91 protein-coding genes and 1 riboswitch are annotated in these 99425 nt (G+C 57.0%); of the genes, 48 read left to right on the top strand and 43 right to left on the bottom strand.

What is annotated here, in order from left to right; all coding sequences use genetic code 11:
- Window positions 1-220 precede the first annotated feature (220 nt).
- On the bottom strand, window positions 221-727 hold the full coding sequence (mobB, locus tag QLG03_RS18235; protein WP_023291488.1) for a molybdopterin-guanine dinucleotide biosynthesis protein MobB: 507 nt from the start codon (window positions 725-727) through the stop codon (window positions 221-223).
- The gene (gene mobA / locus QLG03_RS18230) at window positions 724-1305 is read right to left on the bottom strand and encodes a molybdenum cofactor guanylyltransferase MobA (protein WP_023291489.1); all 582 of its coding nucleotides are present in this window, start codon (window positions 1303-1305) and stop codon (window positions 724-726) included. Before mobA ends, mobB begins: the two co-directional genes overlap by 4 nt.
- A 71-nt stretch (window positions 1306-1376) precedes the next feature.
- Between mobA and QLG03_RS18225 the strand changes: the two genes are divergently transcribed.
- The 3 genes from QLG03_RS18225 to dsbA all read left to right on the top strand — a co-directional run bounded on the left by QLG03_RS18225 (window position 1377) and on the right by dsbA (window position 3359).
- Complete coding sequence (locus QLG03_RS18225) at window positions 1377-1646, top strand: YihD family protein (RefSeq protein ID WP_002882612.1); 270 nt, start codon at window positions 1377-1379, stop codon at window positions 1644-1646.
- Window positions 1647-1721: 75 nt separating this feature from the next.
- Window positions 1722-2708, top strand: a complete 987-nt coding sequence (locus QLG03_RS18220; RefSeq protein WP_255989675.1) for a serine/threonine protein kinase — start codon at window positions 1722-1724, stop codon at window positions 2706-2708.
- A gap of 27 nt (window positions 2709-2735) precedes the next feature.
- Entirely contained in the window at window positions 2736-3359 is a 624-nt protein-coding gene (gene dsbA, locus QLG03_RS18215; protein ID WP_004203613.1) for a thiol:disulfide interchange protein DsbA, read from the top strand.
- Between the two features lie 39 nt (window positions 3360-3398).
- On the opposite strand, the gene QLG03_RS18210 is transcribed toward dsbA, so the two are convergent.
- Window positions 3399-4307 carry an acyltransferase gene (locus QLG03_RS18210; RefSeq protein ID WP_023291491.1) on the bottom strand — a complete coding sequence of 303 codons (909 nt, stop codon included), beginning with the start codon at window positions 4305-4307 and terminating at the stop codon, window positions 3399-3401.
- Window positions 4308-4703: 396 nt separating this feature from the next.
- Between QLG03_RS18210 and polA the strand changes: the two genes are divergently transcribed.
- Entirely contained in the window at window positions 4704-7496 is a 2793-nt protein-coding gene (gene polA / locus QLG03_RS18205; protein WP_255989673.1) for a DNA polymerase I, read from the top strand.
- A gap of 360 nt (window positions 7497-7856) precedes the next feature.
- On the opposite strand, the gene yihA is transcribed toward polA, so the two are convergent.
- Window positions 7857-8492, bottom strand: coding sequence for a ribosome biogenesis GTP-binding protein YihA/YsxC (gene yihA / locus QLG03_RS18200; RefSeq protein ID WP_023291493.1), 636 nt, complete (start codon window positions 8490-8492; stop codon window positions 7857-7859).
- A gap of 584 nt (window positions 8493-9076) precedes the next feature.
- Here yihA and yihI point away from each other — a divergent pair.
- Both yihI and hemN read left to right on the top strand, forming a co-directional pair.
- Entirely contained in the window at window positions 9077-9583 is a 507-nt protein-coding gene (yihI, locus tag QLG03_RS18195) for a Der GTPase-activating protein YihI (protein ID WP_002882743.1), read from the top strand.
- Window positions 9584-9771: 188 nt separating this feature from the next.
- Window positions 9772-11145 carry an oxygen-independent coproporphyrinogen III oxidase gene (gene hemN, locus QLG03_RS18190; RefSeq protein WP_050534191.1) on the top strand — a complete coding sequence of 458 codons (1374 nt, stop codon included), beginning with the start codon at window positions 9772-9774 and terminating at the stop codon, window positions 11143-11145.
- A 35-nt stretch (window positions 11146-11180) separates the two neighbouring features.
- On the opposite strand, the gene QLG03_RS18185 is transcribed toward hemN, so the two are convergent.
- The 4 genes from QLG03_RS18185 to glnA form a co-directional block, all read right to left on the bottom strand.
- The gene (locus QLG03_RS18185; protein ID WP_004152951.1) at window positions 11181-11291 is read right to left on the bottom strand and encodes a YshB family small membrane protein; all 111 of its coding nucleotides are present in this window, start codon (window positions 11289-11291) and stop codon (window positions 11181-11183) included.
- Window positions 11292-11401: 110 nt separating this feature from the next.
- A complete protein-coding gene (gene glnG / locus QLG03_RS18180) occupies window positions 11402-12811 on the bottom strand; it encodes a nitrogen regulation protein NR(I) (RefSeq protein WP_002882749.1) in 1410 nt (469 codons plus the stop codon).
- Between the two features lie 8 nt (window positions 12812-12819).
- Window positions 12820-13869 (bottom strand): nitrogen regulation protein NR(II), encoded by a 1050-nt coding sequence (gene glnL, locus QLG03_RS18175; protein ID WP_004203621.1) that lies wholly within the window; start codon window positions 13867-13869, stop codon window positions 12820-12822.
- Window positions 13870-14057: 188 nt separating this feature from the next.
- A complete protein-coding gene (gene glnA, locus QLG03_RS18170) occupies window positions 14058-15467 on the bottom strand; it encodes a glutamate--ammonia ligase (RefSeq protein ID WP_004203622.1) in 1410 nt (469 codons plus the stop codon).
- Window positions 15468-15845: 378 nt separating this feature from the next.
- On the opposite strand from glnA, the gene typA reads away from it, so the two are divergent.
- The 5 genes from typA to fabY all read left to right on the top strand — a co-directional run bounded on the left by typA (window position 15846) and on the right by fabY (window position 20678).
- Entirely contained in the window at window positions 15846-17669 is a 1824-nt protein-coding gene (gene typA, locus QLG03_RS18165) for a ribosome-dependent GTPase TypA (RefSeq protein WP_023291496.1), read from the top strand.
- A 135-nt stretch (window positions 17670-17804) separates the two neighbouring features.
- Window positions 17805-18404, top strand: a complete 600-nt coding sequence (gene yihX, locus QLG03_RS18160; RefSeq protein ID WP_017899838.1) for a glucose-1-phosphatase — start codon at window positions 17805-17807, stop codon at window positions 18402-18404.
- Window positions 18398-19258 (top strand): virulence factor BrkB family protein, encoded by an 861-nt coding sequence (locus QLG03_RS18155; RefSeq protein ID WP_004203625.1) that lies wholly within the window; start codon window positions 18398-18400, stop codon window positions 19256-19258. Before yihX ends, QLG03_RS18155 begins: the two co-directional genes overlap by 7 nt.
- Window positions 19255-19692 carry a D-aminoacyl-tRNA deacylase gene (gene dtd / locus QLG03_RS18150; RefSeq protein WP_004203627.1) on the top strand — a complete coding sequence of 146 codons (438 nt, stop codon included), beginning with the start codon at window positions 19255-19257 and terminating at the stop codon, window positions 19690-19692. Before QLG03_RS18155 ends, dtd begins: the two co-directional genes overlap by 4 nt.
- A gap of 44 nt (window positions 19693-19736) precedes the next feature.
- Entirely contained in the window at window positions 19737-20678 is a 942-nt protein-coding gene (gene fabY, locus QLG03_RS18145; RefSeq protein WP_004178031.1) for a fatty acid biosynthesis protein FabY, read from the top strand.
- A 10-nt stretch (window positions 20679-20688) separates the two neighbouring features.
- On the opposite strand, the gene QLG03_RS18140 is transcribed toward fabY, so the two are convergent.
- The 5 genes from QLG03_RS18140 to fdnG all read right to left on the bottom strand — a co-directional run bounded on the left by QLG03_RS18140 (window position 20689) and on the right by fdnG (window position 27407).
- Window positions 20689-21606 carry an alpha/beta hydrolase gene (locus QLG03_RS18140; RefSeq protein WP_255989669.1) on the bottom strand — a complete coding sequence of 306 codons (918 nt, stop codon included), beginning with the start codon at window positions 21604-21606 and terminating at the stop codon, window positions 20689-20691.
- Between the two features lie 277 nt (window positions 21607-21883).
- On the bottom strand, window positions 21884-22813 hold the full coding sequence (fdhE, locus tag QLG03_RS18135) for a formate dehydrogenase accessory protein FdhE (RefSeq protein ID WP_004203631.1): 930 nt from the start codon (window positions 22811-22813) through the stop codon (window positions 21884-21886).
- Window positions 22810-23445 (bottom strand): formate dehydrogenase cytochrome b556 subunit, encoded by a 636-nt coding sequence (gene fdoI, locus QLG03_RS18130; RefSeq protein WP_004203632.1) that lies wholly within the window; start codon window positions 23443-23445, stop codon window positions 22810-22812. The genes fdhE and fdoI overlap by 4 nt, the downstream gene beginning before the upstream one ends.
- Window positions 23442-24344, bottom strand: a complete 903-nt coding sequence (gene fdxH, locus QLG03_RS18125) for a formate dehydrogenase subunit beta (protein WP_002882822.1) — start codon at window positions 24342-24344, stop codon at window positions 23442-23444. Before fdxH ends, fdoI begins: the two co-directional genes overlap by 4 nt.
- A 12-nt stretch (window positions 24345-24356) precedes the next feature.
- The gene (gene fdnG / locus QLG03_RS18120; protein ID WP_089503745.1) at window positions 24357-27407 is read right to left on the bottom strand and encodes a formate dehydrogenase-N subunit alpha; all 3051 of its coding nucleotides are present in this window, start codon (window positions 27405-27407) and stop codon (window positions 24357-24359) included.
- 156 nt (window positions 27408-27563) lie between these two features.
- Here fdnG and fdhD point away from each other — a divergent pair, with 156 nt between their 5' ends.
- From fdhD to QLG03_RS18075, 9 genes are all read left to right on the top strand, one after another.
- Window positions 27564-28400 (top strand): formate dehydrogenase accessory sulfurtransferase FdhD, encoded by an 837-nt coding sequence (gene fdhD / locus QLG03_RS18115; protein ID WP_065813264.1) that lies wholly within the window; start codon window positions 27564-27566, stop codon window positions 28398-28400.
- Window positions 28401-28528: 128 nt separating this feature from the next.
- Entirely contained in the window at window positions 28529-28741 is a 213-nt protein-coding gene (locus QLG03_RS18110) for a YdgH/BhsA/McbA-like domain containing protein (protein WP_023291501.1), read from the top strand.
- Between the two features lie 389 nt (window positions 28742-29130).
- Window positions 29131-30111: a 6-phosphofructokinase gene (locus QLG03_RS18105; RefSeq protein WP_032454459.1), complete on the top strand. Its 981-nt coding sequence runs from the start codon at window positions 29131-29133 to the stop codon at window positions 30109-30111.
- Window positions 30112-30122: 11 nt separating this feature from the next.
- A complete protein-coding gene (locus QLG03_RS18100; protein WP_004203640.1) occupies window positions 30123-30437 on the top strand; it encodes a PTS sugar transporter subunit IIB in 315 nt (104 codons plus the stop codon).
- The gene (locus tag QLG03_RS18095) at window positions 30430-31797 is read left to right on the top strand and encodes a PTS sugar transporter subunit IIC (protein WP_004203642.1); all 1368 of its coding nucleotides are present in this window, start codon (window positions 30430-30432) and stop codon (window positions 31795-31797) included. The genes QLG03_RS18100 and QLG03_RS18095 overlap by 8 nt, the downstream gene beginning before the upstream one ends.
- Window positions 31784-32626 carry a class II fructose-bisphosphate aldolase gene (locus tag QLG03_RS18090; protein ID WP_032429032.1) on the top strand — a complete coding sequence of 281 codons (843 nt, stop codon included), beginning with the start codon at window positions 31784-31786 and terminating at the stop codon, window positions 32624-32626. Before QLG03_RS18095 ends, QLG03_RS18090 begins: the two co-directional genes overlap by 14 nt.
- A 59-nt stretch (window positions 32627-32685) precedes the next feature.
- Window positions 32686-32955 (top strand): hypothetical protein, encoded by a 270-nt coding sequence (locus QLG03_RS18085; protein ID WP_255989665.1) that lies wholly within the window; start codon window positions 32686-32688, stop codon window positions 32953-32955.
- Window positions 32956-32964: 9 nt separating this feature from the next.
- Window positions 32965-33402: a PTS sugar transporter subunit IIA gene (locus QLG03_RS18080; RefSeq protein ID WP_004203645.1), complete on the top strand. Its 438-nt coding sequence runs from the start codon at window positions 32965-32967 to the stop codon at window positions 33400-33402.
- Window positions 33399-33992 (top strand): ATPase AAA, encoded by a 594-nt coding sequence (locus QLG03_RS18075; protein ID WP_044520894.1) that lies wholly within the window; start codon window positions 33399-33401, stop codon window positions 33990-33992. Before QLG03_RS18080 ends, QLG03_RS18075 begins: the two co-directional genes overlap by 4 nt.
- On the opposite strand, the gene QLG03_RS18070 is transcribed toward QLG03_RS18075, so the two are convergent.
- The gene (locus tag QLG03_RS18070; RefSeq protein WP_008807893.1) at window positions 33989-34312 is read right to left on the bottom strand and encodes an AzlD domain-containing protein; all 324 of its coding nucleotides are present in this window, start codon (window positions 34310-34312) and stop codon (window positions 33989-33991) included. The two genes, QLG03_RS18075 and QLG03_RS18070, sit on opposite strands and share 4 nt — an antisense overlap.
- Window positions 34312-34971: an AzlC family ABC transporter permease gene (locus tag QLG03_RS18065; RefSeq protein ID WP_044520898.1), complete on the bottom strand. Its 660-nt coding sequence runs from the start codon at window positions 34969-34971 to the stop codon at window positions 34312-34314. The genes QLG03_RS18070 and QLG03_RS18065 overlap by 1 nt, the downstream gene beginning before the upstream one ends.
- 100 nt (window positions 34972-35071) lie before the next feature.
- Here QLG03_RS18065 and QLG03_RS18060 point away from each other — a divergent pair, with 100 nt between their 5' ends.
- From QLG03_RS18060 to QLG03_RS18030, 7 genes are all read left to right on the top strand, one after another.
- Window positions 35072-35620: a helix-turn-helix domain-containing protein gene (locus QLG03_RS18060; RefSeq protein ID WP_002882865.1), complete on the top strand. Its 549-nt coding sequence runs from the start codon at window positions 35072-35074 to the stop codon at window positions 35618-35620.
- Window positions 35621-35710: 90 nt separating this feature from the next.
- Complete coding sequence (locus QLG03_RS18055; protein ID WP_032454463.1) at window positions 35711-36706, top strand: substrate-binding domain-containing protein; 996 nt, start codon at window positions 35711-35713, stop codon at window positions 36704-36706.
- A gap of 114 nt (window positions 36707-36820) precedes the next feature.
- On the top strand, window positions 36821-38944 hold the full coding sequence (locus QLG03_RS18050) for an alpha-galactosidase (protein ID WP_182962355.1): 2124 nt from the start codon (window positions 36821-36823) through the stop codon (window positions 38942-38944).
- 41 nt (window positions 38945-38985) lie between these two features.
- A complete protein-coding gene (locus QLG03_RS18045) occupies window positions 38986-40251 on the top strand; it encodes an MFS transporter (protein ID WP_023291509.1) in 1266 nt (421 codons plus the stop codon).
- A gap of 459 nt (window positions 40252-40710) precedes the next feature.
- The gene (locus QLG03_RS18040) at window positions 40711-41721 is read left to right on the top strand and encodes a LacI family DNA-binding transcriptional regulator (protein WP_117136904.1); all 1011 of its coding nucleotides are present in this window, start codon (window positions 40711-40713) and stop codon (window positions 41719-41721) included.
- 70 nt (window positions 41722-41791) lie between these two features.
- The gene (locus QLG03_RS18035; protein WP_132136095.1) at window positions 41792-43180 is read left to right on the top strand and encodes a glycoside-pentoside-hexuronide (GPH):cation symporter; all 1389 of its coding nucleotides are present in this window, start codon (window positions 41792-41794) and stop codon (window positions 43178-43180) included.
- A gap of 105 nt (window positions 43181-43285) precedes the next feature.
- The gene (locus tag QLG03_RS18030) at window positions 43286-44659 is read left to right on the top strand and encodes a NosD domain-containing protein (RefSeq protein ID WP_065883474.1); all 1374 of its coding nucleotides are present in this window, start codon (window positions 43286-43288) and stop codon (window positions 44657-44659) included.
- 90 nt (window positions 44660-44749) lie between these two features.
- Here QLG03_RS18030 and rhaM read toward each other — a convergent pair whose 3' ends face one another.
- The 9 genes from rhaM to rhaB all read right to left on the bottom strand — a co-directional run bounded on the left by rhaM (window position 44750) and on the right by rhaB (window position 54770).
- Window positions 44750-45064 (bottom strand): L-rhamnose mutarotase, encoded by a 315-nt coding sequence (rhaM, locus tag QLG03_RS18025; RefSeq protein WP_025710935.1) that lies wholly within the window; start codon window positions 45062-45064, stop codon window positions 44750-44752.
- Window positions 45061-46209, bottom strand: a complete 1149-nt coding sequence (gene fucO, locus QLG03_RS18020) for a lactaldehyde reductase (protein ID WP_050534182.1) — start codon at window positions 46207-46209, stop codon at window positions 45061-45063. Before fucO ends, rhaM begins: the two co-directional genes overlap by 4 nt.
- A 160-nt stretch (window positions 46210-46369) precedes the next feature.
- The gene (locus QLG03_RS18015) at window positions 46370-47374 is read right to left on the bottom strand and encodes an ABC transporter permease (protein ID WP_032454468.1); all 1005 of its coding nucleotides are present in this window, start codon (window positions 47372-47374) and stop codon (window positions 46370-46372) included.
- Window positions 47371-48378: an ABC transporter permease gene (locus QLG03_RS18010; protein ID WP_072096694.1), complete on the bottom strand. Its 1008-nt coding sequence runs from the start codon at window positions 48376-48378 to the stop codon at window positions 47371-47373. Before QLG03_RS18010 ends, QLG03_RS18015 begins: the two co-directional genes overlap by 4 nt.
- Window positions 48375-49886, bottom strand: coding sequence for a sugar ABC transporter ATP-binding protein (locus QLG03_RS18005; protein ID WP_048296391.1), 1512 nt, complete (start codon window positions 49884-49886; stop codon window positions 48375-48377). The genes QLG03_RS18010 and QLG03_RS18005 overlap by 4 nt, the downstream gene beginning before the upstream one ends.
- Before the next feature lie 113 nt (window positions 49887-49999).
- A complete protein-coding gene (gene rhaS / locus QLG03_RS18000) occupies window positions 50000-50986 on the bottom strand; it encodes a rhamnose ABC transporter substrate-binding protein (protein ID WP_023291520.1) in 987 nt (328 codons plus the stop codon).
- Between the two features lie 81 nt (window positions 50987-51067).
- Window positions 51068-51898: a rhamnulose-1-phosphate aldolase gene (rhaD, locus tag QLG03_RS17995; protein WP_180264105.1), complete on the bottom strand. Its 831-nt coding sequence runs from the start codon at window positions 51896-51898 to the stop codon at window positions 51068-51070.
- A gap of 149 nt (window positions 51899-52047) precedes the next feature.
- Window positions 52048-53307 (bottom strand): L-rhamnose isomerase, encoded by a 1260-nt coding sequence (locus QLG03_RS17990; protein WP_048336609.1) that lies wholly within the window; start codon window positions 53305-53307, stop codon window positions 52048-52050.
- Window positions 53304-54770, bottom strand: coding sequence for a rhamnulokinase (gene rhaB / locus QLG03_RS17985; RefSeq protein ID WP_032454471.1), 1467 nt, complete (start codon window positions 54768-54770; stop codon window positions 53304-53306). The genes QLG03_RS17990 and rhaB overlap by 4 nt, the downstream gene beginning before the upstream one ends.
- 310 nt (window positions 54771-55080) lie before the next feature.
- On the opposite strand from rhaB, the gene rhaS (QLG03_RS17980) reads away from it, so the two are divergent.
- Both rhaS (QLG03_RS17980) and rhaR read left to right on the top strand, forming a co-directional pair.
- Window positions 55081-55917, top strand: coding sequence for an HTH-type transcriptional activator RhaS (rhaS, locus tag QLG03_RS17980; protein WP_004203665.1), 837 nt, complete (start codon window positions 55081-55083; stop codon window positions 55915-55917).
- Between the two features lie 73 nt (window positions 55918-55990).
- Window positions 55991-56836 carry an HTH-type transcriptional activator RhaR gene (gene rhaR, locus QLG03_RS17975; protein ID WP_004203666.1) on the top strand — a complete coding sequence of 282 codons (846 nt, stop codon included), beginning with the start codon at window positions 55991-55993 and terminating at the stop codon, window positions 56834-56836.
- A 32-nt stretch (window positions 56837-56868) separates the two neighbouring features.
- On the opposite strand, the gene rhaT is transcribed toward rhaR, so the two are convergent.
- Complete coding sequence (gene rhaT, locus QLG03_RS17970) at window positions 56869-57903, bottom strand: L-rhamnose/proton symporter RhaT (RefSeq protein ID WP_023291524.1); 1035 nt, start codon at window positions 57901-57903, stop codon at window positions 56869-56871.
- A 289-nt stretch (window positions 57904-58192) separates the two neighbouring features.
- Between rhaT and sodA the strand changes: the two genes are divergently transcribed.
- Window positions 58193-58813 carry a superoxide dismutase [Mn] gene (sodA, locus tag QLG03_RS17965; RefSeq protein ID WP_004203668.1) on the top strand — a complete coding sequence of 207 codons (621 nt, stop codon included), beginning with the start codon at window positions 58193-58195 and terminating at the stop codon, window positions 58811-58813.
- Window positions 58814-58885: 72 nt separating this feature from the next.
- Entirely contained in the window at window positions 58886-59560 is a 675-nt protein-coding gene (gene yiiM, locus QLG03_RS17960) for a 6-hydroxyaminopurine reductase (RefSeq protein ID WP_147734108.1), read from the top strand.
- A 113-nt stretch (window positions 59561-59673) separates the two neighbouring features.
- On the opposite strand, the gene cpxA is transcribed toward yiiM, so the two are convergent.
- A complete protein-coding gene (gene cpxA, locus QLG03_RS17955; protein ID WP_008807874.1) occupies window positions 59674-61047 on the bottom strand; it encodes an envelope stress sensor histidine kinase CpxA in 1374 nt (457 codons plus the stop codon).
- A complete protein-coding gene (gene cpxR / locus QLG03_RS17950; protein WP_004203671.1) occupies window positions 61044-61742 on the bottom strand; it encodes an envelope stress response regulator transcription factor CpxR in 699 nt (232 codons plus the stop codon). Before cpxR ends, cpxA begins: the two co-directional genes overlap by 4 nt.
- A gap of 149 nt (window positions 61743-61891) precedes the next feature.
- Between cpxR and cpxP the strand changes: the two genes are divergently transcribed.
- From cpxP to pfkA, 3 genes are all read left to right on the top strand, one after another.
- Window positions 61892-62395, top strand: a complete 504-nt coding sequence (gene cpxP / locus QLG03_RS17945) for a cell-envelope stress modulator CpxP (RefSeq protein WP_049013705.1) — start codon at window positions 61892-61894, stop codon at window positions 62393-62395.
- Window positions 62396-62553: 158 nt separating this feature from the next.
- Window positions 62554-63456, top strand: a complete 903-nt coding sequence (gene fieF, locus QLG03_RS17940) for a CDF family cation-efflux transporter FieF (protein WP_008807873.1) — start codon at window positions 62554-62556, stop codon at window positions 63454-63456.
- Window positions 63457-63652: 196 nt separating this feature from the next.
- Window positions 63653-64615, top strand: a complete 963-nt coding sequence (gene pfkA, locus QLG03_RS17935) for a 6-phosphofructokinase (protein ID WP_002882911.1) — start codon at window positions 63653-63655, stop codon at window positions 64613-64615.
- Between the two features lie 61 nt (window positions 64616-64676).
- Here the strand turns inward: pfkA and rraA are convergent, their stop codons facing one another.
- The 7 genes from rraA to priA all read right to left on the bottom strand — a co-directional run bounded on the left by rraA (window position 64677) and on the right by priA (window position 72644).
- Window positions 64677-65162, bottom strand: coding sequence for a ribonuclease E activity regulator RraA (rraA, locus tag QLG03_RS17930; protein WP_002882913.1), 486 nt, complete (start codon window positions 65160-65162; stop codon window positions 64677-64679).
- Window positions 65163-65254: 92 nt separating this feature from the next.
- Window positions 65255-66175, bottom strand: coding sequence for a 1,4-dihydroxy-2-naphthoate polyprenyltransferase (gene menA, locus QLG03_RS17925; protein WP_004203673.1), 921 nt, complete (start codon window positions 66173-66175; stop codon window positions 65255-65257).
- A gap of 69 nt (window positions 66176-66244) precedes the next feature.
- Window positions 66245-67579, bottom strand: coding sequence for an HslU--HslV peptidase ATPase subunit (gene hslU / locus QLG03_RS17920; RefSeq protein WP_002882917.1), 1335 nt, complete (start codon window positions 67577-67579; stop codon window positions 66245-66247).
- Window positions 67580-67588: 9 nt separating this feature from the next.
- A complete protein-coding gene (gene hslV / locus QLG03_RS17915; RefSeq protein ID WP_002882918.1) occupies window positions 67589-68119 on the bottom strand; it encodes an ATP-dependent protease subunit HslV in 531 nt (176 codons plus the stop codon).
- Window positions 68120-68210: 91 nt separating this feature from the next.
- Entirely contained in the window at window positions 68211-69176 is a 966-nt protein-coding gene (gene ftsN, locus QLG03_RS17910) for a cell division protein FtsN (RefSeq protein WP_071787244.1), read from the bottom strand.
- A gap of 93 nt (window positions 69177-69269) precedes the next feature.
- Entirely contained in the window at window positions 69270-70298 is a 1029-nt protein-coding gene (cytR, locus tag QLG03_RS17905; RefSeq protein WP_004203676.1) for a DNA-binding transcriptional regulator CytR, read from the bottom strand.
- A 150-nt stretch (window positions 70299-70448) separates the two neighbouring features.
- On the bottom strand, window positions 70449-72644 hold the full coding sequence (gene priA / locus QLG03_RS17900) for a primosomal protein N' (RefSeq protein WP_044520924.1): 2196 nt from the start codon (window positions 72642-72644) through the stop codon (window positions 70449-70451).
- Window positions 72645-72896: 252 nt separating this feature from the next.
- On the opposite strand from priA, the gene rpmE reads away from it, so the two are divergent.
- On the top strand, window positions 72897-73109 hold the full coding sequence (gene rpmE, locus QLG03_RS17895; RefSeq protein WP_002882922.1) for a 50S ribosomal protein L31: 213 nt from the start codon (window positions 72897-72899) through the stop codon (window positions 73107-73109).
- A 101-nt stretch (window positions 73110-73210) separates the two neighbouring features.
- Here rpmE and metJ read toward each other — a convergent pair whose 3' ends face one another.
- Window positions 73211-73528, bottom strand: a complete 318-nt coding sequence (metJ, locus tag QLG03_RS17890; RefSeq protein ID WP_002882924.1) for a met regulon transcriptional regulator MetJ — start codon at window positions 73526-73528, stop codon at window positions 73211-73213.
- 267 nt (window positions 73529-73795) lie between these two features.
- On the opposite strand from metJ, the gene metB reads away from it, so the two are divergent.
- Together metB and QLG03_RS17880 are read left to right on the top strand one after the other, a co-directional pair.
- Window positions 73796-74956 carry a cystathionine gamma-synthase gene (metB, locus tag QLG03_RS17885; protein WP_004203678.1) on the top strand — a complete coding sequence of 387 codons (1161 nt, stop codon included), beginning with the start codon at window positions 73796-73798 and terminating at the stop codon, window positions 74954-74956.
- 2 nt (window positions 74957-74958) lie between these two features.
- Window positions 74959-77391: a bifunctional aspartate kinase/homoserine dehydrogenase II gene (locus QLG03_RS17880; protein ID WP_023291529.1), complete on the top strand. Its 2433-nt coding sequence runs from the start codon at window positions 74959-74961 to the stop codon at window positions 77389-77391.
- Window positions 77392-77429: 38 nt separating this feature from the next.
- On the opposite strand, the gene QLG03_RS17875 is transcribed toward QLG03_RS17880, so the two are convergent.
- Entirely contained in the window at window positions 77430-77801 is a 372-nt protein-coding gene (locus tag QLG03_RS17875) for a carboxymuconolactone decarboxylase family protein (RefSeq protein ID WP_023291530.1), read from the bottom strand.
- 91 nt (window positions 77802-77892) lie between these two features.
- Between QLG03_RS17875 and QLG03_RS17870 the strand changes: the two genes are divergently transcribed.
- Window positions 77893-78834, top strand: coding sequence for a LysR family transcriptional regulator (locus QLG03_RS17870; protein WP_086075977.1), 942 nt, complete (start codon window positions 77893-77895; stop codon window positions 78832-78834).
- A 194-nt stretch (window positions 78835-79028) separates the two neighbouring features.
- A complete protein-coding gene (gene metF / locus QLG03_RS17865) occupies window positions 79029-79916 on the top strand; it encodes a methylenetetrahydrofolate reductase (RefSeq protein ID WP_023291532.1) in 888 nt (295 codons plus the stop codon).
- 94 nt (window positions 79917-80010) lie between these two features.
- Here metF and QLG03_RS17860 read toward each other — a convergent pair whose 3' ends face one another.
- The 3 genes from QLG03_RS17860 to QLG03_RS17850 form a co-directional block, all read right to left on the bottom strand.
- Complete coding sequence (locus QLG03_RS17860; protein ID WP_032454483.1) at window positions 80011-81114, bottom strand: glycerol dehydrogenase; 1104 nt, start codon at window positions 81112-81114, stop codon at window positions 80011-80013.
- Between the two features lie 54 nt (window positions 81115-81168).
- Complete coding sequence (fsa, locus tag QLG03_RS17855; RefSeq protein ID WP_004203684.1) at window positions 81169-81831, bottom strand: fructose-6-phosphate aldolase; 663 nt, start codon at window positions 81829-81831, stop codon at window positions 81169-81171.
- 205 nt (window positions 81832-82036) lie between these two features.
- Window positions 82037-82978, bottom strand: coding sequence for an AraC family transcriptional regulator (locus QLG03_RS17850; protein WP_255989676.1), 942 nt, complete (start codon window positions 82976-82978; stop codon window positions 82037-82039).
- A 69-nt stretch (window positions 82979-83047) separates the two neighbouring features.
- Here QLG03_RS17850 and zinT point away from each other — a divergent pair, with 69 nt between their 5' ends.
- The gene (gene zinT / locus QLG03_RS17845) at window positions 83048-83698 is read left to right on the top strand and encodes a metal-binding protein ZinT (protein ID WP_135733172.1); all 651 of its coding nucleotides are present in this window, start codon (window positions 83048-83050) and stop codon (window positions 83696-83698) included.
- Between the two features lie 47 nt (window positions 83699-83745).
- Here zinT and ppc read toward each other — a convergent pair whose 3' ends face one another.
- The gene (gene ppc, locus QLG03_RS17840; RefSeq protein WP_023291536.1) at window positions 83746-86397 is read right to left on the bottom strand and encodes a phosphoenolpyruvate carboxylase; all 2652 of its coding nucleotides are present in this window, start codon (window positions 86395-86397) and stop codon (window positions 83746-83748) included.
- Between the two features lie 258 nt (window positions 86398-86655).
- Complete coding sequence (gene argE / locus QLG03_RS17835) at window positions 86656-87807, bottom strand: acetylornithine deacetylase (protein ID WP_023291537.1); 1152 nt, start codon at window positions 87805-87807, stop codon at window positions 86656-86658.
- Window positions 87808-87920: 113 nt separating this feature from the next.
- On the opposite strand from argE, the gene argC reads away from it, so the two are divergent.
- The 4 genes from argC to oxyR all read left to right on the top strand — a co-directional run bounded on the left by argC (window position 87921) and on the right by oxyR (window position 92359).
- Window positions 87921-88925 (top strand): N-acetyl-gamma-glutamyl-phosphate reductase, encoded by a 1005-nt coding sequence (gene argC / locus QLG03_RS17830; RefSeq protein ID WP_025710967.1) that lies wholly within the window; start codon window positions 87921-87923, stop codon window positions 88923-88925.
- A 6-nt stretch (window positions 88926-88931) separates the two neighbouring features.
- Window positions 88932-89708 (top strand): acetylglutamate kinase, encoded by a 777-nt coding sequence (gene argB / locus QLG03_RS17825; RefSeq protein ID WP_085955164.1) that lies wholly within the window; start codon window positions 88932-88934, stop codon window positions 89706-89708.
- 100 nt (window positions 89709-89808) lie between these two features.
- Window positions 89809-91182 (top strand): argininosuccinate lyase, encoded by a 1374-nt coding sequence (argH, locus tag QLG03_RS17820; RefSeq protein ID WP_048336619.1) that lies wholly within the window; start codon window positions 89809-89811, stop codon window positions 91180-91182.
- Between the two features lie 259 nt (window positions 91183-91441).
- Window positions 91442-92359 (top strand): DNA-binding transcriptional regulator OxyR, encoded by a 918-nt coding sequence (oxyR, locus tag QLG03_RS17815; protein WP_002883015.1) that lies wholly within the window; start codon window positions 91442-91444, stop codon window positions 92357-92359.
- On the opposite strand, the gene sthA is transcribed toward oxyR, so the two are convergent.
- On the bottom strand, window positions 92342-93742 hold the full coding sequence (gene sthA / locus QLG03_RS17810) for a Si-specific NAD(P)(+) transhydrogenase (protein WP_002883016.1): 1401 nt from the start codon (window positions 93740-93742) through the stop codon (window positions 92342-92344). The genes oxyR and sthA overlap by 18 nt on opposite strands.
- Window positions 93743-93938: 196 nt before the next feature.
- Between sthA and fabR the strand changes: the two genes are divergently transcribed.
- Both fabR and QLG03_RS17800 read left to right on the top strand, forming a co-directional pair.
- On the top strand, window positions 93939-94574 hold the full coding sequence (gene fabR, locus QLG03_RS17805) for an HTH-type transcriptional repressor FabR (protein ID WP_004151856.1): 636 nt from the start codon (window positions 93939-93941) through the stop codon (window positions 94572-94574).
- A gap of 15 nt (window positions 94575-94589) precedes the next feature.
- Window positions 94590-94949, top strand: a complete 360-nt coding sequence (locus tag QLG03_RS17800) for a YijD family membrane protein (RefSeq protein WP_004203691.1) — start codon at window positions 94590-94592, stop codon at window positions 94947-94949.
- A 50-nt stretch (window positions 94950-94999) separates the two neighbouring features.
- Here the strand turns inward: QLG03_RS17800 and trmA are convergent, their stop codons facing one another.
- The gene (trmA, locus tag QLG03_RS17795) at window positions 95000-96100 is read right to left on the bottom strand and encodes a tRNA (uridine(54)-C5)-methyltransferase TrmA (RefSeq protein ID WP_117129506.1); all 1101 of its coding nucleotides are present in this window, start codon (window positions 96098-96100) and stop codon (window positions 95000-95002) included.
- A gap of 114 nt (window positions 96101-96214) precedes the next feature.
- Window positions 96215-96402, top strand: a riboswitch (cobalamin riboswitch).
- A gap of 64 nt (window positions 96403-96466) precedes the next feature.
- Here trmA and btuB point away from each other — a divergent pair.
- Both btuB and murI read left to right on the top strand, forming a co-directional pair.
- Window positions 96467-98305 (top strand): TonB-dependent vitamin B12 receptor BtuB, encoded by a 1839-nt coding sequence (btuB, locus tag QLG03_RS17790; RefSeq protein ID WP_032454489.1) that lies wholly within the window; start codon window positions 96467-96469, stop codon window positions 98303-98305.
- Window positions 98250-99101 (top strand): glutamate racemase, encoded by an 852-nt coding sequence (gene murI, locus QLG03_RS17785; RefSeq protein ID WP_255989654.1) that lies wholly within the window; start codon window positions 98250-98252, stop codon window positions 99099-99101. Before btuB ends, murI begins: the two co-directional genes overlap by 56 nt.
- Window positions 99102-99425 lie beyond the last annotated feature (324 nt).

The raw sequence follows: 99425 nt of genomic DNA, 5'->3' as shown, positions 1-99425 counted from the left end.
TCAAATAAAGCAGAAAGCTCAGTCGAAAGACTGAGCTTTTTGTTTTTGCGTTTAAAAAGAACCCCGTCCCGAAAGGTACGGGGTTCTTTGCTGTGTGGTGTATGCCTCCCCCGCTGGCGCTGCGCTTACCGGGGCTACGGATCTGACATGGGGCTACGCCCCTGTGGCGCGGACAAGATATGCAGCACCGACTCAGGGAAAAATATCGCCTGAAGTCCTGCTACTGCTTCGCTAACCAGCCGACAATAAATGTCGCAATCTGCGGAATATTATTTAAATCCAACAGCGGAAGTGAGGTCGCGATCGATACATCGCTGGCCACGGCGATCGTATGATCATCCATCGTTAACTCTTCCACACGATGGCCGCTGTTTTGCCGAAAAAGCAGGATCTTAGGCACTGCTTCATGCTTGAAACCCTCGACCAAAACAAGGTCCAGTCTGCTGGCATCCATTCGACTGACCAGCCATGTGAGATCTAATTCCGGCTTCTCGGGTGTTTCGGTCATCAGCGCCCACCGCTGTTCGCTGGCGACAATGGTTTGCGCAGCGCCCGCCTTGCGCAATTCATAGCTATCTTTGCCCGGCTTATCCACGTCCATATCATGATGGGTATGCTTGATCAGACCAGGGCGTAATCCTTGAGCGCACAGCTCAGGAATGAGACGCTTTAATAATGTCGTTTTCCCTGTACCGCTCCAGGCGGCAATCGCTAATAGCGGGATCATGATGGCTCCTGCATACGTTGCAAATCCTCGAGCGTATTCACATTCATAAAAGCCGATTTTACCTCGCTGAAGCTAACCGGATGGCCGCCCATCTGGCGCATGAACACCATTACCCGGCGTTCGCCGCTGGCAAGATAGGCCTCCAGATGCGGAATAATTTGCCGATGCGCCAGCGCAACGGCGGGATGATCCCGTTCGCCGTCATGGGCCCAAACCACCGGCGCAGCGCTTTTTTGCTGGATAAAGCGCTCAACTAAAAATGACGGAATGAAGGGCGTGTCGCAGGGGCAAAAAACAAACCATGGACTCGCGACCTGCTGCATCACAGCAAGCATACCGGCTAAAGGACCCGGGTACCCCGCCTGCGTATCACGAAACACCGGATATCCACTGGCTTGCCACTGCGTAAGGTGACGGTTGGCGCTAATCACTAACTCATCTACCTGCGGAGCTAATGCCTCCGCGACGTGTCGCCAGAGAGGACGTCCATTGAGCAACTGTAATCCTTTATCAATGCCGCCCATTCGCGTGGCCCTGCCGCCCGCCAGCACGACGCCGGTTATCGCCTCGCTTTGCATATGAATATCGCCTCTTTCATTGTGGGATTGACCCTGTTAACTTGTCCCTATCAAGAGTAAGGAGCATGACCATGAAATGTAAACGTCTGAATGAAGTAATTGAACTCCTCCAGCCCGCCTGGCAGAAAGAGCCTGAACTGAACCTGATGCAATTTTTGCAGAAGCTGGCGAAAGAGGCCGGCTATGATGGCGAACTGAGCGATCTTTCCGACGATATTCTGATCTATCACCTGAAGATGCGTGACTCTTCAAAAGATGCTGTCATCCCGGGTATTCAGAAGGATTATGAAGAGGACTTTAAAACCGCGCTGTTGCGCGCCCGCGGCGTAATAAAAGAGTAAAAGGTTGTAAGCGCTGCCGCGTAAAGCGCAATGAGATGATATCCTGAACTATTCGTACGATTATCGGATGTCAGGATGCACGATAAAGCTTTTACTTTTCAGACGCTTCGCCCGGATACCATTATCGATGGATTATTCGATCTGGGTATGCGGGTGGACTCCGGTCTTACCCCGCTGAACAGCTATGAGAACCGCGTTTATCAGTTCCAGGACGAAGAGCGTCATCGCTATGTGGTGAAGTTCTATCGTCCTGAGCGCTGGTCGGCAGCGCAGATCCTTGAAGAACACCAGTTTGCGCTTCAGCTTGTAGAAGATGAAGTGCCCGTTGCTGCGCCGCTGTTATTTAACGACAGTACGCTTCATCAGCATCAGGGATTTTATTTTGCCGTTTTCCCAAGCCTTGGCGGCCGACAGTTCGAGGCGGATAACCTTGAGCAGATGGAGTGGGTTGGCCGTTATCTTGGGCGCCTGCACCAGACCGGGCGCAAACAGCGCTTTTCTGCGCGTCCGGAGATTGGCGTGCAGGAGTATCTGCTGGAACCGCGCCAGGTATTTGAACAGTCGACGCTTATCCCGTCAGGCCTGAAGGCCGATTTCCTGAAGGCGACCGATAAACTCATCGCTGCCGTCATGACCCAATGGCACGGCGGCGGGACTACTTTGCGCCTGCATGGTGACTGCCATGCAGGCAATATCCTCTGGCGCGATGGGCCGCTGTTTGTTGACTTAGACGATGCGCGAACCGGCCCGGCGATTCAGGATCTGTGGATGCTGCTCAACGGCGATAAGGCTGAACAGCGTATGCAGCTGGAGACCATCGTCGAGGCCTATGAGGAATTCAGCCCCTTTAACAGCGATGAAATCGCGCTTATTGAACCTTTACGCGCCATGCGACTGGTTTATTATCTGGCGTGGTTGCTCAGACGCTGGGACGATCCGGCTTTCCCGGTTAATTTCCCCTGGTTAACCGGGGAGGATTACTGGCGAGGGCAGACGTCTACTTTTCTCGAGCAGGTGAAGGTTCTACAGGAACCCCCGCTTCAGTTAACGCCAATGTATTAATGTGATATATCCAGGAGAGAGTAAATCATGAAAAAAGTTTGGCTGGCGCTGGCTGGTATGATTCTGGCTTTTAGTGCATCCGCTGCCCAGATCACCGACGGCAAGCAGTACATCACCCTTGATAAGCCGGTTGCTGGCGAGCCACAGGTGCTTGAGTTCTTTTCATTCTACTGCCCGCACTGCTATCAGTTTGAAGAAGTGCTGCATGTCTCTGACAGCGTGCGCCAGAAACTGCCAGAAGGCACCAAAATGACCAAATACCACGTCGAGTTCCTTGGGCCGCTGGGCAAGGAGCTGACGCAGGCATGGGCTGTTGCCATCGCGCTGGGCGTTGAAGATAAAATTACGGCGCCGATGTTCGAAGCGGTGCAGAAAAACCAGACCGTGCAGAGCCTGGCTGACATTCGTAAAGTGTTCGTCGACGCTGGCGTGAAAGGGGAAGACTACGATGCCGCATGGAACAGCTTCGTGGTGAAATCTCTGGTCGCTCAGCAGGAGAAAGCGGCAGCCGATCTGCAGCTGCAGGGGGTACCGGCTATGTACGTCAATGGTAAGTACCAGCTGAACCCGCAGGGGATGGACACCAGCAATATGGATGTCTTCGTCGCTCAGTATGCGGATACCGTGAAGCAGCTGGTTGAGAAGAAATAAAAAAAACGCCGGTCACTGACCGGCGTTACTCTATCTGCTTTACCGTGGCGTCCTTTCTTTGTCCCGCATGATGTCAGTTAACTGACGGTCTTTCTCTTCCCACAGCCCATTCAGCCAGCGCTGGAAGCCACGCTTAAAGTTCTTATCGTTGACGTAATCGCCGTGTAGCTCCTCGCCAATCGGTACCAGATTGATACGAACCACAATGCGCGTCAGTCGGCCGCTTAACATGTCGTAAAACGGCCTTGCATTATTTTCCGGGTAGCACAGCGTAACGTTCAGCAGTTTATCGAACTGCGAACCGAGAACATTGAGCGCCATGGCAATACCTGCCGCTTTCGGTGGTAAAAGATTGTGGTAAGGGGAGCGCGTCTCGCGCTTTTTTGCGTCGGTAAAACGCGAGCCTTCCACGAAATTGACGATAGTCGTCGGATGTGAGCGGAATTTCTCACATGAACGGCGGGTGGTTTCGACATCTTTACCACGGCGTTCCGGGTGACGAATAAGATAGCTACGCGAATAGCGGCGCATAAAAGGCATATCCAGCGCCCAGCAGGCGAGACCGATGAACGGTACCCACGCCAGCTGCTGTTTAAGGAAGTACTTATTCATCGGAATATGCTTGCGGAACAGTACGCACAGCACCACGATATCTGCCCAGCTGTGGTGGTTGCTGATCAGCAGATACCAGTTCTTTTTGTTCAGGCCTTCCAGACCCTGGACGTCCCATTTTAGCCAGGGATTGAGATGCAACAGCAGCGCCAGCCCTTCGCACCAGCAGTACATCATAAAATTGCAAAAAACGGATATAGAGCGCCATACCGCTGGAATGGGGACCAGCAGTTTAATCAGCCCGGCGACGATGATCGGTACAGAGCAGATAACGGTGACTAAGATGGTTAAGGCGATACTCAGCGGAAGTGTTATCGCAGCGAGTAATCTCGACATAGTTAGTTTATTCAGAAAGTTAGGCTGACAAAGAGCGCCTTTAAGCTGCGCAAGGGGCTGATTTTACCAGAAAACGCGGCAAATGACGGGTCTTACCAGAACAGAAAAAAACAAGGATCTTCTATCCACATGGAAGATTAGGTCATCAAATTAATGCCAGGATCGTTGATCTGTTTTTAAGTGATTGATAAATAGTAATTAATACTATTTATTCATTTATTTCCCGGGGCGGATAAGCTGACGTTGTAAAACTATGCACAAAGTTATCCACAAGCTAAGTTGTCGCGCGATCGCGACGATCGTTGAATCTTTTCCGCGAAATGCGGGAAAAATTCAGGATTTCATGCCCGTCTGTGGCATCCTTTATCCATAATCTGATAAACAGGCACGGAAATTATGGTTCAGATCCCAGAAAACCCTCTCATCCTCGTTGACGGCTCCTCCTATCTTTATCGGGCGTATCATGCGTTTCCGCCGCTGACTAACAGCGCAGGGGAGCCCTCCGGGGCTATGTACGGCGTACTGAATATGCTGCGCAGTTTGATTCTGCAGTATCAACCGACTCATGCCGTCGTGGTCTTTGATGCGAAAGGGAAAACCTTCCGTGATGAATTGTTCGAACATTACAAATCTCATCGCCCGCCGATGCCGGACGATCTGCGCGCGCAGATTGAGCCGTTGCATAAGATGGTGAAAGCGATGGGGCTGCCGCTGATGGCGGTCCCGGGCGTCGAAGCTGACGATGTGATTGGCACCCTGGCGCGGGAAGCGGAAAGGGCCGGACGTCCGGTGCTGATCAGTACCGGCGATAAAGACATGGCCCAGCTGGTGACGCCGGGGATCACCCTGATCAATACCATGACCAACACTATCCTCGGGCCGGATGAGGTGGTTACCAAATACGGCGTCCCGCCGGAGCTGATTATTGATTTCCTGGCGCTGATGGGCGACTCCTCGGATAACATTCCTGGCGTGCCGGGCGTGGGCGAAAAGACCGCCCAGGCGCTGCTGCAAGGCCTTGGCGGCCTCGATACGCTGTATGCGGAACCGGAGAAAATCGCTGAACTGAGCTTCCGCGGCGCGAAAACGATGGCGGCGAAGCTGGAGCAGAACAAGGAGGTGGCTTATCTCTCTTATCAGCTGGCGACCATCAAAACCGACGTCGAGCTGGAGCTCACTTGTGAAGAGCTTGAGGTGCAGCCGCCGGCGGCAGACGATCTGCTGGCGCTGTTCAGACAGTATGAGTTTAAGCGCTGGACCACCGACGTTGAAGCCGGGAAATGGCTGCAGGCGAAGGGGGGCAAACCGGCTGCGAAACCTGCAGTGCCTGCAGCAGCGGCAGAAGCCGAAGAAGAGGTTGAAGCCGCTACTGCACTTTCAGCAGAGCACTATGTCACTATCCTTGATGAGGCTACGCTGCTCACCTGGATCGATAAGCTGAAGCAGGCGCCGCTCTTTGCCTTTGATACGGAAACCGACAGCCTGGATAACATCTCCGCCAACATGGTCGGCCTTTCATTCGCTGTTGAGCCGGGCGTGGCCGCCTATGTCCCGGTAGCGCATGATTACCTTGATGCGCCGGACCAGATCCCGCGCGAGCGCGTGCTGGCGCTGCTTAAACCGCTGCTGGAGGATGAGAAGCTGCTCAAGGTTGGGCAAAATCTCAAATACGATCGCGGCATTTTGGCTAATTACGACATTGAGCTGCGCGGGATTGCGTTCGATACCATGCTGGAATCTTACATTCTCGACAGCGTGGCGGGCCGCCACGATATGGACAGTCTTTCCGACCGCTGGCTGAAGCATAAAACGATTACCTTCGAAGAGATCGCTGGCAAGGGTAAGAATCAGCTCACCTTTAACCAGATTGCGCTGGAAGAGGCTGGTCGCTACGCGGCGGAAGACGCCGACGTCACGCTTCAGTTGCATCTGAAAATGTGGCCGAAGCTGCAGCAGCATGAAGGTCCGCTGAATATCTTCCAGCACATTGAAATGCCGCTGGTGCCGGTGCTGTCTCGCGTTGAGCGCAATGGCGTTAAAATCGACCCCGCCGTGCTGCATGCGCACTCGCAGGAAATTGCCCAGCGCCTGGTTGAGCTGGAGCAGCGGGCGCATGAGATCGCCGGGGAAGCGTTTAATCTCTCCTCCACCAAACAGCTGCAAACGATCCTGTTTGAAAAACAGGGTATCAAACCGCTGAAGAAGACGCCGGGCGGCGCGCCGTCAACCTCTGAAGAGGTACTGGAAGAGCTGGCGCTCGATTACCCGTTGCCGAAAGTGATTCTGGAGTACCGTGGGCTGGCGAAGCTGAAGTCGACCTATACCGATAAGCTGCCGCTGATGATTAACCCCAAAACGGGCCGCGTGCATACCTCCTATCATCAGGCGGTTACCGCCACTGGCCGTTTGTCGTCTACCGATCCAAACCTGCAAAACATTCCGGTGCGTAACGAAGAAGGGCGCCGTATTCGCCAGGCGTTTATCGCGCCGGAAGATTACGTCATTGTCTCGGCGGACTACTCGCAAATCGAGCTGCGCATTATGGCGCACCTGTCGCGGGATAAAGGCCTGCTGACCGCCTTCGCGGAAGGGAAGGATATTCACCGGGCGACGGCGGCTGAAGTGTTTGGCTTACCGCTGGACAGCGTCAGCAGCGAACAGCGGCGCAGTGCGAAAGCTATCAACTTCGGTCTGATCTATGGCATGAGCGCCTTTGGCCTGGCCCGCCAGCTGAACATCCCGCGTAAAGAAGCGCAGAAGTACATGGATCTTTATTTCGAGCGTTATCCGGGCGTGCTGGAGTATATGGAGCGCACCCGCGCACAGGCGAAGGAGCAAGGTTATGTTGAAACGCTGGATGGCCGTCGACTCTATTTACCGGATATCAAGTCCAGCAATGGCGCTCGTCGCGCAGGTGCGGAACGTGCGGCGATTAACGCCCCGATGCAGGGGACGGCTGCGGATATCATCAAGCGGGCGATGATTGCCGTTGATGAATGGCTGCGCAGCGAGAAGCCTCGCGTGCGGATGATCATGCAGGTTCACGATGAACTGGTCTTTGAAGTGCATAAAGATGAGCTCGATGCCGTATCGAAAAAGATCCACGAACTGATGGAGAACAGCACTACGCTGGCGGTACCGTTGCTGGTGGAAGTGGGCAGCGGAGAAAACTGGGATCAAGCGCACTAAGTATACAAAGCGCAACGCGATTTTCTGTAAGTAAGCAACATAACTTATAGAGTTTTGTGAGGATCATTTGAATTTGCTATGTAAATAGTGAAAAAAAACTACAAAAAATGCTTTATCCGTGAGCGAAAGAAGAGTAGAGTTATTCGCGTAGGGTACAGAGGTAAGATGTTCTATCTTTCAGACCTTTTACTTCACGTAATCGGATTTGGCTGAATATTTTAGCCGCCCCGGTCATTTATGACCGGGGCGTTTTTTATTGCGCGAAAGAAAAGTGGCAAAGGGACAGGACACGCTTGTGCTTGATTCTGGAGAGGAACCCGGATAAGGCGCGGTACGCTCTTATCCGGCTGTTCGTGACGATTACTCGTCTGCGGCGCGCTCTTCTTCCTGCGGCGGGATTTCGTTAAACCAGCTATCCAGCTTCTGTCGCAGCTTATCCACGCCAGATTTTTTCAGCGAGGAGAAGGGTTCAACCTGGACATCGCCATTGAAGGCCAGTACCGCTTCACGCACCATATTCACTTGCGCTTTACGCGCGCCGCTGGCGAGCTTATCGGCTTTGGTCAGCAGCACCAGCACCTGAATATCGCTTTCTACCGCCCATTGGATCATCTGCTGATCGAGATCTTTAAGCGGGTGGCGAATGTCCATCAGAACCACCAGGCCCTTCAGGCACAGACGTTTTTCCAGGTATTCTCCCAGCGCGCGCTGCCACTTGATCTTCATCTCTTCCGGGACTTGCGCATAACCATAGCCGGGCAGGTCGACCAGGCGTTTGCCTTCGGCGACTTCGAACAGGTTAATCAGCTGTGTACGTCCGGGCGTTTTGGAGGTCCGCGCCAGGCTTTTCTGGTTGGTCAGCGTATTCAGTGCGCTGGATTTTCCCGCATTGGAGCGGCCGGCGAATGCCACTTCAATACCAGTATCGGCAGGAAGATGGCGGATATCTGGCGCGCTGGTGACAAAGTGCGTCAGTTGATAATTCCAGTTGGTCAAGACGGTCGTCTCCGTTAAAACAGGCTATGGCAGGGATTATACCTGAACAGCAGAAAAAGGCTGTTTTTACCGCACGCCGGTTCTGTAAGTAAAAACCCTGCACTTTGTGAGACATTGGCTATTCTTCGTATAGGACATGCCTGAGAAAAATAAGGCCAACAAATCATAACCATATGAAAGTAAATAAATTATAAAAATAGAGAAATCTGAAAGTAGATTTTTAACGGCCAGACTGGTTGTCGATTTTTGTCAACACGGTAAAGTAATACACAACGGCGAGGATGCTGAAAAGGATGAGGACTCAGGACGAGGGGTCAGGAAGCGCCAGGAGGCGAAGACCACAGGATTGTCAGGATGACACGCGTTTTGGAAACGTTTCAAAGGGAAAAGGAAGAAACAGGGACCGTTGGACGCTAAGGGAAAGACAGGGTAAGTCGTTAGCGAACAGGGAAAGAAGAGCCCGTTAAGGGTGGTCAGTGAGGAAAAAGGCGACAGAGTAATCTGTCGCCTTTTTTCTTTGCTTGCTTTCTGCTAGATTCCGCCTCAATTCTATACTGAATAATACTGTCTGAAGATTACACACCATGAAAAAACCGACATCCGCCACCCGTGGCAAATCCGGCCGCAAGTCGCGTGAAGAGTTAAATCAGGAAGCTCGCGATCGCAAACGGCAGAAGAAACATCGTGGCCACGCGGCAGGAAGTCGCGCGAACGGCGGCGATGCGGCTTCAGCGGGTAAAAAACAGCGCCAGGCGCAAGATCCGCGCGTGGGCAGCAAAAAACCAATCCCGCTGGGCGTGAGCGAAAGCAGCGCTCCAGCTCCCAAGCAGCATAAACCAAAGAGCGAGAAACCTATGCTTTCACCGCAGGCTGAGCTGGAGTTGCTGGAGAATGATGAGCGCCTGGACGCGCTGCTGGAACGTCTGGAAGAGGGCGGTACCCTGAATGCAGAAGAGCAGAGCTGGGTGGATGCCAAACTGGATCGTATTGATGAGCTGATGCAGCAGCTCGGCCTCTCTTACGATGACGAAGATGAAGAAGAGGAAGAGCGTCAGGAAGATATGATGCGTCTGCTGAAGGGTGGAAACTAACATTTGCATCCCATCGGATCCCCGGTACTGCTTATAACCCTTCTGGTTATATGTTATCTGCTGTGGTTATTCGTTAAACTACGACGGTTGTCGCGGCGTCAGAAATGGCTGCGCAACCGGCTCATGACCCGCGGTGCGGTGGGGCCGGGACGGCGTACCCGTCGGCGGCACCATCGGAAGGAGTGAGCATGTCTGAGCAGATAATCGACTGGGATCTGGCCCTGATCCAGAAATATAACTATTCCGGGCCGCGCTATACCTCGTATCCCACCGCGCTGGAGTTTTCACCACAATTCGGCGCGGCGGAATTCGATGCCGCTGTGGCCCGTTACCCACAGCGCCCCCTGTCGCTGTATGTGCATATCCCGTTTTGCCATAAGCTGTGTTATTTCTGCGGCTGCAATAAGATCGTCACCCGCCAGCAGCATAAGGCCGATCAGTATCTCGATCTCCTTGAACAGGAGATCATCCACCGCGCGCCGCTGTTTGCCAACCGTCAGGTTAAGCAACTGCACTGGGGAGGCGGCACGCCGACCTATCTCAATAAGGCGCAAATCAGTCGCCTGATGGATCTGTTGCGTACCCATTTTCATTTCAGCGCCGAAGCCGAGATCTCTATCGAGGTCGATCCGCGTGAAATCGAGCTGGATGTCCTCGATCATTTACGCGCTGAGGGTTTCAACCGCCTGAGTATGGGCGTGCAGGACTTCAATAAAGAGGTTCAGCGTCTGGTTAACCGCGAGCAGGACGAAGCGTTCATCTTTGACTTGCTTCGCCATGCGCGGGAGATTGGATTTACTTCGACCAATATCGACCTCATCTACGGCCTGCCGAAGCAAACGCCGGAGAGCTTTGCCTTCACCCTGCAAAAGGTCGCCGAGCTCAACCCTGACCGCCTGAGCGTGTTTAACTACGCGCATCTGCCCACGCTCTTTGCCGCACAGCGCAAAATTAAAGATGCCGATCTGCCCTCTGCTGAACAGAAGCTGGAGATCCTCCAGGAGACCATCGGCTCGCTGACGGCGGCGGGCTATCAGTTTATCGGCATGGACCACTTCGCGCGTCCTGATGATGAATTAGCGGTCGCGCAACGTCACGGCGTACTGCATCGCAATTTCCAGGGCTACACCACTCAGGGCGATACCGATTTGCTGGGGATGGGCGTGTCTGCGATCAGCATGATTGGCGACAGCTACGCTCAGAACCAAAAAGAGCTGAAGCAGTACTACCAGCAGGTGGCAGAGCAAGGGAACGCCCTGTGGCGCGGGATCGCGTTAACCCGTGACGACTGTTTGCGTCGCGACGTGATTAAGGCGTTGATCTGTAACTTCCGTCTGGATATTGATGCCGTCGAAGCGCAGTGGGCCGTGGATTTTCAGACTTATTTTGCCGAGGACCTGAAACTGCTGGCGCCGCTGGCGCATGACGGGCTGGTGGTGGTGGAGAGTAAGGCTATCCAGGTAACGGCGAAAGGCCGCCTGCTGATCCGCAACATCTGCATGTGCTTTGATGCCTATCTCCGGCAAAAGGCTCGGATGCAGCAGTTCTCACGGGTGATTTAATGTTTTCCCCCTCTCCCGCAGGAGAGGGGGAACAATTAGCTGAACAGCCCGACCAGCGCAGCGCACAGCACGGCAGCGACTGCCGTTTGCGGCGTGTGACTCGCAGCGGCGCCGCTCGATATCATACTCACCAGTGATTCAAACATGATGCTCTCCCCTAATGCCGGGCACGATCATACTCAACTCATCGGAACAGTAAAGTACAAAATAGCAGCACTTTGCGCTGATCGGCTATTTTTCATCACGCCGTCAAACCCTACTCCATACCCAACTCTTTTAGCTTACGCGTCAGGGTATTACGACCCCATCCCAGCAGGCGCGCAGCCTCCTGTTTATGTCCTTGAGTATGACGCAGGGCGGTTGTCAGCAGCGTGCGTTCCATTTCGGGTTGCGCTTCTGAGAGCAGGTTTTGATGACCGGAGCGCAGCGCCCGATCGGCCCACTGACCCAGCAGCGTCGCCCAGCTGTCTGGCTGCATCTGCGTCGGGCTATCAGGAATGGTGGTCTCAAACAGTTCGCTCGGCAGATCCTGCGTCAGCACCTCCTGGCCGGCGGCCATGACGGTGAGCCAGCGACAGGTGTTTTCCAGCTGGCGAACGTTGCCCGGCCACGCCAGGCGGGTCAGCGCTGTCTCCGTTTCCGGATGCAGCTGTTTGGCTTCAACACCTAGCTCGCGGGCGGCAATCTGCAGAAAATGGCGGGCCAGACGAGGAATATCTTCCCGACGCTCGCGCAGCGGCGGCAAATGCACCCGGATCACGTTCAGGCGGTGGAATAAATCTTCACGGAATTTCCCCTCCTGCACCCGCTGCTCCAGATTCTGGTGGGTGGCGGCGATGATCCGCACATCGACCTTCACCGGCGCGTAACCGCCCACGCGATAAAACTGGCCATCCGCCAGAACGCGCAGCAGGCGAGTCTGGACATCCAGCGGCATATCGCCAATTTCATCCAGGAACAGCGTACCGCCGTCAGCCTGTTCAAAGCGACCCTGACGGACGGTATTGGCGCCGGTAAAGGCCCCTTTTTCATGCCCAAACAGTTCCGATTCGATCAGGTCCTTGGGGATCGCCGCCATATTCAGTGCGATAAATGGCGCTTTTGAGCGCGGGCTATGACGATGCAGGGCATGAGCGACAAGCTCTTTACCGGTACCGGATTCGCCATTGATCAGCACGCTGATGGATGAGCGCGACAGACGGCCAATAATGCGAAAGACATCCTGCATGGCCGGCGCCTCGCCAATGATATCGGCGGTGGGGCTGCTTATCGGCGCATTTCGCGGCTGCTGCTGCTCCTGATAGTGGCTAATCGCCCGGTCGACGAGGGCGACGGCTTCATCGATATCAAAAGGTTTGGGCAGATAATCAAACGCGCCTTGTTGATAAGCGCTGACCGCAGCGTCCAGATCGGAATGCGCGGTCATTATGATGACCGGAAGCATTGGATGACGCTGCTTAATCTGTTTGAGCAGCGCCAGGCCATCCATTCCCGGCATACGGATATCTGACAGCAGTACATCCGGGGTTTTGGTGGTGAGGGCATCTAGCACCTCATTGCCGCTTTCGAACGTTGTGCAGCTCAAGCCGGCTCCGGTGAGCGCGCGTTCAAGCACCCAGCGGATGGAGCTATCGTCATCAACGATCCAGGCTATCCCTCGTTGCATAAACACCTCTACTTCCGAATAGGCAGGTATACCGAAAATTCGGTATGACCCGGCCAGCTGGTGAATTCAATTTTGCCGGAGTGCTGATCGATAAGGCTGCGGGCGATAGATAAGCCCAGGCCGGTACCGCCTTCGCGGCCGCTGACCATCGGATAAAACAACGTATCCTGGAGCTGGGGCGGAATACCCGGGCCATTATCTTCGACGTCAATACGGGCGGCGAGGCGATAACGCACCCCGTGCAGCGTCAGCTGGAAAGCGGTCCGGGTACGGAGAACAATTTCGCCCCCTTCCGGCCCCAGCGCCTGCAGCGCATTACGGACGATGTTCAGCAACACCTGTTCAATTTGATCCGGGTCGTGGGGGAGTTCCGGTAGGCTGGGGTCGTAATCACGGATCAACTTCACGTTGTCCGGCAACTCCATCGAGACCAGTTTCACTACCCGTTCGGCGACCTTGTGGATGCTTTCGGTAACGTGCATGCCCGGATGCTGTGGCCCGAGCAGGCGATCGACCAGATTTCTCAGCCGGTCGGCCTGCTCGATGATCACTTTGGTATATTCCGTTAGCGCCGGGTCGGGCAGGGCTTTGCTGAGCAGCTGTGCCGCGCCGCGCAGGCCGCCTAACGGGTTTTTAATCTCGTGCGCCAGGCCGCGGACCAGATCGCGGGCGGCGACCTGCTGCGCGTGCTGCAGCTGCTCCTGGCTCAGGCGGCGCTGGTTATCCATCGGCGCCATTTCCAGCAGAATAAAGCCTTCCGGCAGCCGCTGGGCGGTCAGCGACAGGATATGCGAGCGGCCATCGATAACCAGCGTCACTTCGTTATCGGTAAAACCCTGGCCCGCCTGCAGACTCTCCTGCATCAGCCCGATATTCAATGAGAAATAGCTCAACAGCTCAGGTAACGGGGTGCCAAACAGTTTGCGCGAACTCTGCGCCAGCAGCTGCTGGGCCGCAGGATTGGCAAAGTGCACCGCCAGGTCGTCATCGACCAGTAAGATACTGTTGATAAGAGAGTTAAGGATCTGCCCAGCATCGGGCAGTGTGCCTGTTGCCATTCGACAGTCTCCTGAAAAAGAGTGCACCAATTTAGTGCAGTATAGCTTTTTATCGGTAAAAAGCTCGCGAGATCAGCGTGTTGGTGGAGAAAAAAGCCCATCCTGAGATGGGCTGAAAGTTTCCACGGCAACAAAATATCCCGGGCATCCCGCGCCACAACACGACATACCCTGGATTTACAGCAAAATTAGACGCTGTAGTACAGTTCGAACTCAACCGGATGCGGAGTCATGCGTACGCGGTCGTTCTCTTCCAGACGCAGGGCGATGTAAGCATCGATAGCGTCATTAGTGAATACGCCGCCAGCTGTCAGGAACTCGCGGTCAGCATCCAGGGCCTGCAGGGCTTCTTCCAGAGAACCGGCAACCTGCGGGATCTCTTTCGCTTCTTCCGGCGGCAGGTCGTACAGGTTTTTGTCCATTGCTTCGCCCGGATGGATTTTGTTCTTGATACCATCGAGGCCAGCCATCAGCAGCGCCGCAAAGCACAGGTACGGGTTGGCAGCCGGGTCCGGGAAGCGCACTTCGATACGACGCGCTTTCGGAGAGGTCACCACCGGAATACGGATGGAGGCAGAGCGGTTACGGGCAGAGTAAGCCAGCATAACCGGCGCTTCGTAACCCGGGACCAGACGCTTGTAGGAGTTGGTGGTCGGGTTCGCCAGGGCGTTGATGGCTTTAGCGTGTTTGATTACGCCGCCGATGTAGAACAGCGCCTGCTCAGACAGACCTGCGTATTTGTCGCCGGAGAACAGGTTGGTGCCGTTCTTCGCCAGAGACATATGGCAGTGCATGCCGGAGCCGTTGTCGCCGAACATCGGTTTCGGCATAAAGGTCGCGGTTTTACCAAAGCGGTGAGCGACGTTGTGAACAACGTATTTGTAAATCTGAATTTCGTCCGCTTTTTTGGTCATGGTGTTGAAGCGGGTTGCCACTTCGTTCTGACCTGCGGTAGCCACTTCGTGGTGGTGAGCTTCAACAACCAGGCCCATCTCTTCCATGATCATACACATGGTGGAACGGATATCCTGAGAAGAGTCTACTGGCGGAACCGGGAAGTAACCCCCTTTCACGCCCGGACGGTGACCTTTGTTACCGCCTTCGTATTTGGTGGAGGAGTTCCACGCACCTTCGATGTCATCGATCGCGACATGGGAGCCGGAGATAGAGGCGCCGAAACGGATGTCGTCGAACAGGAAGAATTCTGGTTCTGGCCCAAACAGGACGGTGTCAGCGATGCCGGTGGCGCGCAGGTACTCTTCAGCGCGTTTCGCGATGGAGCGCGGGTCACGGTCATAGCCCTGCAGGGTGCCTGGCTCGAGGATATCGCAGCGGATGATCAGGGTCGGTTCTTCGTAGAACGGGTCAATGACCGCGGTGGAAGCGTCCGGCATCAGGACCATGTCAGATTCGTTGATACCTTTCCAGCCACCAATCGAGGAGCCATCAAACATTTTGCCTTCTTCGAAGAATTCGGCATTTACCTGATGAGACGGAATCGTGACGTGCTGTTCTTTACCTTTGGTATCGGTGAAGCGCAGATCGACAAACTTCACTTCGTGCTCGTTCAGCATCGTCAAAACGTGTTCAGCGGACATACTTAAACTCTCCCGGATTGGTCATTGTCGTCGTGGTAACGAAAACTTCATACTGCTTAAAAGTGGCGTTGTTGCCTTAAAAAATATAAAGCGAAATCTGTGCCAACTTTTAAATGCCCTATAAAACGCTGTATCATGCGCACCATAGTGCAAAAGGACTGCACCATGATGGAGATAATGCACCAAAATAGTGCCTCAGTGTGAACATTGAGCACCATTTTGGTGCAATTTTTGTTACGGTGCCCTTTTATCGCTCCGTGAAAGCGGTCACAAAGAAACTCTGCAATACTTGTTTGCGGAGGATGTTTGTGATCCTGTTCAGTCCTTCGCTTAATACGTGTACAATAACGCGCTATTTCTAATGCCTGAGGCAAAGTTGTGATCGAAAATCTGCGTAATATCGCCATCATCGCGCACGTTGACCATGGTAAAACTACCCTGGTTGACAAGCTGCTACAGCAATCCGGTACGTTCGACGCACGTACTGAAGCACAAGAACGTGTGATGGACTCCAACGATTTGGAGAAAGAGCGTGGGATTACCATCCTCGCGAAAAACACCGCAATCAAATGGAATGATTACCGTATCAACATCGTTGATACCCCAGGGCACGCCGACTTCGGAGGTGAAGTTGAGCGTGTTATGTCCATGGTTGACTCTGTGCTGCTGGTGGTAGATGCCTTTGATGGCCCGATGCCGCAAACGCGCTTCGTGACCAAAAAAGCTTTTGCCCACGGTCTGAAGCCGATCGTGGTCATCAACAAAGTTGACCGCCCGGGCGCGCGTCCGGACTGGGTTGTCGATCAGGTGTTCGACCTGTTCGTTAACCTCGACGCGACCGACGAACAGCTGGACTTCCCGATCGTTTACGCGTCCGCGCTGAACGGTATCGCGGGTCTGGACCACGAAGACATGGCTGAAGACATGACCCCGCTGTACCAGGCGATTGTCGATCGCGTGCCGGCGCCGGACGTTGACCTTGACGGTCCGCTGCAGATGCAGATCTCCCAGCTGGACTACAACAACTACGTTGGCGTCATCGGCATCGGCCGCATCAAACGCGGTAAAGTGAAGCCGAACCAGCAGGTCACTATCATCGATAGCGAAGGCAAAACCCGTAACGGTAAAGTCGGTAAAGTACTGACCCACCTGGGTCTTGAGCGTATCGAGAGCGACGTAGCTGAAGCTGGCGACATCATCGCGATCACCGGTCTGGGCGAGCTGAACATCTCCGACACCATCTGCGACCCGCAGAATGTCGAAGCGCTGCCGGCCCTGTCCGTCGATGAACCGACCGTTTCCATGTTCTTCAACGTCAACACCTCTCCGTTCTGCGGTAAAGAAGGTAAGTTCGTTACCTCTCGCCAGATTCTGGACCGCCTGAACAAAGAGCTGGTGCACAACGTGGCGCTGCGCGTTGAAGAAACCGAAGACGCTGATGCGTTCCGCGTTTCCGGCCGTGGTGAACTGCACCTGTCCGTTCTGATTGAAAACATGCGTCGTGAAGGTTTCGAGATGGCGGTTTCCCGTCCGAAAGTTATCTTCCGTGAAATCGACGGCCGTAAACAAGAGCCGTTCGAGAACGTGACGCTGGACGTCGAAGAGCAGCACCAGGGTTCTGTTATGCAGGCGCTGGGCGAGCGTAAAGGCGACCTGAAAAACATGAATCCGGACGGAAAAGGCCGCGTACGTCTCGACTACGTGATCCCAAGCCGCGGTCTGATCGGCTTCCGTTCAGAGTTCATGACCATGACCTCCGGTACCGGTCTGCTGTACTCCACCTTCAGCCACTACGACGACGTTCGTCCGGGCGAAGTGGGCCAGCGTAACAACGGCGTGCTGATCTCCAACGGTCAGGGTAAAGCGGTAGCGTTCGCCCTGTTCGGTCTGCAGGATCGCGGTAAGCTGTTCCTCGGTCACGGTGCGGAAGTTTACGAAGGCCAGATCATCGGTATTCACAGCCGTTCTAACGACCTGACGGTAAACTGCCTGACCGGTAAGAAACTGACCAACATGCGTGCGTCCGGTACTGACGAAGCCACGGTTCTGGTTCCGCCGGTTAAGATGACCCTGGAGCAGGCTCTGGAGTTCATCGATGACGACGAACTGGTAGAAGTCACTCCGACCTCTATCCGTATCCGTAAACGTCACCTGACCGAGAACGACCGTAAACGCGCAATGCGCGGTGCAAAAGAAGAGTAATTTATTCTTCTTGTTGTTCGTAAAACCCCGCCTCTCCGGCGGGGTTTCTTTTTTTGATTCCTGCATCACACGCCAATAGTCAAATCCTGCCTTTCCCGCTAAAGTTAATTTTCCACGGCGCGGAAGGAGACGAAAATGCTCTATATCTTTGATTTAGGTAATGTGATTGTCGACATTGACTTCAACCGGGTATTGGGGGCCTGGAGCGATTTAACCCGCATCCCGCTGGCGACGCTGAAGCAGCATTTCACCATGGGAGAGGCATTCCATCAGCATGAGCGCGGCGAGCTCAGCGATGAAGATTTTGCCGCCGCCATGTGCCATGAAATGAATATGTCCCTCAGCTATGAGCAGTTTGCTCACGGCTGGCAGGCGGTGTTTGTCGCGCTGCGTCCGGAAGTGATTGCGATCATGCAAAAACTGCGTGCCCAGGGCCATCGCGTGGTGGTGCTCTCCAATACCAATCGTCTTCACACCACGTTCTGGCCGGATGAATACCCGGAAGTGCGCGCTGCCGCCGATCGCATCTATCTGTCTCAGGAGATGGGAATGCGTAAGCCTGAAGCGCAAATTTATCAGCGAGTACTGGAAGAAGAGGGTTTTTCCGCCGCAGATACGGTCTTTTTTGATGATAACGTCGATAATATAGCAGGGGCTAACCGGTTGGGGATCACCAGTATTCTGGTGACCGGGAAGAAGACCATCCCTGACTATTTCGCGAAACAGCTATGCTAAGAACCGTTCATCAAAAATTACTCCACCATACCCGGCCGCTGCTGGCGTGGCTTAAGCTGCTGTGGCGGCGTATTGATGAAGACCATATGACCACCCTGGCGGGGAACCTCGCCTATGTGTCATTACTGTCCCTGGTGCCGCTGATTGCCGTCGTGTTCGCGCTGTTTGCGGCCTTCCCCATGTTCTCGGAAGTCAGCGTGCAGATCCGCCATTTTATCTTCGCCAATTTTATTCCGGCGACCGGGGATGTGATCCAGGGATATATCGAGCAGTTCGTCGCCAATTCCAGCCGCATGACCGCCGTAGGCGCCTTTGGCCTGATCGTGACCTCGCTGCTGCTGATGTACTCGATCGACAGCGCGCTAAACACCATCTGGCGCAGCACGCGCAGCCGGCCCAAAGTTTACTCCTTTGCGGTCTACTGGATGATCCTGACCCTTGGTCCGCTGCTGGCGGGCGCCAGCCTGGCGATCAGTTCCTATCTGCTGTCGCTGCGCTGGGCAAGCGACCTGGACGGCGTAATTGATAATCTGCTCCGCCTTTTCCCGCTGATCCTCTCCTGGGCAGCATTCTGGCTGCTCTACAGTATTGTACCCACCACCCAGGTGCGTAACCGCGACGCGGTGATCGGGGCGCTGGTGGCGGCGCTGCTGTTCGAGGCAGGTAAAAAAGCGTTTGCCCTCTATATCACCACCTTTCCGTCCTATCAGCTCATTTATGGCGTGATTTCGGTGGTGCCGATTTTGTTCGTCTGGGTGTACTGGACCTGGTGTATCGTCTTGCTTGGCGCTGAAATTACTGTCACTCTCGGTGAATACCGCAAACTTAAAACAGAAGAAACAGAACAACCATGATTGCATTAATTCAACGCGTATCCCGTGCAAGCGTTACCGTGGCGGACGAAGTGACGGGCGAAATTGGCCCAGGGCTTCTGGTGCTGCTGGGGGTCGAAAAAGACGATGATGAACAAAAAGCGAATCGCCTCTGCGAGCGCGTGCTGGGCTACCGCATCTTCAGCGATGCGGAGGGGAAAATGAACCTGAATGTTCAGCAGGCGGGCGGCAGCGTGCTGGTGGTTTCGCAATTTACGCTGGCGGCCGATACCGAGCGGGGGATGCGGCCGAGCTTCTCGAAAGGTGCTGCTCCGGACCGCGCTGAGGCGCTGTATGAGTATTTTGTCGCCCGCTGTCGCCAGCAGGAAATGAACACCCAGACCGGAAGATTCGCTGCGGATATGCAGGTTTCTTTGGTCAATGATGGTCCCGTGACCTTTTGGTTGCAGGTATGACCCAGCTTCCGGGCAGGCTGCGGGTAACAAAAGAGAGTACGACTATGTATCACCTTCGTGTACCGCAAACAGCAGAAGAGTTAGAGAGCTACTATCAGTTCCGTTGGGAAATGCTGCGTAAGCCGCTGCATCAGCCTAAGGGTTCGGAACGTGACGCCTGGGATGCGATGGCGCATCATCAGATGGTGGTGGATGAAGAGGGCAACCTGGTGGCCGTCGGCCGGCTATATATCAATGCGGAGAATGAAGCTTCCATTCGCTTTATGGCCGTTCATCCCTCGGTGCAGGATAAAGGGCTGGGTACGCTGATGGCGATGACCCTCGAGTCCGTCGCGCGTCAGGAAGGGGTTAAGCGGGTCACCTGTAGCGCTCGCGAAGATGCGGTGGAGTTTTTCGCCAAGCTCGGCTTTGTCAATCAGGGGGAGATTACTACCCCGACCACCACGCCGATCCGTCATTTCCTGATGATTAAACCGGTCGCGTCGCTGGACGACATTCTCCACCGCGGCGACTGGTGCGCGCAGCTACAGCAGGCGTGGTATCAGCATATCCCGCTGAGTGAAAAGATGGGCGTGCGCATTCAGCAGTACACCGGGCAGAAATTTATTACTACCATGCCGGAAGCGGGGAATCAGAATCCGCACCACACGCTGTTTGCCGGCAGCTTGTTCTCGCTCGCCACCTTAACCGGATGGGGGCTTATCTGGCTGATGCTGCGCGAGCGGCACCTGGGGGGCACCATCATTCTGGCGGATGCGCACATCCGCTACAGTCAGCCCATTAGCGGCCGTCCCAGCGCCATTGCCGACCTCGGTTCTCTGAGCGGCGATCTTGACCGTCTGGCGCGTGGGCGTAAAGCCCGCGTGCAAATGCAGGTGGAGCTTTTTGGCGACGATAAACAGGGCGCCGTATTCGAGGGGATCTACATCGTGCTGCCGGCGAAGCCCTTTGGCTCTTACGAAGAGGGCGGCAACGAGGAAGAGTAGCCCCGGGCGGTTATCGTCCTGGCGATGCTACGCGCCAGGCGATATCCCGCATGGCCTCTCGCGCGGCGCGGCTGATCCCCCCCAGCTGAAAGAAGCCGTGGATCACCCCCAGATAGCGCTGACAGGAACTCTCCACCCCTTGCGCCATCAGCCTTCGATGCAGCGCTTCGCCCTCGTCGCGTAAAGGATCGAACTCCGCCGTCAGAATATGCACCGGCGGCAAACCGTGAAAATCGTCGCGCCAGAGCGGACTGGCATCCGGATGGTTCGCCGGCGTCGAGGCGAGGTACATTTCATAGCCGCTCAGCAGCGTGTCCCGGGTAATCACATAGTCAGCGCCGTTGCTGACGTAGCTCGCCATGCTGGCGGTGGGGTCAAGCATGGGATAAATCAGAATCAGTTGCGCGGGTTGCCACGCCGTATTCGCTTTCAGGCGCAGGGCCGTTACCAGAGCGAGGTGCCCGCCGGCGCTGTCGCCAGCCAGGGTGATGCGTGATGCGTCAACGCCAAGCTGCTCCGCGTGTCGGTGGATAATCATGACACCTTGTTCTGCGTCATCGTGCGCCGCCGGAAAGGTATGCTCCGGCGCCAGGCGGTACTGCACGGCGATCACCCGGCAGCCGCTGAACCAGGCTAGCTGACGGAGCTGATTGTCGTGGGTGGCAAAGCCGCCGCTGACAAAACAGCCGCCGTGGTAGTAGATAAGTGTCGGCAACAAGCCGCTGGCGGTGGGCGGTGAAACGATGCGGAAGTTCATCCCCTCCAGCGTGATATCCACCACCCGCACTCTCGTTTCCATCTCCCCGGCGAGCACCGCGCTGGTGATATAGCCGGCTCTCCGATCATCAATATGTTGCTCGCGTGATGACGGACGCTCTGCCGCAATAAACGCCTCAACCAGCGAAGCAATCCCTTTTTCCAGCGCCATGTGAAGTTCCTTATACTGTTTTAATATCCAGTGTTATAGCCTGGGTTATGGCGAAAAGACAGACTTGATGAGATCGCCTTTACGTTCTGGAAAGCGGCTCGCAAAAATGCGTGTACGCCGGCCGAGGTGCTGGATACTGCGGTTTGGCACTTGTAATGTGTGACTGGTAGCTGTACGAGCCTGATTCGATTACTGTAAGCCAATGGCGTAGCAAGATGATCTTTATAGAAACGCATTGAAAGACCGGGTCGCAAGTGCTTCCCGGTTTGATGAGAACTTACTCCCCTTCGCCGGGGAACATGAACGGGTTTATTGAGCTTCTGGCGAAGCCTTCCTGCTCCATGCGGGCGTCGAGTACCAGGGATGCCAAATCGTCGGCGACGGCTTCGACTTTTGGATCCTTCTCCTGATACATAATCTTCAGGTAGGTTCCGCAGTCGCCACAGCTTTCAGCTTTCACCGCAGCCTGCTCGTTGTCCAGTGACCAGTAGTGCAGATCGCGGCTCTGTTCGCAATTGCTACATTTGACGCGTACCACGTGCCACTCGGTTTCGCACAGATTGCAGTGCAGATAGCGCAGCCCCTGGGTGGTACCGATCTGCACGATGCTGGAGACCGGCATCGAGCCGCACACCGGGCAGAACTGGCGCTGTTCGCCGTATTCGGCGCGCGCTTTCCCGGGGATCAGACTGGCCATCTGCGCCCAGTAGAGCGACAGCGCGGCCCAGATGAACGGCGCTTTATCGCTGCTGACCGAGGCGAAGTCGGAAGCAAACAGCGCGCTGGCCATCTGCTCCAGCTCCTGCTCAGAGGCTTTTTCCAGATTCTCAATCACCGCCAGCGCCGGGCCGCTCATCTCCGGCTTCAGCTCGGCAATCAGCGAGTGCAGCAGCTTGTGCCAGTGTTTGTCGCGCGGCAGGACGTGGATATCCAGCGGCGGCTTGCCCTGTTCGCTGGCCGCTTTAATGCGGGCGGTGAGATCCATCTGCAGCGGATGGTCGTACAGCACCACTTCCTGGGCATGGGCGATCAGCGCGGCAAAGCGCAGATAATCGCCCAGCGGGTTGTTGGCGGCCAGCTCGCGCAGGCGTTCAGCGCGGCGGTTATACAAATTTTTCAGTCTGGGGAACAGTAGCGGCGGAATGGCTTCCGCCGTGCGTTTCTCGCTCGAACCCAGCTCGTCTTGCGGGATTATGCGAATACTCATTCAGATGACTTTTCCTGTTTCTGGCGGACCTCTCGGTACCAGCGCGGGTGATGTTTCTTCGCCCACGTACTGGTGACCCAGCCTTCCACCATCGCGGTAATGGTGCCTTTCACCCAGAGGGCGGCGTAGATATGCACCATGATAACCACAATTAACGCCACTGCGGCAAATGAATGCAGCATCAGCGCAAATCGGATCACCGGGATTGAGAAAGCCGGCGCAAAATACGGACGCCAGATGATCACACCGCTCACCAGCAGCAGTACCAGGAAGATAATCGCCGCCCAGAATACGCATTTCTGGCCGAAGTTATAGCGCCCGGTATCGCCTACCTCCTCGTTGACGACGATCTTACGAATATTCTTCGCCCAAAAGATATCATCCCGATTGATTAGGTTGTGGTGCCAGTAACGGAAAAACATGATGATGAACGACGCGAACATCACCACCCCGACGAATGGGTGGAGAATTCGCGCCAGCTGCGGCGTGCCGAGGATATGCATCAGCCAGTTAAAGGACGGGAAGAAAAAGCCTAACCCGCTTACCGCCGCCAGGATGAAGCAGAAGGCGGTGACCCAGTGGTTGATGCGTTCCGGCGCCGTGTAGCGCACGATGGTGTCACGTCGTTTCATTTGCGCACCTCGTCTTTCTCTTCATGCAGGTTGTCCTCTTCCTCTTCCGCGCGGTTCGGACCGACGCCGACGTAGTGGAAGATACTGGCTGCGAAGGTCGCGGCGAAGCCGACGGCCGCCAGCGGTTTCCAGATGCCTTTCCAGAACTTGACGGTCTGGCTGATCTCCGGGTTTTCCGGCAGGCCGTGGTACAGATTCGGCTTGTCGGCATGGTGCAGCACGTACATGACGTGGGTGCCGCCGACGCCGGCCGGATCGTACAGGCCCGCATTGTCGTAACCGCGGGTTTTCAGCTCAGCCACGCGCTCGCCGGCCAGCGTTTTCATATCCTCTTTGGAGCCAAAGTGGATGGCGCCGGTTGGGCAGGTTTTCACGCAGGCCGGTTCCTGGCCGACGGTGACGCGGTCTACGCACAGGGTACATTTGTAGACGCGGTTGTCTTCCGGGTTCAGACGCGGCACATCGAAAGGGCAGCCGGCGATACAGTAACCGCAGCCGATGCACTGCTCGGACTGGAAATCGACGATGCCGTTGGCGTACTGAATGATCGCGCCTTCTGACGGGCAGGCCTTCAGGCAGCCCGGATCGGCGCAGTGCATGCAGCCATCTTTGCGGATGAGCCATTCCAGCTTGTCGTTTTGCTCCACTTCCGAGAAGCGCATTACCGTCCATGACTTGGCGGTCAGGTCCGCCGGGTTGTCATACACCCCGACGTTGTGACCGACTTCATCACGAATATCGTTCCATTCGGAGCAGGCCACCTGACAGGCTTTGCAGCCGATACAGGTGGTGACGTCGATAAGCTTCGCCACCTCCTGCTGGTGGTCCCGCGCCTGAGGCGCGGGGGTGAAACCGTTAGTCGCGGAACGACGAATAATATCTTGCGATTGATAAGCCATAAGTCGTCTCCGTTACACCTTTTCCACGTTCACGAGGAAAGCTTTGAACTCCGGCGTCTGCGTGTTCGCATCACCGACGAACGGCGTCAGGGTATTGGCAATAAAGCCTTTTTTCGCCACGCCCTCATAGCCCCAGTGAATAGGAATGCCGATGGTATCGATATCCTTACCGTCCACTTTCAGCGTGCGAATACGTTTGGTCACCACCGCCTTGGCCTTGATGTAGCCGCGGTTGGAGGAGACCTTGACGGTATCGCCATGGCTGATGCCAAGCTTATTCGCCAGTTTTTCACCGATCTCCACAAACTGCTCCGGCTGCGCGATGGCGTTAAGCAGCGCGTGCTTGGTCCAGTAGTGGAAGTGTTCGGTCAGGCGGTAAGTGGTGCCGACGTACGGGAATTTCTCCGCTTTGCCCATCTGCTCGAGATCGCCTTTGAAGACGCGAGCGGCCGGGTTAGAGACCACGTTCGGGTGCAGCGGGTTAGTCCCGAGCGGCGTTTCAAACGGCTCGTAGTGTTCCGGGAACGGTCCTTCCGCCATCTTATCGATAGCGAACAGACGGCCCATCCCTTCCGGCTGCATGATAAACGGACCGACGTCGCTGCCAGGCGCGGCGGCGCTGTAGTCCGGAATATCCACGCCGCCCCATTTCGCGCCGTCCCACTTCAGCAACTGACGTTTAGGATCCCACGGTTTACCCTGTGGGTCCGCGGAGGCGCGGTTATACAGGATGCGGCGGTTGAGCGGCCATGCCCAGGCCCAGCCCAGCGTATTGCCCAGACCGGACGGATCGGCGTTATCGCGGCGCGCCATCTGGTTGCCTTCCGGCGTCCAGCTGCCGGCGAAGATCCAGCAGCCGCTGGAGGTCGTGCCGTCGTCGCGTAGCTGTGCGAAGGAGCTCAGCTGCTGCCCTTTCTTGACGATCACCGCGCCGGTCGCCGGGTCGGTAATATCCGCCAGCGCTTTACCGTTGCTTTCCATCGCCACTTCTTCCGACGCCGGCTCATGCGGTGTGGAGTAATTCCACGTCATGTTGAGCACTGGCTCTGGCGCCGGGCCACCCTCTTCGGCATACATCTTACGCAGGCGAGTGAAGATACCGGCGAGGATTTCGCCATCGGTGACAGCGATCCCCGGGGCGTCCGCGCCTTTCCAGTGCCACTGCAGCCAGCGGCCGGAGTTGACGATAGACCCGTTCTCTTCGGCGAAGCAGGTGGACGGCAGACGGAACACTTCGGTCTGGATTGTCGACGGGTCAACATCGTTCGACTCACCGTGGTTTTGCCAGAAGGTGGACGTTTCGGTATTGAGCGGGTCGATGGTCACGAGGAACTTCAGCTTCGACAGGGAAGCGACGACCTTGTTTTTGTTCGGGAACGAGGCGACCGGGTTAAAGCCCTGGCAAATATAGCCATTCACTTTGCCCTGATTCATCATCTCGAAGTACTGCAGAACGTCGTAGCTCTTATCCCACTTCGGCAGCCAGTCAAAGCCCCAGCTGTTTTCTGCTGTCGCTTTATCGCCGAAGAAGGCTTTCATCATGGAGACGAAAAACTTCGGATAGTTGCCCCAGTAGTTGACCTGGTCTTTCAGCAGCGGCTTCGGCGTGTTAGCCGTCAGGTAGGTCTGCAGGTCGGCCTGTTTTTCGTTAGGCAGCGACATGTAGCCCGGCAGGCTGGTAGAGAGCAGGCCGAGGTCGGTCAGACCCTGGATATTGGAGTGGCCGCGCAGGGCGTTGACGCCGCCGCCTGCCATCCCCATATTGCCGAGCAGCAGCTGGATCATCGCCATGGTGCGGATGTTCTGCGCGCCGATGGAGTGCTGGGTCCAGCCGAGAGCGTACAGGAACGACGCGGTTTTATCCGGCGCGCTGGTTTCGGCAATGTATTCACAGACTTTGAGGAAGTCGGCCTTCGGCGTACCGCAGATGTTTTCGACCACATCCGGGGTATAACGGGAAACGTGCTGCTTCAGCAGGTTCCAGACGCAGCGCGGATGTTGCAGCGTGGTATCGCGTTTGGCGAAGCCGTTTTCGTCCAGCTCATAGTTCCAGCTGGTTTTGTCATACTGGCGTTTTTCTGCGTTATAGCCGCTGAACAGCCCGTCGTCGAAGCTGTAGTCCTCACGCACGATCAGGCTGGCGTTGGTGTAGGCTTCGGTGTATTCGCGGTTGAATTTTTCGTTATTCAGCAGGTACAGGATCACGCCCGACAGGAAGGTAATGTCGGTACCGGAACGAATCGGGGTATAGAAATCAGCCACCGACGCTGTACGCGTGAAGCGCGGATCGATAACGATGAGTTTGGCACCGTTATGGATTTTGGCTTCCATCGCCCAGCGGAATCCCACCGGATGCGCTTCAGCGGCGTTACCGCCCATCACCACGACCAGGTTGGCGTTCTTAATATCCACCCAGTGGTTGGTCATCGCACCGCGACCAAATGTTGGAGCAAGACTTGCTACCGTTGGTCCGTGTCAGACACGCGCCTGGTTATCCACCGCCAGCATCCCGAGGGCGCGGGTGAATTTTTGCGTTAAATAGCCGGTTTCGTTACTGGAAGCGGAGGCGCACAGCATCCCGGTGGTCAACCAGCGGTTGACGGTGGTGCCGGCGTCGTTTTGCGCGATAAAGTTGGCGTCGCGGTCCTCTTTCATCAGCTTCGCGATGCGATCGAACGCTTCGTCCCAGCTGATTTGCTGCCATTTATCGGAGCCTGGCGCGCGATATTCCGGGAATTTCAGGCGGCTTTCAGAATGGATAAAGTCCACCAGACCGGCCCCTTTCGGGCAGAGCGCACCACGGTTAACCGGATGATCCGGATCGCCTTCGATATGGAAAATGGATGCTTTGGCGTTTTTTGCGCCGTCGCCGAGGCTATACATCAACAGCCCACAGCCGACAGAACAGTATGTGCAGGTGTTACGGGTTTCGCGTGTGCGCAGCAATTTGTACTGCCGTGTCTCCGCGAGCGCAGTTGCCGGGGCAAAGCCCAGCGCTGCTGCCGTGGTTCCCGCCATACCGCCAGCGCAGATCTTAAAGAACTGCCTTCTGCTGACCTGCATGGTTCGCTCCTTGTTTCGACATTGTCACATGTAGTTATTTGCTTTGCGGTGAAGGCCGCAAAGGTTCAGAATTAGGGCATATTTCCCTCATTCCTGAAGGGATAAAAACAGAATACCACATTGTGTGTATGCCTGTTCCAATACGGTTAAAGCAAAGTGAACAAGAAGCCTCTCGAACAAATCGAAAATGTGACGAACATCACAGGATATCGCCGGGTCTCCCTCTGGAAGCGCGAGGATCTGCAACACCCTCAGCCAGATGAGTTAGCGGAAGAGGTCCCCGTCGCGCTGGTCTACAACGGTATCTCCCACGTAGTGATGATGGCCACGCCGAAAGACCTCGAGCAATTCGCCGTCGGCTTCTCCTTATCCGAAGGGATTATTGAGCATCGGCGGGAGATTTTCGGCATGGACGTGGTGTCGATGTGCAACGGCCTTGAGGTGCAGATTGAACTCTCCAGCCGGCGTTTTATGGGGCTCAAAGCCCGGCGACGCGCGCTGGCCGGGCGCACCGGCTGCGGGGTATGCGGCGTCGAGCAGCTCAATGATATTGGTAAGCCGGTCCAGCCGCTGCCGTTCACCCAGACGTTCGATCTCGCCAACCTCGACCAGGCTCTGGCGCATCTTAACGACTTTCAACCGATCGGCCGACTCACCGGCTGCACCCACGCGGCCGCCTGGGTCCGGTCGACGGGCGAACTGGCGGGCGGTTTTGAAGACGTCGGCCGGCATGTGGCGCTGGATAAACTGCTCGGCCGGCGGGCGGAAATCGGCGAGGGCTGGCTGCCTGGCGCCGCGCTGGTATCCAGCCGCGCCAGCTATGAAATGGTGCAGAAAGCCGCGATGTGCGGCGTCGAGATCCTGTTCGCGGTATCAGCAGCTACCACCTTAGCGGTGGAAGTCGCCGAGCGCTGCAACCTGACGCTGGTGGGCTTTTGCAAGCCGGGCAGGGCGACGATCTACACCCACCCGCAGCGTTTGAATGCGGGTTAAAATTTGATCAGTAAATTTGAACAATGACAGCAAATCCTTCCGCTTTTTGTTTGGTGATGTGCGGGCTACTATTTAACACATCAAGGCACAACGCCTTATCTAAACAACTAAATGAAAGGGTTTATCTCATGAAAAGCATCAAAACTTTTGTCGCAGTAATCGCTATGGCCGCCTCTTTTGCTTCCTTCGCTGCTGAAACCGTCACCGCTACCGCGACAACGATGGACGGCGCGGAAGCGAAAATCGCCGCTCAGGCCCAGGCTGCTGGCGCTTCGTCTTACAAAATTACCGAAGCGTTTACCGGCAACCGCGTGCATATGACTGCGGAACTGAACAAATAAGCGTAACGCTACTGTCGAAAGAGCGCCTCAGGGCGCTTTTTTTGTTTCCGCTTTGGCAAAAAACAGCCACTATTTCCCACCGCCGCGAAAAAAATGTGGCAGTACTCACGTTTCCGTTCTTTTCTTAAATCCCCATTATTACCGCAAATAAAACATCTTCAATGCTGAATATCTCGATGTTTTAACGCTATGAAATATAAAGATATTAAAACCAGAAAGCGATGAAGATCACTCTCTTTTAATGAGATGTTTATCACAAAAATAAGCGTGATATCACTCCTGTCAACTATTCACGGACCTAATTTAATACGCATTATGTGATCTCCATTGCAAATAGAAGTCTTGCAGTCAGGGAAAAATGTCGTCAGGCAAATGAGCGAGGAAGCGTCATGAAAATTGGCATCGTTATTAGCGGCGGGGATGTTTCGGGAATGAATAATTTTATATTCCAGATTGCCAGGCAGGCTGATGCCGAGATCACCCTGTTTAATGGCGGTATTCCTGGTCTGCTGGAGAAAAATCATCAGGATATCGCGTGGCGCGATCTGGTTGATTTCTCTATTACCGCTGTGCCGATCATTACCTCCGGACGCACCAGTCGCAAACTGCAGCGCAGCGAATATGAAATGATTGCTAAAAAACTTAAATCGTTGCGTATTGATGTGCTTATTATGGCCGGGGGGGATGGCAGCCTGCAGTTTCTCAATACCCTAAGTGAATTTGATATTAATTGCTTTGGCGTGGGAATGACTATCGATAATGATGTGTATGGTAGTGATTATACGATTGGTTTTTCCACGGCCTGCGAGCAGATTATTAAAGAAGTCTCCCGTTTAAGAAATACCGGAAGAGCGCTGCCGGGGCGGGTTTTTATGGTTGAGATATTAGGAGGTTATTGTGGAGAACTAACGTTACAGTCCGCCATTAAATGCAATGCGGATATTGCCCTGATCCCGGAGGCGCAGATGCCGCTGGCCATGCTTGCGGAACGGATTACCCGGAAGCTGAGCATGCAGAACAGCGTCGTTATCCTCTGCTCAGAAGGCTACACCAAAGAGTACTCTCCCGGCTTTCAGGGAGCGATTGATACCATGATCAAACAGCTGGAACCGCAAATTGGCGTCCGTATCCGTAAAACGATTGTCGGCTATGGCTTACGCAGCGGTGAACCGACCTGTGAAGAGATTTATCAGGGCACCATTATGGCCAGTGAGGTGGTTCGCTGTATTCAGTCAGGTATGAAAAATAAAGCCATAATAATTAATTCCAGTAATAAACCTATTCCGATTGATTTAGTCAGTATGAAAAAACGTCTGGTCGATACTGAAGGACATCATTATAAACTTGCCAAGCAACTCAATATTATTTGAGGAGACCCTCCATGCTGAAAATTTTATGCGTATGTGGCTGCGGCCTCGGTTCAAGCTTTGCCATTGAAATGACGGCGAAGGCAGTTTTAAAAAAGCTGGAAATTCCCGCTCATATTGAACACACCACCGTATCCGAAGCCGGAGCCTTTAAATCGGATATGATTTTGACGCAAAAAACCTTTGCCGACATCTTAACCGCCGATGCCACTGAAGAGGAAATTAAACGCGTCGTGGTGCTCAATAAACTTACGGATAAAGAGGAAATTGAAACCAAAATCGTCGCATTCTTAAAAGAACGTCATCTGAAGGTGGCTGATTATGAATAGCTTCGTTGCGTTTATCGTTAAGGATTTACTTGGTCAGGCATCTATTCTTATTGCTTTTATTGCCATGCTTGGCCTGATCCTGCAAAAGAAATCCCCGGGCAAAACCGCGGAAGGGACGTTTAAAACGCTGCTCGGCTTCTTAATTATGATGGCCGGGATCAACATCATTGTCGCCACGCTAACCTTCCTCAACGATATTTTCACCCAGGGGTTTGGCATGAAGGGCTACATTACCGATGTGGCCGCCATCGCCGGGTTAGCGAATCGGGAATTAGGTTCGGAAGTGGCGCTGACGCTGCTGGTGATCTTTGCCGTCAATATAATTATCGCCCGTCTGACGCCGCTAAAATATATTTTCCTGACCGGTCAGGCGCTGCTGTGGATGGCGACGATCGGCGCCGTGATTGGCTATAAATCCGGGCTCACCGGCGTACCGCTGATTTTAACCGGGGGCATCTTCGGCGGCGTGATGGCGGTGTTAATGCCGGCCCTGGCGCAGCCGGTGGTCAGGCGCATAACCGGGTCTGACGACGTAGCCCTGGGGCACTTCTGTACCATCGGTTATCTGGTGCAGGCCGCCGTCGCGAAGGTCGTCGGCAAAGGTTCCCGCTCCACGGAAGATCTCGAGCTGCCTGATAACTTTAAGTTTCTGCAGGATACCTATCTGGCCATGGCGGTGGTGATGGTGCCGATGTATCTCATCCCGGCTATCGCGGCAGGCCCGCAGTACATCGCGCAGTTCTCCGGCGGGATTAACTACCTGATGTATGCCTTTATGCAGTCCATTCAGTTTGTCGCCGGGGTTTTTGTCCTCTATAGCGGCGTGCGTTTATTGCTCAATGAGCTGGTGCCGGCCTTTCGCGGTATCGCGATGCGTATTGTTCCGGATGCGAAGCCGGCTCTCGATTGCCCGGTACTGTTTCCTTATGCGCCGAATGCGGTGATTGTCGGATTTCTGGCGACGACCGTCGGCTCGATTATCGGCATGCTGGTCTTCCCAATGTTCGGTCTGGCGATGATCCTCCCCGGGCTGTTAACCAACTTTTTCGCCGGCGGCACGGCAGGGGTATTTGGCAACGCGCTGGGCGGACGCCGCGGGGCAATGATCGGCGGGGTTATTCACGGTCTGTTTATCACGTTTCTGCCGGCCATTCTGGTGCCCATGCTGGAGAGTTACGGCTTTACGGGCGTCACCTTCAGCGACTCTGACGTCATCAGCTCGGGTCTGGTATTAGGCCACGCCTTCCAGAATAACTGGCTCTTTGTCGCCTTATTTATTGTGTTTGTCGCCGCACTGGCATGGTTTGTCAACGGGAAATCCGCTAAGCCGAAAGGGGAAAATGTTCATGAGTCTGTATAATTTCAATGAGATTTTAAAAATCGCCCAAGAGAGAAATTTTAAAGCGATTGGCTCGTTTAACTTGCACTGTATTGAGATGCTACCGGCATTTTTCAAAGCCGCGCAAAACAGCCACAGCCCGTTAATGATCCAAATTTCAACCGGGACCGCGGAGTACCTCGGCTATCGTTTGCTGGTCGACGCCGTGCGTTCATTAGCGGACAGTGAAAATATTCCAACCTGTCTGCATCTTGACCACTGCTCAGATATTAAGGCCATCGAGACGGCAATGAACGCGGGCTTTTCGTCGGTGATGTACGACGGCTCACATTTAAGCCTTGAGGAAAATATCGGTAATACGCGAATAGTGGTGGAGATGGCCCGCCCGCGCAATATTACGGTAGAAGGCGAACTGGGGGCGATCGGCGGGTCAGAGGATGGAAAAGCGGTGGCGGCGGAAGATATCTGCTTTACCACCGTCGAAGACGCGAAACGCTTTGTGGAGGAGACCCAGGTCGATATGCTGGCCGTCTCGGTGGGCACTGTGCATGGCCTCTACACCGGTAAAGCGCAGATACAGCACCAGCGGCTGAAACAGATTAGCGCGGCGACCGGCGTGCCGCTGGTACTGCACGGCGGTACCGGCGTCAGCGATGAGGATATGCGGCTGGCCGTCACCGAAGGGATTAATAAAGTGAACGTCGGGACGGAAATGAACGTGCAGTGGGTTGACCGCTGTAAAACGACGTTTGAGAAAGGGAAAGTGAATGACAGCGTACGGAAATTCTTAATTCCCGCCAACCAGGCTGTCACTGATGTCTTAATGGAAAAAATGGCGTTATTTAAATAACGTTTTCTCCGTCACTCTCTATTTCGTTGCCCTGTCTTCCGCCAGGGAGGGAACTTGCTATGTTTGAATCATTGAAAACGTTGTGGAAAAAAGAGCAAACCCCGCTGCAGGATTATAATCAACAGTCCCGTCAGTTGGCGGAGGAGATTGCCAGGCTGGAAGGCGAACTACAGCGCCAGCCTGGCAATAGCGAGGTGCAAAAAACATTGATGCTGACTTACAACCGGGCGCTATCCATATATGCCAAAAGCACCACCCACCGGCAGGATATTGATACGCTGTTTCTGCAGATTGATAATTTACGCAATATTATTCGCCGCAATATTTAGGAATACAGAATGACCATAAAAGAACTGCTTATTGAGGCCGATGCCATTCAGGTTGGCGTTGTGGAGTCCGACTGGCAGCGGGTAATAAAGCTGGCTGCCCGCCCGCTGGAGGCAAAAGGCTTTATTTCGACCGAATATAGCCAGGCGGTGATCGACAATACCCTGAACCATGGCGCCTATTACGTTTTCGATGAAGGTATTGCTATCCCCCATGCCCGACCCGAGTGCGGCGTCAGACGCAACTGCTTTAGCCTGGTGCTGTTGGAAAAGCCGATTCCCTTTGCAGACAGTGAAAAGGCCGACATCGTCATTATGTTTGGCGCCCGGGATAGCAATGCGCATATCGAGGAGGGGATCCGCTCCATCGTCGCGCTGCTGGATAACAATGACACGATGGCCAAACTGCGGATGGCCCGCAGCCGGGAGGAGGTTGTCGCATTACTATGAACAGACATCTGACCCCAGTCTGCAAAACGGCTATTTTAATCAACGGCATTCCGGCTTCGGGGAAGAGTACCATCACCCGTTTGCTGGCGGAGACCTTCAGCCTGCCGGTATTGACGATCGACGGCATCAAAGAGCCGTTTATGGCGCGTCTGGCCCCGGTCGACCGGCCAATGAATCGCCAACTGGGCTGCGCGGCGTATGAGGTGATCTGGTCGATTGTCGGCGCATCGCCTGCCAGCATGGTCTGGTTGATCGACGCCTGGTTCGGCTTCCAGCCCCGGGAGACCTTGCAAAAATTGCTGCAGCAGGCGGGCGTGGAGCAGGTGATTGAGATCTGGAACCATATCTCCCCCGAGCTGGCGGTCGCGCGCTATGCCTCGCGGCTGGCGACGCGGTCGCCGGGCCACCCCGGCGAAGAGTATCTGCCGGAGCTGGCCCAGCTGGCCGGGCGTGCGCAGCCTATGTCTTTAGGGCCCCTTCTGACGATAGACCAGCGGCGCCCGCTGGAGATAACGCCGGTTATTCACTGGCTTGAAGGCACAATTAGCGGACAACGCACCGGCCTGGCGAATTTCGCATACCCGTCCTAGGGCATACCCGCCAGCCGCAGTAGCGCCGTCACCACCGCCGCGGCGATAATTACGCCGATCAGCGGCACCTTGCGCCAGGCGAGGAACACCGCGACGGCAACGCCCAGAACGCGCGCCATGCCGGCGAAATGCGCGCCTTCATAGAAAGTGGTGGCCAGGGCGACGGAAAAAAGCAGCACCGTCGCCGCATCGGAAAGCAGCGCCTGCGAGCGCTCGGAAAAGGCCAGCCGATTACCAAGCTTCGCGCCGCCAAGACGCATCAGATAGGTTCCCAGCGACAGGATGGCGATACCGGCGATAAACAGCGTCATATTGCCCATTATTTTTTCCTCGACAGTAAACCAAACAGCGAGAGCAGCACCGGCAGCCCGGTAGGCGCAAACGGCACGGCGGCAAGCGCCAGCGCGGCGCCGCTGGCGGCGCGGATCAGCGTGGTACGGTTTTTAAAGGCCGGGATCACCAGCGCCAGCAGGATTGCCGGGAAGACCGCATCAAGCCCGATGGTCTCCGGCGCCGGCAGCAGTTTGCCGACGGCGGCGCCGGTGAGCGTACCCAAAGGCCAGATCAGCGCCACGCCGGCGCCGCACAGCCAGTAGGCCGCTTTGCGCTGCGCGGGGGTGGGCTGCGACAAGCCAAAGACCACGCTCTCGTCGTTCATAATGTGGCACCCGATAAAGCTTAAGGCGCGCTGACCCACCAGTTCACGCACGGTCACCCCGAAAGGGATATGACGCGCGTTGACTAACAGGCCGGCGGCGGCGGCGGCCAGTGGGCTACCGCCGCTGGCGACAATGCCGATAAACATAAATTCAGAGGCGCCCGCCAGCACGGACACCGAAAGCACGAGCGGCACCCATAAGGGGAAGCCGTAAGCCACCGCCAGCGACCCATAGGACATGCCCACCACCCCGACGGCGAGGCAAACTAAAGCAATCGCTTTTATCGTGTCTCCGCTGAGACTGGAGAGGGTTTGTTTCATATCACTTAGCCATATCGAACGAATTTCCATTATAATGAACACATAATGATCGTTTTTCAAGGCGAACGAATCGTTCGATATAAAAAACAAAGGGGCGGGTATGACACAGCCAATCAGCGTTATCGCCAAAAGTCTGGTGCGGGAGCGGGCGCGGACCGGGCTTTCGCTGGCGGAAGTCGCGCGTCGGGCGGGTATCGCCAAATCCACGCTATCGCAACTGGAGTCCGGCAACGGTAATCCTAGTCTGGAAACGCTGTGGTCGCTCTGCGTGGCGCTGGATATTCCATTTGCCCGGCTGCTTGAGCCGCAGGTGAACAAAACGCAGGTGATCCGCCGCGGCGAGGGGACAAAAGTGGTGGCGGAGCAGGCGAACTATCAGGCTATTTTGCTGGCCGCCTGCCCGCCCGGCGCGCGTCGGGACATCTATTTGCTGCTCACCCAGCCCGGCGCCGACCGCATTTCGCATCCGCATCCGCCAGGGTCAGTGGAACATATTATCGTCACTCAGGGGCGCGCGCGGGTAGGATTGACGTCGGCGCCGGAAGAGCTCGGCGAGGGCGACTATATCTGCTACCCGGCGGATCAGGAGCATGTGTTTCAGGCCCTGGAGCCGGATACGCAGGCGCTGCTGATCGCTGAGCAAAACTGACATCGCACCGGCGGGCGTCGCGCTCTCGCTGGACGCCATAGCCGTATTGCGGGACACTAGCCGCATTCTTCCGCGAAGACAGGCATACCTATGTCGCTGAAAGCCATTGCTAAAGAACTTGGGATCTCGGTTACGACCGTCAGCCGCGCGTTAAACGGCTATGATGATGTGTCGCAGGAGACCCGTGCTCGCGTCGAGGCTGAAGCGCAGCGTCGCGGATATCGGCCAAACACGTTCGCGCGTCGCCTGAAAATGGGCAAAATCGACGCCGTTGGCCTCGTGTTCCCGGTGCGCCCCGCGCCGCTGAATAACAACGTCTTTCTCGAAATGGTGGGAGAAATCAGCCACGAACTGGCGCGCTATGAGATTGATTTACTGCTGATCGCCGATGATGAACAGGCCGATAAGCACGGGTATATGCGCATGGTGCAGAGCCGTCGCGTCGATGCGCTGATCGTCGCGCATACCCTGGACGACGACCCGCGCCTGATTCAGCTGCTCTCTTCCGGCTTTCCTTTCCTCGCGCTGGGCCGTAGCCGCCTGCCGCAGCCCTACGCCTGGTTTGATTTCGATAACCAGGCGGGCACCTACCGCGCCACCCGCCATCTGATTAGCCAGGGGCATCGGCGCATCGCGCTGCTGAGTGAAAATAATAATCAGGCGTTTATTACCCAACGGCGCAACGGTTACCTGGAAGCCCTGCGCGAAGCGGGCCTGGCGGAAACCTGGCTGCGCAGCGTGCCGCCCACCCGCCGCGGCGGGTTTCAGGCAACGATGGAGCTGCTGCGCTTGCCTGAACCGCCAACGGCGATTGTCACCGACTGCAACACCCATGGCGACGGCGCGGCGATGGCCCTGGCTCAGCTTGGGCGTCTTACCGGCGCCGATCGCGTCTCACTGGTGGTCTACGACGGTTTGCCGCAGGACAGCATCATCGACACCCCGGTAGGCGCAGTGGTTCAGTCCACCCGACAGGGGGTGGGACGCCAGATAGCCACGATGGTCCGCCGCTTAATCGCCGGCGAGGATCTGGCCTCGCTCCAGGTGCTCTGGCAGCCAGAATTCATCCCCGGCGAAACCGCCTGATACCGCTCTCCACAGATTAATTTCCTGAACTCGATCACGGATCCGAAACGTTTTGGTTGGTGTCCGAAACGTTTCGGATCAACAGTAAGGCATTCCTTGAAGTGGAGATGTCTAATGTCTGATTCGATTATACGCCTGCAAAGCGCAACGGCTGACGTGGTGATCAAATCCCACCCTTTCGCCGAAATTATCTACTGGGGGCCGCATTTAAGCCACTTTTCGCCGCAGGATGCCGACAGCCTGACGCGGCCGGTCGCCAATGGCCGCCTCGACGTCGATTCCCCGGTCACCTTAATGGCGGAGCTGGGCCATGGTCTGTTTGGCGCTCCGGGCATTGAAGGCCATCGCCAGGGGCTGGATGCCTCGCCGATTTTCGCCACCAGCGAAGTGCGGCACGAGGGCCAGACGCTGACCCTGGTCAGCGAAGACCCGCAGGCCGGCCTGCGGTTGTGCAGTGAAATCCAGCTTGATAGCAGCGGCGTGCTGAGCGTGCGCCATGGCGTGACCAATCTGCGCGCCAGCCCATGGCAGGTGGATCGACTGGCGGTCACGCTGCCGGTCGCCGAACGCGCTCGCGAGGTAATGGCTTTTCACGGCCGCTGGATCCGCGAATTCCAGCCCCATCGTCTGCTCCTTGAACACGACAGCTTTGTGCTGGAGAACCGCCGCGGGCGTACCTCTCACGAACATTTCCCGGCCCTGATCACCGGCAGCCACGCCTTTAGCGAGATGCAGGGTGAAGTCTGGGGCGTGCATCTGGGCTGGAGCGGCAACCATCGCCTGCGGGCGGAGGTGAAAACCGATGGCCGCCGCTATCTGCAGGCCGAGGCGCTCTATCTGCCTGGCGAAATGGCGCTGGCGGAAGGGGAAACCTTATGGACGCCGTACCTGTATGCCAGCTACTCGGCGAACGGGCTGAACGGTATGAGCCAGCAGTTCCATCGTTATCTGCGCGAACGGATTATTCGCTTCCCGGGCAACAAGCCGCGCCCGGTGCATCTCAACACCTGGGAGGGGATCTATTTCGACCACGATCCGGACTACATCATGCGCATGGCGGATGAAGCAGCGGCGCTGGGCGTGGAGCGTTTTATCATTGACGACGGCTGGTTTAAAGGTCGCAACGACGACTGGGCGGCGCTCGGCGACTGGTATCTCGATGAGGACAAATATCCCCACGGCCTGACGCCGGTTATCGACCACGTGAAGTCGCTGGGGATGGAGTTCGGCATCTGGGTGGAGCCTGAGATGATTAACCCGAACTCCGATCTCTACCGTGCCCATCCCGACTGGGTGCTGGCGCTGCCGGGCTATACGCCGCTTCCCGGGCGTCATCAGTTTGTCCTGAACCTGAATATTCCGGAAGCTTTTGATTATCTGCTGGAGCGGATGAGCTGGCTGCTGGGCGAGCACGCGGTGGATTATGTGAAGTGGGATATGAACCGCGAGCTGGTACAGCCCGGGCATAACGGTAAAGCTGCCGCCGATGCGCAAACCCGCCAGTTCTATCGCCTGCTGGATACGCTGGTGGCCCGCTTCCCGCATATTGAATTTGAATCCTGCTCCTCCGGCGGCGGTCGTATCGATTATGAAGTCCTCAAGCGCAGCCATCGCTTCTGGGCTTCTGACAACAATGACGCCCTTGAACGCAATACCATCCAGCGCGGCATGAGCTACTTCTTCCCGCCGGAGGTGATGGGCGCGCACATCGGTAATCGCCACTGTCATGCCACCTTCCGCCAGCACAGTATCGCCTTCCGCGGCCTGACGGCGCTGTTCGGTCATATGGGGCTTGAGCTGGATCCGGTGAGCGCCGATGAAGAAGAACGCGCCGGGTACCGGAAATACGCGGCCCTGCATAAGCAGTGGCGCGACGTGATCCATCACGGCGTGCAGTGGCGGATGGATATGCCGGACGCCACCACCCTTGCCCATGGCGTCGTCAGCCCGGATAAAGCGCAGGCGATTTTCCTCGTCAGCCAGCTGGCGATGCCGGACTACACCCTGATGGCGCCGCTGCGCCTGGCGGGGCTGGAGGCGAGCGCCCGCTATCAGGTGACGCTCCTCGATCATCCGAACATACAGATCACCGGCGAGGGCGGCCACACCATGCGGAAGCTGCCGGCATGGATGACGACGCCGCAGACCGTAAGCGGTGAGTGGCTACAGCAGGCGGGGCTGGCGCTGCCCATCCTCGACCCGGAAAGCGCCATTCTGATTGGCCTGCAACGCGTGTGATGGTACCGGGCCGCGCCGCGGCCCTTCTTGAGGAAAATATAATGAACCCGACCGTCTGTACCCACAAAAACAACCCCAACTTCTGGATTTTCGGGCTGTTCTTCTTTCTCTACTTCTTCATCATGGCCACCTGCTTTCCGTTTCTGCCGATCTGGCTGTCGGACGTCATCGGCCTGAATAAAACCGAAACCGGCCTCGTTTTCTCCAGCCTGTCGCTGTTCGCCATCTGTTTCCAGCCGATCCTCGGGGTGATCTCTGACAAGCTGGGGCTGAAAAAACACCTGATGTGGATCGTGACCGTTTTGCTGGTGCTGATTGCTCCCTTCTTCCTTTATGTTTTCGCTCCGCTGCTGAAAACCAATATCTGGCTCGGGGCGTTGAGCGGCGGCGCTTACATTGGCTTTGTGTTCTCCGCCGGCGCCGGCGCGATGGAGGCCTATATCGAACGGGTAAGCCGCAACAGCGGGTTTGAATACGGCAAGGCGCGCACCTTTGGTTGCCTGGGCTGGGCGCTGTGCGCCACCACGGCGGGGATGCTGTTCAGCGTTAACCCGGAGTGGGTGTTCTGGATGGGCTCGGCCGCCGCGCTGCTGCTGGTGGTGCTGGTGGCTATCGCCAAACCGCAGGCTAGTCAGTCCGCGCAGGTAATGGACTCGCTCGGCGCCAATCGCCCGGCGATCGATTTAAAAACGGCGGTGCGCATGTTCCGCCAGCGGAAGATGTGGATGTTTATTCTGTACGTCATCGGCGTGGCCTGCGTGTATGACGTTTTCGATCAGCAGTTCGCCACCTTCTTCAAATCGTTCTTCGCGACCCCGGAAGCAGGCACCCGTGCCTTTGGTTTCGCCACCACCGCGGGAGAAATTTGTAACGCCATCATTATGTTCAGCTCGCCGTGGATTATTAACCGCATCGGGGCGAAGAATACCTTGCTGATTGCCGGGATGGTGATGGCGGCAAGAATGATTGGCTCTTCCTTCGCCACCACCGCCGCGGAAGTGGTGGCGCTGAAAATGCTCCATGCGCTGGAGGTGCCGTTCCTGCTGGTGGGCGCCTTTAAATATATTACCGGCGTGTTTGACGTCCGGCTGTCGGCGACCATTTACCTGGTGGGCTTCCAGTTCGCCAAGCAGGTGGCGGCGATCTTCCTCTCCGCCTTCGCCGGCAATATGTATGATCGGATCGGTTTCCAGGAGACCTATATGATCCTCGGCGGTATTGCCCTCACCGTCACTTTAATATCGGCGTTTACGTTAGCGGGTAAGACGAAAACTGAGCCGCTGCGCGATAATGCGATGACGGTTTAATCATTGGAAGGTAAGATCACATGGATGTGACTGAAAGATAAGAATATTTTTATGGTGAAAATGAAAGAGCGCATAAGCAGCGGTAGGCATTAAAATATAAGGAATGAACAATAACCGCCAGAATTGTACCCGGCTTTACCCTATATAAGGGCTATAACTTATTCTTCTTTTTGTAAAAAAGAGATAATCCTTTCGGTCAATAAAAGTTAACTCCCTCATACTCGTGATGAGCTGTAATGATATCATCACACCTCTTTATTTCCTGTCTGGAAAGCTTGATATCTTTTTATTATTTTATTTTTCTCAATTAACGTATCTTAATAAAGATGACCAGTAAAATAAAAATGCGAGGCTAGAGTATGGATCTATGTAACGCAGCAACATGTGAACTGGATTACATTCCTGGCAGAGTTCACAATTTATAGTGAACACCATTGTTAGAGGGTATGATCAATCACCATGGCATCGATTAAAGACGTAGCGAAAAGAGCTGGGGTCTCGACGGCGACCGTATCACGAGTCCTGAATAATCACCCCAGCGTAGTCGCGGAAACGCGTAAGGCGGTGCGGGAGGCGATGGATTATCTTTGCTATGTTCCCAGCAAAAGTTCGTTTCAGCTTAGCGGGAAATGTTCAGGGCTGATTGGTGTGGTTTTGCCTAATCTGGTGAATCCTCACTTCTGTGAACTGCTGGCGACGGTGGAAGAAGAGGCCCGGTATATCGGCAAATCGGTGATCGTTAAAACGCATCAGAATCAGCCGCAGCAGGATAAACATATTATTCAGGCCTTAGTGGGGATGGGCATTGACAGTTTGCTATGGGTGCCGACAGAAGCAGAAGCCGAACTTTCAGAATGGTTAAGCATTACCCGGATCCCGGTCGCCGTCGTCACCCAGGTATCCCGGTTCTTTAATTCCGTATCGATTAATCAGGACCGGGGCGCAGAAAGTATTGCGGAACATTTTATTCATACAGGCCATCTTTCATTTGGCTTTGTGGCCCAGGAAGGGGTGGATAGCCGTAAGGTTTCGTCGTACAGCAAAAAAATAGCGAGTCACGGTTTAAAGCTTGCTAAAGATAATTCGTTCTGGATAGCCAAAGGCGAGGGTGAAAAGATATCAGGCCATATTAGTATTCTTGATGATGTTATCGAGAAACTCAGCGAGCCGACGCGAACCTGTACATGCCTCTTAGTGTATAATGATATTGCGGCAAACTATATTATCGATGGACTAAAAGAAAAAGGCATCTCCGCTCCTGAAGATATTGCGATTGCCAGCTTTGATAATACCCTATTGGCGCAAACAAAAAAAATCACCAGCGTTGCACAGCCGGTAAATGAAATTGCTCACCTCGCGTTTCAGATGGTGAAACATCAACAGCAGCCGGACAGTATTGAAATGCACGAAATTGTCTCTCGGTTAATTATTCGTGAGAGCAGCGTAAAAATTAATATTACTTCCCTGTAAGGGATTTATGTTTAGAAATGGCGCGAAATTTGGCGCCATGGGCTCCTTTTAACAAAAAATAGGTGTATTTATGTCTGCTACCGCAATGGAAAAGCCAAGCGCTTATGAAAAGCTGGGGCTGAGGGAGAAGATCGGCTACGGCATGGGTGACGCCGGTTCAGGAATGATATGGAGCGTACTGGCGCTCTATCTGACGTGGTTCTATACCGATGTCTATGGCCTCAATGCCGGAGTGGTGGGCACATTATTCCTGGTGATTCGCATCTTCGACGCGTTTAGCGATCCGCTGATGGGGGCAATCTGCGACCGCACCGTGTCGCGCTGGGGAAAATTCCGTCCATGGCTATTATGGATGGCATTTCCGTTTGGTCTGGGGGCGGTACTGATGTTCACGACCCCAGAGCTCAGCATGAACGGCAAGATTATTTATGCCTGGGTTACCTATCTGGTTATGTCGCTGATTTATACCGCGATTAATATTCCCTATTGCTCGGTCGGCGGCGTCATTACCCTCAATCAGAAAGAGCGTATGGGCTGTTTGTCATGGCGCTTTTTCCTGAATGGCCTGGCAACATTAATTATCTCCTCCTCTATTCTGCCGTTAACGGACTGGCTGGGTAATGGCGACCGCGCCTCCGGTTTCCAGCTGACCATGGTCATTATGGGTGGTGCGGCAACGCTGATGTTCCTGTTCTGCTTTTCCAGCATTAAAGAGCGGGTGGTATCGGTTAAGCAAAACGAGTCGTTGAAAAAAGACCTGCGGGACATTATCAAAAACGATCAGTGGCTCTTAATGATCTCTATTACTTTCCTGAACGTTTTTCCGGCATTTATCCGCGGTGGCGTCACTATTTATTATGCGACTTATGTCATGAAGGCGTCTGTCGGATTTATTACCTTCTTTATGGCGCTGGGCGTGGCCTGTAATATGCTGGGCAGCGTGCTTGCCAAACCGCTTACCGATCGCTTTGATAAGCTGGCGCTATTCCGCATTATTAACATTATTCTCGGTATTCTGTCATTAGCGCTGTGGTTTATCGATCCGCAATCACTGACCCCGCTGATGGCGCTATTTATCGTCATTAACATTCTGCATTTAATTCAGTCTGGCCCCATCCTATGGGCGATGATGTCCGACGTCGATGACTACGGTGACTGGAAATTTGGTAAACGCCTGACCGGCATCTCCTTTGCGGGAAACCTGTTTATGCTCAAAATGGGGCTGGCGGTCGCTGGCGCAATCGTCGCCTGGATTCTGGCGTTTACCGGCTATGTCGCGAATGAGCCGCAGCAGAATTCTCAGACTATTCAAGGGATTATTATGATGTTCTCACTGTTGCCGATGGTGAGTTATTTCATCAGCGCGTATCTGGTGCGCTACTTCAAGCTGAATAACGCGTTCCTTGAGAAAATCAAAACGGATCTTGCAAAACGTGAGCTGGAAAAAGGTCGCGATTAATCGCCAGCGGATCAGGCTATCCGTACTATTTATCATTAAATATCAGTATTAATCAAATCAGAATTTTTTTAATTGATTTTCTGTTCATAGCAGAGGAGGTTCTTCATGACGCATGATAATTATTATGACGTGACGCAGTGGCATATCGGTAATCCTAACAAGGATATCGGCGAAGTTATCAACAGTATTATCCTCGATATTAAAAAACGGCAAACTGCAACCGATATTAATAATGGCGGAAAACCCGGTGCCATCATCTATATCCCACCAGGCGACTATCATCTGAAGACGCAGGTTTTGATCGATATCAGTTATTTAAAAATAATGGGTGCCGGACACGGTTTTGTCTCCTCAAGTATTCGTTTCAATACGCCAGCTGATGACTGGGCGAATTTGCATGATATTTGGCCGGGTGGCAGCCGTATTCTGGTCGATATTTGTGCGCACCCCCGTGATGAAGAACACGCTGGTGCTGCATTTTACGTGAAACGCAGCGGAGCGCCGCGAATTAGTTCTGTAGCGTTTGAAAACTTCTGTATTGATGGCCTGCACTTTATTGATGATGGGCTGGGAAAAAACGATCCGGAAAATAGCTATACAAACGGCAAAACCGGGATTTATATCGCCAGCGCTCAGGATGCTTTTCGGATTACAGGCATGGGATTTATCTACCTTGAGCATGGTCTCACGACATATAATAGTGATGCTATGGCGATCCATAATAACTTTATCGCCGAATGCGGTAACTGCATCGAGCTTCGTGGCGCCGGCCAGGCTTCTAAAATAACCGATAACCTGATTGGCGCAGGCTATAAAGGCTATTCGATTTATGCCCAAAACTTCGGTGGGTTATTAATTTCCGGCAACAATATCTTTCCGCGTGGCGCCAGCAGCGTTCATTTATCTGGCGTTGTTCGTTCCACTGTGACCGGTAATCGGTTGCACTCATTTTATCCAGGAATGTTGGTTCTGGAGAATAACTGTGCGGAGAATCTCATCGCGGCAAATCATTTTTTCCGCGATCGCGAACCCTGGCCGCCGATGCAGGCCTATGACAATGGCCTGGATGATGCCTATGGTCTGCTGCATATCAATGGTAGTCATAATTCGGTGATTGCCAATCATATTTCCGAAACGATTGATATCCAGTACCTTCGGCCGCAGGGAACAAAGCCGGTCATCATCCGACTGGTTTCCGGTAAAGGGAACTACCTTGCGAATAATCATATTGTTGCGACCACGGAAGCGTCAGCGCAGCAGGCGCAATCCTCTGAAGAGGACGCTTGCTTTGCGGCTCAGGTCAGCGCTTTGCTGATGACGGATAGATTAAAAGCCCTTGATGCGGTCGCGGTGCTGGTAGAAAAAGCGTCGTCTCTAAACACGATACTTGATTGCGGCAATAGTCAACAGGTGATGATGGACAGAGCGACGAATGCCTTCAGGGCTACGCCAGCTCCCGGCAATATAGAGATGGAATAAACCGGCAGGAGACGCGACGGCGCACGGTCAGTCGTCCTTCCCAGCGTCGCAAACAGCTGCCCCGCTCAGCACAGCGGGGCAATCGTGGGTTCACGCCAGATAAAACACTTCTTTGAGCTCCGCGCTCAGCGGGCTGTTGTCCGGGTTGCTGGGCATCACCTCGCGCATGTATTTCCACCAGCGCTGGCACACTTCCGTGCTGGCGACCGCTTCCCAGCGGGCTTCCGACTCAATCTCCACCGTGGCGAACAGCAGGTGGCGTTCTTTATCGAGATAGATGGCGTAGTGGTGCGCGCCGTGGGCTTTCAGCGTAGCCTCCAGCTCCGGCCAGATGGGGTTATGACGGCGCTGGTACTCCTCGTGCGCGTCGGGGTTCACCTGCATGACAAAGGCTTTACGGATCATAATGCCTCCAGATAGAGCTCGCGGACCTCATCGCGGCTGGCGGGGCGCGGGTTACATGGCGCGCACGGGTCGGCCAGCGCTTTGTCCAGCCAGCCTTCGATATCGGCTTTGCTGACGCCAAGCTGGCTGAAGCCCTGGGGGATCCCCACGCGTTTGCTCAGCGCGCGAATGGCGTTGATGGCCTCCATGCTGGCGGCTTCATCGCTCATGCCGCGGGTATCGACACCCATCGCCTGCGCCACGCGGGCGAAGCGCGCCACGGCGTTCGGGCGGTTAAAGTTTTCGATGATCGGCAGCAGGATGGCGTTGCACACCCCGTGCGGCAGGTTGTGGGTGGCGCCAGGCTGATGGGCCAGGGCGTGTACCAGCCCGAGGCCGGCGCTGTTGAACGCCATGCCCGCCAGATACTGGCCAAACGCCATCTGCTCGCGGGCCTGCAGATCGTGTCCATCGTCTACCGCTTTCGGCAGCCACAGGTTGATCAGGCGGATGGCCTCGAGGGCGTTGGCGTCGGTCAGGGGATGGGCGCCAACGGAGACAAAGGCCTCGATGGCGTGGGTCAGGGCGTCCATGCCGGTGGCGGCGGTAACGGCTGGCGGGATGTCGAGCATCACGCTGGCGTCGTCGACGGCGATATCCGGGATCAGGTTCGGGTCGATAATCACCTCTTTTACCTGACGCTCGCTATCGATAATCACTGCGTTGCTGGTCATCTCCGCCGCCGTGCCGGCAGTGGTGTTGATGGCCACCAGCGGCACGCCAGCGTTTTTCACTTTGCCGACGCCGGAATAGGCTGTGGAGGGGCCAGGGTTGGCGGTGAGGATTTTTATCGCCTTGGCGGTATCAATCGGGCTGCCGCCGCCGAAGGCGATCAGGTAATCGCAGCGGGCCGCCTGGTACGCCGCATAGCCTTGCTGCACCAGCGCTTCGGTAGGGTTGGGGAACACGTCGTCAAACAGCTGATATGCCATCTGCTGTTCATCCAGCGCGGAAAACAGACTGTCCAGCAGGCCCAGCTTCACCAGCTGCCCGTCGGTGACGATCAGCGCCTTGCCCCACTGTTTGCCCGCTACCAGCTTGACCATATCGCCGATAGCGCCTGCGCCGTGGAGGCTAATTTTAGGTAGTGCCAACATAAAACTCATGATAATTCTCCTTAATGTTGATTTGGGTAATCCGTTTCCCTTCACCCGCTCCCGGGTCGCGGCTGGCGCCTTACCCGGGCTACAGGTTCACTGGCGTCTGCAGGCCGGTAGCCAGGACAGGTGCGTAGCACCGCCTCCGGGATTTAGGGCGAGGGGGAAATTAACATCGTCTTCGCTGCAGCATCCGCCGGGTCATAATCGGCAGGGAGATAACCACGATCAGCATCGCGCCGATAATCACCGACATCACGATGCCGGGGACGTTGAGCAGGCTCAGGCCGAAGGTCACCAGCCCCATCAGAAAGGCGGCGATGATCACTCCGGGCATGCTGCCGGAGCCGCCGAGAATATTGACACCGCCGAGCACCGCCATGGTGACAACCGCCAGCTCCCAGCCCATCGCCAGGGTAGGGCGGGTACTGCCGAGCCGTGAGGTCAGCAGGACCGCCGCCAGTCCGGCCATCAGCCCGACCAGCGCGAACAGCGCCAGGTTATGGCGCTTCACGTTGATCCCGGAGTACCAGGCGCCGGTCGGGTTATTGCCGATGGCGTAGGTCCGGCGACCAAAGTTGGTTTTATGCAGCAGGAAGGTGAAGGCGGCCGCGAGGAGGATAAACAGCGCAAACTCAAAAGAGAGCGCGCCCCACACGTACCCCTGGCCGAACCAGGCAAAGCTCTCCGGGTAGTGGTTGAGCGCCTGATCGCCCAGCAGGATATAGGTGATGCCGCGATACAGGCTCATGGTGCCGATGGTGATCACGATCGACGACAGGTTAAAACGCGTCACCAGGATACCGTTGAACAGGCCGCACAGCAGACCCACCCCCAGCCCGACCAATACCAGCAGCGGCGTATCCATCCCCGCCGCCGCGCAGAAGCCCATCACCGTTGAGCTGAGCGCCATCGTCGAGGCTACCGACAGATCGATTTCCCGGGCGATAATCAGCATCGCCATCGGCAGGACGACGATCGCTTTCTCGGTAAAGGTGAAGGTGGCGTCCGACAGGTTCCAGATATTAAGGAAATAAGGGGAAGCCAGGGCGTTGCCGATAAATACCGCCAGGGTGACTGCCAGTAAAAACCCTTCCCAGCACAGCAGGCGGCGCAGCGGCGACGGCGCGGCCGGGGCGTTTTTCATCTCTTCAGATACCATCATCTTGCTCATGATTTCACCCCCTGTTTCTGCCGGGCTAGCGCCGCGTTACGCAGGATTAACCGCCCGTGACCGCGATTGCCGCGCTCGTTAAGCAGCACCGCCATGACGATCACCGCCCCGGAAATCGCCATTTGCCAGAACGGCGAGATGCCGATCACCGGCAGGGCATTATTGATGACGCCGAGGAACAGCGCGCCGCACAGGCAGCCCAGCACCCGTCCGCTTCCGCCCATGGTGCTGATACCGCCGATCACGCAGGCGGCGACCACCTGCAGTTCAAAGCCGTTCGCTACGTCGACATAGGCGACGGCGAAGCGCGAGATCCACAGATAGCCGCAGAAGCCGGCCAGCGCGCCGGAGAGACAGAAGCTGACGAACTGCATTTTCCCGGCGTTAATACCGGTGTAGTACGCCGCCGTCGCGTTGCCGCCTGCGGTGTATAAGGCCCGGCCGGTGCGGCTGTAGCGCAGGAAATAACCCACCAGCAGCAGCGCGGCGATGGCGCACCAGCTCAGCAGCGGCAATCCCAGGAGGGCGCTGCGCGGCAGACTGAGGAAATCAGCGCTCATCTGATGTGAGTTAACCCAGCCGCCGTCGGTCAGCAGAAAGATAATGCCGCGATAAATGCTCATGGTGCCCAGGGTCACCACGATGGCGGGAATGCCGAGGCGCCAGACCAGCAGGCCGTTAATCACCCCCATCAGCAGGCCCAGCAGGGTTGCCAGCGCCAGCAGCGCCACCACCGGAATACCCGGATAGTGGGCGTTAAGCAGGGCGACGATCATCCCGGTCAGCGCCAGGTTGGCGGCCATCGACAGATCGATGCCTTTGGTGAGCAGCACCATCATCTGCCCGAGGGCGAGGATGATAAGGATGGCGGTATCGTTAAACATCTCCACCAGATTGCCCGGTGAAACGAACGATGGCGCCCGGCTGCCAATGGCGCCGATCATCAAAATGATGACCACCGCCAGCAGCGCTTCGCGATGCTTCAGCCATGCGTGTCCCATCATGCTGCCTCCTGGCCAATGCCGCTGGCGGCGCTAACGATGGTTTCCGCCGTCGCTTCCCCGGCCCGGTACTCGGCGACCATCAGCCCTTCGTGCATCACGATAATCCGGTCGGCCATGCCCATCACTTCGGGCAACTCTGACGAGACCATAATCACCGCCAGCCCCTGGCTGACCAGCTCGGACATAAACTGATGCACGGCGGCTTTAGAGCCGATATCGATGCCTTTGGTCGGCTCGTCGAGGATAATCACCTCGGGATGAGTCGCCAGCCATTTGCCGATCACCACTTTCTGCTGGTTGCCGCCGGAGAGGGTCTCCACCGGCTGCCGCCAGCTGAAGGCTTTAACCTGCAGGCGCGAGGCGTACTCGTCCGCCAGCCGCCATTCCCGGGCGTCGTTCAGGACGCCGTTAGGGTTGAGCTTACTGAGCTGCGGCAGACTGATGTTTTGGGCGATGGGCAGGGCGATGATCGCCCCCTGTTTCTGCCGCTCTTCCGGTACGCAGACGATGCCGGCGCGGATGGCGTCGGCGGGCTGGCGAAAGCGCATGGGGCTGCCGTTCAGCCGGATCTCGCCGGAGGAGGGATGCGTTACGCCGGAGAGCGCCTGCATCAGCTCGGTGCGTCCGGCGCCCACCAGGCCGTAAAAGCCGAGAATTTCTCCCTTGCGCAGGCTGAAGCTGATATGGGCAAACTCGGTGGGGTGACAGAGGTCTTGCACCTCCAGCACCGTTTCCCCTGGGGTACAGTCAACTTTCGGGTAGGTTTGGGTAATCGCGCGGCCCACCATCATCGCCACCATCCGCTCTTCGGTGATGTCGTTTATCGCTCCGGAGCTGACGTAAACGCCGTCGCGCAGAATGGTGTAGTAGTCCGCCAGCTCGAAAATCTCATCAAACTTATGCGAGATAAACAGGATCGCTTTGCCATCCTGCTTCAGACGCTCAACGATCTGATAAAACTCCAGAATTTCATGCTGTGAGAGCGCGGCAGTCGGCTCATCGAGGATCACCACCTGGGCGTCGAAAGCCAGCGCCCGGGCAATCGCCACCATGTGCCGTTGGGCGATGCTGAGCGTTTTCAGCGTGGCGCGCGGGTCGATCAGAACTTCAAGCCGGGCGAGGATCTCGCCAGCCCGGCGATGCATCGCGGGCCAGTCGAGCGTTTTGAACAGCCCCTTATACAGATACTGACCGACGAAAATGTTTTCGCTGACCGAGAGTTCGTCAAACAGCACGGTTTCCTGGTGAATGGCGGTGATCCCCACCTTGTGCGCCGATTCCGGCGTCGGCAGATGAATGGGGATCGCTTTATAGAGGATCTCCCCCTCTTCGGGCTGATAAATACCGGTCATGACTTTGACCAGCGTAGATTTCCCCGCGCCGTTTTCGCCGATGAGGGCGGTCACTTTGCCGGGCCAGAGATCAAGCTGCACGTTCTCAAGGGCGCGCACACCGGGAAAAATCTTGGTGATGCCCTTCAGCGACAGCAGTGGCGTTGATGCTGACATGATAGTTCTCCGTAAAATCGCCCCTCACCCTAACTCTCTCCCCAAAAGGGAGAGGGAACGGTCCGGCGCCCGCTGGCCGCATCGCGCAGAGGGCCGGGGTGAGGGAACAAGGGTTAGAAAATCTTCGAGAACTTATCGATGTTGCTCGCATCGTAGACAAACGGCTCGGCCATCGCGCCGTTCCCCTCGGCATCCAGCTTCACTTTGCCCAGCTTGCCCATACTGGCTTCGGTTTTGGTCGCGGTGCCTTTGACTAAATCGTCGGCCAGATAGGTGGCGGCGTAGCCCAGGTCAATCGGGTTCCAGATGGCGAAACTTTTGCTGGCGCCAGACTTGATCGCGCCGGCCATTTCCGACGGCAGCCCCAGCCCGGTGACATACACTTTGCCGATTTTGCCCTGGTCCTTCACCGCCTGCGCGGCGGCAACGATCCCCACCGACGAAGGCGAAACAATGACTTTCAGGTCCGGATATGATTTCAGCAGGCCCACCGCTTCGCGGTAGCTTTTATCCGACAGATCGTCACCGTAGGCGACCGTGACAAGGTGTACGGACGGATACTGCGGCAGCACCTTTTTCATCTCCTCAATCCAGATATTCTGGTTAGTGGAGGTCGGAGTGGCGCTTAACACTGCCACATCCCCCTTCTCCACGTTCAGCGCCTTCAGCGCATCGGCGGCGAGCTTGACGTTGGTCTCGCCAATTAAGGCGTTATTGGAGGGATTAAGATGGATTTGGCGGCCTGCCGGCGCCACGCCGGAGTCCCACGAGACCACCTTGATGCCGCGCTGCATCGCTTTTTTCAGCACCGGCACCACCGCGTCCGGATCGTTAGCGGAAATGGCGATCGCATCCACCCCCTGGGCGATCAACCCGTTCAGCACGTCGATCTGCGCTTCGGCGGTAGTGGTGGTCGGGCCGGTGTAGATCACTTTGACATCACCTAACTCTTTGGCGGCCTGTTGGGCGCCAACGTTGGCGGCTTCGAAGAAGCCATTTCCCAGCGATTTCGCCACGAGGGCGATTTTGACTTCTGCTAAGGCGGAACCGGACAACGCCAGGGCGGCAACGGTGAGGATCAAGCTTGTCTTTGTTTTCATTGCTTTTACTCCACATGAGTCAGTTTTGTAGGGTTTGCAGGTGAGGCTTCGCCCCGTCTCGGTGAGCGGGGCGCGATGTTGTTATGGATAAAGATCTAACGCGGACTGCAGCGGCTGCACGTTGAAGCGTTTGCCAAGGGCGATAAGCTCTTCGCGAGTGATGGTCTGCTTCATACCGCCCATGGACAAGACTTTCACCAGCACTTCGGCGGACTTCTCGGCGGTGTCGATCAGACCGAAGGTCTCATCCAGGGTTGGGCCGCTGCCGAAGACGCCGTGGAACGGCCACAGCACCAGCGAGTGTTTTTGCATGGTTTCCGCAGTCGCCTGGCCGATTTCATCGGTGCCTGGCACCATCCACGGCAGAATGCCGACGCCGTCCGGGAAGACTACCAGACATTCGGTGCTGCCTTCCCACAGCTTGCGAGTGAACAGATCGCTGTGGTTCTCCAGGACGTAGGTCAGGGCGATCAGGTTGGTGGCATGACAGTGCATGATCACCCGGTCCTTGCCGTCGGTCAGTTTGATGCGCTCGCTGTGCGACAGGAAGTGTGCCGGCAGCTCGGAGGTCGGCACCGCATCCTCCGTCAGGCCCCACAGGATATGGTATCCCGCGCCGTCGCTGTCGACTTTCACCACGCCAAGGTTAGCGGCCGGGTCCAGCTGGACATTACGGAAGAATTTGCCGGAGCCGGTGACGATAAACGGCTGGTTAGCCAGGGTTGGCATCGGCTGGCTGAGGGCGATATAGCGCGGTTTAGCGTGGAAATCCGCCGCGAAAGGTTCGATATCCGCCTCATCCAAACGCAGCGTCAGGTTGCCGCCGTTGCGCTCGTCCCAGCCCTTCAGCCAGGCGTCGGAGGTGGCTTTGATCATGCCCTGGACGAACCAGGCGTCGATAATGGTCTGCATAGTCTTGTCTTTCCTGTTGATTCGGTGAGGGGTTGACCCCCTCACCCTAAATATGTCCGTGCCCCCGGATTGCGCCGTAAACGGCTTATCCGGGCTACCGGTTCGTAGCCCGGGTAAGGCGTCAGCCGCGACCCGGGGAAGCCCGTGCATTACCCGCGCTGGCTCAGAACCGCATTCTCATAAGCCCGCACGTTGTCCAGCCACTGGCTGCCCGCCGGCGTGTCGTGACGCTGGCAGTACATCTCCCAGATGGCCTGCCACGGCAGGGATTTTTGCTCTTCGAGCAGCGCCAGGCGGGCGGTGTAATCGCCGTCGTTCTCCAGCTGGCGCAGCTGATCGGTCGGTTCCAGCAGGGCGCGCAGCAGCGCTTTTTTCATATTGCGGGTACCAATCACCCAGGCCGCGATGCGGTTGATGGAGGCATCGAAGAAGTCGAGGCCGATGTGCACGCGGTCAAACAGGTTATGGCGAATGATTTCGCTGGCGATGGCCTGGGTCTCATCATCCAGCAGCACCACGTGGTCGCTGTCCCAGCGCACCGGGCGGCTGACGTGCAGTAGCAGACGCGGGATGTAGAGCATGGCGGCGGAGATCTTGTCGGAGATGACCTCCGTCGGGTGGAAGTGGCCGGCATCCAGGCACAGCGCCGTCTGGCGGCTGGTGGCGTAGCCCATATAGAACTCGTTGGAGCCGACGGTGTAGCTTTCGGCGCCGATACCGAACAGCTTGCTCTCCACAGCGTCAATGTGATGCGCCGGGTCGAATTTTTCGCTGATGACTTCATCCAGCGCGTTCAGCAGCCGCTGGCGCGGCGCGAAGCGGTCAACGGTAATATCCTTCATGCCGTCCGGCACCCAGATATTCATCACCGACGGGGTGCCCAGCTGTTCGCCAAAATAAGCGGATACGCGGCGGCTGGCTTTGCAATGGTCGATCCAGAACTGGCGGATCTCATCGTTGGCATGCGATAGGGTAAAGCCGTCGGCGCTCAGCGGATGCGAGAAGCAGGAGGGGTTGAAATCCAGCCCCAGTTTGTTGGCTTTCGCCCACTCAACCCAGTTTTTAAAGTGCTCCGGCTTAATCTCATTGCGCGCCACCGGCGCGTCGGATTCCAGATAAATAGCGTGCAGGTTGAGACGCTTTGGCCCCGGGATCAGGCTCAGCGCCTGCTCAAGGTCGGCGCGTAGCTCATGAGCATTGCGCGCTTTGCCCGGGTAGTTGCCGGTGGCCTGGATGCCGCCGGTCAGGCTTCCCGCCGGATTTTCGAACCCGGCGACGTCGTCACCCTGCCAGCAGTGCATGGATACGGGCAGACGGTCCAGCTGGCGCAGGGCCTCCTCGACATCCACGCCGACGGCGGCGTAGCGCTGCTTAGCAATTTCCCAGGCTTGTTCAAGTTGAGTGGTCATGCGCAAAGCTCCTTGGTCTGTTGTGGCTGAAACTGCGCCACGAAACGGGCAATTTCACTATCAGGATTGGGGGTAAAGGTGGTGAGGGACGCGTTGCCGCGCACCACCTGACGAAACTCATCGACGCTGGCCAGCTCGTCGAGGGTCATTAGCTGGATGCCGATATTGCCGAGGGTGGAGGCCTCTGTCGGGCCGGCCACGACGACGATCCCGCAGGCGTCGGCGCACAGCTGGTTGAGCAGTTCGTTCTGGCAGCCGCCGCCGACGATATGCAGCTGGCTGAAGGGCTGGCCGCGCAGCGCCGCCAGCTCATTAAGCACCCGGGCGTAGAGCAGCGCCAGGCTGTCGAAAATGCAGCGCGCCAGTTCGGCGTCGCTGTCAGGAACCGGCTGACCGGATCCGCGGCAGGCGGCCTGGATCTCGGCGCTCATACTGGCCGGGTTGATAAAGCGGTCGTCATTGCAGTCAATGATGAAGCGGCACGCCGGCAGCGCGGCGGTGCGCGCGATTAGCCCCTGCAGGTCGCTGACGTTTTGCTCTTTCAGCACCCGCTGCAGCAGCCACAGGCCCATAATATTTTTCAGCACCCGATAGCGGCCTTCGGCCCCGCCTTCGTTGGTGATATTGGCCTGCAGCGCCGCGTCGCAGGTGTACGGGGTCAGGCTTTCAAACCCCATCAGCGACCAGGTCCCGGAGGAGAGATAGGCGGCGTGGCGGTCGGCCAGCGGGGAGGCGATCACCGCGCTGGCGGTGTCGTGGCTGGCGACGGCGACCACCGGGATGTTATTGCCCTGCGGACAAATCCAGTGGCCGATAACGTTGCCGGGATGCGTCGGCGCACCGAACCATTCGCGCGGCGCGCCGGTCCAGTTCAGCAGCGTCTCATCCCAGCTATCGCTGTGGATGTTGACCAATTGGGTAGTGGTGGCGTTGGTATATTCCCAGTTCAGATTGCCGGTCAGGCGGAAGCTGAAATAGTCGGGGATCAGCACGGCATGGGCGGCCTGACTGACCAGCTCCGGCTGCTGCTCCACCAGGGCGCGCAGCTGATAGAGGGTGTTAAACGGCAGAAACTGAATGCCGCTGCGGCGATAGATCTCCGCCCGGCCCAGCTGTTCTTCAGCGTGACGTAGCAGGCCCTGGGTGCGATCGTCACGATAGGAGACCGGCAGCCCGACGCGCTGACCCTGCTTATCCAGCAGGACATAATCCACGCCCCAGGTATCGATGCCGATGCTGTCGATCAGGATGCCCTGCTCACACACTTTCTCCAGCCCGCGGCGGATCTCGCCTTCGAGGCTATCGAGATCCCAGCAGTCGAAGCCATCCACCTTCTGCAGGCTGTTGGTGAAGCGATGAATTTCACGCAGCGTCAGGGCGCGCGGCCCGGACTGATAGCTGGCGAGCATGACCCGCCCGCTGGAGGCGCCTAAATCGACGGCGACACAATGACGAATACTCATGGAACGACCCTTCTTAAAATCATTGTCCGCAGTCTAAAAAAGGGCGCTGACTAACACCTTCTCGCTACGGACAGCCGAAACTGGCCGCTGGCAAGAAAGCAAAGGTGACCGTGAGGAAAATCACAAATTGCGGTTTTGGGCGGTGGTGAGGAGGATGTGATGGGGTCCGCAGTTCCGCATCTTTCCGGCTGATTCTTGAAAAAGCGGCAGGATTTACGAATTTCGCGGTCAAAAATTGAAGGCCGGATAGCCAACCCTTCATTACTATCAGCCGGTGACTGATAATTTTTCTCATTACGAGGGTGGCATCATGACCATATTGCACAGTACGGATTTCTTTAAGGCCGGGATCTCGACGGTGGCTATTGAACCCCGCCTCCCTCAGTCGGCCTTTCCGGAGCATCACCATGATTTCCATGAAATTGTCATCGTGGAGCAGGGCACGGGCATTCACGTCTTCAATGGCCAGCCTTATACCATCGGCGGCGGCTCGGTCTGCTTTATTCGCGATCACGACCGGCATCTTTACGAGCACACGGACAATCTGTGTCTGACCAACGTGCTCTATCGCGCGCCGGATGCGTTTCGTTTTCTCGCCGGGGTCAGCCAGCTGCTGCCTCAGGAGCAGGAGGGCAACTACCCGTCGCACTGGCGGGTGAACCAGACGGTCCTGCAGCAGGTGCGGCATATCGTGGCGCAGATGGAGGCCATGGGGAGCGAAACGGATACCCATGCCGTCGCCAGCCGTGAGATCCTGTTTATGCAGCTGCTGGTGCTGCTGCGGAAAAGCAGCCTTGCGGAAGAGGCCACCAACAACGATGCGCGGCTGAATCAGCTGCTGGCCTGGCTGGAAGACCATTTTGCGCAGGAGATCTGCTGGGAGGAGGTGGCGGCGCAGTTTTCGCTGTCGCTGCGTACTCTACACCGCCAGCTGAAGCAGCAGACCGGCCTGACGCCGCAGCGCTATCTCAATCGGGTGCGCCTGATGAAAGCCCGCCACCTGCTGCGCCACAGCGATGAAAGCGTGACTGATATCGCCTATCGCTGCGGATTCGGCGACAGTAACCACTTTTCGACGCTTTTTCGCCGCGAGTTTTCCTGGTCGCCGCGCGATATCCGCCAGGGGCGCGACGCTATTCTTCAGTAACGCGAGAGGAGTCAACGTATTGCGGACCAAAAACGCGAATAATGCGCCGTTATCCGCGTTGGGAGTGTGAGCCGTGGCCGGTCTGATTCTACGTAAAGAGGAGTTTTTCCCTTCCGCCACGCAGGCGGTGGCGGTGGCCGACCGCTACCCGCAAAACGTCTTCGCTGAACACACTCATGAGTTCTGCGAGCTGGTGCTGGTGTGGCGGGGCAACGGGCTGCACGTTCTCAACGACCGTCCCTGGCGCATTACCCGCGGCGATCTGTTCTATATTCGCGCCGAAGATAAACACTCCTATGCTTCCGTTAACGATCTGGTTCTGCAGAACATCATCTATTGCCCGGAGCGGCTGCAGCTCAATTTCGACTGGGCGGGGGCGATCCCAGGTCTCTTCGGCACGCCGTGGAAGCCCCACTGGCGCATGGGCAGCACCGGTATGGCGCAGGCGCGCCAGGTAATTAGCCAGCTTGAGCATGAGTGTTCCCGGCACGATGCGCAGGGGAATGCGATGGCCGAGCTGCTGTTTGCTCAGCTGGCGCTGACCCTCCAGCGCCATCGCTACGCGACGGATAATCTGGCGGCGACGCAGCGCGAAGCGCTGTTGGACAAACTGCTGGCCGCGCTGGCGGCCAGCCTGAGCCGACCCTTTGTCCTGGAGCGTTTCTGCGAGCAGGAGGGCGGCAGCGAGCGGGCGCTACGGCAGCAATTTCGCCAGCAAACCGGCATGACCATCAATCACTATTTACGCCAGCTACGGATCTGCCATGCGCAGTATCTGTTGCAGCATACCGAGCGCTTAATCGGCGATATCGCCATGCAGTGCGGCTTTGAGGACAGCAACTACTTTTCGGTGGTGTTCAGCCGGGAAATCGGCATGTCGCCGGGGCAGTGGCGGCAGCGCAGTCGCGCCGCCGCCTGAAGAGCGTCTTTGTCAGGCAGATGATCCGGTGCTTAACTGGCCATTCCCAGACCGACGATGTTGGCGGCGATGATGATCACCACGCAGCCGAGGCTCAGGACGCTCACCGGACGACGACCGGCGTTGTTCCACTCTTTCAGCACCAGACCCACCAGACCGCCGCACAGTACGTAGAAACTCATGTGCAGCATCCAGCTCATATAGTCATACTGCGCCGGAATGCTGGCGTGGCCCCAGGCATAGAAGAAGAACTGGAGATACCACATCAGGCCGCCGAGGGCGGAAAGCAGCAGGTTGCTGATGATGAGCGGTTTGGCCAGTGAGAAATCGGCTTTGACGGACAGGGTCTTCACTTTCGCCAGACGAATAAAGCAGAAGCCAAGGTTGACCAGCGCCCCGCCGCCCATAATCACCACGTAGCTTGGCAGCGCCGCATATAACGGGTCGACGCCGAGCGCCGCGGCGGCATCATGCATCGGTTTGGCGGCGTTCATCGCGAACGACATCCCTGCCGAGAAGATACCGCACATCACCGCCAGCAGAAGCCCTTTCTTCAGATTGAACTCTTCGGCTTTGATGCCCATTTTGCGCTCTTTCAGCTGGCCCGCGCGGGTGACGATGCCAACGCCAACCACCGCCACCAGCACGCCGAGCAGCGTCATTTGACCGCCCTGGGTGTGCATCAGCACCGAAAACTGACCGTTAATAATCGGCGTCATCAGCGTACCGACAATCAGCGTGATGCCAATGGCGATGCCAATCCCCATCGACATGCCGAGATAGCGCATGGTCAGGCCATAGTTGATATTACCGATGCCCCACATGGCGCCGAACAGAAAGACCGGCAGCAGCGTGGAGGCGTTAAAGGAGCGGTAGTAGGCCCAGAAATCGGGTAACAGGGTGGCGCTGATGGCCCAGGGCAGGATCAGCCAGGAGACGATCCCCCCGACCGACCACATGGTTTCCCACGACCAGTGTTTTACTTTCTTGAACGGGGCATAGAAACAGGCGGCACTGGCGGCCCCTATCAAATGCCAAAAAATACCCATCGTAATCGCGTGGTTCATTGATTTTATCCTCATCTTTTTTTATCGGAGACGGCGGCTTCCGATGCGATGAGTGTAAAAATTAGCCGCTTTGGACGCCTTCAGGACGTTGCCACAGGATGGCGAACTCTGGCAACCATGGGCTTAATTACTTGTTCTACATCACAAAACGACGGGTATTTCTTCTGGTTATATCCATATGAAAAATACGGCATTGATAAGCATTTTCAATACCATTTAATTAACTATAATGGACAAACTGCTTACGCGGCGTTAACACTTGAGCCGCTCGACAATAATGGAGATGATTATGAGCTATACCCTGCCATCCCTGCCGTACGCTTACGATGCTCTGGAACCGCACTTCGACAAGCAGACGATGGAGATCCATCACACCAAACACCACCAGACCTACGTGAACAATGCCAACGCCGCGCTGGAAAGCCTGCCGGAGTTCGCTAACCTGTCCGCTGAAGAGCTGATCACCAAGCTGGATCAGCTGCCGGCTGACAAAAAAACCGTACTGCGTAACAACGCCGGCGGCCACGCGAACCACAGCCTGTTCTGGAAAGGCCTGAAAACCGGTACCACCCTGCAGGGCGACCTGAAAGCGGCTATCGAGCGCGATTTCGGATCTGTGGACAACTTCAAAGCGGAATTCGAAAAAGCCGCTGCGACCCGTTTCGGTTCCGGCTGGGCGTGGCTGGTCCTGAAAGGTGACAAACTGGCCGTTGTCTCCACCGCAAACCAGGATTCCCCGCTGATGGGCGAAGCCATTTCCGGCGCTTCCGGCTTCCCAATCCTGGGTCTGGACGTGTGGGAACACGCTTACTACCTGAAATTCCAGAACCGTCGCCCGGACTACATCAAAGCCTTCTGGGATGTGGTGAACTGGGACGAAGCTGCAGCGCGTTTTGCCGCCAAAAAATAAGGTTGCAATGTGCTAAGAGAGAAGCGAGTCTGATGGCTCGCTTTTTTTATATCGGTAGCAAGGAGAGCAGACATGCATTATCCGGTGAATGTCTTTGTCGGCAAAATCAGGGACTACACGGGCAGTCGTCCCAGCGCGATCGGCAAAATCCAGGTTGACGGCGAGTTGCAGCTCGGCGATCTCGGTCTCGAAGGGGATGAGCAGGCGGAGAAGAAAATACACGGCGGGCCGGACCGCGCGCTGTGTCACTATCCGCGCGAACACTATGCCGACTGGATCCGTGAATTCCCCCAGCAGGCCGATCGGTTCTGCGCCCCGGCGTTCGGCGAAAACCTCTCCACTACCGGCCTCACCGAACAAAACGTCTACATTGGCGATATCTTTTGCTGGGGCGAGGCGCTGATCCAGGTCACCCAGCCGCGCTCTCCGTGCTTCAAGCTCAACTTTCATTTTGCGATCGGTGATATGGCGCAGCTGATGCAAAACAGCGGGAAGACCGGCTGGTTGTACCGGGTGATCGCCGGGGGGCAAGTCTCCAGCGATGCGCCGCTCGAACTGGTCTCTCGCCTGAGCGATGTCAGCGTCCATGAGGCCGGGGCGATTGCCTGGCAGATGCCGTTTGATGACGATCAGTACCACCGCTTATTGTCGGTAGCGGGCCTGTCGGTAAGCTGGAGTCGAACCATGCAGAAGCGCCGTTTAAGCGGCAAGATCGAGGATAATTCACGGCGATTGTGGGGGAAATAATTCCCCCATATTGGCGCTTTCCGCAGCGTCTCCCGGGTAGCGGCGCAAGCGCCTTACCCGGGCGACCTGACCGTTCCTGGCGGTAACCCGGCGCAGCGCAGGCCGGGTCAGCGTCAGGTCCGCTTATACAGCGGTAGCCAGAGGGTTAAGCGCAGACCGCCCAGCGGGCTGTCGTCGGCCTTCACCCAGCCACGGTGCTGCTGAATAGCGGTTTCGACAATCGCCAGCCCCAGGCCGGTGCCGCCGGACTCGCGGTCGCGCGCCTCGTCGGTCCGGTAGAATGGCCGGAAAATCTGCTCGCGATCCTCCGGGCTGACTCCCGGGCCGTCGTCATCGACGTTAACCGTAATCCCGTCTTTATCCACTGAGAAGCTGACGGAAATCTTCGTGTGCGAGTAGCGCAGGGCGTTGCGGACGATATTCTCCAGCGCACTTTCCAGCGCATTGGGGTTACCGTACAGCGGCCACGGACCCGGCGGATACTCAACGGTGAACGATTTACCCATCTGCTCGGCTTCAAACGCCGCGTTGTCCAGCACTTCGCCCCACAGCTGATTGGCTTTGACCGTCTCGCTCACCAGGGCGTTTTTCGCCTGATTGCGCGACATCACCAGCAGGTCGTTGATCATGCTGTCCAGTCGGTGCGCTTCAGTTTCGATACGCTCCAGCTCTTTGCTCTCACCGCTGCGGCGGCGCAGCAGGGCGGTGCCCAGCTGCAGGCGCGTGAGCGGCGTGCGCAGCTCGTGCGAGATATCGGACAGCAGCCGTTGCTGGCTGGTCATCATCCGCTCCAGGGCCGTCACCATCTGGTTAAAGCTGGCGCCAGCGGCTAAAAACTCCTGCGGTCCGGCTTCCAGCTCTGGATGCTGCCGCAGGTTGCCCTGGGCGACCTCGTCAGCGGCATTTTTCAGCTTACGCGCCGGTTTCGCCAGGCTCCACGCCAGCCACAGCAGCAGCGGGGCGCTAACCAGCATTGTGACGATCAGCAGCAGCAGCGGCCGGTCAAACAGCAGGTTGATAAAGTCGGATTGTGAGGTGCTGGCGGGACGGATCAGATACAGCTGATAGTTATCCTCCCCATCCCTGACGGAGAACGGGCCCACCATTTCCAGGCGGCCATAGCGTTTTTTCTGCGGATGATCGGCGTTATCGGCCTGGCCGATAAAGTTGCGAATGATCTGCATCTCGTTGCGTTCTGCGCCGATCACGCGGCCTTCGCTGGTGACCAGCAGCAGGCGCTGACCCGGAGGCGCCCATTTATCGATGGCGCGAAACAGACGACGCCACCACATCAGGTCGTTTGGCGGATCGTTGGCCAGCTCGGCCTCGACGTGCTGCTCGATCATGATGCCTTGACGCTGCTCGCTTTCCAGCAGCTCGGTCATCTGCCGGGAGTCCAGTTTGGGCAGCATCAGCACCAGCATCAACACCAGCGCCAGCGTGAGCCAGAAGATGGCGAAGATGCGTGCAGTCAAACTTCCAATCATGAAGCGGAAACCATCAGATACCCGCGGCCACGCAGCGTTTTAAACCACGGATGGCCATCTTTGCGCTCCGGCAGCTTACGCCGCAGGTTGGAAATATGCATATCGATGGCGCGGTCGAACGGCGTCAGGCGCTTGCCTAACACTTCCTGGCTTAAATGTTCGCGTGACACCACCTGGCCGAGATGCTGCGCTAACAGATAGAGCAGGGTGAACTCGGTGCCGGTGAGCTCCAGCGTCTGGCCATCGAAATTGGCTTCCTGACGGCCCGGATTGAGGCTTAAGGCATCCACTTCCAGGGTCGGCGAGCCGGCTTCGGTCGTCTGCTGCTGTTCGCTCCAGTGGGAACGGCGCAGAATCGCGCGTATACGCGCCACCAGTTCGCGATCGTTGAACGGCTTAGGCAAATAGTCATCTGCGCCCAGCTCGAGGCCGAGAACGCGATCCAGCTCGCTCCCGCGCGCTGTTAGCATGATAACCGGAGTCTGGTGTGTCTGACGCAGCTCTTTAAGCGTATCGATACCGTTTTTCTTCGGCATCATTACGTCGAGCAGCAATAAATCAATGCTGTCGTCCAGAAGGGCCAGCGCCTGTTCCCCATCATGGGCCACCAGCACGTTAAAACCTTCCATATCGAGCAGCTCTTTTAACAGGGAGGTGAGCTCCCGGTCATCATCAACTAACAGGATTTTATTCATTGTTTAAATACCTCCGAGGCAGAAATTACGTCATCAAGGCCCGCTAATCCATGACTTTACGTTGTTTTACACCCCCTGACGCATGTTTGCAGCCTGAATCGTAGACTGTCTCTCGTTGAATCGCGACACAAACGTTTTGGGAGTATGTGATGCGCAATGTTATCGCTGCCGTCATGGCCTCAACGCTGGCGCTAAGTGCATATAGCCAGGCCGCTGAAGTCGTTACCAGCGTTAACTGGCTCCCCGGAGACGAAGGGGGACAGCGCGGTAGCCAGAGCCATATGTTTGACGGCATAAGTTTAACCGAGCAGCAACGTCAGCAGTTACGGGATCTTATGCAACGGGCACGCCACGACAGGCTCCCCGTTAATGTTAGCGAAATGGAGACAATGCATCGCCTTGTCACCGCAGAAAATTTTGATGAAAACGCTGTGCGCGCTCAGGCAGAAAAGATGGCGCAGGAACAGGTTGCTCGCCAGGTCGAGATGGCTAAGGTCCGCAACCAGATGTTCCACCTGCTTACGCCAGAGCAGCAAGCGGTTTTAAATGCTAAGCACCAGCAACGTATGGATCAGTTGCGTGAGGTTGCAAGGACGCAGAAAGGCTCAGCAATGATGCTTTCGAGTAGTAGCAACACCCTGCAACCCCAGTAACAAACCCTGTTTTCCTTGCCATAGACACCATCCCTGTCTTCCCCCACATGATGTGGGGGTTTTTTTTGCCCTTTTTTCGGCAAATCAACTTCTTCGCCTGTCCCGTGAGCGTCACCAGTTCAGGTTATACTAAGCGCAGTGCAGGAGAAGGAGCCTATATGAATCAATCTTATGGCCGGTTGGTCAGCCGCGCCGCTATCGCTGCGACGGCGATGGCCTCCGCGTTACTTTTGATCAAAATTTTTGCGTGGTGGTATACCGGTTCAGTCAGTATTCTGGCCGCGCTGGTGGATTCGCTGGTGGATATTGCCGCCTCGCTGACCAACCTGCTGGTGGTGCGCTATTCGCTGCAGCCTGCTGATGAAGAACATACCTTTGGCCACGGCAAAGCGGAGTCGCTGGCGGCGCTGGCGCAAAGCATGTTTATCTCCGGTTCGGCGCTGTTTCTGTTTCTTACCGGTATTCAGCACCTGGTGCGTCCGGAGCCGCTACAGGCCGCCGGCGTCGGGGTTGTCGTCACGTTGATTGCCCTGTTCAGCACGCTGGCGCTGGTGACCTTCCAGCGCTGGGTGGTGCGAAAAACCCAAAGCCAGGCGGTGCGGGCGGATATGCTTCATTATCAGTCTGATGTTATGATGAACGGCGCCATTCTGGTGGCGCTGGGCCTCTCCTGGTACGGCTGGCATCGCGCCGATGCGTTGTTTGCCTTAGGAATTGGCATCTATATTTTATATAGCGCGCTGCGGATGGGCTATGAGGCGGTTCAGTCGTTACTCGACCGCGCTTTGCCTGACGAGGAGCGTCAGGACATTATCACCATCGTGACCGCATGGCCCGGCATCCGCGGGGCGCACGATCTACGAACGCGGCAGTCAGGGCCGACCCGCTTTATTCAGATTCATTTGGAAATGGAAGATAACCTCCCGTTGGTGCAAGCCCACGTGATTGCAGACCAGGTGGAGCAGGCGATTCTGCGCCGTTTCCCGGGTTCCGATGTCATTATCCATCAGGATCCCAGTTCTGTGGTGCCGGCGGCGCAGCAGGGCTTTTTTGAGCGTTAGGTTATAGTCTGTAAACTCGATGTAAAAATGTGGGTCAGCTCGGCATTTTTTGTATAAATTACCGCCGTTTGGTCTGACCTGAATCAATTCAGCTTGAGGCGTTTGATATACTATTGTCATTAGCGTCGTGCACTCCTGGTGAGGGAGCGCTTCAGGCAACAGAATTATTTTTTGCTTCCTAAGTTCAGAGGTAGTCATGATTAAGAAAATCGGTGTGTTGACAAGTGGCGGTGATGCGCCGGGCATGAACGCAGCAATTCGTGGCGTTGTGCGCGCGGCATTAACGGAAGGTCTGGAAGTTTTTGGAATCTATGACGGTTACCTCGGCTTGTACGAAGACCGTATGGTTCAGCTCGACCGTTACAGCGTTTCCGACATGATCAACCGCGGCGGCACCTTCCTGGGCTCCGCTCGCTTCCCGGAATTCCGCGAAGAACACATCCGCGCAGTGGCTATCGAAAACATGAAGAAGCGTGGCCTGGACGCGCTGGTAGTTATCGGTGGTGACGGGTCCTATATGGGGGCGATGCGCCTGACCGAGATGGGCTTCCCGTGCATCGGCCTGCCGGGCACCATCGACAACGATATCAAAGGCACTGACTACACCATCGGCTTCTTCACCGCTCTGAGCACCGTGGTGGAAGCGATTGACCGTCTGCGCGACACCTCCTCTTCGCACCAGCGTATCTCCGTGGTGGAAGTGATGGGCCGTTACTGTGGCGACCTGACTCTGGCGGCGGCGATTGCCGGCGGCTGTGAGTTCATCATGGTGCCGGAAGTAGAATATACCCGTGACGATCTGGTAGCGGAAATCAAAGCCGGCATCGCGAAAGGGAAGAAACACGCTATCGTGGCGATCACCGAGCACATGTGCGACGTTGACGAGCTGGCAAGCTACATCGAGAAAGAGACCGGCCGTGAAACCCGCGCTACCGTCCTCGGCCACATTCAGCGCGGCGGTTCCCCGGTTCCTTACGACCGTATCCTGGCTTCCCGCATGGGCGCCTATGCGATTGAGCTGCTGCTGCAGGGCCATGGCGGCCGTTGCGTCGGCATCCAGAACGAGAAGCTGGTGCACCACGACATCATCGATGCCATCGAGAACATGAAGCGTCCGTTCAAGAACGACTGGCTGGATTGCGCGAAGAAACTGTACTAAGTTACGCGCCGGATAAACAAAAGGCCTTCTCATGGAGAAGGCCTTTTTTATGGCGCAAGGTTTATTCGATATCCAGCGGGTCTTCCGACAGAATCATCCCGGTGTTATCGGCATACAGATGGTCGCCGCTGAAGAAGGTCACGCCGCCGAAATTGACGCGCACGTCGCTTTCGCCGATGCCTTCGCCAGCCGCGCCGACCGGAATGGCCGCCAGCGCCTGGATGCCGATATCCAGTTCCTCAAGGTCGTCAACCTGGCGCACCGCGCCATAGACCACCAACCCTTCCCATTCATTCTGTACGGCCAGACGCGCCAGGTCAGCGTCAATTAACGCGCGTCGTACTGAGCCGCCGCCGTCGATCAGGAGAATATGACCACGGCCATTCTGCTCGAGCAGATCGTAGAGCAACCCGTTATCCTCGAAACATTTTACCGTAATGATCTGTCCACCAAACGACGACCGTCCTCCAAAGTTAGAGAACAGCGGTTCCACGACGTTGACATCTTCCTGGTAGATGTCACAAAGCTCGGAAGTATCGTATTTCATAGGCTTAACGTTCAGTTGCTGCGAGAGTTTTTAGTATATCCCGCGAATCGCATTGTTGGCAAAATCATCAATTGTTAATTGATATTTGTCAGTTAAGCCGCCAGCTTACTGGCAATAATCCCGATAACAAACAGCAGGTTGGTCAGCAAAGCCCCTTTGACCGTCTTTTCGAGCATCGGCCGCATCGCCAGCGGATCGGATTCGCGCAGGACGTAACGCGCCTGTTTGACCAGCAGCGGCGTGGCGAGAATAAACAGCCAGCCCCAGGCAGAATGCAGCGCCAGCAGGTTAAACAGCGCCAGACACAGCAGGGCGCCGAGCAGCAGGCAGGCATGATAGCGGCGGGCATTGACCGGCCCCAGGCGCACGGCGAGGGTGTTCTTCCCGTTCTGCCGGTCGCTGTCGATATCACGCAGGTTATTGATGTTCAGTACGGCGGTCGCCAGCAGACCGCAGGCCGTTGCCGGCAGAAAAATGGCCGCTTCCACATTGTGGGCTTGCAGATACCAGCTGCCGAGGACGCTCAGCCAGCCGAAGAAAACGAGTACCGAAATATCACCGAGGCCAATATAACCATACGGGCGGGTGCCCACTGTGTAGGTGATGGCGGCCACGATCGACAGGCCACCCAGCGCGAGGAAACCGATGAAATCGCCGACGCTCTGCCAGGCGACGCACAGTAGCGCCAGACCAAACAGACAGATCAGCGCGACGGTGACAATCAAGGCGCGCTTCATCTGCTGGGGGGTAATCACCCCTTTCTGCATCCCGCGCAGCGGCCCGATGCGGTCCGGTTTATCGCTCCCCTTGACCGCGTCGCCGTAGTCATTGGCGAGGTTGGAAAGAATTTGCAGCAAGCCGGCGGTGATCAGCGCCAGCAGAGCGACCCAGGGATCAAAATGCCCCTGCTCCCAGGCAAGGACGGTGCCAACAATAATCGCGGCAAACGCCAGCGGTAACGTTTTAGGACGCAGGCTTTCCAGCCACGCCTGAGAACGGCTGATATCAGTCATAGTTATTTTAGCCAATAAAAATGGGGGCGATAGCCCCCATCAACAGTGATGAAAATGCATTGCACCGGATTATAGGATAAAACGGCTCAGATCTTCATCTGCCACCAGAACATCCAGGTGCTTACTCACATATTCGGCATCGATAGTGACGGTCTGGCCGTTCATCTCGCTGGCATCATAGGAGATATCTTCCACCAGGCGCTCCAGCACGGTGTGCAGACGGCGCGCGCCGATGTTCTCGGTGGTTTCGTTTACCTGCCATGCGGCCTGAGCGATACGCTTGATACCGTCTTCGGTGAATTCGATATTCACCCCTTCGGTCGCCATCAGCGCCTTGTACTGCACGGTGATGGAGGCGTTCGGTTCGGTCAGGATGCGCTCGAAGTCATGGGTGGTCAGCGCCTTCAGCTCAACGCGGATCGGCAGACGTCCCTGCAGTTCCGGGATCAGATCGGACGGGCTGGCCACCTGGAACGCGCCGGAGGCGATAAACAGGATGTGGTCGGTCTTGACCATCCCGTGCTTGGTGGAGACGGTGCAGCCTTCCACCAGCGGCAGCAGGTCGCGCTGTACGCCTTCACGGGAGACGTCCGGGCCGGAGGTGTTGCCGCCGCGCTTACAGATTTTGTCGATTTCGTCGATAAAGACGATACCGTGCTGCTCAACAGCGTCGATGGCTTCCTGCTTCAGCTCTTCCGGATTGACCAGTTTGGCCGCTTCTTCTTCAATCAGCAGCTTCATCGCGTCTTTGATTTTCAGCTTACGCGGTTTCTGCTTCTGGCCGCCAAGGTTCTGGAACATGGACTGCAGCTGGCTGGTCATCTCTTCCATGCCCGGAGGGGACATGATTTCAACGCCCATCGGCGCCGCAGCGAGATCGATTTCAATCTCTTTATCGTCCAGCTGGCCTTCACGCAGTTTCTTACGGAACGCCTGGCGCGCCGCAGACGGTTCCTGCGACGGCTCAGTCTGGCCCCAGTTGTTCTTCGCCGGTGGGATCAGCACGTCAAGCACGCGCTCTTCCGCCAGCTCTTCCGCGCGGTAACGGTTCTTATCGATGGACTGCATACGAACCATTTTGATCGCCGCATCGGTCAGATCGCGGATGATAGAGTCCACTTCTTTACCGACATAGCCCACTTCGGTGAACTTCGTCGCTTCAACTTTAATAAACGGCGCGTTGGCCAGTTTCGCCAGACGACGAGCGATTTCGGTTTTACCGACGCCGGTTGGGCCGATCATCAGAATGTTTTTCGGCGTGACTTCATGACGCAGCTCTTCGTTAAGCTGCATCCGGCGCCAGCGGTTACGCAGGGCGATAGCAACAGAACGCTTGGCGGCGTCCTGGCCGATAATGTGTTTGTCCAGTTCGCTGACAATTTCGCGTGGGGTCATTTCAGACATGGGAGATCCTTACGCTTTAGAAGGTAATTCTTCGATGGTGTGGAAATGGTTGGTATAGATGCAGATATCACCTGCAATATCCAACGCTTTCTCGGCGATATCGCGCGCGCCCATATCGGTGTTTTCCAGCAGCGCGCGGGCCGCGGCCTGGGCGTAAGGACCGCCGGAGCCGATAGCAATCAAATCGTTTTCCGGCTGTACCACGTCACCGTTACCGGTGATGATAAGCGACGCGTTTTCGTCCGCGACGGCCAGCAGCGCTTCCAGCTTGCGCAACATCCGATCGGTTCGCCAGTCTTTAGCCAGCTCAACGGCGGCCTTCACCAGATGGCCCTGGTGCATTTCCAGTTTGCGTTCAAACAGTTCGAACAGCGTGAAGGCGTCGGCGGTGCCGCCAGCGAAACCGGCAATCACTTTGTCGTTGTACAGACGACGCACTTTTTTCACGTTGCCCTTCATTACGGTGTTGCCCAGCGTGGCCTGGCCATCACCGGCAATAACAACATGGCCGTTACGGCGAACACTTACAATTGTAGTCACGAGCAGACCCCTTGGTTGCAAAAGCGGAACAGGGGCCCCGCGCTGTCCGCGGGGCCGAATGCAATTATAGATGGGGGGGATTTTGAGGGTTTCAACCCCTGGCGGCGAGACGAATGCAGTTCGCGTGTCCAGCCATCTTCAGGCGGGTGATCATCTCGTTGGCGCTTTCTTTGCCTTTCAGCGGGCCAATGACCACGCGGTTCCAGCCGTTGTTGGTGGTGATGTGCGAAGCAAACCCTTCGAAAGCCAGCTGAGCGCGGACGGTTTCGGCCTGCTCGGCGCCTTTAAAGGAGCCGCACTGGATCATCCAGCTACGATCGTCTTTTTTCTCGGCGGTCGTTTTCGGCGCTTCCTCCACTCGAGTCACCGGCGCGGCGGCCTGCGCGCGCGGCTGCGTAGTCGTAGTGTGCGCCGGCGTCTGCAGCAGATCCTGGTACGGCTGCTGGTTTGACGCGGTCTGCTTCGACTGTTGCTGCTGGACCGGCTTCGGCTGCTGAACGCGCGGCGGCTGCTGCACGGTCTGCTGCTGAGTTTGCGCCCACTGTTGCTGTTGCGCCTGCTGCTGTTGCTGCGCTAAACGCTGGCGCTGCAGCGTCTGCTGGCGCTGGGCCGGCGTTTGTTCGTTCCACGGCACTTCGGTCAGCTGAGTCGGCTGTTGACGCATATCGGCCTGCATCTGGGCCAGCAGCTGACGCTGTTCGTCGGTCAGTTGCTCCGGTTTCATCACTTCGCCGCCGGCGGTCGGTTCGGTCGGCGCGCGAACGCCCGGCTGGCGGCTTTCCAGCTCTTTAATATAGCGCCAGCGCTCTTCCGGTTTTGGCGGCAAGCCGTTGCCGGCGGCCTGGCGATTTTGCATCGCTTCCGCTTCTTCTTTCTTATGGTGCGTAATGAAATAGAGTCCACCGATAAAGGCCACCAGCACAGCCGCCGCGATCGCCACCATAGCCGGTGAAATTGCCGGGAGGCTGCTTTGCTTATTCCTTGAGCTTCGGGTAGTGCTCTTTTTGCGCCGCGAAGAAGCCGGTTGGCTGCGGCGTACATAATCTCGTTGTGCCACTATCGTTTCGCTGTCTTATATTCGTTCGTCAGCCCGCCATGTTACTTAAGCGGCGGGCCTTTGACCAGAAGAGCAGGCCCGAAAGCCTGATGGTTATCGTCTGATTTTTTGCGTACTGCCGCGAACAATCAGTTCGCAATCGAGCAGGCGCGAGCCGCTGTTCACGTTATGACCCTGCATTTGCTCAAGTAATAGCAGCATTCCTTCACGGCCGATATCAAAACGCGGCTGTGACACGGTGGTCAATGGCGGATCGCAAAATTCAGACAACGCGATGTTATCGAAGCCGACAATCGACAGGTCGTCCGGCACTTTCAGACCGCGGCGTTTCGCCAGCGATAAGGCGCCCAGCGCCATCACATCGCTATGGCAAAAGACCGCGGTGGGCGGTACCGGCTGCGACAGCAGCTGCTCCAGCGCATTGGCGCCAGCTTCGAAGGTAAAGTTGCCGCGAGCGATATAGTGCGGATCAACGGTGATACCGCTGCGGCGCAGCGCCTGCACGTAACCCTGCAGGCGATAATGGCACAGCGGCATATCTTCCGGGCCGGCGATGCAGCCGATACGCTGGTGTCCCAGCTCGTGAAGATAGTTTACCGCGTTAAAAGCCGCCGTCAGGTTATCGATGTGGACGGTGGGCAGCTCCAGCTCCGGCGCGAACTCGTTCGACATGACCATCGGCGGCAAATTGCGCTGCTCTTCCACGCTGGCGTCAAACGGCAGGCGCGAGCTGAGCAGCACCATGCCGTCAATCTGCTTGGTGATGATAAGGTCGATAAAGGTTTTTTCTTTCTGATTCTGGTGGGCGCAATCGCCGATTAACACCAGATATCCGTGCTCGGCGGCAGTGACTTCAATACCGCGGATCACTTCGCTAAAAAAGGGATCGCAGATATCCGGGACGATCACGAGGATCGTCCGCGATTCGTTGCGCTTCATATTGCGTCCGAGCGACTGCGGTAAATAGCCGACTTCCAGCGCCGCCTGCTCGACCCGGTTACGGGTGGCTTGCGACACCTTATCAGGGTTCATCAACGCTCGGGACACGGTTGCCGTGGAAACGTTTGCCTTTAAGGCGACGTCTTTCATGGTGGCGGCAACCACTTGTTTTTTGGGCTTCACCTGGTTTCTCCTCGCTGAATGGCGCTGGCATTTCCCTTGCGCGCTAACTGCTGCATCATTTTTATCAGATAGTCGCGGCAGTGAGTTACAGAATTTTCATGAAAAACGTGATGCTTGTTAAATTTTTCGATCCGGCTCGCAAGAGAAGGCTTACCCTTCAATAGGATCGACATCCAGCACCCACTTCACTTTTTTCGCCTCCGGCAGCGTATTGATCAGCGCCAGCGTACCGCTGACGATATGCTGCAGGCGTACCCGCGAAGGATGCTGCAGCAATATCTGCCACCGCCAGCGGCCGCCGCGCTTCGGCGCCAGCGCCGGAACCGGACCGAGCACCCATAGCTTGTCGTCGGCCAGCGGACTGGCCTGCAGCAGATTGCGCAGCTGTTGTAAAAACAGCGGCGCCTGCTGGTTGTTATGGTCTTCCGCACGAATCAGCACATGGCTGGTCCACGGCGGTAGCTGCATTGTCTGCCGCTCTGCCAGCGCCTGTTCGGCGAAGGCGTCGTAGCCTTTATACAGCAGGGTCTGCAGCAGAGGGTGTTCAGGATGGTGGGTTTGCAGGATCACTTCGCCCTGTTTTCCTGCCCGTCCCGCTCGCCCGGAGACCTGGGTATAGAGCTGAGCAAAACGCTCGGCGGAGCGGAAATCCGCGGAAAACAGCGCCCCGTCGACGTCCAGCAGGGAGACGAGGGTGACGTCCGGGAAGTGGTGGCCTTTGGCCAGCATCTGGGTACCAATTAAAATACGCGCTCCGCCGCGATGGACGGCGGCGAGATGCTCCTCCAGCGCCCCTTTGCGGCTGGTGGTATCGCGGTCGATACGCGAGATAGGCACGTCAGGGAACAGCGGCGCCAGGGCCTGCTCCAGCTGTTCGGTGCCGATACCCACCGGCACCAGGTGCGTGGAGCCGCAGGAGGGACATTGGCGCGGGATAGGGCGCTGACTGTCGCAATGGTGGCAGCGCAGATGGTGCTGCGCCTGGTGCAACGTGTAGTAGCTGTCGCAGCGCGGACATTCCGCTATCCAGCCGCAGTCGTGGCACAGCAGCGCTGGCGCAAAGCCGCGGCGGTTAAGAAACAGGATCACCTGGTTATCCGCCTGCAGATGCTGGCGCATACGGTTAATCAGCGCGGGAGACAGACCCGCCTGCAGCGGTTGCCCTTTGAGATCGAGCACGTGCTGCTGGGCAGGGCGCGCATTGCCCGCGCGTTTGCTTAAGGTTAACTGGCGGTATTTGCCCTGGCGGACGTTATGCAGGGTCTCCAGCGCCGGCGTCGCCGAGCCGAGAATAATCGGGATCTGTTCGCTGTGGGCGCGCCATACCGCCAGGTCGCGGGCATGGTAGCGCCAGCCCTCCTGCTGCTTGTAGGAGCTGTCATGCTCTTCGTCGATAACGATGACGCCGAGGTCTTTAAACGGGGTAAACAGCGAGGAGCGGGTGCCGATCACAATGGCCGCTTCGCCGTTTTTCGCCTTCAGCCAGGCCGAAAGACGTTCGCTGTCATTGAGTCCGGAGTGCAGCACTTCCACCGGCGCGTTAAAGCGCTGGCGGAAGCGGGCGATGGTCTGCGGCGTCAGACCGATCTCCGGCACCATCACCAGCGCCTGGCGCCCCTGCGCCAGCACGTTTTCCAGCACGCTCAAATAGACTTCCGTTTTCCCTGAGCCGGTAATACCCGCCAGCAGCCAGGCGGAGAAGCGATCGGCGGCGCTGTGGATCGCCCCGACGGCGGTGGCTTGCTCGGTATTAAGACGCAGGCGTTCGCCGGCAACCGAATACGCGCTGCGCCAGTCGATGAGGGCGGGCGCTTCGCAGGCCAGCTCCGCCAGCCCTTTGCCGCGCAGCGCCTGCAGCGCCGCTTCATTAAATTCCAGTTCGCCAACCTGATGACGCCAGATTTTTCCCTGGCGCAGCGCCGCCAGCGCCTGCTGCTGCTTCGGCGAGCGTTTCAGACCGTTAAGGTCGACGGCCTGCCCCTGCTCGGTGGCGAACCAGTACCACAGCGGCGTCGCGCTGGCGGGTTTGCCCTGGCGCAGCAGAATGGGCAGCGCATGGAACAGCACATCGCCAATCGGATGATGGTAATACTCAGCCGCCCACATCAGCAGCCGCCAGACGGTACCGGAGAAGACCGGTTCGTCGTCCAGCGCTTCCGCGACCGGTTTTAGCTCGTCCAGCGGCAGCTCGCTGCGTTCGCTGACCGCCGCGACAATACCGATCCGCTCCTGTTTGCCGAACGGCACCCGCACCCGACAGCCCGCTTTGACCGCCATGCCTTCAGGCAGCAGATAGTCAAAAGTGCGCGGTAGCGGAACGGGTAGGGCAACGTGGGCGACGGGCATGTCATCTTCCTGACTTGAAATCTGGCGGGATAGTATACACATTACGATAAGGCGGCGCGGATCAGTTTGCATATGCTGGTCAAATTCTGTATGATTCGCCGCCTTTGATGCGCTTTATATCGCATTGAAGATTGACCATTACCGCGTGCTTCACGCTGTCAACAGCGTAGAGGGCGACGGGAAATTACTAATATCGCGTGGTGTCTGGCGTTAGGGCTGGAAGAGCGACGCGGCCTTAACTGAGGTTCTCCCATGAAAAAAGGTATTCACCCAAATTACGACGAAATTACTGCTACCTGTTCTTGCGGTAATGTCATGAAAATCCGCTCCACCGTAGGTCACGACCTGAACCTCGACGTGTGCGGCAAATGCCACCCGTTCTTCACCGGCAAACAGCGTGATGTTGCTACCGGTGGCCGTGTTGACCGCTTCAACAAGCGCTTCAGCATCCCGGGCAGCAAGTAAGTTGCCAGAAGAAGCCGCCTCAGGGCGGCTTTTTTGTGTCTCTCGCCTGCCTGGGCGGGAAAGAAAAAGGGCGGAAGCGTGCTTCCGCCCTTTTTATCGTCTCAGTATTCCCACGTATCCGGGTCGATACCCAGTTCACGCATAATCGCTTTCGCCGCTTCCGGGATCTCATCGCTGCGCTCTTTACGCAGGTCTTCATCGTTAGGCAACGGTTGTCCGGTAAAGGCATGCAGGAACGCTTCGCACAGCAGTTCGCTGTTGGTCGCGTGACGCAGGTTATTCACCTGACGACGCGTGCGTTCATCGGTGAGGATTTTTAACACCTTCAGAGGAATGGAAACCGTAATTTTCTTTACTTGCTCACTCTTCTTACCGTGCTCAGCGTATGGGCTGATATATTCGCCGCTCCATTCAGCCATGAGATACCTTAATCCTCTGTTTATTAGTGAAGGGCCAGAATATTCCGCCCGGGCTATAATCGCGCGTAGTTTACCGTATGCGCGGGCTTTCTGACATGAGATAAGCCGCCGCCGACGTGCGCTAATGCATATAATTTTAACGGCTATTTGCACTTTGCTCAATCTATACGCAAAGAAGTTTAGATGTCCAGATGTATTGACGTCTATTGTGACAATGTTTACTCTGAAGCCTGACTTTTCACCGATTCAGCCCAGGAACTTCCCAACATGACGCGTAAACAGGCCACCATCGCAGTGCGTAGCGGTTTAAATGACGACGAGCAGTACGGTTGCGTTGTCCCGCCGATCCACCTCTCCAGTACCTATAACTTCACCGACTTTAATGAACCTCGCGCTCACGACTATTCCCGCCGCGGCAACCCGACGCGTGATGTGGTGCAGCGCGCTTTAGCGGAGCTGGAGGGCGGCGCTGGCGCGGTGCTGACCAATACCGGTATGTCGGCGATCCTGCTGGTGACGACGGTGTTCCTTAAGCCTGGCGATCTGCTGGTGGCGCCGCACGACTGCTACGGCGGCAGCTACCGTCTGTTCGATAGCCTGGCGAAGCGCGGCTGCTATCGCGTTCAGTTCGTCGATCAAAACGATGAGCAGGCGCTGCGGGCGGCGCTGGCGGAAAAACCGAAGCTGGTGCTGGTCGAAAGCCCAAGTAATCCATTGCTGCGGGTGGTGGATATTGCGAAAATCTGTGGTCTGGCGCGCGAAGCCGGGGCGATCAGCGTGGTCGATAACACCTTCCTGAGTCCGGCGCTGCAAAACCCGCTGGCGCTGGGCGCCGATCTGGTGTTGCACTCCTGTACTAAATACCTTAATGGTCACTCTGATGTGGTGGCCGGGGTGGTGATTGCCAACGATCCGGCGACTGTCACCGAACTGGCATGGTGGGCGAATAACATTGGCGTCACCGGCAGCGCCTTCGACAGCTATCTGCTGTTGCGCGGGCTGCGGACGCTTTCTCCCCGCATGGAAGTGGCGCAACGTAATGCCCTGGCGATCGTCGAGTATCTGAAAACCCAGCCGCTGGTGAAAAAGCTGTATCATCCGTCGCTGCCGGAAAACCAGGGGCATGAAATTGCGGCGCGTCAGCAAAAAGGTTTTGGCGCAATGTTAAGCTTCGAGCTGGACGGTGACGAGCAGACGCTGCGCCGCTTCCTGAGCGGGCTGTCGCTGTTTACACTGGCGGAATCGCTGGGGGGCGTTGAAAGCCTGATTTCCCATGCGGCAACGATGACGCATGCCGGCATGGCGCCTGAAGCGCGTGCCGCCGCCGGAATTTCAGAAACGCTCCTGCGTATTTCGACCGGTATCGAAGATGGTGAAGATTTAATTGCCGACCTGGAAAATGGCTTCCGGGCAGCAAACGAGGAATAAAGATGAGTGTGATTGCGCAGGCAGGGGCGAAGGGTCGTCAGCTGCACAAATTTGGTGGGAGTAGTTTAGCGGATGCGAAATGTTACCTGCGCGTCGCGGGGATCATGAAGGAGTATTCGCAGGCGGGGGACATGATGGTCGTCTCCGCCGCTGGCAGCACCACCAACCAGCTGATCAGCTGGCTTAAGCTTAGCCAGAGCGATCGCCTTGCTGCGCATCAGGTTCAGCAGTCGCTTCGCCGCTATCACACCGAGCTGATTGGCGGTCTGGTGGAGCCTGCGGCGGCGGATACGTTGATCGCCGCCTTTATCCACGACCTTGAGCGTCTGGCTGGTCTGCTGGACGGCGGGGTTTCCGAAGCGGTTTATGCGGAAGTGGTCGGCCATGGGGAAGTGTGGTCCGCGCGCCTGATGGCGGCGGTTCTCAACCAGCTGGGAATGGAAGCCGCCTGGCTGGACGCGCGCGCGTTCCTGCGCGCGGAACGCGCCGCGCAGCCGCAGGTGGATGAAGGATTATCCTATCCACTGCTGCAGCAGCTGATGGCGCAGCATCCTAACAAGCGTCTGGTGGTGACCGGCTTTATCTCCCGCAACCAGGCCGGTGAAACCGTCCTGCTGGGCCGTAACGGGTCTGACTACTCTGCCACCCAGATCGGCGCGCTGGCGGGTGCTTCCCGCGTCACCATCTGGAGCGACGTCGCCGGGGTGTACAGCGCGGATCCGCGCAAGGTGAAAGACGCCTGTCTGCTGCCGCTGCTGCGTCTGGACGAAGCCAGCGAGCTGGCGCGTCTGGCCGCGCCGGTGCTCCATGCCCGCACGCTACAGCCGGTTTCCGCCAGCGATATCGATCTGCAGTTACGCTGCAGCTATACGCCGGAACAGGGTTCCACGCGCATTGAGCGCGTGCTGGCCTCCGGTACTGGCGCCCGGATTGTCACCAGCCATGACGATGTCTGCCTGGTGGAGTTCCAGGTGCCGGCCGGTCACGATTTCAAACTGGCGCATAAAGAGCTGGACGCCCTGCTCAAACGCGCCCAGCTGCGCCCGTTAGCCGTTGGCGTCCATGCCGACCGCAAACTGCTGCAGTTCTGCTATACCTCCGAGGTGGCCGACAGCGCGCTGAAGCTGCTCGATGAGGCAGGTCTGCCGGGCGAGCTGCGTCTGCGTCAGAAGCTGGCGCTGGTGGCGATGGTGGGCGCGGGCGTCACCCGCAACCCACTGCACTGCCACCGTTTCTGGCAGCAGCTGAAAGGGCAGCCGGTGGAGTTCACCTGGCAGTCGGAAGAGGGGATCAGCCTGGTGGCCGTCCTGCGCGCCGGGCCGACGGAAAGCCTGATCCAGGGGCTGCACCAGTCCCTGTTTCGTGCTGAAAAGCGTATCGGCCTGATGCTGTTCGGCAAAGGGAACATCGGTTCCCGCTGGCTGGAGCTGTTCGCCCGTGAACAAACCACGCTCTCGGCGCGCACCGGCTTTGAGTTTGTTCTCGCCGGCGTGGTCGACAGTAAACGCAGTCTGCTGAACTACGACGGGCTGGACGCCAGCCGGGCGCTGGCTTTCTTCAACGATGAAGCGGTGGAGCAGGATGAAGAGTCGCTGTTCCTGTGGATGCGCGCGCACCCGTATGATGATTTAGTGGTGCTGGACGTCACCGCCAGCGAGCAGCTGGCAGACCAGTATCTTGATTTCGCCAGCCATGGCTTCCACGTGATCAGCGCCAACAAGCTGGCGGGGGCCAGCAGCAGCGATAAGTATCGCCAGATCCACGACGCGTTTGAGAAGACGGGGCGCCACTGGCTGTATAACGCCACCGTGGGCGCCGGCTTGCCGGTGAACCATACGGTGCGCGATCTGATCGACAGCGGCGATACCATCCTCGGCCTGAGCGGTATCTTCTCGGGAACGCTCTCCTGGCTGTTCCTGCAGTTTGATGGCACCGTGCCGTTCACCGATCTGGTGGATCAGGCGTGGCAGCAGGGTCTGACCGAGCCGGATCCGCGCGTCGATCTGTCCGGTAAAGATGTGATGCGCAAGCTGGTGATCCTCGCGCGGGAAGCGGGTTACGACATCGAGCCGGATCAGGTGCGCGTGGAATCACTGGTCCCGGCGCACTGTGAAGAGGGTTCGGTCGATCACTTCTTTGAGAATGGCGAAGAGCTGAACGAGCAGATGCTGCAGCGCCTGGAGGCGGCCCGCGAGATGGGGCTGGTGCTCCGCTACGTGGCGCGTTTTGATGCCAACGGCAAAGCACGCGTCGGCGTGGAAGCGGTACGCGAAGAGCACCCGCTGGCGGCGCTGCTGCCGTGCGATAACGTGTTCGCTATCGAAAGCCGCTGGTATCGCGATAATCCGCTGGTGATCCGCGGGCCCGGCGCCGGGCGCGATGTGACCGCCGGGGCGATCCAGTCGGATATTAACCGTCTGGCGCAGCTGCTGTAGTCCCGGGAAAAAGACCAGGGGCGGCCTGGTCTTTTTTGTTAGTGCGCCGCAAAAACTGCTTTAGCGGCAAACAGGCCGTTTAGCGCCGCCGGGAAGCCGGCGTAGACCGCCATCTGCATGATCACTTCCGTAATTTCCTCTTGCGTCAGACCGACATTTAATCCCGCGGCAATATGTACTTTCAGCTGCGGCTCGGCGTTACCCAGCGCGGTGAGCGCGGCGATGGTGGCGATTTCCCGGCTACGCAAATCAAGCCCTGGCCGGGCGTAAATATCGCCGAAGGGGAACTCAATCAGATAGCGGGCGAAGTCGGGGGCGATATCCCGCAGGCTGTTGACGACGGCCTCCCCGCCGCTACCGTCCACGCGCTGAAGCATTTCCTGACCGGTGGTATAACGTTCGCTGGACATCGTTTTTTCCTCTCTGTGATGATGCGTTGAGAGGAAGGGTAGGGAAGTTTACCGGACTTGAGTAATACCCTTTTCGTGATACCTTTTCAGTATGACAACTTCGCGATTACATTCTCTCGATATCCGCCTGCTGCGTGCCTTTGCCGTGGTGGCGGAGGAAAATAACATCAGCCGGGCGGCGCAGCGGTTATTTATCTCGCAGCCGCCGCTGAGTCGCCATATGCGCTATCTGGAAGCGCAGCTGGGGGTGACGCTGTTTCAGCGCCATAGCAAAGGCCTGATCCTTACCGACGCGGGCAGAGAGGTGCTGGCGATCATTCGGCCCATGCTGGCGCTCCAGGAACGCACGCTGGCGGCATTGAGTGAGCTCTCCGTTCACTCGCCGCCGTCTCTGCGTCTGGGCGTGACCACCGCCTTCGAACAAGGCATTTTCGCTGCTGTTGAATCTGCGCTGAGCGAACATACCCGCGGGTTGCATATCACCCGCCACGCCTCACCGGCGCTGGCGCAGCAGGTGCGCAAAGGCAAACTCGATGCGGCGCTGGTCGCGCTGCCGCTCAATACTGAAGGGCTGCACCTGCATCCATTGCCGTATCAGGAGCCGCTCATCGCGGCAGTGCCAGCCTCCTGGCCGGAAGCCGTCATACCAGCGTTAACGCTAAGCGCGCTCAATCATCGGCCGCTGTTCTGGTTTAAACGCGAGCGTAACCCCGATTTCTTTGACTACACGCGGCGCATTTTCGACCGGGCTGGCTATACCCCCGCTTATGTGGAAGAGCCTGCCGAACATGATGTGCTGCTGGCGCGAATCGCGCGTGGGGAAGGCATGATCCTCCTGCCGGCGTCCTTTTCCGCGATCCAGCGTCAGGGGGTAGTGTTCTGTCCTGTCGCTGAAGGCGACAGCATGCCGTTAAGCCTTGGGGTGATCTATGCGCCTCACCAGGCAGGAGCCGTGCGGCAATGGCTCTCACTGCTGGATGATCACCTGACGGCTCGCTCGTCCCATGCTGAACATCGTCCTACCCCATGTTGACCGCAGAGCGGGCTCTATCGGCTGGCAAAGCGCCGGTAGATGAAGTTTTTTCATGTAGGCAGCCTTTTCCTCACTCTTTACGCAGATTTTTCTATTGACGCCCGGGCGCTTTTCCGTCATTTTTACATCTGGACGTCTAAACGTATAGAAGTTCGCAACACAACAGCCATTACATGCGATTGATGAGGTAAGGTATGAGCTTTTTTCACGCCAATCAGCGGGAAGCCCTGAATCAGAGCCTGGCGGAAGTCCAGGGCCAGATTAATGTGTCCTTTGAATTCTTTCCGCCGCGCACCAGTGAAATGGAGCAAACCCTGTGGAAATCCATCGATCGCCTGAGCAGTCTGAAACCGAAGTTTGTCTCGGTGACCTATGGCGCGAACTCCGGCGAGCGCGATCGCACCCACAGCATCATCAAAGGTATTAAAGAGCGAACCGGTCTGGAAGCGGCGCCGCACCTGACCTGTATCGATGCTACTCGCGATGAGCTGCGCACTATCGCCCAGGATTACTGGAACAACGGCATCCGCCATATCGTCGCTCTGCGCGGCGACCTGCCGCCGGGCAGCGGTAAACCGGAGATGTACGCCGCCGATCTGGTCACTCTGCTGAAAGAGGTGGGGGATTTTGATATCTCCGTCGCCGCGTATCCGGAAGTGCATCCGGAAGCGAAAAGCGCGCAGGCGGATTTGCTCAACCTGAAACGCAAAGTCGAGGCAGGCGCCAACCGCGCGATCACCCAGTTCTTCTTCGATGTGGAAAGCTACCTGCGTTTTCGCGATCGCTGCGTCTCGGCGGGCATCGACGTGGAAATTATTCCGGGTATCCTGCCGGTTTCCAACTTTAAACAGGCGAAAAAGTTTGCGGATATGACCAACGTTCGTATCCCGGTGTGGATGTCGAAAATGTTCGAAGGGCTGGATAATGACGCCGAAACCCGTCAGCTGGTGGGGGCGAATATCGCCATGGACATGGTGAAGATCTTAAGTCGGGAAGGGGTAAAAGATTTCCACTTCTACACCCTTAACCGCGCCGAAATGAGCTACGCCATCTGTCATACGCTGGGCGTGCGTCCTGCCTGAGTGCTTGTCGTTTCCGCCGTCAGTGGGCGACGCGTCCGGCTGATAAACATAAAAAAACACCCGGCTGACGCCGGGTGTTTTGTTTTGCTCTGGATTATTCCCATTCCTGCAGGAAGCGCTGGCCATATTGGTCGGCGACCAGCAGCGCGGCGTAGACCTGGTCGGCGTCGACGCCGCCCGGCATATTGTGGATGGTTTCGCCTTCAGCGCAGGCGGCTTCCGCTACCAGGCGCATTTTGGTCGGGATGTCGCCTTTGATATCCAGCTGCGCCAGCGTGATCGGCAGCCCAACGCTGTGACACAGCGCGGCGACAGTCTCGATCTCTTCCACCGGCGCGTTTTCCAGCACCAACTGCGTCAGGGTGCCGAACGCCACTTTTTCACCGTGATAATAGTGGTGGGCGTCAGGGATGGCCGTCATGCCGTTATGAATCGCGTGGGCTGCCGCCAGGCCACCGCTTTCAAAACCGACGCCGCTCAGATAGGTGTTGGCTTCCACCACCCGCTCCAGCGCCGGAGTGACCACGTGCTGTTCGGCGGCCAGCATCGCTTTTTCACCCTCTTCGAGTAAGGTGTTGTAGCACAGCTCGGCCAGCGCCAGCGCCGCCTGGGTGCATTTCCCGCCCGCCATGGTGGTGGCGCCGCTGCGTGAGCAGGCGCGGGCTTCGAACCATGTGGCCAGCGCATCGCCAATCCCGGCGGCCAGCAGGCGAGCCGGCGCGCCTGCAACGATCTGCGTATCGACAATGACCATGTTAGGGTTGTGCGGCAGCATCAGATAGCTGTCGAACTCGCCTTCGTCGGTGTAAATCACCGACAGCGCGCTGCACGGCGCATCGGTGGAGGCGATGGTGGGGGCGATCGCCACCGGCACCTTCATAAAATGGGCCAGCGCTTTCGCGGTATCCAGGGTTTTACCACCGCCGATCCCCAGCACGGCGGTGCATTTCGCACTGCCGGCGATATCGCGCAGGCGATTGATTTCATTATGCGAACATTCACCGCCAAACGGCGCGATTTCCGCCGCCAGGCCGGCGTCAGCCAGGCTTTTGCGTAGCATCTCTTCCGCGAATCCCAGCACGAATTTATCGCCAACGACCAGCCAGCGTTCGGCCAGCGGTTTCAGGTAGTCGCCAAGGCGCTTGATGGCGCCTGCGCCCTGGATGTATTTGCCTGGTGATTGAATAATGCGATCCATTTCGATTCCTCCTCGATGACCGTGATGCCGCCCGCAGGCGGCGCGCGGGTCCGGTTACAGGTTCAGCGTGCCAAAGGCGTTATTCCAGTCCTGTTCAAACTTCTCTATGGCTGACTCTACCGCAGGGGTGCCGAGCATTTGTTGCGCTACATCTAGTGGAAGGGTGATTGCTTCGCAGCCAGCCAGCAGGCAATCCAGCGCCTGACGGGGCGTTTTGAAGCTTGCCGCCAGCACTTTGCTTTCGGGCGCATGCATTTCCAGCAGGGATTGCAGTTCCTGCACCATGCGGATGCCGTCTCCGCCCTGAGCGTCGACGCGGTTAACGTAAGGCGCGACGTACTTTGCGCCGGCCAGCGCGGCCAGCAGACCCTGTGAAGCGCTGTAGACGGCGGTGCCAAGGGTCGGGATACCTTCTTTCTTCAGCAGCTTGATAGCGGCGAGGCCTTCGGCGGTGACCGGGATTTTGACCACGATGCCCGGCACGGCGTTGCTCAGGCGTTTGGCTTCTGCCACCATGCCCTGCGCATCGCGGCTCATGGTCTGTGCGAACAGAATTCCTTCCGGGCCAACGGCTTTTTGCAGGCGCGGCAGTACATCCCAGACCGGGGTTTTACCGGCGGCGATAATGCTCGGGTTGGTGGTCACCCCGGCCAGCGGGTAGATGCGGGCCAGGCGTTCCACTTCGGCGACGTTGGCGGTATCCAGATAGAGTTCCATAGCGTTTTCCTCAATGCTTAATTCGGTGCTGTCGTTGAGGTAAGCATACGGCTTTCGTTCGAAGGATCGCCAGATGACAAATTTGCCAAAAACTGGATAAATGTACGCATCGCGATTAAGGATGATTTAGATCACATTTATCGACGCTGGCTGGGATGGCAGGAAACTATAGCGCGCACAAAAGTCAGGTTTAACACACAAAAATCTAGTTTTTTGCCGCGGACGATTTTTCCGTCAGCTGGCTATGGTACTGGCGGCGGTATTCAGACGGCGAGCGTTCCGTGGTTTTGCGGAACAGGCGGCAGAAGTAGTTGCTGTCGGCGAAGCCGCAGGCGTGGGCGATGTCTTTCACTTTCATATCGTGGCCCTTCAGCAGCATACGGGCCTGTTCGAGACGAATGTGGTTTAGATATTCATTGAAGCCCATTGGCCCACATTTCTGGAACAGATGGGAAAGATAGTTGGGAGAGAGATAGAACGCCTGGGCGACCGATTCCCGGCTCAGCGGCTCCGCGTAATGGACCTCGATGTACTGACGGATTGCCTCGAACAGCGCCTGGCTGCGCGAGGAAGTTTGCGCCTGGCTGCCGAGAAGATCATGGCAGTGGCTGAGCAGGCTGATGACGATGCTGCGGGCGGTTTGCTGCTCCTGCGGCTGCATCCGGATCTCGTTGAGCGCCTGCAGCAGGAAGGAACCGACGCGCGGCCCGCGACGCAGCGCCTGTAGCTTTTCAACAACGGCGATCGTCTTGCCATTCCAGCGCTGCAGCGAGCACTCCAGCTGCTGCTTAGCGAACAGGATGCTTAACAGCAGGCAGGGCGCCTGCCACTGTGGGCAGTTCCAGCTATCGCCAGGAATATAGAGCACGTCATGGGCCTCCAGGAGCGGGGCGTTATCGCCGAGCGCCTGGTCGCGCAGCTGACCATCGAGGAGGATATTCAGACGGGGAAAATCAACCTGCACCACCGGTTCAGCAGGCGAGCGCGTCTCGCCGGCGAAATAAACCCGTCCGAGGCTGGTCTGCTTTTTTAGCAATGCATCAATAAGTTGATTGATATCGTTGTCCATCATTGTTCCGCCCCGTGCATCACCCCTTTCATCATACCGGACATTATTCCAGCGGTAAAAGCGCCAGCCTGTCGCTATTGCTTCTCAGTTACGATATGTTATATCGTAACAATTTGTCACCATTGATAGCAAACTCAGGAGAGAGTAATGACCAGAAAGATCCCCCTGCTGGCCTTGGGACTCGGCATGGCGCTAGCCAGCGCCCAGGCGTTCGCTCACGGCAATCATAGCCATGGGCCGGCGCTAACCGAAGTGGAGCGTCAGGCCAGCGAAGGCATTTTTGCGGATAAAGATGTGCAGGACCGCGCGCTGAGCGACTGGGAGGGCGTCTGGCAGTCGGTGAACCCGTATCTGCTCAAAGGCGATCTCGATCCGGTGCTGGAGCAGAAGGCGAAAAAGCCCGGCGGCAAGAGCGTGGAGGAGTATCGCGCCTATTATAAGAAGGGCTATGCCACCGATGTGGAACAGATTGGCATTGAAGATGACGTGATTGAGTTCCACATTGGCGAGACCGTCAACAGCTGCAAATACCGCTATTCAGGCTACAAAATCCTGCATTACGCCTCCGGTAAGAAGGGCGTACGTTATCTGTTCGAGTGCCAGCAGGGCGATGCCAGCGCGCCAAAATATGTCCAGTTCAGCGACCACATCATTGGCCCGCGTAAATCGCAGCATTTCCATATTTTCATGGGCAATGAATCACAGGAAGCGTTGCTGAAAGAGATGGATAACTGGCCGACCTATTATCCGTATGCGCTGCATAAAGAGCAGATCGTTGATGAGATGCTGCACCACTAGAACGGGTGAAAAATCCCCCGGCCGGGCGGCCGGGGGAAAGACAGCGATTAGCCGGTGTTACGCATACCGGCGGCGACGCCGGCGATGGTGACCATCAGCGCTTGTTCAACGCGCGGATCCGGGTCTTTGCCCTCTTCTTCAGCCTGGCGCGAACGGTGCAGCAGCTCCGCCTGCAGGACGTTCAGCGGGTCGGTATAGATATTACGCAGCTGGATAGACTCGGCGATCCACGGCAGGTCAGCCATCAGATGAGAGTCGTTGGCGATGGCCAGCACGACGTTGATATCGGCAGCCAGCAGCTTGCGCAGCTCGGTACCCAGCGCCCACAGCTCTGGTTTCACAAGGCGCTGATCGTAGTACTCCGCCAGCCACAGGTCGGCCTTCGAGTAAACCATCTCCAGCATGCCGAGGCGGGTGGAGAAGAACGGCCAATCGCGACACATCGCTTCCAGTTCACTCTGTTTTCCGCCTTCAACCACCTTCTGCAGCGCAGCGCCAGCGCCCAGCCAGGCTGGAAGCATCAGGCGGTTCTGGGTCCAGGCGAAGATCCACGGAATGGCGCGTAGCGACTCGACGCCGCCGGTCGGACGACGTTTTGCCGGACGCGAACCCAGCGGCAGTTTGCCCAGCTCCTGCTCCGGAGTGGCGGAGCGGAAATAAGGCACGAAATCTTTGTTTTCACGCACGTAGCCGCGATACATCTTGCACGACACGTCGGACAGCTCGGCCATGATGTCGCGCCACTGCGGTTTTGGTTCCGGCGGCGGCAGCAGGTTGGCTTCGAGGATCGCGCTGGTATAGAGCGACAGGCTGCTGATGGTGACTTCCGGCAGGCCGTACTTAAAGCGGATCATCTCACCCTGCTCGGTAACGCGCAGGCCGCCCTTCAGGCTTCCCGGCGGCTGTGAGAGGAGCGCGGCGTGGGCCGGCGCGCCGCCGCGGCCAATGGAGCCGCCGCGACCGTGGAACAGCGTCAGTTCGATCCCGGCTTTCTCACAGGTTTTGATCAACGCGTCCTGCGCCTGGTACTGCGCCCAGGAGGCGGCCATCACGCCTGCGTCTTTCGCGGAATCAGAGTAGCCGATCATGACCATCTGTTTGCCCTGGATAAAGCCGCGGTACCAGTCGATATTCAGCAGCTGGGTCATGACGTCGTTGGCGTTGTTCAGGTCATCCAGCGTTTCGAACAGCGGGGCCACCGGCAGGGCAAAGCCAATCCCGGCCTCCTTCAGCAGCAGATGAACCGCCAGCACGTCGGACGGCGTTTTGGCCATCGAGATCACGTAGGCGGCGATCGATCCGCGCGGCGCCTCGGCGATCACTCTACAGGTGTCGAGAACTTCGCGGGTCTCTTCGCTTGGCTCCCACTGGCGCGGCAGCAGCGGACGTTTGGAATTCAGTTCGCGGATCAGGAAAGCCTGTTTGTCGGCTTCTGACCAGCTTTCGTAATCGCCGATCCCGAGGTAACGGGTCATTTCGCCCAGCGCTTCGGTGTGGCGGGTGCTTTCCTGACGGATATCAATACGCACCAGCGGTACGCCGAAAGACTTCACGCGGCGCAGGGTGTCGAGCAGCTCGCCGTTGGCGATAATGCCCATGCCGCAGGCCTGCAGCGATTTATAACAGGCGTATAGCGGCTCCCACAGCTGCTCGTTCTGAGTGATCAGTCCCGCCGGTTTCGGCAGCTTCTGACCTTTCAGACGCGCTTCCAGCCAGGCCTGGGTTTCCATCAGCTGAGTGCGCAGTTTTTTCATCAGGTAACGGTACGGTTCCTGAGCGCCCTCGGCGCCGGCCAGGGCGCGCAATTCGTCAGTACACTCCACCATCGACAGCTCGGAGATCAGCACCTGCACATCTTTGAGGAACAGATCGGTCGCTTTCCAGCGGCTGAGCAGCAGCACGTGGCGGGTGATATCGGCGGTCACGTTCGGGTTGCCGTCGCGGTCGCCGCCCATCCACGAAGTGAAACGCACCGGGACAAAGTCCACCGGCAGCTGATAGCCGAGGTTGGCTTCCAGCTGTTCGTTCAGCTCGCGCAGGTAGTTAGGCACCCCTTCCCACAGGCTATTTTCCACCACCGCGAAGCCCCATTTGGCTTCATCGACCGGGGAAGGGCGGTGCTTACGAATTTCATCGGTATGCCAGGACTGGGCGATCAGCTGGCGCAGTCGGCGCATCAGCTGGTGGTGCTCGTAGTCCGCGATATCTTTGTTATCCAGCTGCTTGAGGCAGTTGTTCACTTCCACCATTTTATGGATCAGCGTCCGGCGGGTGATCTCGGTCGGGTGGGCGGTTAACACCAGCTCCAGGGACAGAGATTCCACCGCTTTTTTGATGGTGTCTTCGTTGAGATTGGGTTGGTCTTTGAGCTTTCTCAGGGTGCGCGCAATGACTTCCGGATTGCTGGCCGCTTCGCCATTCGGCGAAATGCTGTGGTACTGCTCAGCGGTGTTGGCCAGATTCAGGAACTGGCTGAAGGCACGGGCCACCGGCAGCAGTTCGTCGTTAGACAAATTCTGCAGCGTGGTCAGCAGCTCCTGGCGGTTAGCTTCGTTGCCGGCGCGTGAAGATTTGGACAACTTACGGATAGTTTCGACACGATCAAGAATATTTTCTCCCAATGCATCCTTGATGGTATCGCCCAGCACCTTGCCGAGCATACTGACATTACTACGCAATGCGGAATATTGTTCGTTCATGTTACCCCAGACACCCCATCTCATTTTATTTTGTTATATCCGCTGCGCTGGAACGTGAGCAACGGATAAGCAACCCGTCTTTTATAAAGCCACGTAAATACCCCCACGTCAATTACTGCGAAATCGCTTCAGCAAACGAGTAAATACCCGTAATTTGCGAAATTTAACTCAGGGGGCGCTGGATAAGCATCGCTTATGGAAATGTGACGATCGTCACCGTTCCGCCCCGGGAGAGCGGGGCGGAAAAAGAGGGCGATTTTAGTGCCAGCAGAAGTGGTGAACCACCTGGCTAATCAGCTCCCGCGTCGGCTTGATAAAGCGCGTCTCCAGAAACTCGTCAGGCTGATGGGCCTGATTGATCGAGCCCGGGCCGAGAACCAGCGTTGGGCACAGCGTCTGGATAAACGGCGCTTCGGTACAGTAGTTCACCACGTCGGTCTGGGCGCCAAGCAGTTTCTCAACCACCTGCACCAGCTTATGGTCCGGCGGGCACTCGTAGCCGGGGATCGGCGGATGCAGCTCCGAGACCGTCAGGCGGCCCGGCCAGCGTTCGCTTACCGGGGCCAGCGCCTCGTCCAGCAGACCATTGAGGTCGTTGAGGGTCATCCCCGGCAACGGGCGGATGTCCATATGCAGTTCACAGCAGGCGCAGATACGGTTTGAGGCATCGCCGCCATGGATGGCGCCGAGGTTGAGGGTCGGGTAAGGGACCGTGAACGCCTCGAAGTGGTAGCGCTCTTTTAGCAAATCGCGCAGCTGCATAATCCGACCGATGGCGTCGTGCATCAGCTCGATCGCGTTGACCCCGCGCGCCGGATCGCTGGAGTGGCCGGACTGGCCCTGAATACGGATCGCGTTGGACATATGTCCTTTATGGGCGCGGATCGGCTGCAGGGAGGTGGGCTCGCCGATGATGGCGCAGTCGGGGCGCAGCCGGGTGGTTTCGGCAAAATAGCGCGCGCCGGCCATGCTGGTCTCTTCGTCGGCGGTGGCCAGAATATACAGCGGTTTTTTCAGCGTGGTGACGTCGACATCGCGCAGGGCGTCGAGAATAAAGGCGAAGAAGCCTTTCATATCGGCCGTGCCGAGGCCGTAGAGCTTGTTATCGTGTTCGGTAAGGGTGAACGGATCGCGCGTCCAGCGGCCGTCATCGAACGGCACGGTATCGGTATGCCCGGCGAGCAGCAGGCCGCCGGCGCCGTGTCCGGTGCTGGCCAGCAGGTTGAATTTATGGCGCGTATCCGGCACCGGCTGTACCTCGACATTAAAGCCGAGATCGCGGAACCAGCCGGCCAGCAAATTGATTAAAGACTCATTGCTCTGATCGAGAGCCTCTTCGGTCGCGCTGATGGACGGTGTGGCGATCAACGCGCGGTAAATCTCGATAAAGGGCGGTAAATTGTTTTTCATTGTTGACACACCTTGGGTCGTGATAGTATCAATATTCATGCATTTATTGTGAATAAAAATACAATATCGTTGAGCGTAAGAAAACCCATCGAATGTAAGGAGATGCGCTTCCAATGTTAAATACGCTGATTGTGGGTGCCAGTGGTTATGCCGGCGCAGAGCTGGTGACCTATATCAATCGTCATCCGCATATGAACATAACCGCTTTGACGGTCTCCGCGCAAAGCAATGATGCGGGAAAATTAATTTCCGACCTGCATCCGCAGCTCAAAGGCATTGTCGATATGCCGCTGCAGCCGATGTCCGATATCAGCGAATTCAGCGCTGGCGTGGACGTGGTGTTTCTCGCCACCGCGCACGAAGTGAGTCACGATCTGGCGCCGCAGTTCCTTGCCGCCGGCTGCGTGGTGTTCGATCTCTCCGGTGCCTTCCGCGTTAACGATGGGGCGTTCTACGAAAAATATTATGGTTTCACTCATCAGCATCCCGACCTGCTCAAACAGGCGGTGTATGGTCTGGCGGAGTGGAGCGCGGATGCGCTTAAAGAAGCGCAGTTAATCGCGGTGCCTGGCTGCTACCCGACGGCGGCGCAGCTGTCGCTGAAGCCGCTGATTGATGCCAGTCTGCTGGATCTCAACCAGTGGCCAGTGATCAACGCCACCAGCGGGGTGAGCGGCGCGGGACGCAAAGCCGCGATCGGCAACAGCTTCTGTGAAGTCAGCCTGCAGCCATACGGCATCTTTAACCATCGTCATCAGCCGGAGATTGCCAGCCACCTCGGAGCGAAGGTGATTTTTACCCCGCATCTGGGTAATTTTAAGCGCGGCATTCTGGAAACCATTACCTGCCGCCTGAAGCCGGGCGTTGGCCATGCGCAGATCGCGGCGGTTTACCAGCAGGCTTACGCCGATAAACCGCTGGTACGTTTATATGATAAAGGCGTGCCCGCATTGAAAAGCGTCGAAGGTCTGCCATTCTGTGATATCGGTTTTGCCGTGCAGGACGACCATCTCATCGTCGTCGCGGCAGAAGATAACCTGCTGAAAGGCGCCGCAGCGCAGGCGGTGCAGTGCGCGAATATTCGTTTCGGCTTCGCTGAGACGCAGTCTCTTATTTAAGGTGTGATGATGAACCCATTAATTATCAAACTCGGCGGCGTATTACTCGATAGCGAAGAAGCGCTGGAGCGTCTGTTTACCGCGCTGGTCAATTACCGTGAAGCGCACCAGCGTCCGCTGATTATCGTCCATGGCGGCGGCTGCGTGGTGGATGAGCTGATGAAGCAGCTCAACCTGCCGGTGCAGAAGAAAAATGGTCTGCGGGTGACGCCGGCTGAGCAAATCGACATCATCACCGGCGCGCTGGCGGGAACCGCCAACAAGACGCTGCTGGCGTGGGCGAAAAAGCACGGTCTGGCCTCTGTCGGCCTGTTCCTCGGCGATGGCGATAGCGTGAAGGTGACACAGCTGGATGCTGAGCTGGGCCATGTCGGGCTGGCGCAGCCGGGCTCTCCGACGCTGATCAACACCCTGCTGGCGGGCGGTTACCTGCCGGTGGTGAGCTCTATTGGCGTGACCGACGAGGGCCAGCTGATGAACGTCAATGCTGACCAGGCGGCGACGGCGCTGGCGGCTACCCTGGGGGCGGATCTGATCCTGCTGTCTGACGTCAGCGGTATCCTCGACGGTAAAGGGCAGCGTATTGCCGAGATGACCGCCGAGAAAGCGGAGCAGCTGATCGAGCAGGGGATTATCACTGACGGCATGATTGTCAAAGTGAATGCGGCCCTCGACGCGGCGCGTGCTCTGGGCCGTCCGGTGGATATCGCCTCCTGGCGTCACGCCGAGCAGCTGCCGGCGTTGTTTAACGGCACGCCTATCGGCACACGTATTCTGGCTTAAGATTTCATGCCCGGCGGCGCGTTGTCTGCCGGGCTTACAAGACCGTAGGCCGGGGAGGCACAACGCCACCGGCGGAACTAACGAATAAAGGAAGCATGTTATGGCACTTTGGGGCGGGCGTTTTACACAGGCAGCAGATCAACGGTTCAAACAGTTCAACGACTCGTTGCGCTTCGACTATCGTCTGGCGGAGCAGGATATCGTTGGCTCTGTCGCCTGGTCGAAAGCGCTGGTAACGGTCGGCGTTCTGAGTGCCGATGAACAACAGCAGCTGGAAGAAGCGCTGAACGTGCTACTGGAAGAGGTGCGCGCCAATCCGCAGCAAATCCTCGCCAGCGATGCTGAAGATATTCACAGCTGGGTGGAAGGCAAACTGATCGACAAAGTGGGCCAGTTGGGCAAGAAACTGCATACCGGCCGCAGCCGTAACGACCAGGTCGCTACCGATCTTAAACTGTGGTGCAAAGATACCGTTGTCGAACTGCTGTCGGCGAACCGCCAGCTGCAGAGCGCGCTGGTGGAGACGGCCCAGCAGAACCAGGACGCGGTGATGCCGGGGTACACCCACCTGCAGCGCGCCCAACCGGTGACGTTCGCGCACTGGTGTCTGGCCTATGTCGAAATGCTGGCGCGCGATGAAAGCCGCCTGCAGGACGCGCTGAAGCGCCTCGACGTTAGCCCGCTGGGCTGCGGCGCGCTGGCGGGGACGGCGTATGAAATCGACCGCGAGCAGCTGGCCGGCTGGCTGGGCTTTGCCTCCGCCACCCGCAACAGCCTCGACAGCGTGTCTGACCGCGACCATGTTCTGGAGCTGCTTTCCGATGCCTCTATCGGCATGGTCCATCTGTCGCGCTTTGCGGAAGATCTGATTTTCTTTAACTCCGGCGAAGCGAATTTCGTCGAGCTTTCCGACCGCGTAACCTCAGGCTCCTCGCTGATGCCGCAGAAGAAAAACCCGGACGCCCTGGAGCTTATCCGTGGCAAATGCGGCCGCGTGCAGGGCGCGCTGACCGGCATGATGATGACCCTGAAAGGGCTGCCGCTGGCCTACAACAAAGATATGCAGGAAGATAAAGAGGGACTTTTCGACGCTCTGGATACCTGGCTCGACTGCCTGCATATGGCGACCCTGGTGCTGGATGGCATCCAGGTGAAACGTCCGCGCTGTGCGGAAGCGGCGCAGCAGGGCTATGCCAACGCCACTGAGCTGGCGGATTATCTGGTGGCGAAAGGCGTACCGTTCCGCGAGGCGCACCATATTGTCGGTGAAGCGGTGGTGGAAGCCATTGCGCAAGGGAAACCGCTGGAAGCGCTGGCCCTGGCCGACCTGCAGAAATTCAGCCCGGTGATTGCGGACGATGTTTATCCGATCCTGTCGCTGCAGTCCTGCCTTGATAAACGCGCGGCAAAAGGCGGCGTCTCGCCGCAGCAGGTGGCGCAGGCTATCGGCGAGGCGAAGGCCCGTCTGAGTTAATCCACAGATATCTGTCTTCCCTGACCCGGCCGAGCCCAGCGACGCCGGGTTTTTTATGCAAAAAAAAAGCGGACGCAAGGTCCGCAAAAGTTCACGTTGGCTTTAGTTGTTTGGGTAGAGAAACAGTGTGACGGGTCAGTGGTTTTCACAGGTTCACCGTCTTTATGGGCGTATTATTGAACAGAAAACTTGATAGGGATAATCGTTCGTTGCTATGCTATCTATCGCCATGGACTATCGTGGCGATGGAGGATGAATAATGAATATTCGCGATCTTGAATACCTGGTAGCGCTCGCCGAACACCGCCACTTCCGGCGGGCGGCTGACTCATGCCATGTGAGCCAACCGACGCTCAGCGGACAGATCCGCAAGCTGGAGGATGAGCTTGGCGTCATGCTGCTGGAGCGCACCAGCCGTAAGGTTCTGTTTACCCAGGCGGGGCTGTTGCTGGTGGATCAGGCGCGTACCGTGTTACGCGAAGTAAAAGTGCTCAAGGAGATGGCAAGCCAACAAGGGGAAACCATGTCCGGGCCGCTGCATATCGGCTTGATCCCGACAATTGGCCCGTACCTGCTACCGCACATCATTCCGATGCTGCATCAGACCTTCCCGAAGCTGGAAATGTATCTGCACGAAGCGCAGACCCATCAGCTGCTGGCTCAGCTCGACAGCGGTAAGCTCGACTGCGCCATCCTGGCGCTGGTCAAAGAGAGCGAGGCCTTTATCGAGGTGCCGCTGTTCGATGAGCCGATGATGCTGGCTATCTATGAAGATCATCCGTGGGCAAACCGCGACCGGGTGCCGATGTCGGATCTGGCCGGTGAAAAGCTGCTGATGCTGGAGGATGGCCACTGCCTGCGCGATCAGGCGATGGGCTTCTGCTTTGAAGCGGGGGCGGATGAGGATACCCACTTCCGCGCGACCAGCCTGGAAACGCTGCGCAATATGGTGGCGGCAGGCAGCGGTATTACCCTGCTGCCTGCGCTGGCAGTGCCGCAAGAAAGAAAACGCGATGGCGTGGTCTACCTGCCGTGCATTAAGCCAGAGCCAAGACGCACCATCGGTCTGGTTTACCGTCCGGGCTCACCGCTGCGCAGCCGCTATGAACATCTGGCGGAGGCCATCCGCGGCACGATGGATGGCCATTTCGACAAGGCGTTAAAACAGGCGGTTTAAGCCGTTCAGCGCGGCAACCCGGTACGCTTCCGCCATGGTCGGGTAGTTAAAGGTGGTGTTGACGAAGTACTCAATGGTGTTACCACCACCTTTCTGCTCCATGATCGCCTGGCCGATGTGAATGATTTCGGCTGCGCGTTCGCCAAAGCAGTGAATGCCGAGGATCTCCTTGGTTTCCCGGTGGAACAGGATCTTCAGGGTTCCCACGCTCATGCCAACGATTTGCGCCCGCGCCAGGTGTTTAAACTGAGCGCGACCCACCTCATACGGCACTTTCATCGCCGTCAGCTGCTGCTCGGTTTTCCCGACGGAGCTGATTTCCGGAATGGTGTAGATCCCGGTCGGGATATCTTCAATCAGATGCGCTGAGGCTTCGCCTTTCACCAGCGCCTGGGCGGCAATGCGTCCTTGATCGTACGCCGCGGAGGCGAGGCTCGGATAGCCGATGACATCCCCAACCGCATAGATGTGCGGAAGGGCGGTCTGGTACATGCTGTTGACCTTCAGCTGGCCGCGACTGTCGGTCTGCAGACCGATGTTTTCCAGCGCCAGAGTGTCGGTATTGCCGGTGCGGCCGTTGGCGTACAGCAGGCAGTCCGCTTTGAGCTTTTTGCCGGATTTCAGATGCATGATGACGCCGTCATCAACGCCTTCAATCTTTTCGTACTCCTCGTTGTGGCGAATGACCACGCCGCTGTTCCAGAAGTGATAGGAGAGTGAATCTGACATCTCCTGATCGAGGAAGGCCAGCAGACGATCGCGGGTGTTGATCAGATCGACCTTCACCTCCATGCCGCGGAAGATCGACGCATATTCACAACCGATTACCCCGGCGCCGTAAATGATCACATGGCGCGGCTCATGCTGCAGGCTGAGAATCGAATCGCTGTCATAGATGCGCGGGTGGTGGAAATCGACATCCGCCGGATGATAGGGGCGAGATCCGCAGGCGATAACGAATTTCTCCGCGGTCACCGTCTCGACCGTGCCGTCATGGCACTCCAGCGCCAGAGTATGCTCATCAACGAAGTGGGCATTGCCCTGCAGAATTTCACAGTGGTTGCGCTCATAGAATCCCTGGCGCATATGAGTCTGCTGGTTGATGACGCTGTCGGCATGGTTAAGGATGTCGGCGAAAGAAGAGCGAAGAAGGCGGGAGTGGTCGCTGTAGAGGGGGTTTTGGTTAAACTCGATAATACGGCTGACGGCATGGCGGAGGGCTTTCGACGGGATGGTGCCCCAGTGGGTGCAACCGCCGCCGACATTATGGTAGCGCTCGATGACGGCAACGCGTGCTCCCTGTTTCACCAGTCCCATGGCGGCGCCTTCGCCGCCAGGACCGGAACCAATCACTATTGCATCATAATCCCAAGAGTGTGACATGGCATTACTCACCTGTTTTATACATAAAATAAACACGATGATAACATTCGCTGCGCTTTAACCCAATTATCGTTGTGCTTTTTTGCGGCATAAAAGCAGAAACGGCTCGTAAACAATCATTCACAATCCAGGGCAAACCGATTAGTTTTAATCTCTGGTATAGTGCCAGCAGGGCTATTGGAAGGATTCATACATCGTGATGGGCGTAAGAGCACAACAAAAAGAAAAAACCCGCCGTTCGCTGGTGGAAGCGGCATTCAGCCAACTTAGCGCTGAGCGGAGTTTCGCCAGCCTGAGCTTGCGTGAAGTGGCGCGGGAAGCAGGGATCGCGCCGACGTCCTTCTATCGTCATTTTCGCGATGTCGATGAGTTAGGCCTGACGATGGTCGATGAGAGCGGACTGATGCTGCGCCAGCTGATGCGCCAGGCGCGCCAGCGGATTGCCAAAGGCGGCAGCGTGATCCGCACCTCGGTCTCGACCTTTATGGAGTTTATCGGTAACAACCCGAACGCTTTCCGCCTGCTGCTGCGCGAGCGCTCGGGAACGTCTGCGGCGTTTCGCGCCGCCGTCGCACGCGAAATCCAGCATTTTATTGCGGAACTCGCCGACTATTTAGAACTCGAAAACCATATGCCGCGCGCCTTTACCGAAGCGCAGGCTGAAGCTATGGTCACCATCGTTTTTAGCGCTGGCGCGGAAGCGCTGGATGTCGGCCCTGAACAGCGCCGACAGCTGGAAGAACGGTTGGTACTGCAGCTCAGAATGATCTCTAAAGGCGCGTATTACTGGTATCGCCGTGAACAAGAAAAAATGTCACATCATTCCGAATAACGTGAAGGACGAGCAATGAAACACTCAGTTCAAGATAAAGGTACGCTGCTGCTGGCGCTGATTGCCGGGTTATCTATTAATGGCGCCTTTGCGGCGCTGTTCAGTTCGATAGTTCCGTTTTCCGTCTTCCCCATCTTATCCCTGCTGCTGACGGTCTACTGTCTGCATCAGCGCTATCAGAATCGCAGTATGCCCGTCGGGCTACCGGGCCTGGCCGCCGCCTTTTTTATTCTCGGGGTGCTGTTGTACAGCACCGTCGTGCGTGCGGAGTACCCGGATATCGGCTCTAACTTCTTCCCGGCCGTTCTGTCCGTCGCGATGGTCTTCTGGATTGGCTACAAGATGCGTAACCGCAAAAATACCGCAGCCGAATAAGCCGCCAGTGATAAAAAACCGGCAATATGACGTTGCCGGTTTTTTTTGGCCTATTTCCGGGTCAGCAGAACGCCGCACTCCATGTGATGGGTATACGGGAACTGGTCGAACAGCGCCAGCCGGGTAACGTTGTGCGTCTGGCTTAGCGTTTCCAGATTACGGCACAGCGTTTCCGGGTTGCACGAAATGTACAGTATGCGCGGATAGGCCTGCACCATTTTCTCCGTTTCACTGTCCAGCCCGCTACGCGGCGGATCGACGAAAATAGTCTCGCACTGATAGCTTTGCAGATCGATACCCTGCAGCCGGTTGAACTCACGCACGCCGTTCATCGCCTGAGTAAACTCTTCAGCCGCCATGCGGATAATCTGCACGTTGTCGATATGGTTGGCGGCGATGTTGTACTGCGCCGCCGCCACCGACGGTTTGGCGATTTCGGTGGCCAGTACGCGATCGAAATTACGCGCCAGCGCCAGCGAGAAGTTACCGTTGCCGCAGTACAATTCCAGCAGGTCGCCGGTCGCCCCTTTGGTGACATCCAGCGCCCACTCCAGCATCTGAATGTTCATGGCCGCGTTCGGTTGGGTAAAGCTGTTTTCCACCTGACGGTAGATCATCTCCCGACCGCCAACCAGCAGGCGTTCATCTATATAATCCTGATCGAGCTCGATTTTAGTTTTAGTCGCCCGACCAATCAGATGCACATTGAGCCCCTGGGCTCGCAGGGCGTCACGCAGCGCCTCCGCTTGCTCACGCCAGGCATCATCGAGCTTTTTATGATACAGCAGCGAGACGACCGCCTGGTTGCTGAGGGTGGTCAGATAGTCAATCTGAAACAGCTTATGGCGCAGCACGGGATTGTTGCGCACGCCCTCCAGCATGGCGGTCATCAGCTGATTGATGAGCGCGCTGGCGGCCGGGAAGCTGTCAACGCGAATCCGCGACCGGGTCTGCTGATCGAAAATAATATGGTACAGGTCGTCGCCATCGTGCCACAGACGGAACTCGGCGCGCATACGGTAGTGGCTGACCGGCGAACGAAACACTTCCGGAACCGGCGCGGCAAAAGGCGCCATCATGGTTTGCAAACGGACGACTTTTTCTGCCAGCTGCGCTTCGTATTGTTCGGTAGGAAGGTGTTCGGGGGTCATGATGTATCCTGAATAAAATAAGTACGCGGGGATTGTAGGGAAAGCGCCGGGGATGTCCAGCCTCGAATGCCGCGGGAAATATAATTAGCAGTCTGGACATCTATATGTTTCTGATTGTAGCATTCGCCTACCGGTCCTGTGAGTTAAAAGGGAACCCAGTGGAAATCTGGGGCTGACGCGCAGCGGTAAGGAAGGTGAGAAATGAGCGCACTCGGTGCAGACACTGCGGTTAGCCGTGGGAAGTCATTATTTCTTGAAACAGCCTCCAAGCCCGAAGACCTGCCGGAATACGTCGCACTGGGTTTTATCGTCGCGAGCAACTGATAAAACCTGCGGCATCCTTTTTCTGTTTCGGATGCTTTTACAATGATTAAAAAAGCTTCGCTGATGACGGCCTTATCCGTCACGGCATTTTCCGGCTGGGCGCAGGACAGCAATTCAGACACGTTGGTGGTGACAGCAAACCGTTTTCAACAGCCGGTCAATACCGTGCTGGCGCCGACCGATATAGTGACGCGCGATGACATCGACCGCTGGCAGTCCAAAGATTTAAACGATGTCATGCGTCGTCTTCCCGGGGTCGATATTGCCCGCAACGGCGGCATGGGGCAGAGCGCTTCGCTGTATGTTCGGGGGACGGAGGCTCGCCACGTGCTGGTGCTGATCGACGGCGTGCCGATGGCGCGTCCGGGGATCTCCAACGGCGTGGATATCAGTCAGATCCCTATCTCTCTGGTCCAGCGGGTGGAATACATCCGCGGCCCGCGCTCCGCGGTGTACGGCTCCGGGGCGATCGGCGGGGTGGTGAACATCATCACCATGACCGATGCTGAGCGTTCGCAGATCAACGCCGGCGCGGGAACGAACGGCTATCAGTCCTACGATGGCGCCTTTAACAAGCGGTTTGGCGATACGCTGGTTACCGCTGCCGGCGCCTATCAGACCACCAAAGGGTTTAACGTCCAGCCGAACTCCTCTTATAGCGGCGACAGCGATCGCGACGGCTACCGCAATAAAATGCTATGGGGCGGGGTACAGCATCAGTTCGATGACAACTTCTCGGGGTTCTTCCGCGGCTATGGTTATTCCGCCAATGCTGACTATGACCAGGGTAACTGGGGCTACGCAGGTGGAAACGATGAAGATCAGTCCTATACCCAATCCTGGGACACCGGTCTGCACTACCATTCCGGAATTTACTCCTCCCAGCTGATTGCGAACTATCAGCGTATTAAAGATTACAACTACAGCAGCGACGCTGGCCGCTATGCCGCGGGCACCACCCTGGATGATATGGAACAACGCTATATCCAATGGGGAAATAATGTTGTGGTGGGCCATGGCGCAGTGAGCGGTGGCGTAGACTGGAAACAGGAGAAGCTGAAATCCAGCGGAACGACCAGTACCGACGTGTATAAGCGCGATACCACCGGTCTTTATCTGACGGGCCAGCAGCAGATTGACAGCGTGACGCTGGAAGCTTCCGGCCGTGAGGATCATGACGAGCAGTTTGGCTGGCACGGTACCTGGCAGACGGCGGCAGGCTGGGAATTTATCGAGGGTTATCGGACAACGCTCTCGTACGGTACAGGATTCCTCGCCCCCTCCCTCGGACAGCAGTACGGCGCAGAACGTTTTGGCATCGCCTCTAACCCGAACCTGAAGCCAGAGGAGTCGAAGCAGTGGGAAGCGGGCCTCGAAGGGTTGACGGGGCCGGTCGACTGGCGTCTCTCCGCGTATCGCTATGAGATTCAAAACCTCATCGATTACGACAACAACGCCTATTACAACGTCAAGTCTGCGACAATCAAGGGGCTGGAGTGGACGGGGAATGTCACCACAGGGCCGGTGGAGCACCATCTGACGCTGCAGTATGTTGACCCTCGCGATGATGAAACTAACAAGATCCTCTATCGCCGGGCGAAGCAGCAGGTGAAATACGAGCTGAACGGCCAGGTCTACGATCTGGGGTGGGATGTGACGTATCACTACATCGGCAAGCGCTACGATTATGATTACGACAACTCGCGTACCGTCAATATGGGTGGGTTGAGCCTCTGGGATGTCGGTTTATCGTATCCCGTCACCTCACACCTGACAGTTCGTGGTAAAATAGCCAACCTGTTCGATAAAGATTACGAGACAGTTTATGGCTACCAATCTGCAGGACGGGAATACACCTTGTCTGGCAGCTACACCTTCTGATCCACGTCCCACCGTGCTGGTGTTTGATTCCGGCGTCGGTGGGTTGTCGGTTTATAATGAGATTCGGCAGCTGCTGCCGAATCTGCATTACATCTATGCTTTCGATAACGTTGCCTTCCCCTATGGCGAGAAGAGCGAGGCGTTTATCGTTGAGCGCATTGTGGAAATCGTCACCGCTGTCCAGCAGCGTTATCCCCTGGCGCTGGCGGTGATCGCCTGCAATACCGCCAGTACCGTCTCCCTGCCTGCTCTGCGTGAAAAGTTCGCCTTCCCCGTTGTCGGCGTGGTGCCGGCGATCAAGCCCGCCGCCCGCTTAACGGCGAACGGCATTGTCGGCCTGCTGGCGACGCGCGGCACCGTAAAGCGTCCTTATACCCGTGAGCTGATCGACCGCTTTGCCAATGAATGTCGGATTGAAATGCTGGGGTCGGCGGAGCTGGTGGAGCTGGCGGAAGCGAAGCTGCACGGCGAGCCTGTGCCGTTAGAAGAACTGCGCCGTATCCTGCGCCCGTGGCTGCGGATGCAGGAGCCGCCGGATACGGTGGTGCTGGGCTGCACCCACTTTCCTCTTTTACAGGAGGAGCTGCAGCGCGTTCTGCCCGAGGGCACGCGGCTGATCGATTCCGGCGCGGCGATTGCCCGTCGCACCGCCTGGCTGTTAGAGCATGAAGCGCCGGATGCGAAGTCCAGCGACGAGAATAAAGCATTCTGCATGGCGTTGACGGCAGAAACGGAACAACTTTTACCCGTTTTGCATCGCTATGGCTTCTCGACGCTGGAAAAATTACCGCTTTAACGGCGTTTTGCACAAAAAAGAGACGGTTGAATAATTTTTTGAAAACAGGGCTTGTCAACGTCTCAGAACTCCCTATAATGCGCCTCCACTGACACGGAACAACGGCAAGCAAGCCGCCGGGTCAGCAGGGTTTCGGCGATGAAGTTCAGCGCTGAAAACCGACAGAGAAAAGCAAAATAAGGGCTTGACTCTGAATGAGGAAAACGTATTATACGGGACCTCGCAACGGTGAGCTGAAAGCCGCGTTGCAACTGCTCTTTAACAATTTATCAGACAATCTGTGTGGGCACTCAAAGTGACATGGATTCTTAACGTCCTCGGACG

The organism is Klebsiella sp. V115_8, assembly GCF_029967715.1.
GTDB lineage: Bacteria > Pseudomonadota > Gammaproteobacteria > Enterobacterales > Enterobacteriaceae > Klebsiella > Klebsiella quasipneumoniae.
Note: the sequence above shows the minus strand (reverse complement) of the source record. Positions and strands in the feature narration are given on the sequence as shown.

Excerpts from the sequence above, each read along its gene's own strand:
- glnG (WP_002882749.1), bottom strand. The coding sequence starts at position 12,811 with ATGCAACGAGGGATAGCCTGGATCGTTGATGACGATAGCTCCATCCGC.
- QLG03_RS18005 (WP_048296391.1), bottom strand. The coding sequence starts at position 49,886 with ATGTCAGCATCAACGCCACTGCTGTCGCTGAAGGGCATCACCAAGATT.
- cpxA (WP_008807874.1), bottom strand. The coding sequence starts at position 61,047 with ATGATTGGAAGTTTGACTGCACGCATCTTCGCCATCTTCTGGCTCACG.
- fdxH (WP_002882822.1), bottom strand. The coding sequence starts at position 24,344 with ATGGCTTATCAATCGCAAGATATTATTCGTCGTTCCGCGACTAACGGT.
- dtd (WP_004203627.1), top strand. The coding sequence starts at position 19,255 with ATGATTGCATTAATTCAACGCGTATCCCGTGCAAGCGTTACCGTGGCG.
- cpxR (WP_004203671.1), bottom strand. The coding sequence starts at position 61,742 with ATGAATAAAATCCTGTTAGTTGATGATGACCGGGAGCTCACCTCCCTG.
- glnL (WP_004203621.1), bottom strand. The coding sequence starts at position 13,869 with ATGGCAACAGGCACACTGCCCGATGCTGGGCAGATCCTTAACTCTCTT.
- zinT (WP_135733172.1), top strand. The coding sequence starts at position 83,048 with ATGACCAGAAAGATCCCCCTGCTGGCCTTGGGACTCGGCATGGCGCTA.
- rhaT (WP_023291524.1), bottom strand. The coding sequence starts at position 57,903 with ATGAACCACGCGATTACGATGGGTATTTTTTGGCATTTGATAGGGGCC.
- hslU (WP_002882917.1), bottom strand. The coding sequence starts at position 67,579 with ATGTCTGAAATGACCCCACGCGAAATTGTCAGCGAACTGGACAAACAC.
- rhaD (WP_180264105.1), bottom strand. The coding sequence starts at position 51,898 with ATGCAGACCATTATCGACGCCTGGTTCGTCCAGGGCATGATCAAAGCC.
- QLG03_RS18065 (WP_044520898.1), bottom strand. The coding sequence starts at position 34,971 with ATGAAACAAACCCTCTCCAGTCTCAGCGGAGACACGATAAAAGCGATT.
- sthA (WP_002883016.1), bottom strand. The coding sequence starts at position 93,742 with ATGTCACACTCTTGGGATTATGATGCAATAGTGATTGGTTCCGGTCCT.
- QLG03_RS18070 (WP_008807893.1), bottom strand. The coding sequence starts at position 34,312 with ATGGGCAATATGACGCTGTTTATCGCCGGTATCGCCATCCTGTCGCTG.
- rhaS (WP_004203665.1), top strand. The coding sequence starts at position 55,081 with ATGACCATATTGCACAGTACGGATTTCTTTAAGGCCGGGATCTCGACG.
- trmA (WP_117129506.1), bottom strand. The coding sequence starts at position 96,100 with ATGACCCCCGAACACCTTCCTACCGAACAATACGAAGCGCAGCTGGCA.
- rhaB (WP_032454471.1), bottom strand. The coding sequence starts at position 54,770 with ATGAGTATTCGTCATTGTGTCGCCGTCGATTTAGGCGCCTCCAGCGGG.
- QLG03_RS18075 (WP_044520894.1), top strand. The coding sequence starts at position 33,399 with ATGAACAGACATCTGACCCCAGTCTGCAAAACGGCTATTTTAATCAAC.
- btuB (WP_032454489.1), top strand. The coding sequence starts at position 96,467 with ATGATTAAAAAAGCTTCGCTGATGACGGCCTTATCCGTCACGGCATTT.
- QLG03_RS18090 (WP_032429032.1), top strand. The coding sequence starts at position 31,784 with ATGAGTCTGTATAATTTCAATGAGATTTTAAAAATCGCCCAAGAGAGA.
- mobA (WP_023291489.1), bottom strand. The coding sequence starts at position 1,305 with ATGCAAAGCGAGGCGATAACCGGCGTCGTGCTGGCGGGCGGCAGGGCC.
- QLG03_RS18060 (WP_002882865.1), top strand. The coding sequence starts at position 35,072 with ATGACACAGCCAATCAGCGTTATCGCCAAAAGTCTGGTGCGGGAGCGG.
- argC (WP_025710967.1), top strand. The coding sequence starts at position 87,921 with ATGTTAAATACGCTGATTGTGGGTGCCAGTGGTTATGCCGGCGCAGAG.
- rpmE (WP_002882922.1), top strand. The coding sequence starts at position 72,897 with ATGAAAAAAGGTATTCACCCAAATTACGACGAAATTACTGCTACCTGT.
- QLG03_RS18080 (WP_004203645.1), top strand. The coding sequence starts at position 32,965 with ATGACCATAAAAGAACTGCTTATTGAGGCCGATGCCATTCAGGTTGGC.
- QLG03_RS18010 (WP_072096694.1), bottom strand. The coding sequence starts at position 48,378 with ATGATGGGACACGCATGGCTGAAGCATCGCGAAGCGCTGCTGGCGGTG.
- QLG03_RS17880 (WP_023291529.1), top strand. The coding sequence starts at position 74,959 with ATGAGTGTGATTGCGCAGGCAGGGGCGAAGGGTCGTCAGCTGCACAAA.
- QLG03_RS18040 (WP_117136904.1), top strand. The coding sequence starts at position 40,711 with ATGGCATCGATTAAAGACGTAGCGAAAAGAGCTGGGGTCTCGACGGCG.
- QLG03_RS18030 (WP_065883474.1), top strand. The coding sequence starts at position 43,286 with ATGACGCATGATAATTATTATGACGTGACGCAGTGGCATATCGGTAAT.
- glnA (WP_004203622.1), bottom strand. The coding sequence starts at position 15,467 with ATGTCCGCTGAACACGTTTTGACGATGCTGAACGAGCACGAAGTGAAG.
- murI (WP_255989654.1), top strand. The coding sequence starts at position 98,250 with ATGGCTACCAATCTGCAGGACGGGAATACACCTTGTCTGGCAGCTACA.
- metF (WP_023291532.1), top strand. The coding sequence starts at position 79,029 with ATGAGCTTTTTTCACGCCAATCAGCGGGAAGCCCTGAATCAGAGCCTG.
- rraA (WP_002882913.1), bottom strand. The coding sequence starts at position 65,162 with ATGAAATACGATACTTCCGAGCTTTGTGACATCTACCAGGAAGATGTC.
- fdoI (WP_004203632.1), bottom strand. The coding sequence starts at position 23,445 with ATGAAACGACGTGACACCATCGTGCGCTACACGGCGCCGGAACGCATC.
- polA (WP_255989673.1), top strand. The coding sequence starts at position 4,704 with ATGGTTCAGATCCCAGAAAACCCTCTCATCCTCGTTGACGGCTCCTCC.
- dsbA (WP_004203613.1), top strand. The coding sequence starts at position 2,736 with ATGAAAAAAGTTTGGCTGGCGCTGGCTGGTATGATTCTGGCTTTTAGT.
- QLG03_RS18085 (WP_255989665.1), top strand. The coding sequence starts at position 32,686 with ATGTTTGAATCATTGAAAACGTTGTGGAAAAAAGAGCAAACCCCGCTG.
- QLG03_RS18100 (WP_004203640.1), top strand. The coding sequence starts at position 30,123 with ATGCTGAAAATTTTATGCGTATGTGGCTGCGGCCTCGGTTCAAGCTTT.
- sodA (WP_004203668.1), top strand. The coding sequence starts at position 58,193 with ATGAGCTATACCCTGCCATCCCTGCCGTACGCTTACGATGCTCTGGAA.
- QLG03_RS18055 (WP_032454463.1), top strand. The coding sequence starts at position 35,711 with ATGTCGCTGAAAGCCATTGCTAAAGAACTTGGGATCTCGGTTACGACC.
- hemN (WP_050534191.1), top strand. The coding sequence starts at position 9,772 with ATGTCTGAGCAGATAATCGACTGGGATCTGGCCCTGATCCAGAAATAT.
- argB (WP_085955164.1), top strand. The coding sequence starts at position 88,932 with ATGATGAACCCATTAATTATCAAACTCGGCGGCGTATTACTCGATAGC.
- QLG03_RS18155 (WP_004203625.1), top strand. The coding sequence starts at position 18,398 with ATGCTAAGAACCGTTCATCAAAAATTACTCCACCATACCCGGCCGCTG.
- QLG03_RS18185 (WP_004152951.1), bottom strand. The coding sequence starts at position 11,291 with ATGTTTGAATCACTGGTGAGTATGATATCGAGCGGCGCCGCTGCGAGT.
- fieF (WP_008807873.1), top strand. The coding sequence starts at position 62,554 with ATGAATCAATCTTATGGCCGGTTGGTCAGCCGCGCCGCTATCGCTGCG.
- QLG03_RS17800 (WP_004203691.1), top strand. The coding sequence starts at position 94,590 with ATGAAACACTCAGTTCAAGATAAAGGTACGCTGCTGCTGGCGCTGATT.
- metB (WP_004203678.1), top strand. The coding sequence starts at position 73,796 with ATGACGCGTAAACAGGCCACCATCGCAGTGCGTAGCGGTTTAAATGAC.
- QLG03_RS17990 (WP_048336609.1), bottom strand. The coding sequence starts at position 53,307 with ATGACCACTCAACTTGAACAAGCCTGGGAAATTGCTAAGCAGCGCTAC.
- QLG03_RS17875 (WP_023291530.1), bottom strand. The coding sequence starts at position 77,801 with ATGTCCAGCGAACGTTATACCACCGGTCAGGAAATGCTTCAGCGCGTG.
- fsa (WP_004203684.1), bottom strand. The coding sequence starts at position 81,831 with ATGGAACTCTATCTGGATACCGCCAACGTCGCCGAAGTGGAACGCCTG.
- cpxP (WP_049013705.1), top strand. The coding sequence starts at position 61,892 with ATGCGCAATGTTATCGCTGCCGTCATGGCCTCAACGCTGGCGCTAAGT.
- QLG03_RS18140 (WP_255989669.1), bottom strand. The coding sequence starts at position 21,606 with ATGGCGCTGGAAAAAGGGATTGCTTCGCTGGTTGAGGCGTTTATTGCG.
- yihI (WP_002882743.1), top strand. The coding sequence starts at position 9,077 with ATGAAAAAACCGACATCCGCCACCCGTGGCAAATCCGGCCGCAAGTCG.
- QLG03_RS17870 (WP_086075977.1), top strand. The coding sequence starts at position 77,893 with ATGACAACTTCGCGATTACATTCTCTCGATATCCGCCTGCTGCGTGCC.
- fucO (WP_050534182.1), bottom strand. The coding sequence starts at position 46,209 with ATGAGTTTTATGTTGGCACTACCTAAAATTAGCCTCCACGGCGCAGGC.
- metJ (WP_002882924.1), bottom strand. The coding sequence starts at position 73,528 with ATGGCTGAATGGAGCGGCGAATATATCAGCCCATACGCTGAGCACGGT.
- fdhE (WP_004203631.1), bottom strand. The coding sequence starts at position 22,813 with ATGAGTATTCGCATAATCCCGCAAGACGAGCTGGGTTCGAGCGAGAAA.
- rhaM (WP_025710935.1), bottom strand. The coding sequence starts at position 45,064 with ATGATCCGTAAAGCCTTTGTCATGCAGGTGAACCCCGACGCGCACGAG.
- oxyR (WP_002883015.1), top strand. The coding sequence starts at position 91,442 with ATGAATATTCGCGATCTTGAATACCTGGTAGCGCTCGCCGAACACCGC.
- pfkA (WP_002882911.1), top strand. The coding sequence starts at position 63,653 with ATGATTAAGAAAATCGGTGTGTTGACAAGTGGCGGTGATGCGCCGGGC.
- argH (WP_048336619.1), top strand. The coding sequence starts at position 89,809 with ATGGCACTTTGGGGCGGGCGTTTTACACAGGCAGCAGATCAACGGTTC.
- QLG03_RS18105 (WP_032454459.1), top strand. The coding sequence starts at position 29,131 with ATGAAAATTGGCATCGTTATTAGCGGCGGGGATGTTTCGGGAATGAAT.
- priA (WP_044520924.1), bottom strand. The coding sequence starts at position 72,644 with ATGCCCGTCGCCCACGTTGCCCTACCCGTTCCGCTACCGCGCACTTTT.
- QLG03_RS18110 (WP_023291501.1), top strand. The coding sequence starts at position 28,529 with ATGAAAAGCATCAAAACTTTTGTCGCAGTAATCGCTATGGCCGCCTCT.
- QLG03_RS18050 (WP_182962355.1), top strand. The coding sequence starts at position 36,821 with ATGTCTGATTCGATTATACGCCTGCAAAGCGCAACGGCTGACGTGGTG.
- QLG03_RS17860 (WP_032454483.1), bottom strand. The coding sequence starts at position 81,114 with ATGGATCGCATTATTCAATCACCAGGCAAATACATCCAGGGCGCAGGC.
- QLG03_RS18015 (WP_032454468.1), bottom strand. The coding sequence starts at position 47,374 with ATGAGCAAGATGATGGTATCTGAAGAGATGAAAAACGCCCCGGCCGCG.
- mobB (WP_023291488.1), bottom strand. The coding sequence starts at position 727 with ATGATCCCGCTATTAGCGATTGCCGCCTGGAGCGGTACAGGGAAAACG.
- QLG03_RS18220 (WP_255989675.1), top strand. The coding sequence starts at position 1,722 with ATGCACGATAAAGCTTTTACTTTTCAGACGCTTCGCCCGGATACCATT.
- rhaS (WP_023291520.1), bottom strand. The coding sequence starts at position 50,986 with ATGAAAACAAAGACAAGCTTGATCCTCACCGTTGCCGCCCTGGCGTTG.
- argE (WP_023291537.1), bottom strand. The coding sequence starts at position 87,807 with ATGAAAAACAATTTACCGCCCTTTATCGAGATTTACCGCGCGTTGATC.
- QLG03_RS18095 (WP_004203642.1), top strand. The coding sequence starts at position 30,430 with ATGAATAGCTTCGTTGCGTTTATCGTTAAGGATTTACTTGGTCAGGCA.
- QLG03_RS18210 (WP_023291491.1), bottom strand. The coding sequence starts at position 4,307 with ATGTCGAGATTACTCGCTGCGATAACACTTCCGCTGAGTATCGCCTTA.
- menA (WP_004203673.1), bottom strand. The coding sequence starts at position 66,175 with ATGACTGATATCAGCCGTTCTCAGGCGTGGCTGGAAAGCCTGCGTCCT.
- fabY (WP_004178031.1), top strand. The coding sequence starts at position 19,737 with ATGTATCACCTTCGTGTACCGCAAACAGCAGAAGAGTTAGAGAGCTAC.
- QLG03_RS18225 (WP_002882612.1), top strand. The coding sequence starts at position 1,377 with ATGAAATGTAAACGTCTGAATGAAGTAATTGAACTCCTCCAGCCCGCC.
- ppc (WP_023291536.1), bottom strand. The coding sequence starts at position 86,397 with ATGAACGAACAATATTCCGCATTGCGTAGTAATGTCAGTATGCTCGGC.
- QLG03_RS18035 (WP_132136095.1), top strand. The coding sequence starts at position 41,792 with ATGTCTGCTACCGCAATGGAAAAGCCAAGCGCTTATGAAAAGCTGGGG.
- QLG03_RS18045 (WP_023291509.1), top strand. The coding sequence starts at position 38,986 with ATGAACCCGACCGTCTGTACCCACAAAAACAACCCCAACTTCTGGATT.
- yiiM (WP_147734108.1), top strand. The coding sequence starts at position 58,886 with ATGCATTATCCGGTGAATGTCTTTGTCGGCAAAATCAGGGACTACACG.
- yihX (WP_017899838.1), top strand. The coding sequence starts at position 17,805 with ATGCTCTATATCTTTGATTTAGGTAATGTGATTGTCGACATTGACTTC.